This is a genomic window from Oceanobacillus manasiensis, assembly GCF_000724085.1.
GTDB classification, from domain to species: domain Bacteria; phylum Bacillota; class Bacilli; order Bacillales; family Amphibacillaceae; genus Oceanobacillus_B; species Oceanobacillus_B manasiensis.
The window spans coordinates 1,728,198-1,843,540 of sequence record NZ_CCDL010000001.1 but is presented as its reverse complement, the minus strand read 5'-3'; the positions used below and the strand labels follow the sequence as shown (position 1 = coordinate 1,843,540).

The 115,343-nt window shown below is 38.3% G+C and carries 117 protein-coding genes, 1 other RNA gene, 1 pseudogene and 3 riboswitches (1 of these 122 only partly in view); of the genes and pseudogenes, 34 read left to right on the top strand and 85 right to left on the bottom strand.

What is annotated here, in order from left to right:
* From menB to BN985_RS09040, 4 genes are all read right to left on the bottom strand, one after another.
* Nucleotides 1-305: the 5' portion of a 1,4-dihydroxy-2-naphthoyl-CoA synthase gene (gene menB, locus BN985_RS09055; RefSeq protein WP_042222750.1), read on the bottom strand. Its footprint begins 514 nt before the window's first position; 305 of the gene's 819 nt are visible here — the first part of the coding sequence; the start codon lies at nt 303-305; its stop codon lies off the left edge, out of view.
* A 142-nt stretch (nt 306-447) separates the two neighbouring features.
* Nucleotides 448-1,248, bottom strand: coding sequence for a 2-succinyl-6-hydroxy-2,4-cyclohexadiene-1-carboxylate synthase (menH, locus tag BN985_RS09050; protein ID WP_042222746.1), 801 nt, complete (start codon nt 1,246-1,248; stop codon nt 448-450).
* 3 nt (nt 1,249-1,251) lie between these two features.
* Nucleotides 1,252-2,988: a 2-succinyl-5-enolpyruvyl-6-hydroxy-3-cyclohexene-1-carboxylic-acid synthase gene (menD, locus tag BN985_RS09045; protein WP_042222744.1), complete on the bottom strand. Its 1,737-nt coding sequence runs from the start codon at nt 2,986-2,988 to the stop codon at nt 1,252-1,254.
* The gene (locus BN985_RS09040; protein ID WP_042222742.1) at nt 2,985-4,373 is read right to left on the bottom strand and encodes an isochorismate synthase; all 1,389 of its coding nucleotides are present in this window, start codon (nt 4,371-4,373) and stop codon (nt 2,985-2,987) included. Before BN985_RS09040 ends, menD begins: the two co-directional genes overlap by 4 nt.
* A 164-nt stretch (nt 4,374-4,537) precedes the next feature.
* Here BN985_RS09040 and BN985_RS09035 point away from each other — a divergent pair, with 164 nt between their 5' ends.
* Genes BN985_RS09035 through BN985_RS09025 form a run of 3 tightly spaced genes read left to right on the top strand, consistent with a single transcriptional unit; the run spans nt 4,538 to nt 6,252 of the window.
* Nucleotides 4,538-5,476: a 1,4-dihydroxy-2-naphthoate polyprenyltransferase gene (locus tag BN985_RS09035; protein WP_042222741.1), complete on the top strand. Its 939-nt coding sequence runs from the start codon at nt 4,538-4,540 to the stop codon at nt 5,474-5,476.
* A gap of 17 nt (nt 5,477-5,493) precedes the next feature.
* Nucleotides 5,494-5,883: a hotdog fold thioesterase gene (locus BN985_RS09030; protein ID WP_042222739.1), complete on the top strand. Its 390-nt coding sequence runs from the start codon at nt 5,494-5,496 to the stop codon at nt 5,881-5,883.
* Nucleotides 5,884-5,898: 15 nt separating this feature from the next.
* On the top strand, nt 5,899-6,252 hold the full coding sequence (locus BN985_RS09025; RefSeq protein ID WP_042222737.1) for a TraR/DksA C4-type zinc finger protein: 354 nt from the start codon (nt 5,899-5,901) through the stop codon (nt 6,250-6,252).
* Nucleotides 6,253-6,384: 132 nt separating this feature from the next.
* Here BN985_RS09025 and BN985_RS09020 read toward each other — a convergent pair whose 3' ends face one another.
* The 3 genes and pseudogenes from BN985_RS09020 to BN985_RS09010 form a co-directional block, all read right to left on the bottom strand.
* Complete coding sequence (locus tag BN985_RS09020; protein ID WP_042223073.1) at nt 6,385-6,969, bottom strand: ECF transporter S component; 585 nt, start codon at nt 6,967-6,969, stop codon at nt 6,385-6,387.
* Between the two features lie 160 nt (nt 6,970-7,129).
* Nucleotides 7,130-7,274: riboswitch (FMN riboswitch) on the bottom strand.
* A 229-nt stretch (nt 7,275-7,503) separates the two neighbouring features.
* Nucleotides 7,504-11,890: pseudogene (locus BN985_RS09015) on the bottom strand (S8 family serine peptidase).
* 749 nt (nt 11,891-12,639) lie between these two features.
* Nucleotides 12,640-13,698, bottom strand: a complete 1,059-nt coding sequence (locus BN985_RS09010; protein ID WP_042222735.1) for a M20/M25/M40 family metallo-hydrolase — start codon at nt 13,696-13,698, stop codon at nt 12,640-12,642.
* A gap of 128 nt (nt 13,699-13,826) precedes the next feature.
* Between BN985_RS09010 and BN985_RS09005 the strand changes: the two genes are divergently transcribed.
* Together BN985_RS09005 and BN985_RS09000 are read left to right on the top strand one after the other, a co-directional pair.
* Complete coding sequence (locus tag BN985_RS09005; protein WP_042222734.1) at nt 13,827-14,378, top strand: thioredoxin family protein; 552 nt, start codon at nt 13,827-13,829, stop codon at nt 14,376-14,378.
* A 90-nt stretch (nt 14,379-14,468) separates the two neighbouring features.
* The gene (locus BN985_RS09000; protein WP_042222732.1) at nt 14,469-15,476 is read left to right on the top strand and encodes a potassium channel family protein; all 1,008 of its coding nucleotides are present in this window, start codon (nt 14,469-14,471) and stop codon (nt 15,474-15,476) included.
* Here BN985_RS09000 and BN985_RS08995 read toward each other — a convergent pair.
* Nucleotides 15,453-15,866, bottom strand: coding sequence for a YugN family protein (locus tag BN985_RS08995; RefSeq protein ID WP_042222730.1), 414 nt, complete (start codon nt 15,864-15,866; stop codon nt 15,453-15,455). The two genes, BN985_RS09000 and BN985_RS08995, sit on opposite strands and share 24 nt — an antisense overlap.
* A 113-nt stretch (nt 15,867-15,979) precedes the next feature.
* Between BN985_RS08995 and yugI the strand changes: the two genes are divergently transcribed.
* Nucleotides 15,980-16,366 (top strand): S1 domain-containing post-transcriptional regulator GSP13, encoded by a 387-nt coding sequence (gene yugI, locus BN985_RS08990; protein ID WP_042222728.1) that lies wholly within the window; start codon nt 15,980-15,982, stop codon nt 16,364-16,366.
* A gap of 66 nt (nt 16,367-16,432) precedes the next feature.
* Here yugI and BN985_RS08985 read toward each other — a convergent pair whose 3' ends face one another.
* Nucleotides 16,433-16,675 (bottom strand): DUF378 domain-containing protein, encoded by a 243-nt coding sequence (locus BN985_RS08985; protein WP_042222726.1) that lies wholly within the window; start codon nt 16,673-16,675, stop codon nt 16,433-16,435.
* 155 nt (nt 16,676-16,830) lie between these two features.
* On the opposite strand from BN985_RS08985, the gene BN985_RS08980 reads away from it, so the two are divergent.
* On the top strand, nt 16,831-18,180 hold the full coding sequence (locus tag BN985_RS08980; protein ID WP_042222723.1) for a glucose-6-phosphate isomerase: 1,350 nt from the start codon (nt 16,831-16,833) through the stop codon (nt 18,178-18,180).
* Between the two features lie 34 nt (nt 18,181-18,214).
* Here the strand turns inward: BN985_RS08980 and BN985_RS08975 are convergent, their stop codons facing one another.
* Nucleotides 18,215-19,621 (bottom strand): hypothetical protein, encoded by a 1,407-nt coding sequence (locus tag BN985_RS08975; RefSeq protein ID WP_042222721.1) that lies wholly within the window; start codon nt 19,619-19,621, stop codon nt 18,215-18,217.
* Between the two features lie 240 nt (nt 19,622-19,861).
* On the opposite strand from BN985_RS08975, the gene BN985_RS08970 reads away from it, so the two are divergent.
* Nucleotides 19,862-21,037, top strand: coding sequence for a MalY/PatB family protein (locus tag BN985_RS08970; RefSeq protein WP_084157487.1), 1,176 nt, complete (start codon nt 19,862-19,864; stop codon nt 21,035-21,037).
* 100 nt (nt 21,038-21,137) lie between these two features.
* On the opposite strand, the gene BN985_RS08965 is transcribed toward BN985_RS08970, so the two are convergent.
* Together BN985_RS08965 and BN985_RS08960 are read right to left on the bottom strand one after the other, a co-directional pair.
* The gene (locus tag BN985_RS08965; protein ID WP_042222720.1) at nt 21,138-21,713 is read right to left on the bottom strand and encodes a superoxide dismutase family protein; all 576 of its coding nucleotides are present in this window, start codon (nt 21,711-21,713) and stop codon (nt 21,138-21,140) included.
* 64 nt (nt 21,714-21,777) lie between these two features.
* A complete protein-coding gene (locus BN985_RS08960) occupies nt 21,778-21,969 on the bottom strand; it encodes a hypothetical protein (RefSeq protein WP_042222718.1) in 192 nt (63 codons plus the stop codon).
* Nucleotides 21,970-22,091: 122 nt separating this feature from the next.
* Here BN985_RS08960 and BN985_RS08955 point away from each other — a divergent pair, with 122 nt between their 5' ends.
* The gene (locus BN985_RS08955; protein WP_042222716.1) at nt 22,092-22,472 is read left to right on the top strand and encodes a kinase-associated lipoprotein B; all 381 of its coding nucleotides are present in this window, start codon (nt 22,092-22,094) and stop codon (nt 22,470-22,472) included.
* 74 nt (nt 22,473-22,546) lie between these two features.
* On the opposite strand, the gene BN985_RS08950 is transcribed toward BN985_RS08955, so the two are convergent.
* Nucleotides 22,547-22,810, bottom strand: a complete 264-nt coding sequence (locus tag BN985_RS08950; protein WP_042222715.1) for a phosphocarrier protein HPr — start codon at nt 22,808-22,810, stop codon at nt 22,547-22,549.
* A gap of 217 nt (nt 22,811-23,027) precedes the next feature.
* Between BN985_RS08950 and deoD the strand changes: the two genes are divergently transcribed.
* From deoD to BN985_RS08935, 3 genes are all read left to right on the top strand, one after another.
* On the top strand, nt 23,028-23,735 hold the full coding sequence (gene deoD / locus BN985_RS08945) for a purine-nucleoside phosphorylase (RefSeq protein WP_042222713.1): 708 nt from the start codon (nt 23,028-23,030) through the stop codon (nt 23,733-23,735).
* A gap of 332 nt (nt 23,736-24,067) precedes the next feature.
* Nucleotides 24,068-24,661 (top strand): biotin transporter BioY, encoded by a 594-nt coding sequence (locus tag BN985_RS08940; RefSeq protein ID WP_052360649.1) that lies wholly within the window; start codon nt 24,068-24,070, stop codon nt 24,659-24,661.
* Between the two features lie 124 nt (nt 24,662-24,785).
* Complete coding sequence (locus tag BN985_RS08935) at nt 24,786-25,259, top strand: divergent PAP2 family protein (protein ID WP_042222710.1); 474 nt, start codon at nt 24,786-24,788, stop codon at nt 25,257-25,259.
* Nucleotides 25,260-25,307: 48 nt separating this feature from the next.
* Here the strand turns inward: BN985_RS08935 and BN985_RS08930 are convergent, their stop codons facing one another.
* From BN985_RS08930 to BN985_RS08920, 3 genes are all read right to left on the bottom strand, one after another.
* Complete coding sequence (locus BN985_RS08930) at nt 25,308-25,994, bottom strand: 3D domain-containing protein (protein ID WP_042222708.1); 687 nt, start codon at nt 25,992-25,994, stop codon at nt 25,308-25,310.
* Between the two features lie 107 nt (nt 25,995-26,101).
* Nucleotides 26,102-26,413 (bottom strand): YuiB family protein, encoded by a 312-nt coding sequence (locus tag BN985_RS08925; RefSeq protein ID WP_042222706.1) that lies wholly within the window; start codon nt 26,411-26,413, stop codon nt 26,102-26,104.
* 182 nt (nt 26,414-26,595) lie between these two features.
* Entirely contained in the window at nt 26,596-27,813 is a 1,218-nt protein-coding gene (locus BN985_RS08920; RefSeq protein ID WP_042222704.1) for an NAD(P)/FAD-dependent oxidoreductase, read from the bottom strand.
* A 411-nt stretch (nt 27,814-28,224) separates the two neighbouring features.
* Between BN985_RS08920 and BN985_RS08915 the strand changes: the two genes are divergently transcribed.
* Nucleotides 28,225-29,211, top strand: a complete 987-nt coding sequence (locus BN985_RS08915; RefSeq protein ID WP_042222702.1) for an NAD(P)/FAD-dependent oxidoreductase — start codon at nt 28,225-28,227, stop codon at nt 29,209-29,211.
* 172 nt (nt 29,212-29,383) lie between these two features.
* On the opposite strand, the gene BN985_RS08910 is transcribed toward BN985_RS08915, so the two are convergent.
* From BN985_RS08910 to BN985_RS08900, 3 genes are all read right to left on the bottom strand, one after another.
* Nucleotides 29,384-29,740 carry a HesB/IscA family protein gene (locus BN985_RS08910; protein ID WP_042222699.1) on the bottom strand — a complete coding sequence of 119 codons (357 nt, stop codon included), beginning with the start codon at nt 29,738-29,740 and terminating at the stop codon, nt 29,384-29,386.
* Between the two features lie 74 nt (nt 29,741-29,814).
* The gene (gene dapF / locus BN985_RS08905) at nt 29,815-30,651 is read right to left on the bottom strand and encodes a diaminopimelate epimerase (protein ID WP_042223070.1); all 837 of its coding nucleotides are present in this window, start codon (nt 30,649-30,651) and stop codon (nt 29,815-29,817) included.
* Between the two features lie 36 nt (nt 30,652-30,687).
* Nucleotides 30,688-31,017: a YuzD family protein gene (locus BN985_RS08900; protein WP_042222697.1), complete on the bottom strand. Its 330-nt coding sequence runs from the start codon at nt 31,015-31,017 to the stop codon at nt 30,688-30,690.
* A gap of 153 nt (nt 31,018-31,170) precedes the next feature.
* Between BN985_RS08900 and BN985_RS08895 the strand changes: the two genes are divergently transcribed.
* On the top strand, nt 31,171-31,395 hold the full coding sequence (locus BN985_RS08895; protein WP_036574679.1) for a NifU family protein: 225 nt from the start codon (nt 31,171-31,173) through the stop codon (nt 31,393-31,395).
* 99 nt (nt 31,396-31,494) lie between these two features.
* On the opposite strand, the gene BN985_RS08890 is transcribed toward BN985_RS08895, so the two are convergent.
* The gene (locus BN985_RS08890; RefSeq protein WP_042222695.1) at nt 31,495-32,463 is read right to left on the bottom strand and encodes a 2-hydroxyacid dehydrogenase; all 969 of its coding nucleotides are present in this window, start codon (nt 32,461-32,463) and stop codon (nt 31,495-31,497) included.
* 25 nt (nt 32,464-32,488) lie between these two features.
* Nucleotides 32,489-33,457, bottom strand: coding sequence for a protein kinase family protein (locus BN985_RS08885; protein ID WP_052360663.1), 969 nt, complete (start codon nt 33,455-33,457; stop codon nt 32,489-32,491).
* Between the two features lie 160 nt (nt 33,458-33,617).
* Here BN985_RS08885 and BN985_RS08880 point away from each other — a divergent pair, with 160 nt between their 5' ends.
* A complete protein-coding gene (locus tag BN985_RS08880; protein ID WP_042222691.1) occupies nt 33,618-34,127 on the top strand; it encodes a phosphatidylglycerophosphatase A family protein in 510 nt (169 codons plus the stop codon).
* 66 nt (nt 34,128-34,193) lie between these two features.
* Here BN985_RS08880 and BN985_RS08875 read toward each other — a convergent pair whose 3' ends face one another.
* Both BN985_RS08875 and BN985_RS08870 read right to left on the bottom strand, forming a co-directional pair.
* Nucleotides 34,194-34,967, bottom strand: a complete 774-nt coding sequence (locus tag BN985_RS08875) for a TIGR01457 family HAD-type hydrolase (RefSeq protein WP_042222689.1) — start codon at nt 34,965-34,967, stop codon at nt 34,194-34,196.
* Nucleotides 34,968-35,011: 44 nt separating this feature from the next.
* Nucleotides 35,012-35,449 (bottom strand): DUF86 domain-containing protein, encoded by a 438-nt coding sequence (locus BN985_RS08870; RefSeq protein ID WP_042222687.1) that lies wholly within the window; start codon nt 35,447-35,449, stop codon nt 35,012-35,014.
* Between the two features lie 142 nt (nt 35,450-35,591).
* On the opposite strand from BN985_RS08870, the gene BN985_RS08865 reads away from it, so the two are divergent.
* Genes BN985_RS08865 through BN985_RS08855 form a run of 3 tightly spaced genes read left to right on the top strand, consistent with a single transcriptional unit; the run spans nt 35,592 to nt 37,668 of the window.
* Nucleotides 35,592-35,864, top strand: a complete 273-nt coding sequence (locus BN985_RS08865; RefSeq protein ID WP_042222686.1) for an SAV0927 family protein — start codon at nt 35,592-35,594, stop codon at nt 35,862-35,864.
* A 37-nt stretch (nt 35,865-35,901) separates the two neighbouring features.
* Nucleotides 35,902-37,365 carry an amidase gene (locus tag BN985_RS08860; protein WP_156960107.1) on the top strand — a complete coding sequence of 488 codons (1,464 nt, stop codon included), beginning with the start codon at nt 35,902-35,904 and terminating at the stop codon, nt 37,363-37,365.
* Nucleotides 37,366-37,413: 48 nt separating this feature from the next.
* Nucleotides 37,414-37,668 carry a hypothetical protein gene (locus BN985_RS08855; RefSeq protein ID WP_042222684.1) on the top strand — a complete coding sequence of 85 codons (255 nt, stop codon included), beginning with the start codon at nt 37,414-37,416 and terminating at the stop codon, nt 37,666-37,668.
* A 29-nt stretch (nt 37,669-37,697) separates the two neighbouring features.
* Here BN985_RS08855 and BN985_RS08850 read toward each other — a convergent pair whose 3' ends face one another.
* Nucleotides 37,698-37,994, bottom strand: a complete 297-nt coding sequence (locus BN985_RS08850; protein ID WP_042222683.1) for a YutD family protein — start codon at nt 37,992-37,994, stop codon at nt 37,698-37,700.
* A gap of 129 nt (nt 37,995-38,123) precedes the next feature.
* On the opposite strand from BN985_RS08850, the gene BN985_RS08845 reads away from it, so the two are divergent.
* Both BN985_RS08845 and BN985_RS08840 read left to right on the top strand, forming a co-directional pair.
* Nucleotides 38,124-38,702: a YhcN/YlaJ family sporulation lipoprotein gene (locus BN985_RS08845; RefSeq protein ID WP_042222681.1), complete on the top strand. Its 579-nt coding sequence runs from the start codon at nt 38,124-38,126 to the stop codon at nt 38,700-38,702.
* 312 nt (nt 38,703-39,014) lie between these two features.
* The gene (locus BN985_RS08840) at nt 39,015-39,974 is read left to right on the top strand and encodes a M23 family metallopeptidase (RefSeq protein WP_042222679.1); all 960 of its coding nucleotides are present in this window, start codon (nt 39,015-39,017) and stop codon (nt 39,972-39,974) included.
* Nucleotides 39,975-40,178: 204 nt separating this feature from the next.
* Here BN985_RS08840 and BN985_RS19030 read toward each other — a convergent pair whose 3' ends face one another.
* The 14 genes from BN985_RS19030 to BN985_RS08775 form a co-directional block, all read right to left on the bottom strand.
* A complete protein-coding gene (locus BN985_RS19030) occupies nt 40,179-40,277 on the bottom strand; it encodes a methionine/alanine import family NSS transporter small subunit (protein WP_156960106.1) in 99 nt (32 codons plus the stop codon).
* Nucleotide 40,278: 1 nt separating this feature from the next.
* A complete protein-coding gene (locus BN985_RS08835) occupies nt 40,279-41,811 on the bottom strand; it encodes a sodium-dependent transporter (protein ID WP_042222678.1) in 1,533 nt (510 codons plus the stop codon).
* A 444-nt stretch (nt 41,812-42,255) separates the two neighbouring features.
* Nucleotides 42,256-43,815, bottom strand: coding sequence for a Na+/H+ antiporter NhaC family protein (locus tag BN985_RS08830; RefSeq protein ID WP_042222676.1), 1,560 nt, complete (start codon nt 43,813-43,815; stop codon nt 42,256-42,258).
* 163 nt (nt 43,816-43,978) lie between these two features.
* Nucleotides 43,979-44,154, bottom strand: a riboswitch (Lysine riboswitch).
* Nucleotides 44,155-44,205: 51 nt separating this feature from the next.
* Entirely contained in the window at nt 44,206-44,997 is a 792-nt protein-coding gene (yunB, locus tag BN985_RS08825; RefSeq protein WP_042222674.1) for a sporulation protein YunB, read from the bottom strand.
* Between the two features lie 58 nt (nt 44,998-45,055).
* Nucleotides 45,056-46,141, bottom strand: a complete 1,086-nt coding sequence (locus BN985_RS08820) for an HD-GYP domain-containing protein (protein ID WP_042222671.1) — start codon at nt 46,139-46,141, stop codon at nt 45,056-45,058.
* A gap of 198 nt (nt 46,142-46,339) precedes the next feature.
* Nucleotides 46,340-46,642, bottom strand: coding sequence for a YunC family protein (locus BN985_RS08815; protein ID WP_042222670.1), 303 nt, complete (start codon nt 46,640-46,642; stop codon nt 46,340-46,342).
* A gap of 140 nt (nt 46,643-46,782) precedes the next feature.
* On the bottom strand, nt 46,783-48,186 hold the full coding sequence (locus BN985_RS08810; protein ID WP_042222668.1) for a bifunctional metallophosphatase/5'-nucleotidase: 1,404 nt from the start codon (nt 48,184-48,186) through the stop codon (nt 46,783-46,785).
* A 12-nt stretch (nt 48,187-48,198) separates the two neighbouring features.
* The gene (locus BN985_RS08805) at nt 48,199-49,014 is read right to left on the bottom strand and encodes a sulfite exporter TauE/SafE family protein (protein WP_042222666.1); all 816 of its coding nucleotides are present in this window, start codon (nt 49,012-49,014) and stop codon (nt 48,199-48,201) included.
* Nucleotides 49,015-49,311: 297 nt separating this feature from the next.
* Nucleotides 49,312-50,319, bottom strand: coding sequence for a Gfo/Idh/MocA family protein (locus BN985_RS08800; protein WP_042222664.1), 1,008 nt, complete (start codon nt 50,317-50,319; stop codon nt 49,312-49,314).
* A gap of 22 nt (nt 50,320-50,341) precedes the next feature.
* A complete protein-coding gene (locus tag BN985_RS08795) occupies nt 50,342-51,424 on the bottom strand; it encodes a Gfo/Idh/MocA family protein (RefSeq protein WP_042222663.1) in 1,083 nt (360 codons plus the stop codon).
* A 105-nt stretch (nt 51,425-51,529) separates the two neighbouring features.
* Nucleotides 51,530-52,462 (bottom strand): glycoside hydrolase family 43 protein, encoded by a 933-nt coding sequence (locus BN985_RS08790; RefSeq protein WP_052360648.1) that lies wholly within the window; start codon nt 52,460-52,462, stop codon nt 51,530-51,532.
* A gap of 141 nt (nt 52,463-52,603) precedes the next feature.
* Nucleotides 52,604-53,506: a carbohydrate ABC transporter permease gene (locus BN985_RS08785; protein WP_084157486.1), complete on the bottom strand. Its 903-nt coding sequence runs from the start codon at nt 53,504-53,506 to the stop codon at nt 52,604-52,606.
* Nucleotide 53,507: 1 nt separating this feature from the next.
* Nucleotides 53,508-54,383: a carbohydrate ABC transporter permease gene (locus BN985_RS08780; protein ID WP_042222661.1), complete on the bottom strand. Its 876-nt coding sequence runs from the start codon at nt 54,381-54,383 to the stop codon at nt 53,508-53,510.
* A 264-nt stretch (nt 54,384-54,647) separates the two neighbouring features.
* A complete protein-coding gene (locus tag BN985_RS08775; RefSeq protein ID WP_042222658.1) occupies nt 54,648-55,928 on the bottom strand; it encodes an extracellular solute-binding protein in 1,281 nt (426 codons plus the stop codon).
* A gap of 649 nt (nt 55,929-56,577) precedes the next feature.
* Here BN985_RS08775 and BN985_RS08770 point away from each other — a divergent pair.
* The gene (locus BN985_RS08770; protein WP_042223065.1) at nt 56,578-57,681 is read left to right on the top strand and encodes a GntR family transcriptional regulator; all 1,104 of its coding nucleotides are present in this window, start codon (nt 56,578-56,580) and stop codon (nt 57,679-57,681) included.
* 313 nt (nt 57,682-57,994) lie between these two features.
* Here the strand turns inward: BN985_RS08770 and sufB are convergent, their stop codons facing one another.
* The 18 genes from sufB to BN985_RS08685 all read right to left on the bottom strand — a co-directional run bounded on the left by sufB (nt 57,995) and on the right by BN985_RS08685 (nt 75,454).
* Nucleotides 57,995-59,392, bottom strand: coding sequence for a Fe-S cluster assembly protein SufB (gene sufB / locus BN985_RS08765; RefSeq protein ID WP_042222656.1), 1,398 nt, complete (start codon nt 59,390-59,392; stop codon nt 57,995-57,997).
* A gap of 43 nt (nt 59,393-59,435) precedes the next feature.
* On the bottom strand, nt 59,436-59,873 hold the full coding sequence (gene sufU / locus BN985_RS08760) for a Fe-S cluster assembly sulfur transfer protein SufU (RefSeq protein ID WP_042222653.1): 438 nt from the start codon (nt 59,871-59,873) through the stop codon (nt 59,436-59,438).
* Nucleotides 59,863-61,083 (bottom strand): cysteine desulfurase, encoded by a 1,221-nt coding sequence (locus tag BN985_RS08755; RefSeq protein ID WP_042222651.1) that lies wholly within the window; start codon nt 61,081-61,083, stop codon nt 59,863-59,865. Before BN985_RS08755 ends, sufU begins: the two co-directional genes overlap by 11 nt.
* Nucleotides 61,083-62,390, bottom strand: coding sequence for a Fe-S cluster assembly protein SufD (gene sufD / locus BN985_RS08750; protein ID WP_042222649.1), 1,308 nt, complete (start codon nt 62,388-62,390; stop codon nt 61,083-61,085). The genes BN985_RS08755 and sufD overlap by 1 nt, the downstream gene beginning before the upstream one ends.
* 17 nt (nt 62,391-62,407) lie before the next feature.
* On the bottom strand, nt 62,408-63,193 hold the full coding sequence (gene sufC, locus BN985_RS08745; RefSeq protein WP_042222647.1) for a Fe-S cluster assembly ATPase SufC: 786 nt from the start codon (nt 63,191-63,193) through the stop codon (nt 62,408-62,410).
* A 253-nt stretch (nt 63,194-63,446) separates the two neighbouring features.
* On the bottom strand, nt 63,447-63,608 hold the full coding sequence (locus BN985_RS19220; protein ID WP_198029985.1) for a hypothetical protein: 162 nt from the start codon (nt 63,606-63,608) through the stop codon (nt 63,447-63,449).
* Between the two features lie 211 nt (nt 63,609-63,819).
* Nucleotides 63,820-64,650: a MetQ/NlpA family ABC transporter substrate-binding protein gene (locus BN985_RS08740; RefSeq protein WP_042222645.1), complete on the bottom strand. Its 831-nt coding sequence runs from the start codon at nt 64,648-64,650 to the stop codon at nt 63,820-63,822.
* 23 nt (nt 64,651-64,673) lie between these two features.
* Complete coding sequence (locus BN985_RS08735) at nt 64,674-65,330, bottom strand: methionine ABC transporter permease (RefSeq protein ID WP_042222644.1); 657 nt, start codon at nt 65,328-65,330, stop codon at nt 64,674-64,676.
* On the bottom strand, nt 65,320-66,345 hold the full coding sequence (locus BN985_RS08730) for a methionine ABC transporter ATP-binding protein (protein WP_042222642.1): 1,026 nt from the start codon (nt 66,343-66,345) through the stop codon (nt 65,320-65,322). Before BN985_RS08730 ends, BN985_RS08735 begins: the two co-directional genes overlap by 11 nt.
* Nucleotides 66,346-66,444: 99 nt before the next feature.
* Nucleotides 66,445-66,557: riboswitch (SAM riboswitch) on the bottom strand.
* A 79-nt stretch (nt 66,558-66,636) separates the two neighbouring features.
* Nucleotides 66,637-66,951: a thioredoxin family protein gene (locus BN985_RS08725; RefSeq protein ID WP_042222640.1), complete on the bottom strand. Its 315-nt coding sequence runs from the start codon at nt 66,949-66,951 to the stop codon at nt 66,637-66,639.
* Between the two features lie 22 nt (nt 66,952-66,973).
* Nucleotides 66,974-67,327: a toprim domain-containing protein gene (locus BN985_RS08720; protein ID WP_042222638.1), complete on the bottom strand. Its 354-nt coding sequence runs from the start codon at nt 67,325-67,327 to the stop codon at nt 66,974-66,976.
* Between the two features lie 128 nt (nt 67,328-67,455).
* Nucleotides 67,456-67,842 (bottom strand): glycine cleavage system protein GcvH, encoded by a 387-nt coding sequence (gene gcvH, locus BN985_RS08715; RefSeq protein ID WP_042222636.1) that lies wholly within the window; start codon nt 67,840-67,842, stop codon nt 67,456-67,458.
* 71 nt (nt 67,843-67,913) lie between these two features.
* Nucleotides 67,914-68,276 (bottom strand): arsenate reductase family protein, encoded by a 363-nt coding sequence (locus BN985_RS08710; protein WP_042222634.1) that lies wholly within the window; start codon nt 68,274-68,276, stop codon nt 67,914-67,916.
* Between the two features lie 255 nt (nt 68,277-68,531).
* A complete protein-coding gene (locus tag BN985_RS08705; protein ID WP_042222633.1) occupies nt 68,532-70,316 on the bottom strand; it encodes an acyl-CoA dehydrogenase family protein in 1,785 nt (594 codons plus the stop codon).
* 42 nt (nt 70,317-70,358) lie between these two features.
* Entirely contained in the window at nt 70,359-71,534 is a 1,176-nt protein-coding gene (locus BN985_RS08700) for an acetyl-CoA C-acetyltransferase (RefSeq protein WP_042222630.1), read from the bottom strand.
* A gap of 19 nt (nt 71,535-71,553) precedes the next feature.
* The gene (locus tag BN985_RS08695) at nt 71,554-73,953 is read right to left on the bottom strand and encodes a 3-hydroxyacyl-CoA dehydrogenase/enoyl-CoA hydratase family protein (RefSeq protein ID WP_042222628.1); all 2,400 of its coding nucleotides are present in this window, start codon (nt 73,951-73,953) and stop codon (nt 71,554-71,556) included.
* Nucleotides 73,954-74,137: 184 nt separating this feature from the next.
* Nucleotides 74,138-75,055 (bottom strand): proline dehydrogenase family protein, encoded by a 918-nt coding sequence (locus BN985_RS08690; RefSeq protein WP_042222627.1) that lies wholly within the window; start codon nt 75,053-75,055, stop codon nt 74,138-74,140.
* Between the two features lie 192 nt (nt 75,056-75,247).
* Nucleotides 75,248-75,454: a cation transporter gene (locus BN985_RS08685; protein ID WP_042222625.1), complete on the bottom strand. Its 207-nt coding sequence runs from the start codon at nt 75,452-75,454 to the stop codon at nt 75,248-75,250.
* A 259-nt stretch (nt 75,455-75,713) separates the two neighbouring features.
* Between BN985_RS08685 and BN985_RS08680 the strand changes: the two genes are divergently transcribed.
* Genes BN985_RS08680 through crcB form a run of 5 tightly spaced genes read left to right on the top strand, consistent with a single transcriptional unit; the run spans nt 75,714 to nt 78,486 of the window.
* A complete protein-coding gene (locus BN985_RS08680) occupies nt 75,714-76,469 on the top strand; it encodes a metal ABC transporter ATP-binding protein (RefSeq protein WP_042222623.1) in 756 nt (251 codons plus the stop codon).
* 13 nt (nt 76,470-76,482) lie between these two features.
* On the top strand, nt 76,483-77,331 hold the full coding sequence (locus BN985_RS08675) for a metal ABC transporter permease (protein WP_042222621.1): 849 nt from the start codon (nt 76,483-76,485) through the stop codon (nt 77,329-77,331).
* Entirely contained in the window at nt 77,331-77,744 is a 414-nt protein-coding gene (locus tag BN985_RS08670) for a Fur family transcriptional regulator (RefSeq protein ID WP_042222620.1), read from the top strand. Before BN985_RS08675 ends, BN985_RS08670 begins: the two co-directional genes overlap by 1 nt.
* Nucleotides 77,741-78,136: a fluoride efflux transporter FluC gene (locus tag BN985_RS08665; RefSeq protein ID WP_042222618.1), complete on the top strand. Its 396-nt coding sequence runs from the start codon at nt 77,741-77,743 to the stop codon at nt 78,134-78,136. The genes BN985_RS08670 and BN985_RS08665 overlap by 4 nt, the downstream gene beginning before the upstream one ends.
* Nucleotides 78,133-78,486, top strand: coding sequence for a fluoride efflux transporter CrcB (gene crcB / locus BN985_RS08660; RefSeq protein ID WP_042222616.1), 354 nt, complete (start codon nt 78,133-78,135; stop codon nt 78,484-78,486). Before BN985_RS08665 ends, crcB begins: the two co-directional genes overlap by 4 nt.
* Before the next feature lie 347 nt (nt 78,487-78,833).
* Here the strand turns inward: crcB and BN985_RS08655 are convergent, their stop codons facing one another.
* The 6 genes from BN985_RS08655 to BN985_RS08630 all read right to left on the bottom strand — a co-directional run bounded on the left by BN985_RS08655 (nt 78,834) and on the right by BN985_RS08630 (nt 85,525).
* Nucleotides 78,834-79,625, bottom strand: coding sequence for a VLRF1 family aeRF1-type release factor (locus tag BN985_RS08655; RefSeq protein ID WP_042222614.1), 792 nt, complete (start codon nt 79,623-79,625; stop codon nt 78,834-78,836).
* Between the two features lie 224 nt (nt 79,626-79,849).
* A complete protein-coding gene (locus tag BN985_RS08650; protein WP_042222613.1) occupies nt 79,850-81,034 on the bottom strand; it encodes a hypothetical protein in 1,185 nt (394 codons plus the stop codon).
* Complete coding sequence (locus BN985_RS08645) at nt 81,024-82,241, bottom strand: DUF58 domain-containing protein (RefSeq protein ID WP_042222611.1); 1,218 nt, start codon at nt 82,239-82,241, stop codon at nt 81,024-81,026. Before BN985_RS08645 ends, BN985_RS08650 begins: the two co-directional genes overlap by 11 nt.
* Nucleotides 82,238-83,182, bottom strand: coding sequence for an AAA family ATPase (locus BN985_RS08640; protein ID WP_042222609.1), 945 nt, complete (start codon nt 83,180-83,182; stop codon nt 82,238-82,240). Before BN985_RS08640 ends, BN985_RS08645 begins: the two co-directional genes overlap by 4 nt.
* 233 nt (nt 83,183-83,415) lie before the next feature.
* Nucleotides 83,416-84,009 carry a nitroreductase family protein gene (locus tag BN985_RS08635; protein ID WP_042222606.1) on the bottom strand — a complete coding sequence of 198 codons (594 nt, stop codon included), beginning with the start codon at nt 84,007-84,009 and terminating at the stop codon, nt 83,416-83,418.
* A gap of 259 nt (nt 84,010-84,268) precedes the next feature.
* A complete protein-coding gene (locus tag BN985_RS08630) occupies nt 84,269-85,525 on the bottom strand; it encodes a C40 family peptidase (protein WP_042222604.1) in 1,257 nt (418 codons plus the stop codon).
* A 416-nt stretch (nt 85,526-85,941) separates the two neighbouring features.
* On the opposite strand from BN985_RS08630, the gene BN985_RS08625 reads away from it, so the two are divergent.
* On the top strand, nt 85,942-86,955 hold the full coding sequence (locus BN985_RS08625) for an aromatic acid exporter family protein (RefSeq protein ID WP_042222601.1): 1,014 nt from the start codon (nt 85,942-85,944) through the stop codon (nt 86,953-86,955).
* 176 nt (nt 86,956-87,131) lie between these two features.
* Here the strand turns inward: BN985_RS08625 and BN985_RS08620 are convergent, their stop codons facing one another.
* The 5 genes from BN985_RS08620 to BN985_RS08600 all read right to left on the bottom strand — a co-directional run bounded on the left by BN985_RS08620 (nt 87,132) and on the right by BN985_RS08600 (nt 90,617).
* Nucleotides 87,132-87,764 carry a response regulator gene (locus BN985_RS08620; protein ID WP_042222599.1) on the bottom strand — a complete coding sequence of 211 codons (633 nt, stop codon included), beginning with the start codon at nt 87,762-87,764 and terminating at the stop codon, nt 87,132-87,134.
* Nucleotides 87,757-88,791, bottom strand: a complete 1,035-nt coding sequence (locus BN985_RS08615) for a sensor histidine kinase (protein WP_042222598.1) — start codon at nt 88,789-88,791, stop codon at nt 87,757-87,759. The genes BN985_RS08620 and BN985_RS08615 overlap by 8 nt, the downstream gene beginning before the upstream one ends.
* Entirely contained in the window at nt 88,788-89,519 is a 732-nt protein-coding gene (gene liaF, locus BN985_RS08610) for a cell wall-active antibiotics response protein LiaF (RefSeq protein ID WP_042222596.1), read from the bottom strand. Before liaF ends, BN985_RS08615 begins: the two co-directional genes overlap by 4 nt.
* An 85-nt stretch (nt 89,520-89,604) precedes the next feature.
* Entirely contained in the window at nt 89,605-90,243 is a 639-nt protein-coding gene (locus tag BN985_RS08605) for a PspA/IM30 family protein (RefSeq protein ID WP_042222593.1), read from the bottom strand.
* Nucleotides 90,244-90,263: 20 nt separating this feature from the next.
* Complete coding sequence (locus BN985_RS08600; protein ID WP_042222591.1) at nt 90,264-90,617, bottom strand: lmo0954 family membrane protein; 354 nt, start codon at nt 90,615-90,617, stop codon at nt 90,264-90,266.
* Nucleotides 90,618-90,796: 179 nt separating this feature from the next.
* Between BN985_RS08600 and BN985_RS08595 the strand changes: the two genes are divergently transcribed.
* Nucleotides 90,797-91,318: a cysteine hydrolase family protein gene (locus BN985_RS08595; RefSeq protein WP_042222589.1), complete on the top strand. Its 522-nt coding sequence runs from the start codon at nt 90,797-90,799 to the stop codon at nt 91,316-91,318.
* Nucleotides 91,319-91,368: 50 nt separating this feature from the next.
* Here BN985_RS08595 and BN985_RS08590 read toward each other — a convergent pair whose 3' ends face one another.
* From BN985_RS08590 to BN985_RS08570, 5 genes are all read right to left on the bottom strand, one after another.
* Complete coding sequence (locus BN985_RS08590; protein WP_042222587.1) at nt 91,369-91,977, bottom strand: DedA family protein; 609 nt, start codon at nt 91,975-91,977, stop codon at nt 91,369-91,371.
* Between the two features lie 92 nt (nt 91,978-92,069).
* Nucleotides 92,070-92,243 carry an anti-repressor SinI family protein gene (locus BN985_RS08585; RefSeq protein WP_156960105.1) on the bottom strand — a complete coding sequence of 58 codons (174 nt, stop codon included), beginning with the start codon at nt 92,241-92,243 and terminating at the stop codon, nt 92,070-92,072.
* Nucleotides 92,244-92,266: 23 nt separating this feature from the next.
* Complete coding sequence (locus BN985_RS08580; protein ID WP_042222586.1) at nt 92,267-92,863, bottom strand: TetR/AcrR family transcriptional regulator; 597 nt, start codon at nt 92,861-92,863, stop codon at nt 92,267-92,269.
* Nucleotides 92,864-92,981: 118 nt separating this feature from the next.
* Nucleotides 92,982-93,965 (bottom strand): LLM class flavin-dependent oxidoreductase, encoded by a 984-nt coding sequence (locus tag BN985_RS08575; RefSeq protein WP_042222584.1) that lies wholly within the window; start codon nt 93,963-93,965, stop codon nt 92,982-92,984.
* Between the two features lie 4 nt (nt 93,966-93,969).
* Entirely contained in the window at nt 93,970-94,554 is a 585-nt protein-coding gene (locus BN985_RS08570) for a DUF1836 domain-containing protein (protein WP_042222582.1), read from the bottom strand.
* 136 nt (nt 94,555-94,690) lie between these two features.
* On the opposite strand from BN985_RS08570, the gene trhA reads away from it, so the two are divergent.
* On the top strand, nt 94,691-95,338 hold the full coding sequence (trhA, locus tag BN985_RS08565) for a PAQR family membrane homeostasis protein TrhA (RefSeq protein ID WP_042222581.1): 648 nt from the start codon (nt 94,691-94,693) through the stop codon (nt 95,336-95,338).
* A 64-nt stretch (nt 95,339-95,402) separates the two neighbouring features.
* Here trhA and BN985_RS08560 read toward each other — a convergent pair whose 3' ends face one another.
* From BN985_RS08560 to BN985_RS08545, 4 genes are all read right to left on the bottom strand, one after another.
* The gene (locus BN985_RS08560; RefSeq protein ID WP_042222579.1) at nt 95,403-96,458 is read right to left on the bottom strand and encodes a M42 family metallopeptidase; all 1,056 of its coding nucleotides are present in this window, start codon (nt 96,456-96,458) and stop codon (nt 95,403-95,405) included.
* Nucleotides 96,459-96,698: 240 nt separating this feature from the next.
* Nucleotides 96,699-96,902, bottom strand: a complete 204-nt coding sequence (gene copZ, locus BN985_RS08555; protein WP_156960104.1) for a copper chaperone CopZ — start codon at nt 96,900-96,902, stop codon at nt 96,699-96,701.
* Nucleotides 96,903-96,930: 28 nt separating this feature from the next.
* Nucleotides 96,931-99,312, bottom strand: coding sequence for a heavy metal translocating P-type ATPase (locus BN985_RS08550; protein WP_042222578.1), 2,382 nt, complete (start codon nt 99,310-99,312; stop codon nt 96,931-96,933).
* 12 nt (nt 99,313-99,324) lie between these two features.
* Nucleotides 99,325-99,627 carry a metal-sensing transcriptional repressor gene (locus BN985_RS08545; RefSeq protein ID WP_042223061.1) on the bottom strand — a complete coding sequence of 101 codons (303 nt, stop codon included), beginning with the start codon at nt 99,625-99,627 and terminating at the stop codon, nt 99,325-99,327.
* Between the two features lie 322 nt (nt 99,628-99,949).
* On the opposite strand from BN985_RS08545, the gene asnB reads away from it, so the two are divergent.
* From asnB to BN985_RS08530, 3 genes are all read left to right on the top strand, one after another.
* A complete protein-coding gene (gene asnB / locus BN985_RS08540) occupies nt 99,950-101,827 on the top strand; it encodes an asparagine synthase (glutamine-hydrolyzing) (RefSeq protein ID WP_042222576.1) in 1,878 nt (625 codons plus the stop codon).
* Between the two features lie 291 nt (nt 101,828-102,118).
* A complete protein-coding gene (locus BN985_RS08535) occupies nt 102,119-102,445 on the top strand; it encodes a four-helix bundle copper-binding protein (RefSeq protein ID WP_042222574.1) in 327 nt (108 codons plus the stop codon).
* Between the two features lie 248 nt (nt 102,446-102,693).
* A complete protein-coding gene (locus tag BN985_RS08530; RefSeq protein ID WP_084157483.1) occupies nt 102,694-103,314 on the top strand; it encodes a YdhK family protein in 621 nt (206 codons plus the stop codon).
* 226 nt (nt 103,315-103,540) lie between these two features.
* On the opposite strand, the gene ssrA is transcribed toward BN985_RS08530, so the two are convergent.
* From ssrA to secG, 6 genes are all read right to left on the bottom strand, one after another.
* Nucleotides 103,541-103,905: a transfer-messenger RNA gene (gene ssrA, locus BN985_RS08525) on the bottom strand.
* A gap of 111 nt (nt 103,906-104,016) precedes the next feature.
* Nucleotides 104,017-104,481 (bottom strand): SsrA-binding protein SmpB, encoded by a 465-nt coding sequence (smpB, locus tag BN985_RS08520; RefSeq protein WP_042222570.1) that lies wholly within the window; start codon nt 104,479-104,481, stop codon nt 104,017-104,019.
* A gap of 72 nt (nt 104,482-104,553) precedes the next feature.
* On the bottom strand, nt 104,554-105,363 hold the full coding sequence (zupT, locus tag BN985_RS08515) for a zinc transporter ZupT (RefSeq protein WP_042223060.1): 810 nt from the start codon (nt 105,361-105,363) through the stop codon (nt 104,554-104,556).
* A gap of 535 nt (nt 105,364-105,898) precedes the next feature.
* Nucleotides 105,899-108,070: a ribonuclease R gene (gene rnr / locus BN985_RS08510; protein WP_084157482.1), complete on the bottom strand. Its 2,172-nt coding sequence runs from the start codon at nt 108,068-108,070 to the stop codon at nt 105,899-105,901.
* 49 nt (nt 108,071-108,119) lie between these two features.
* Nucleotides 108,120-108,866, bottom strand: coding sequence for an alpha/beta hydrolase (locus tag BN985_RS08505; protein WP_042222567.1), 747 nt, complete (start codon nt 108,864-108,866; stop codon nt 108,120-108,122).
* A gap of 162 nt (nt 108,867-109,028) precedes the next feature.
* Nucleotides 109,029-109,262: a preprotein translocase subunit SecG gene (gene secG, locus BN985_RS08500; RefSeq protein WP_042222565.1), complete on the bottom strand. Its 234-nt coding sequence runs from the start codon at nt 109,260-109,262 to the stop codon at nt 109,029-109,031.
* A gap of 171 nt (nt 109,263-109,433) precedes the next feature.
* Here secG and BN985_RS08495 point away from each other — a divergent pair, with 171 nt between their 5' ends.
* Together BN985_RS08495 and ptsP are read left to right on the top strand one after the other, a co-directional pair.
* Entirely contained in the window at nt 109,434-110,357 is a 924-nt protein-coding gene (locus tag BN985_RS08495) for an alpha/beta hydrolase (protein ID WP_042222563.1), read from the top strand.
* Nucleotides 110,358-110,463: 106 nt separating this feature from the next.
* Nucleotides 110,464-112,176, top strand: a complete 1,713-nt coding sequence (gene ptsP, locus BN985_RS08490; protein WP_042222561.1) for a phosphoenolpyruvate--protein phosphotransferase — start codon at nt 110,464-110,466, stop codon at nt 112,174-112,176.
* 78 nt (nt 112,177-112,254) lie between these two features.
* On the opposite strand, the gene BN985_RS08485 is transcribed toward ptsP, so the two are convergent.
* The 3 genes from BN985_RS08485 to eno all read right to left on the bottom strand — a co-directional run bounded on the left by BN985_RS08485 (nt 112,255) and on the right by eno (nt 115,301).
* Nucleotides 112,255-112,842 (bottom strand): nitroreductase family protein, encoded by a 588-nt coding sequence (locus BN985_RS08485; RefSeq protein WP_269635269.1) that lies wholly within the window; start codon nt 112,840-112,842, stop codon nt 112,255-112,257.
* A 58-nt stretch (nt 112,843-112,900) separates the two neighbouring features.
* Nucleotides 112,901-113,860, bottom strand: coding sequence for a nucleoside hydrolase (locus BN985_RS08480; RefSeq protein WP_042222560.1), 960 nt, complete (start codon nt 113,858-113,860; stop codon nt 112,901-112,903).
* Nucleotides 113,861-114,014: 154 nt separating this feature from the next.
* Nucleotides 114,015-115,301, bottom strand: a complete 1,287-nt coding sequence (gene eno, locus BN985_RS08475) for a phosphopyruvate hydratase (protein ID WP_042222558.1) — start codon at nt 115,299-115,301, stop codon at nt 114,015-114,017.
* Nucleotides 115,302-115,343 lie beyond the last annotated feature (42 nt).

The following is a 115,343-nucleotide window of genomic DNA, read 5'->3' as shown; positions in this document are numbered from 1 at the left end:
ATTAGACGTTGCAAGTCTAATACATTTAAGCGTGGAACCTGATCATCTCCTACATAGCCACCATGGCCTCGAACAGATTGGTCACCACCTGAACAGAACGCTTTCTCTCCTTCACCTGCAAGAACGATAACTCCAATACTTGAGTCGTCTCGAGCATCTGCAAAGGCGTCGATCATTTCATTAACAGTTAAAGGAGTAAACGCATTGCGTTTTTCCGGGCGGTTAATTGTCACCTTAGCGATCCCATTATATTTTTCATACATAATTTCGTTATAATCTCTTGCTTTTTCCCATTGAACTGTCATTATTTTTCCTCCTCATTATGTATTTTTGTTGTCTACTTAATACCATATCATTTATGGCAGTCTTTCAAACGTATTTTTTATCGGTTTCTTAAAGCTAGAAAGTAAACTATAAAATAATAGTCCGACAACGTTCTACTTTATTTTACCTTTCCAAAAGAAACTCATCTACTATATTACCAAAAATTTCGGGTTGTTCCACGTGAATTGCATGTCCAGCGTCTTCAACGATTCGAAAATCGCTTTGTGGCAAGGATTCGTGCATGTTTTTATTAATTTTCATAAATTTGTTATCTTGTGCTCCGACAAGTAAAAGAGTTGGAACAAATAAACCTTCAAGGTGATCCCACCAGGAAGTCTGCCATCCTGTACCCATGTTACGTAATGACATGGTAAGACCCGCTGAAGATTGTAATAACCTTTCCCTTCGGACGGCTTGCCTTTTTTCTAAAGGCATTTGCTTTTGCGTTTCGAAAAGAGGAATGTCTTCCCAATATTCTACAAATGCTTTTACGCCATCTCGTTCAATCATTTCTGCCAGTTTTTCATCTTTCTTCTGTCTTTCCATTCTCTCCTCATCTGTTCTTAATCCCGGAGAAGCACTTTCTAAAATTAATTTATTGACGAGGTCTGGAAAAAGACAGGCAAAGGATAATGCAGTTCTTCCTCCCATTGAATACCCCAACAAATGAACTTTTCCCAAAGAAAAGGACTGAAGAATCTCTGCAACGTCTTCACAAAAAGACTTCATCGTGATAGGGATTTCACTTGATGTTTTCCCATGACCCGGCAGATCTATCGTAATAACAGTAAATGTTTCTTGCCATTTCTTTATAAAAGCTTTCCAAGTGGACGTTGATCCTGTAAAGCCGTGAAACAGGAGTAATGCTGGCCCAGAGCCGCCCTTCTCTAACCAATACGTTGTATCTTTTACCTTGTAATACACGTTCTATGCCTCACCCTTCAATTCTTCGGCAATAGCTTTCCACTTGCTACGATGCCAGTTTGTATTCTTCTCTCGATCTGTCTTAACTTCCACAACAGACAGCCCTTTATGCTGGTAGTTTTCATACAAAACTTCTTTCAGCTCTTTTTCCGTCTCAGCTGAAAAGTATGTGCCTCCATACATTTGCACAGCTTGCTTAAATTCAATATCTACTGGTGTGCCAAATAACACTTCGAAGTGCTTCTTCTCTTGTGATTGTGGGAGGAAGGAAAAGATACCACCACCATTATTATTGATCAACAGAATGGTTATATTCAGGTCATATTGTTTGGCAATCAAGAGCCCGTTTAAATCATGGTAAAAGGATAAGTCACCTAACACTAAGGTTACAGGTTCACCTGTAACGGCAGACCCCAATGCACTTGATACCATACCGTCGATCCCATTTGCTCCTCTATTAGCTAATATCGATAATTGTTTAGGAGTAGTGAAGAAGAATGTATCTAAGTCTCTTACTGCCATACTATTTCCAACATATATACTGCTCGATTCTGGAATTACGTCAACTAACGCTCTAACGGCTTCCCCTTCCGTTATTTCTGCTTGATCTTCAACTAAAAGATGTTTTTTTGCCACTTGGTTCATGGATAGCCACGTTTCCAACCATGTATTATCTAGTTTGGGTTTCCTACTAGCAGTAATAAGTGCCTCACAGAAAAGAACAGCATCTGAAAATATAAACTGCGTATTGTTTCCAGTCGGTTCTCTGAAGCCAGCATAATTTTCCACAACAAATTGTGGGATATGCTTATTCTCCTTTACATAAAAGAGATATGCTTTTGAGACAGGCATGGCTCCAAAGCGAATAATATAATCCGGGCTTAGTTTATTACGTAATGTCTCATCCCTAAAAAAGGCATCATAGGTTTCGATAATTAAATCCTTGGCATGCTCTCCTGCACGGAGCTGGGAAAGTGGATCTGCCAGTATGGGAACATTCCATTCCTTCGCTAAGCGTGTTACAGACAGAGCCAATTTACTATCTACTTGAGGTCCACATACAATCAGACCTTTCCCTCTATTTTCCAATTTCTGTATAATTAAATTAACTTCCATATCAGATAACTGTTTTGTACCATTCATTGAAAGATTGCGGGCCTCATTCAGTTGGTCACCCCATAGATTTTCTAAGGTAAAATCAGGTACTAACGGTTCTCTATACGGAAAATTAAGATGTACAGGCCCCGGGTTCCCTTCGAGTGACATAAAGACAGCCCGTCCAGATTTATTTCTAACATAAGATAGCATGTTTTCAGAAGCCTCTGGTAGCGCCATTTCGTGGAACCATTTGACATAATCCCCATATAATTTCAGCTGTTCAATAGCCTGAGGAGCCCCAATGTCGCGTAGCTCATGCGGGCGGTCTGCAGTTAATACAATAAGCGGTACTCTACTGTAGTTAGCTTCCACTATGGCAGGAAAATAATTAGCAGCAGCAGTCCCTGATGTACATACGAGAGCAACAGCTCGTCCTGTTTTCTTCGCAATCCCCATTGCAAAAAATGCAGCAGACCGCTCATCAATTACAATCCACTCTTTTATAACTGGGTGTTCGGCAATCGTCATGGCAAGCGGCGTAGAACGTGATCCTGGTGAAATCACAATATCCGTCACACCGTTTTTTGATAATTCGTCTACAAAATTAGCTGTATACCTTGTTAATACTTCGGTATGGTTCATTCTGGACCTCCAAGAACCGAGAGCATCGGCAAAAATTTAATATCTGTCTCCTCATATTCTTCTTCTGGATCAGAATCTTTTACAACTCCACAGCCAGCAAACAAGGAAGCCTCATCTCCCTGAATTAAACCCGATCTTATTGCCACTGCAAATTCACCGTTTTCTTTATTATCAAGCCAACCGACCGGTGCACCATACCATCCTCTGTCCAAAAGCTCATGTTCTCGTATAAAGGCTACCGACTCCTTACGAGGGGTCCCACCGAGTGCGGGAGTTGGGTGTAAATTTTTTATAATATCTAAGATGGTAGAGCCTTTTTTTAAACGAGCGGTGACCGGTGTATATAAATGTTGCAGATTTTTCAATGGATAAACAACTGGTTCGTTTGGAATGTCGATATCTGTACAATAATTCTCTATAGCCTTCTTCATCATTTGCACGACAAAATCGTGTTCTCCACGATTTTTTGGATCATGTAGTAAATGATAGTTGATACGTGCATCCTCTTCCTCCGTTTTCCCTCGTGGAGCTGTGCCAGCTAAACAGGTAGAGAAGAGATTGTTTTGTCTTATTTTAACTAGTCGTTCAGGCGTTGCACCAATGAAGCAATCCTTCCCTCTTTCAAAAGAGAAAATGAAACTGTTGGGTTGAGTATCTAAAAGCTTTCGTATGATATTTCCACTGTCAGCCTCTCTATCCAATTTCAACCGCAATTCTCTGGCTAAAACAATTTTTTCAACCTTGTTTTGCTTTATTTCTTCTGTTGCTTCCTTAACGGTTTGCTTCCACAAGTCAGGAGAGACCTCATATCTGCCAACTATATGTGTGTCGGAAGCGGTTTGAACCTTTTCTTTAAAAAGCTGTTCCTCTACTTCTTTCAGCTCATTTGCGAGCTGACGTGGATGGTCATCTTCTCTTACCATTATATTAACAGTATAATAAAGTTCGTCTTCATACTCTGTAAGCAAGAACTCTGGGACGGTAAACCGAATTGGTTCAAAATTCTCCCATAGCTCTGTTTTTTCTTTTTCCGGGTCAAAGGCGGCCCCGCCAATGCTGACAATTCCTGTACCTGGAACATCATAAGGATTATTGCTCACAGCATCGTTTAGCAATTTATTCCATTCTTGCTCTGCTGTTTCAAAGCGATCCTTTTTCGCAGTAATCTCAAAAGCACATCCCGTACCTACAAGGGTGTATGCCTCTGCTGTACTGGACCAATATTGTCTTTCTGTTCTTAATTGTTTTGCTGCATCATAAAATGAAAGGGGGTCTATTGACTCCACCTTTTTTGTAATACTGACAAGCCTGCTATTTCGAGGCAAAATTGTGTTGATCGCCTCTTCTAATACAGCTTCTATATTTTCTTCCTTAAGTTCTATCATCTATTTAAACCTCCGTAACCAAACATGCGTCAACACAGTATCTTATCCTATTTTATTCTCTTTTCACTGGTTTCTCAAGGAAATCCACCTAGTGAATTGACACCCCTTCATAATTTCCCTAAAATTAATACGATACGCACGTGAAATCAGGGGGAAAAAAAGAAATGAGCACATCAGATAATCATACAATAAAACAAGCTTTAAATGAAAAAGAAGGGTTCCAAATATGGTGGCGTTTATTGCGCCCGCACACACTAACGGCCTCTTTTGTACCCGTTTTTGTCGGTTCCATGTTTGCTTTTACAGAAGATACGAACTTTCATCTTCTGTTATTTTTTGCCATGCTTCTTGCTTCAATGCTAATTCAATCTGCCACCAATATGTTTAATGAGTATTACGATTTCGTGAGAGGATTAGATACCGAGGAATCTGTCGGGATTGGTGGAACCATTGTTCGTGATGGAATTCAGCCCAAAACAGTATTGACCTTGGCTTTGACTTTTTTTGGAATCGCCATTCTTCTTGGAGTATATATCTGTATTGAGTCTAGCTGGTGGATTGCATTGATTGGTTTAGTATGCATGCTTTTCGGTTATTTATATACAGGTGGACCATTACCAATTGCGTATACACCATTTGGCGAAGTATTCTCTGGCTTTTTAATGGGAACAGTCATCATAGGAATTAGTTATTTCATCCAAACAAGCGCCATCACAGCAGAAGTTATTTGGGTTTCCATTCCAGTAGCATTATTTATTGGTGCCATTATGTTATCCAATAATATTCGGGACCTTGATGGTGATAAAAAGAATGGACGAAAAACAATTGCAATTCTAGTAGGAAGAAAGAATGCCATTAAGGTGCTTGCAGGATTTTTCATTCTTTCATTTATTCTAACAGCCGCTTACATCATTACCGGTATCCTTCCATTGTGGTCGCTTATTTCGTTTCTTGCTATCGTGAAGGCAGTTGATGTTATCAAGAAGTTCCAGGGCAAAACGATGCCGATCGAAATGATGCCCGCAATGGCAGCTACTGGAAAAACCAATAGTATATATGGAATTCTTTTAGGAATATCATTACTAATTGACGCTGTATTATAAGAAGGGATGACCTTTACATGGAATTTAACCAGACGCTAATGGAAGCACTTGGTATCGAAACGCAATCGCTGGATAAAAATCTTGTGATCCTTACCATGCCAGTTGATGGAAGAACTCGTCAGCCTGCTGGTTATTTACATGGTGGAGCAAGTGTCGCTCTTGCAGAAACTGCTGCCAGTATCGGTGCTATGGTCAACATAGACACAGACCAATCGAACGTCTTTGGAATGGAAATAAATGCAAATCATGTTAGGAGTAAGCGAGACGGAATAGTCACTGCTTTAGCAAAGCCTATCCATCTCGGTAAAACTTCCATGGTATGGGAAATACAGATAGTTGATGAAACAGAAAATCTAATTTGTATTTCAAGATGTACACTGGGAATTGTTCATAAAAAGCAGTCATAATGAAAGGAGATACCAATGAAGACACACCTAAGCAAAGATAAATTAGATAAATTTAAAAAACAACTTTTACAATTAAGAGAAGAAAACGCGGATAAGATTGCTGAAAATCGAGAAGATAGTCCCAATGATTCAATTAATGAGTTAGCAGATTATGACAATCATCCTGGAGATATGGGTACCGAACAATTTGAACAAGAACGTGATGCTGGTTTAAATCTCGTGCGCGAAGATCGTCTACGAGAAATTGATGATGCATTAGAGCGAATTGAAAATGGTACGTACGGTCTAAGTGAAAAATCAGGCAAACCTATACCTGAAGAACGATTAGAACTACAACCTACAGCAAGATATCTTGTTGAAGAGCAATAGGTATGGAGGCAATCCGCTTGCATAAAATATGCAAGCGGATTTTTTGGTTAAGTTGTGATATAACAAAAGCTATAAAAAGGACTAGTCTTTGAATAGACTAGTCCTTTTATGATAAGAAAATATATTGTGTTTTTACACAAGACTTGCTCGCTTTTCCTCAATCCATTGCCTCATTTTTAGGAATAAAGGTACAAACAATAGTCCGACAACAATTCCTTTTATTAGATTGAATGGTAGTATACCAGCATATACAGAGAACCACTTAAATTGCTCTGTCATTTCCCAGCCCATAAACCAGCCATAAGCTGGTAATATCAGGAAGTAATTCAGAACACTCATGCCCAATGCCATCACAATGGTGCCCGTAACTAACCCCGAAATTACACTTTTAACACCTTTAAATTTATGATACATCAAGGCAACAGGGACGATAAATAAAACTCCTGTAAGGAAGTTAGCCAGTACGCCAATTATTTCTCCCCCACCAATTGCTAGATATAAAATATTTTTAATTGCAACAACGATAACTCCTGCTAATGGCGAGAAAATAAAAGCGGCCATCAGGGCAGGTACCTCACTGAAATCAATTTTTAGATAAGGGGTTGGTAGAAACGGTAATGGGAAGTTAATAAAGAATAACACCAATGAAATGGTCCCAAGTAAAGCGAGAATAATAAGTTTTAATAAGCTGAATGATTGCGTCTTTGATGATTGCATCATCATTCTCCTCCTTCATCTTTTATCGATTCCTATCTCGTGATGAAGGATCCGCCGTCTTCCATTTAAACACAAAAAACCCTAAAGCCTAATCGGGGCTTTAGGGTATGTTTAAAAAATCATAGGAAAATAAGCGCAAAATATGCACTAAATTCCGGCTCGACATCTTCTCCCATCCAGACTGTAACTGTCGGTTCTGGACTTGCACCAGATCAGCCGCAAAAGAAATTTGCGGGTCACGGACTTAAAGCATGAGACTGCTTTTTACCGTCGGTCGGGAATTTCACCCTGCCCCGAAGATGGAATCGATATTTAATTATATAAATAGTATACGTGAGTTTAAGAGATTTGAAAAGTCTTTTGCTTCGATTCATTATATTTAGGTTGAAATCCTGGCATCCTTGGAAAATTACTGTGATTTTATAAGCGTTTGATTGACGTTACGGAAACACCCTTTAATTTTATACTTACTTTCCTTACGCACAAAAAAACAAGGTGTGTAGAATAGTCTACACACCTTGCTAATTAGTTGGTTCAGTCGACGTTAATGATTAGTTTTCCGTCAGCCTGTTCCCTTGTTTCATTTCCGTAGTCATCCTTAACTTTCACTTCTACTACGGCTCCATCTGCTACAACATTGCTAGTCGCAGTCCAGTAACCTACATAGTGCCCATCAGATGTTTCCATCATTGGCAATTCTGTAGCGTTAGATACGCTGCTCTTCGCGTTTGTTAGCGGCATATGGATAACAAAGGTTGCATCCAATCCTGGCTCACTGTCGAATTCAATCTTGACACTTTCACCAGCTTTTAATGTTTTATCCTCAGTTGGTGTTAGGTTCTCGATCTCAGGTGCATCATATTTTACGTCAATTGTTACTGATTCAGAAGTTGTATTACCAGCAAGATCTTGTGCAACAACTTCGATTTCATTTTCTCCGTTATCTAACAGGATCCGCTTGGAGTACGTACCATCTTCTACAGTTGCAGACTGTCCATTAACCTCTACAAAGTCTAGGTTAGCATCAGCTACAGTTCCTTCTACTGTCACAGTCTCACGATTCGTTTTATCCCCATCTTCAGGACTGTCAATAGTAAGTTCAGGAGCTTCTGTATCCAGTGTTACAACAACTGGCTCAGATTCACCTATTTCTGTACCATCTAACAGAGATACAGCTGTAAGCTCATTTTCTCCTTCTGTTAGTTCTACATCGATAGCGAAGGATCCTTCGTCACCAATTTCAGCAGATCCAACTTCTTCTCCGTTGTTAAGAAGTTGTACAGTAGTTGTTGGAGAAGCAGTTCCTTCTACAGTGATTTCTGCTTCATTTGTAATTAGATCCTCTGCAGGAGAGGTAATTACTGGTGTTTCTGCTTCATAGCTTACACGTGAACGAATCATATAGTTACCTTCAGCAGCTGGTGATGGAGACCAAGCTCCTCCTACCATTTGATAACTTCTTTCTGCATTCGGACCATTTTCATCTGTCGCTAATCCAGGTGCAGCAGTATTAGGCTGTGTTTGGACATAAACCATGTAGAAGTCACCTTCTACTACAATACCATGTTCTGATAAGTCAACAACCGTCCACTCAGCAGAATCTCGAACTGCTTCCGCTGAGATTGGTCCAGCTAGTTTTTCACCTGGCTGCCCATCAGTACCTGAAGCATCCCATACCTCTACAGCAAATTCAGTTCCACCTGGGGAAGGGAATTCTTCATCCCAGAACTTGAAGACACCGTCTGTTACGATGGCAGATTCTTCTCCTTCAGGAAGAGACATTTTTACTGCCCAGCCGTTACCTGCATCATAGAAAGCACGTGCATTTTCTGCTGTGCCATCATCATATCCTATTTCTCCACCTGGAACTGTATAGAACGGCTCAAGAGAAACATTAACCTCTGCATCGCCATCCTCCAGATTTACTTCTACTTCTGTTCCATGGTAACCAGCAGCCAAAATCTTCAGCGTATAGTTACCTTCATAAGCTGTTAATTCGTAATTACCTTCTGCATCCGTTTCTACTGGTGCAATATTTGCATCTTCCACTAGTATTACAGTAGCACCTTCCACTGGTTCACCAGTAGTCGCATCTGTCACAGCGCCACTTACAGTGTGTTGTGCAACCTCTTCTAGCGTGAAATCAGCAGTTGTGCTTTCATCACCTTCAATAGTGACTGTTTGTTCTTCTGATTCAAATCCATAAGCTTCTGCTTTAACAGTAAATTCACCTGCAGCATGAAGTAAAGAATACGAGCCATTTTCAGGGTCCGTATTAACTGTTCTTCCACTCTCAAGCACACTTACTTGTGCACTCATCGGTAACAAAACAGGGCTAATCGGATCCTTTCCTGGTTTCTCTTTCTTTTCAGGCATTAGAGGAGCAATTTTAGCCGGATTTACTTTTTCTTTTAAAGAAGCCTTTTTATCACTCTTTATTACTCCAAGTGCATTGTTAAAGCCTGCAATCCCCATTTGCCCATTATTCAGGCTGATGGCACCTTTTTTCTTACCTTTAGCTTTGCCTTTATTTCCTTTTACAGAAGCACTCGCACTATCAGAAGTGTCAGCTAGTTTGACATCATCAATATAGAAACCATCTCTGACAACTGAGCCATCTGTAGTTAAGTTAAAGCCAATATAAACACGTTCTCCGCTGTATTCGGATAGGTCAATTTCAACCTCTTCCCAACCTTCGGATACATTAGTTATTCTAGATAATTGTGTCCACTCTTCTTGATCTGTTGAAATAAATACATGTCCATAATCCCAGTTATTTTCTATGTTGTACCACTGACTGAATTGTAAGTATGATTCTCCTTCTGGTAAGTCAACGGGAGGCATAACGAGTGTTTGTGTTAGAATTATTATCATAGGTTCCTGCAAGGTTTGTTGCATAAACGTTCTCACCGGATACAGCACTTTCCGGTCCTGAAGTAGGAATACCACGTTCCCAGCTGTTATTTTCACCGAATACTGTCCAGCCTGCAGCCTCTGATTCAAAGTCCTCTGAATATCCAACAGTGATTCCAGGGTGCAAGGTTACAACATACTCCTCACTGGAAACCTCGTTGTTTCCAAAGTCGTTAATTTTCCAGCTGTAAGTTAGGGAGTCACCATCAATATGCTCTCCAGGAATGGTAGCAGTATATTCTCCATCTTTGAAGTCGCCAGAAATGCGATCCGCCTCAACTGTTTGCGTATCACCATTATGATCTGTGTACTCAAGCTGAACAGAGGATACACTAATGTTGTCCATTACACGAATGGATAGATCTAAATCCATACCAACATACGATTCTGCTGGTCCTTCATGTTCGAAAGTAGGTGCTTCAGTATCTTCTCCTTCTTTTGTAACTTGACCTTCAAGTGTTCCTAAACCAGTCACAAGGGATGATACTGCATCATATCCACTTACAAGGCCATATCCATATCCATTGTTTGGCACTTCTGTAAAGTTTCCATCTGTTAATGGTGTCGCAGTTGTTGTAATAAGTTCTTCGATTTCATCAACAGTTAGACTAGCATCTGCCTGCTTTATCAAAGCAACCACTGCAGCTACTGCAGGTCCTGCCATTGAAGTACCATTCCAACCTCCTTCATAACCTCCACCAGGTACACTAGAACGAATGTTTACTCCAGGTGCAGAAATATCTGGTTTCACTTCATCGTAAGGAGAAGGCCCTTGTAATGAAAAGTTTGCCAGAGCATCGTTCGCATCGGTAGCTCCAGTCGCAAATGACTCTGGGTAGTTAGCAGGTACTGCAATTGATTCAGGTCCGCCTGGGTTAAATAGAGTGGTGTTACCTGCAGAGAATTCAGGGAAGATTTCCGCTGCTCTCCAGTTAATGACAACATCACGGTACCACTCATCTAATCCGGGTCCACCGCCCCAAGAGTTATTTACGACATCTGGTGCCATATCAACTCGGGCATTACCTTCAGCATCTGTTGGAGCTAAAATCCACTCAGCAGCTGCAAGTAAATCCACATCTGTACCACCGTCAGCAGTGAATGCCTTAACAGCGATCCATTGTGCACCAGGAGCAACACCAACTTGGTTAGACCCATCTGGCTCACTACCTACCATTGTACCTGTTACGTGTGTACCATGTCCTTGATCATCATACGGTGTTTCTTGACCTGCCGTAGCGTCAAACCAGTTAAAATCATGGTTGAATTCTCCCGTATTCGCATCATACCCACGGTATTTCTCTTGTAATGCAGGGTGATCATGTTGAACCCCTGTATCAATGCTTGCAACTGTAACTCCAGAACCATCAAATCCCATGTCCCAGACAGCTGGCGCGCCAACACGTTCTACATTCCATTCTACATTGGCGATTTCAGAACTAGGTGCTTTTGCGTCCTCTGTAACGGTTGTAAACAGTTCACGCTTTTCGTTTGGCAAAATCTTTTCAACTTCTGCAAATGTGGCTATTTTTTCGGCCACTTCTTTCGTAGCAGTGACAGACATACCGTTTACGATATGAAAAGATTTATAATCCTCTACCTTCCCTGATTCCAATTGTGATTCAAGAAAGTCTTTTACATTTTGCTGAGAAGTAAGAGATGTTGCTTTTAATTCGGAAACGACTGCTGAACGTTGTGCCAGCTCTGCCTTTTGTGCCGAAAGATTTGCTTTAGCTGTAGATTTCTTTGCTTCCTCCGCCACCTTTGCCGTGTCCGCTTTTTCTGCAAACTTTACGAGAAAAGTAACTTTATCATCTTTTTTAAACGTATCAAGCAATCGATCAGTTACTTTATTCTGTACGACCGAACTTGATGATTCATTAACCGACTGGTGCAGCTTATTATTTGATTCCGCACTAACCATACCAGGTGTGACCAATGAAAAAGTCATTAACACGGACGCAGCAATACTAAATGCCTTCGTCTGACGCCTTTTCTTTGTCTTCAAACTATTTCCTCCCCTCAATTTGTAAAACAGATTTTGCCTAGCAAAAAAAACACCTACTGCCTCCTCTCCCCATTAATTTCTTATGCGGGTTCTTGATGTCAGTGGTGGGATTTGTAGAATCTATGATGTTAATGTTAGTATAATTGGCGTCCAGCTTGATTTGTGTCGAATAGTGTCGATTAATCACTGAATTTTCTAAATTAATTAAATAGTCACGGATTTTCTTCTGGAGTTCATGGGACCAATGACTAAAGATAGTTATTCTGCCATTGTCAACGGAACTAAAAAGCCTGTCTATAAAGGATTTTTGGCCATTTTCTTATCATTATCGTTTCTTGGTGGAAATTAAAAAATGATTCAAACTACCCTGTTACACACAATAAAAAAAGCCCTTTTATTTCTTTTTTAAGAAACAAAAGGACTTTTACCTGTGAATACGTAATATTTCTTCAATCTTTTTACACATAGAAAGAAACAACTAAAACTTTTGATCTATATGCTGTCAGACTAGATAAAGTGAAACTTTAATCAGTGGGGGTTTTCAATATCCCCCATTGATTGTTAGTTGAACGAATCGGCATGTTAGTCCGTTTAATCCCACTAAAAACTAACTATTTCACTTCATATTTTGAAGTGGGAGTCTTACGGACGGTTGCTCCGGGATAAATTTAAGCCTACTGGACTTGATGTCAGGGATGCCACCACTTGTCACTATATCTGTAGCTTTTTACTCTCCATGTGATCTATCTTTAGTCTTCTAATGGGTTTAAACTTTCTTTTCCAGTTAGGGAAGAAAGCATTGTAACTAAAAGTTCAATTTCTTCCTCAATATCTTTAAAACTTGCTGTCTCAACTGGTGAATGCATGTAACGAAGTGGCAAAGAGACGAGAGATACTGGTACTCCTACTCCAGTCAGCCTCATTTTGTCAGCATCTGTTCCCGTCATTCTTGGTGTAAGTTCATATTGAACATCCATTTCTAACCGTTTTGCAGCCTTTTCCAATAGTTTATTTATTTTAATGTTAATGGGAGCACCTTTTGCAAGTACAGGACCTTTCTCAAGTCTTACATCACCATGTTTGTTTTTATTTACACCAGGATAATCTGTTGCAAACGTTACATCACAAGCTATTGCCATTGTTGGTTGAACACCCGCTGCTGCAAAATAAGCACCACCCATGTTGGTTTCTTCATTTACGGTGCTCGCTGCATACACGCCTACAGAACAACCTTTTTCCTTTAAGCGTCGTAAAACCTCTGCCACAATAAAAGCACCAGTCCGATTATCCAGGCCTCGTCCCGCAACATAGCGATCCTTTAAAATTTCTGGTTCCGTTTTGTATACAGATAAGTCCCCGATCTGGATATCTTTCTCCGCTTCTTCTTTGGATTGATATCCACAATCAATAAATAGGTCTTCCAGCCCAAAGTCGTTTTTCAGTCCACCATGATGCTGTGCATTGACGCCGATAACACCTGTAACCGTTTTGTTATAACCTAGCACTGTGGTTTTCATGCCTACTGCAGCTTTCGGATTAATACCCCCCATCTTATCGAAATGAAGAAAACCCTCTTCATCAATGCGATTGATAACTAATCCAATTTCATCACAATGACCTGCAAGTAGTACTTTAAACGAAGCTTCCGGGTTTATTACACCGATTGCATTCCCTGCATTATCTGTCCTTATTTCATCTGCAAAATCTTGGACATAGCTGATCCACTTTTTTTGGATCTCCATCTCATTACTAGACGGGGAAGCGGTATGTAACAAATCCAATAAAAAATCACGGTTCACGTTTTCCATTCTAAATTCCTCCTCTAAGCATTTCTTCTTACATGATAGCAAATAATTTAACAAAGAGCACTTTAGTTTACGAATCTTTCTATTATGGATACACTCAAAATAACTATTAAAAAAAGGAGCGGAAAAAGATGAACCTGAATACTTGGTTTGACAAAGGAATGTCCCCAGATGTGTATATAGAATCTATGGAGAAACATAAAGATAACTTACTCTATATTTACGATACCTACTCCCTTCCAGCGGACACTGATTTTTTTACCGAACTGCAAAATAAGCAGTTACGTGCTATTGTCTTAACAGAAGATTGGTGTGGTGATGCTATGCTTAACATTCCTATATTACTTCATCTAGCTGAAGCTGGTCAGATTGATGTGCGTATGTTACTTCGCGATCAAAATCTAGAGTTGATGGATAACTATTTAACAAACGGAAAGTCGAGATCCATTCCTATTGTCATCTTTATAGATCAGGATGGAAATGAAGTAGCGAAATGGGGGCCAAGAGCCGAAAGAATCCAAGAGTTTGTAAGCGAATCGCAAGACAAACTACCGGAAAAGGATGCGGCTGACTACAAGGAAAAATTTAATGAAATGATTTTGTTTATGACGAAATCGTTCCGTGACAATCATGATTTTTGGGATGAAGTATATAACAGTTTAAAACAAGCTCTTACAAAATAAGAAAAAAGCTGGCAATTTATTGTCAGCTTTTTGTATATACCATAAAAGCCCGTGTCCATACTAATAGTAAAAAGGACTATAGGTGAGCTTATGAGTGTTCGATTTATAAAACAAGTCTATCATCAATTACCTGTTATATTTAGGTTGTTATTGAGTATCGCTGCCCTCATGTTATTTTTCGGCACGATTATTCACTTGGTGGAACCGAAACAATTTCCTACAATATTTGATGGTATTTGGTGGGCAATTGTCACAGGGGCAACCGTTGGTTATGGTGATTTTGTCCCACTAACGATCCCTGGGAAAATGGTTGCCATCACTCTAATTCTTTCAGGTGGAGGGCTTATAGCATACTATATCACTACATTGTCGGCTGCAACGGTACAGCACGAAAAGGATTTGGTAGAAGGAAAGCTTGATTTTAAAGGGAGTAACCATTCCATTTTTATTGGCTGGAATGAACGGACTCGTAGACTGATTGACTTGTCCATCCGAAATAGTCCTAACACCCAGATTGTCTTGATTGACCGGACACTGCGTTCAGTGGATTACCGTACCTATCCCGTTCATTTTATTAAAGGCGATCCCACTGAGGATCAAATACTAAAACAAGCAAATGTTTCACTGGCTCAACGTGTACTCATTTCAGCAGACGTTTCTGCAAAAAGTGAAAGACAGGCTGATAATGACACTATATTAGCAACCGTTGCCGTACGCGGGAACAACAAACATGTACTCATCATCGCGGAGGTCCTTACTAGGGTTCAAATAGAAAACGCCCTAAGAGCTGGTGCCACAACGATTATCCGTTCCAATGACTTTATGTCTGGACTTTTTTATCATGAATTATCTTATACAGCATCCTCTACTCCCTTTGAGGATATACTACAGCTGATGCGTACACAGCAGTTTCGCCATATAACCGTAACCGAGGATCAGCACGATAAGACATTTGCAGAACTTGTTACCTATCATGTCAAACAGCAGCATATTCTACTTGGAGTTATACGTAACCGAGAATATTATTTCAATTGCTCCCCCACTTTTGCAATTCAAAAAGGCGATATTTTAATTTTACTGATCGCTTGGAAGAATTAATGCCTCAAGCTTTTGAACGAGGCTTTTTCCTATTTCTATATATTCTGGTGGGACTTCAGCGTCTGGATTTGTAGGTGTTTGAAATTGATTTACCATTCCTTGGATAGGGCCATTTCGGCTGTCCTGATCATTTCCAGCTTCATATTCATGCGCGAGTAGGAAAGGCTTCTCCAAACGAACCGTAACCCCAGGGTAATCTAGAGAACCTGCAACGGCATAAAATGGCACACGTAAAAAGTAATATGCCCCTTTATCATCAACCTTCAAGTCAAAGAATCCATTATCATAGTCCCAATTTGCACCGATTACATAACCTTCAGGCTTTAAAAGTTCTTCTAATACGTATAATGGATAAATTCTTTCCTCTACTTTTGAATCTAATGGTACCAATCTAATCATCCTTTCTACGATGTTTTCCTTATACTTTGCCTAAACTTATTTATTATGCTAAAATAATATATTGTGTGAAATGAATCGAATAATGTATATAGGAGTTGTTCAGCATGACAAACAAATTTGAGGTTGGTCAAATATTAGATGGTAAAGTAACAGGCATTCAACCATACGGTGCTTTTGTTGCCTTAGATGATGAAACACAGGGGTTAGTTCATATATCCGAAGTAACACATGGTTTTGTAAAGGATATTAACGATCACCTAACTACAGGCGATGAAGTAAAGGTAAAAGTTCTTACAATTGATGAGGAAAAAAACAAAGTTTCTTTATCTATTCGTGCTACAGAAGAAGCACCAAAAAAAGCACCAAAGCCACGTAAGCAACAACCTGCAGCAGTTCAACACACCAATGACACAGCTGGTTTTAACACACTAAAAGACAAGCTGGAAGAATGGATTGAACAATCTGGAGAACGTGACTCATTTAAAAAATAAGTAGAAAGGGGAAACTCCATGAGAGTTTCCCTGTTTTATTTGAATAGCAACATACATATGTCCGGATTAACTATCAGCTCTGTGTGGTTCCCTTTGTTTAGAAAATGCTTCATCTGTCTTAAATAATAGTGGGATAAGTACAAGCCCACTAATCCCTACTAAGCCGTAAATTATTCTGGCGAATGCCGCACTTTGTTCTCCACCACCGAAAATAGCTGCCACTAAATCAAATTGGAATAAGGCGATTAGTCCCCAGTTAACAGCTCCAATAATTGTCAGCGCTAATGCTGCTCGTTGTAAACCATTCATTTTTGTATCCTCCTTTTTCTAGTGATCATGAGTAGTTTTTACAGGTTTTCAGAGAAATATGCAGGGTTCTTTTCTTGATTTCCCCATAACCCTTAGGTAAAGTAAATGTTGAACATTTAAAGTAAAATGAATTGGAATCAAGGAGGGAAATGAACGTGACACATGTTTCGTTTAAGTATGATAAAGCATTATCCTTTTTCAACAAAGAGGAAATAAAAAACATGGCGGGCTTTGTAGAAACCGCACACCAAGCGTTACATAATAAGACTGGTGCTGGTAATGATTATCTTGGATGGATTGATCTACCAAGTAATTATGATAAAGAAGAGTATAGCCGTATTAAAGAAAGTGCAGAGAAGATTAGAAAAGACTCTGATGTTTTACTTGTAATCGGTATTGGAGGTTCATACCTCGGAGCTCGTGCAGCAATTGAAATGCTGACACATTCCTTCCAAAATTTAATTTCTAAAGAAGATAGAAAAGCGCCACAGGTTATCTTTGTTGGACATCATATGAGCTCTGCTTATGTTAATGAACTTTTTGATGTGCTGAAAGATAAAGATGTTTCCATCAATGTTATTTCCAAAAGTGGTACAACGACAGAGCCGGCCATTGCCTTCCGTATTTTCAAAAAGTTCCTTGAAGAAAAATATGGTGTGGAGGAAGCCAAGAAACGCATCTACGCTACAACAGACCGTGAAAAAGGTGCTTTAAAAACATCTGCTGATGAGGCGGGTTACGAAACATTTGTCATTCCTGACGATGTAGGTGGACGTTATTCTGTACTTACAGCTGTAGGTTTATTGCCAATTGCAGTGAGCGGTGTTTCCATCGATAGTATGATGGAAGGTGCTCAGGCAGCTGAAAAAGATTTGTCTACTTCTTCTCTTGAAGAAAATCCTGCATACCAATACGCCGTTGTTCGTAATGTGCTATACAATAAAGGCAAAACAATTGAAATGCTGATCAACTATGAGCCACAGCTACAATATTTTGCTGAATGGTGGAAGCAATTATTTGGTGAAAGCGAAGGAAAAGACCAAAAAGGCATTTATCCTTCGTCTGCTAACTTCTCAACTGACCTACATTCCCTTGGACAGTATGTACAGGATGGAAGAAGAGACTTATTTGAAACCGTCCTACATGTAAATAAATCACAGAAGGAAGTCATCGTAGAAGAGGAAGCAAATGACTCAGATGGCCTGAACTACCTTGCTGGTAAATCACTTCATGAAATTAACGATAAGGCGTTCCAAGGAACACTTCTTGCCCACACAGATGGGGATGTTCCAAACCTAATTGTAGAAGTTCCAGAGCTTGATGCTTATACATTTGGTTACCTTGTTTATTTCTTCGAAAAAGCATGTGCTATTAGTGGCTACTTACTTGGTGTGAATCCTTTTGATCAACCAGGAGTAGAAGCATATAAGAAAAACATGTTTGCTTTACTTGGTAAACCGGGCTTTGAAAAAGAAAAAGAAGAACTGGAAAACCGCTTAAAATAATAGCTACAAACTAAAAACCCTCGTAGTAGGGTTTTTAGTTTGCCGTTATATCGAGGAGCTTCCACCCTTCCATTGTTTTAGCCAGTGTGAATTTCATCAATACCTCATTCGTTCCCATACCCTTTATGAAGAATACGATCGCTTCTTTTTCGTTTACCTTTTCTACCACATCCTCTGTTTCATTGGCTAAATCGTTCCAAAAATGGGATTCTGACTGACGGACCATCTCCTGTCTTAGACTACCTGTCCCATTCTCTATAATGGAGCTATCATATAAAGTTATGGCATCATCTATCTCGCCATGTTCGATACTGTATAAGTATAGAGATACAACTTGAAAAGGAGATAATTCGTTAAGAAAAGCAGTATCATTTGATTCGTTAAGAAGATTCAAATGTTGATATGTCTGTCTATCCAGTGGCCAACGATTCGCACTCGTAATATCATCTGCCTGTACACCAGAAAACTGATCATCAAACATAATAAACAATTCATTTCTTGGCCTGTAATGGGGAATATACCAATCATTGGATCTATACTCCTTTACCGCTTCATTAATGATACTCCAATAAATGGAATCTTGATGGTCTGCTAAGAAGCCTTCCAACTCAGTCTTAGTTGTCTCATTGTCACGCCTAGTCGTTAAATAAATATTAAGCAGGTCATTCGCATGGATACTTAAACGTTGTCTCGCCCAGGATGATAGCTTATCCTCCTTATATGTATCATAGATCGTTTCAAGCTCGAGTAAAAAAGCAGCAATTTCTTCCATTGGTAGCTCAACCAATTCTTCATATGCTCTAGTGTCTATCATCTCATTTTCTGTTAAAAACCGAAGGAGTGCTTCATCTCCCGCAATTTCTTCCCTAAATTCAATATTGTCAAGGAGCCATTTTGGGTCTTGGTCGACACCGTACTCCACAATTTTAAAACCGTGTTCTTGTAGAGCCGTTTCTTGTAATGCATTCTCTATTTCTTCATACATATAAGAATTAAAAGATTGTCTAAAGTCGACTCTACTCTCTTGCAAATCCTCATATACTTCCAGGTCGAACCTTTCATTATTATTGTAAGCCTCAACTAACATCTTTGGTGTCATCAATAGTTTTTTTATTTCTCCTTTTGCATTTTTTAATTCATCTGCATTAGCATTTTTTTCAGTTGCTTCTACGACTTTTCTCGCTGCGTCTACCTGCGGGAAATGCTCGACATTTTCTACCCCTAATGAGTCACGAAAAGCTAATTTTTCCTGCGAAAAGAATTCTTTAATAGATAGTTCCTTTTCTGTCGCCTCTTTCTGCTTGTTTACATATAGCGTAATGAGTGTACCTACAATTATTATAATGACAATAAGAAACCCAATAATATAGCGTCGTTTTTTTAGTTTGCTATGTTTACTGGTACTGGTCTTTTGGTTGCCTTCTCCCCAATTTTGCCCCATTCATTTTCCCCTCCTGGATAAAACTACTAAGAAATTTATTTAAAAAATATAAATAAATGTTTTAAACATGAAAATGCTGGGTAATACTATTAGTGTAAGACTTTCTCGTATTCCCCCTGTAAGCAAGGCGTTCTGAACGCTTTGCTTTTTTTTGTGTTTTTTCAATTCGGAGTACATGCAGTCCTATTAAAAAGTTTGCTATACTTAGTATAATGTAAATTAGCGAGGAGGAGAACAATATTGGGAAAATTTGATATATTACATGATAGAAAAAACACAAGATCAGTGAAATGGGATATGCTTCAACCTGTTTTTCAAACAGAAGATGTGCTGCCAATGTGGGTAGCTGACATGGATTTTATGGCACCCGAAGAAGTTAATAATGCTATCATTGACCGGGCTAAGCACGGGATATATGGCTACACAATCGTAGACCAAGCGGTAAAAGGAACAATAGAATCATGGTTAAAAGAGCGCCACGATTGGCAAATTGACCAAGGATGGCTGTCTTTCAGTCCAGGTGTTGTAACAAGTCTACATATGGCTATACAAGCCTTCACGGAAGTAAACGACAAAGTGTTAATACAAACACCTGTATACACACCTTTTTATAAAGTAGTAGAAAGCCATGACAGACAGGTTGTTAAAAACTCACTTCTTTACGAGGATAATACCTATCATATCGATTTTGCCGATTTTGAAGAGAAACTACAAGATGGAGTCAAAGCATTTATCCTTTGCTCACCACATAATCCGGTAGGACGTGTATGGTCAAGAGAAGAATTAACTAGGATGGCGGAATTGTGCGTAAAACATAATGTACTTATTATTTCAGATGAAATACATTGCGACCTTGTCTTCGATGGCAACAAACATATTCCTATCGCTTCCTTATCTGATGACATTGCACAACAGACCATCACGTGCATGGCTCCATCTAAAACCTTTAACCTAGCGGGGCTACAGGCTTCCTATGTTGTAACATCTGATAAAAAGAAACGTCAACTACTAGAAGAGCATTTTAATAAACAAGGTGCACATATGTTAAATGTGATGGGTAACACTGCATTAGAAGCGGCCTATTCACATGGTGGTCCATGGCTTGATGAATTATTAGACGTACTTTCTGATAATAAAACCTATGTAAAAGAAATGTTTGCAGAACATGCAAGCGACCTAAAGGTTATCGACTCTCAAGGAACTTATTTACTATGGATTGACTGTAGCAGCCTAGAGATGGATACAAAAGAGTTAAAGAAATTTATGATCGAAAAGGCCAAAGTAGGTTTAAATACGGGGATAGATTACGGTGAAGAAGGCGAACAATTTATGCGGATGAATATTGGTTGTCCGAAAGCAACTGTTGAAGAAGGTGTACAACGGATCATAGAAGCCGTCCAATCCCTTTCAAAATAAAGGAACGTTTGTCTAGCTCCTACAACAGACATAAATATAGCCGAGCAGATTCGAGAATGTATCGATTTCCTGCTCGGCTATTTCTCATTTTGAATTTTCATTATTCCTCTTGGTCTTCATTAAATTCGGTCGGATCTGTAGGGGATTCCTCTGAATCTTCCTCATCAGGATTTGTCTTTAATTCTCCACAAACAATTCTTTGTCCCCCATTACCACCTGGTTGCGTTAAACCATCATCTGGCCCTTGCTGTATAACAATAGAGGTGCCATCTTCTTTTAATAGAGAATTTTTCCCCTCCATTAAGGTAGCTTCAGGTAGCATTAACTCAGCGTCCACCAGCCCTCCATCATCTGCCTCGATATTTGGCAAGTCTCCAAGGTGAGAACCCTCAGGATGCATTAACCCATGTTCATTTCCTTCTGGATTATAGTGGTTTCCAGCAGTAGTAAAATCAGGGGCTTCGCACTTCGGATACTCATGAACATGAATACCGTGAAATCCAGGTTCTAGCCCTTCTAGCTTGACCTTAAGTTGAACACCATCTGCTTGTTCGCTTAATGCTACAGTCCCTATCATATCACCAGACACATTATACATATCAACGGTTCTCAATTTTTCAGCATTGGATTGGCAACCGGTGAGAAAAAGTAAAACAATAAAAAAAACGAAGCGCATACGAAATACTCCTTTTTGGTCATTTACTTTAGTATTCGCCACTTCGCTTAATTTAATGAATGTGTTAATTTTCCTCGTTTTGTTGTTGCTCGTTCAATGATTGTTCATAGGTTTCATTGAAAACCTGCTCTTCTTTCTTTGAACGCTTGTAAAAAAGATACATTACGACACTAGCTGCAATCATAAAAATGATCAGTGTAATAATAGCTGGTATATATTCTGTTTTATCTTCTGGAAAATATAAAAATGGCATCATTTAACTTCACGCCTTTCTATATTACATTATAGCAAATAATAACATATTACCATATGGCAAGTAGTAATGTTCGCTAAACTGTTATATTTTTGGCAAAATAAGAGCAGGAGGAGGTTTTATTAATGACAGATAAACAAATTGGTGACAAAGTAAAAGCACATTATAAATCTGGTACATATTTAGGTAAAATCGTAGAAGACCGTGGAGATAAATATCTTATTGAAGTATTGGCTGTTATGAAGCATCCTATGCAAGGGGATTTACATAATCCGAACCAGACAGAGGGCGTCTTTTTTCATGAACGGAAAGCTCTAGCCTTCCACGAAAAGATGAATGTCAAAAAACCAGCGGTACATCCTTTTGATGAAGAGATTCCAGATTATACTACTTCACTCCAAGAAGCGGTTCAGAAATACAAGGATACACTATTAAACGGGGATACACCCTATCATAAGGAAGCACTTCTAGCACTAGAACGGCTTGAAATGGCTTATTTTAAATAGCTACCAACTAAAGCAATATGCAAAAAAGCTGTACCTTCATTGTTAGGAAGGTACAGCTTTTTTATGAACTAAGCTTATTCACCAAGATGCTCTGTAATAACTTCTTCTACACCTTTAAGTGCTTCTTCTTCGTCACTTCCGGTTGCTGTAACTTTAATTTCAGCACCCTTTGGAATTCCAAGTGACATTACACCCATGATGGATTTTAGGTTAACGTTCTTACCATTGTAAGAAACTTCTACCTCTGACTCAAATTGGCCAGCTTTATTTACTAAAAGTGTAGCCGGGCGTGCGTGTACTCCTGTATCCGCAGTAATTGTAAAAGTTTGTTCTTTCATTCTGTATCATCCTTCCAACCATAATATTCATAGTATGTACTATTTACTTACTAGTACAACGTTCATTATAAGTGAATAACTGAACTAAATATATTATATACAAAAATAGAACTTTTTGAAACAAAAAAGCCTCCATTTTTTAATTCATTTGTTTTTACATGGCGGTTATGATAACGTTTATTTAAAATAATATGCTAAATATATTGGAGGGTTACAAATGAGTGTACATATAGGTGCTAAACAAGGAGAAATTGCTGACAAAATCTTACTTCCTGGAGACCCGCTACGCGCTAAGTTTATTGCGGAGAACTTCCTGGAAAACGTTTCGCAATACAATGAAGTCCGTGGTATGTATGGTTTCACAGGTACATATAAAGGTGAGAGGATCTCTGTACAAGGAACGGGTATGGGAGTTCCTTCCATTTCCATTTATGTAAATGAATTAATTCAAAGCTATGATGTTAAAAAGCTAATCCGCGTCGGAACATGTGGAGCAATACAAGAAGATGTAAAAGTACGTGATGTGATTCTTGCTCAAGGTTCGACAACTGATTCACAAATGAACCGTATGGTATTTCAAGGTATCGACTATGCTCCCTTAGCTGATTTTGAGCTCCTTAAAAATGCCTATGATGCAGGGCAAGAAAAAGGATTAAAGCTCCGCGTTGGTAATGTATTTACAAGTGATACGTTCTATCGTGATAATGCAAAAGAAGTTAATGAATTGCTTGCTGCATATAAAGTTTTAGCAGTAGAAATGGAAACAACTGCTCTTTACACATTGGCTGCTAAATATGGCCGTCAAGCTCTTTCTGTTCTAACCGTTTCTGACCATATTATTACAGGAGAAGAAACATCCGCAGAAGAACGCCAAACAACCTTTAATGAAATGATGGAAATTGCTCTAGAAGCAGCCATTAAGTAATAACTAAGAAAGAGCCGAAAGCGAATCGTGTGCTAATCCAAGTCGATTTGCTTTCGGCTTTTTTCTTTTGGAAAAGTGAAATCCATAACTAATCTAATTTCATTAATTCTATTGTTAACCTTAAAAAAATATGGTTGACAAACATGTCCATTTCTAATTATGATGTTATAAAGTGAAACTTCATTTAGGGGATGCCTTCCCCCCACCAAATGTTAGTTGAACGAATCGGACCTGGACTGGCAGTTGTTCTCCTATGTAGAATGCTTGGATCACCCTTGTTTTCTTAGTGGGGGGCATACCTCCAGTTTAGGCAGGGTATAGGAGGAATGGATATGCGCACTAGACCAATTGATCTCACTTTTGGTGCAGTATTTGTTTGTTTAATGGCAATAGGTGCCAACATTACAGTTTGGTTTCCTTTTCTTGCAATACCAATCGGCGGGGCGACAGTTCCGTTGTCCCTACAAACCTTTTTCGCCATCATAGCTGGCATGATGCTTGGAAAGAAGCGTGGAAGTATTGCAATGATTACATATATACTTGTTGGCACTGCAGGGGTCCCGATCTTTTCCGGTTTATCTGCTGGGCCTATGCAGCTGATCAGCCCAACTGGTGGCTTTATCTTTTCTTTTGTCTTTATCGCTTTTTTCGTTGGATGGATAGCAGAAAAACAGAAGAAACCAAGTCTACCTTTATATTCTTTAGCATCCTTGGTCGGTGTAGTATTTAATTATGGAATTGGTGTTACTTTCATGTTTGTAGCGATGAACACATGGCTAGAAATCCCGATAACCTATGAATTGGCATGGATAAGCATGATACCCTTTTTAATTAAGGACATAGCCCTCTCTTGTCTTGCTGCCCTATTTATTCTTCAGTTAGGGAAGCGGGTACCCTCGGAGTGGATGCATGTGAAAGCTTCTTAAGAGCCTAGAAAAAAACACTTAAGTATAGCCCCTTCATAAACGGGAGTTTCATGCGTTTCCTGATGAAGTATGATAAACTAAGAGCAAGATAAAATACTACATCTGGAAGGAATGTTACGCATTTATGGAGTTATTCTTAAATTTCCCTTTATGGGCTGCACTTGCTGCAATTGTATTTGCTCAAGTGGTAAAAATACCAATCAAACTCATCGTTACAAAGGAGTTTAACCCTGGCCTTGCATTCAGCACAGGAGGCATGCCAAGTAGTCACTCTGCAGCAGTTGCTGCCTTAACTACGGGTGTAGGTATTACGGAAGGTGTAACATCCACAGTATTTGCAGTAGCTTGTGTTTTCAGTATTATAATTATGTTCGATGCCTCCGGTGTACGCAGACAAGCCGGGGAACAAGCAGTTGTTTTAAATCAGCTAATTAAAGACTTTCAGTTGTTTGTCGATGGAGCAAAGGATTGGAGTAAAAAAGAAGAAGTTGAAAAGCGTGAGGAACTTAAAGAATTGCTCGGCCATCAGCCGATTGAAGTTTTCTTTGGCGGATTATCAGGAGTCCTTATTGCTTTTGTATTATATACATTTTATTAAAAAAAAGAAGGGTAGCATGCCATATTGTGGTATGCTTCCCTTTTACAATTAACTCTCTGTAATCTGTTGTCTGAATACCTGTAACGACTCTGTTGCATTTAACTGTTCAAGCTCTTTTTCTGTAAGTTTTCCATCGCCTAATTCAATTAAATGTACATCAAGCTCTTTCTTCCCCCATTGCGCATATACATCTTCAACCGTGTGAAAATATAAGTCAATCTTATTGCCAGTTATCGCACTACCCTTGTCTGCTACGACCCCATAACCGTAGTCTGGGATGAAAAGGATGGTTCCGATAGGATAAACATTTAGATCTGCCGCAATAGTAGAATATAAATCTCGTTTTACTTGCACACCGGAAAACGTTATACCATATTCAGGATGTCCCGGGGATTTACCCGTTGATTCCACTCCCGCTGTATATCCTGTTGCTATAACTTGGGATGTAGGATATTGATCAATATTTGCCGCCTCTTCAAGTGTTTTAGGACCCTCAATTTCGTCACTTGAGATATAAGTCTTTTTCTGCTCTAAATAGTTCAATTGCTTCTTTTGTAACGATGATTGCCTGAATTTTGACTGATTCACTGTTTTGTCAATGAGGACTGGTTCATAATCCACCCAATCGCGAACATCAGCAAATGATATGTTAGAAATAGATGTGATGGTGACCAGAAAAGCTGCCATAAACAACGATAACATAACTACTCTTCGAAACATTTTTTTGATTTTCATGATTAACACCTCTCTGGATGTCATCATTTCCAATCTATCAATATTTTATTCAAAGAAAGATAAATTCTCTATAATATTCTGTCTTTTCACAAACGCTACATTCGCAATTAAAACATTTGATAACCGCTTTTTCTTAGCATTTTAATAACAATTCCAGATACGATTGCACCTACAAAACCTGCTAATAAAATGATTATATCAATAGAGTTAATGGCCATAAGTTTAGAAAATGCCTCGGTAAATGCTTGTCCAGGATTCCTAAAATATTCTAATGTAGACATATCATCCACAATCATGATGACTACTACTGGGTATAATATGGCCATCAGCCACGTTTTCCTTAAAAGCATATTTAAAATAAAGGCAATGCCAAAAAAGATAACAAAATATAAAACGATCGAAACAACTAGTTGAATCAAAGCTGCGTCTCCCCTTCCACTTACCTACAGTAAAAATTTCATACAAATTCCATTTTATACGAAAGCTAACGAAAAGTACACGCTATCCTTTCAACCTAACTGCTAAACTTTAACATTTCAGAAGTATATATTGTATTAAGACAAAAAATGCAAAGGGTAAAATACCACTTTGCACCAAAGAATTAATAAAAGATATTAAATTTCCCTTTCTTCATTAAAAGACTAGGCCCACCTAGCTTTAGAAGATAGCGGTTATCGCTCATTTTTTTCATAAAAGTAGCTTTCCAGCCAAATAATTTATATTTATTAAATAGAACTGCAATACCATCATTATGTCCTAACGAAGCGATAGTACCTAATAGCTTTGGAGTGAATTCTTCCAGTTCTCCTCCGTTTATGAAGGCTTTTACATTATGAGCAACGGTCGCTGATTCTTGTATTGCAATTTGCGCAGTAGGTGGGAATGGTCGTCCTGTTTCAGGATCCATTATTAACGCACAATCACCTATAACAAAAACATTATCATAATCCGGTGTACGCATATCCTTACGAACTTCTACTTTCCCACGATTTGTAGTAAAACCTGACTTTTCTACTATAGAATTTGCTTTAACCCCTGCAGCCCAGATAGTTGTCATAGTAGGTATTTCCACTAGTCTTCCGTCTTTCTCATATACCACTTTATCTGACGTACATTCTTTTAACATGGCACCAGTTACAAACTCTACTCCACGTGATTCTAATGAATTCATAGCGTATTCTACGAGCTGTGGATCAAACCCTGGCAGTACGGCTGGTGAACCTTCTATATTAATAATACGCACTAAATGCTTATCAATATCGTATTCTTCACAAAGCTCAGGTATACGGTTTGCTATCTCACCAAGGAATTCAATTCCGGTAAATCCGCCGCCTCCAACCACAATGTTAATTCTTGCCTGATTATTTGGCTCTTCATTATGATAACGGGCGAAATTATATTCTAAATGCTCCCTAATTAGACGAGCACTGTTAATATCACCAATTGTAAATGCATTTTCCTCAAGACCTGGAATACCAAATGTAGCCGCTTCGAATCCTAATCCAATTACCAACACATCATAAGTCATCTCACTGTTTTGCATTTTAACCTTTTTTACGTCTGGTTTGATGGAAACCACTTTATCTTGAACAAAACGTACACGGTTTAGGTTCACAATATCCTTTATTGATATTCGAGTACGATCCTGATGTAAAGTACCCGCCGCATTTTCATGAAGCCACGTTGTTTGGTAATGGTAATCATTCATGTTAACCAATGTGATGTCTGCCTCGTTCATACCCATACTCTTCTGTAATTTGACCGCCGTCATGATACCTCCATAGCCTGCACCCAAAATAACAATATGTGGATTATTCATGATTATCACTTCCATTTATAATTTTCTATTTTGTTAATTGTTATATAGAAATCAATACATATTTTTCCTAGTTTGTGACAAGTTTCACTTAATCACCCAATAAAAATAATGCGTTATTCAAGCACTATCACCGCATACTATTACTATTAAGATTTAAAAATCTAGCAATCATAGAAATATAATAGTTTTGTTACACAATTGTAATATATAGCACTAAATAATAGTATACCGTTCGAATCAATTTTTCAAGCTTTTCTTTTACTTTCCTAATTATCAATTTATTAACCCATTATGAATTTAAGATATAATAGGATTTTCGCTGTTCAAAGTCATTCCAAAGCCTTTTCTCCTTAATTATGATACGATAGGGCTATTGGGTAAAGAATTAACATGTAATGGAGGTATATGAGCATGACAGATAAGGTTTATGATGTCACAATTATTGGTGCAGGCCCTGTAGGGTTGTTCACAGCTTTCTATGGCGGAATGCGTCAAGCAAGTGTAAAAATTATTGAGAGTTTACCACATACCGGGGGACAGCTAACTGCATTGTACCCGGAAAAATATATATACGATGTTGCCGGATATCCAAAGGTTCGTGCACAGGAATTAATTGATAATTTGGAAGAACAGGCAAACATTTTTGATCCTACCATTGTACTTGAACAATCTATTGAGAAAATAGAGAGACTAGAGGATCAATCATTTAAGCTAGTCTCAAATACAGAGGAAGTTCACTATACGAAGACAATTATTATTACAGGTGGAAATGGCGCCTTCCAACCACGTCGTTTAGAGGTAGATAATTGCGAACAGTTTGAAGGAGTTAACCTCCACTACCATGTAAAGGATATGAATCAATACAAAGGTCAAAATGTCGTTCTGCTTGGTGGCGGTGATTCTGCAGTCGATTGGGCACTTATGCTAGAGCCTATTGCAGAAAAAGTAACCCTTGTTCATCGAAGAGATAAATTCAGAGCCCATGAACATAGTGTAGAAAAGCTAATGGCATCCAATGTAGAAATTATGACACCGTTTGTTCCAACAGAAATTGAAGCAAGTGATCAAATTGATAAAGTGCGTTTTGAGGAAGTTAAAGGGGACAGGCAGGTAGAGCTTGATGTTGATGCTGTACTATGTAATTATGGCTTTGTATCATCCTTGGGACCAATTAAAGACTGGGGTCTTGATATTGAGAAAAATAGCATTGTCGTAAACTCTAAAATGGAAACGAACATTCCTGGGATATATGCAGCAGGAGATATTTGCACGTATGACGGGAAGGTAAAATTGATTGCAACAGGATTTGGTGAAGGTCCAACGGCAATTAATAATGCGAAGCAGTATATTGATCCTAAAGCAAGAATCCAGCCGAAGCATTCTACAAGCATGTTTTAAATAAAGTAAATAAAGGACCACATCCTCTTGATTTTACATCGGGTGTGGTTCTTTTAATTTGAATATAATCCATTCAACACTTCTTAGTTCCTTAAAAAAAAAGACCAAATCATTGCGATTTGGTCTTCTCATATATACATTTTTCATCTCATAACTAAAACATTATGAATTCTTAGCAATCTCCAGGTGTACCCACTTTATCTTCTGTTCTAAAAGAAGAGCCACATCCACAAGAAACAATGGCATTTGGATTATCAATACTGAATCCGCCGCCCATCATGTTTTGTTTGTAATCAATTTTAGTTCCTTCAATAATCGGAATGTCCTGATTGAAAAATACAACCGGCACGCCATTTATTTCATCTACTGTATCGAGTTCTTCATTTATTTCATTCTCAAAGCCCAATGAGTAGGACAGACCACTGCAACCGCCACCTTTAATACCAAAGCGTAGGCGTGCCTCTGGGGACTCTTCCTTCTTCATCTCATGGATTTGCTTTGCCGCATTGTCGGTAATTGTTATAACCATCCCTTTTACCTCCTTAAGTCATGATCATTACCTTCAAGTATACAAAGGAAATTATAACAATTCAACTAATTGGTTTAAATCACATAGTGAAAAACACCTGTTACAACCGTCTTTGCTTCACCGCTCATCCAGACTTGTCCAGACTTGTCCCAGTTAATCACAAGGTCTCCCCCTTGCAAATGTACCGTAATATCTTCTCCTCGAGCAACACGACTGTTTAACGTTGCAGCTACCACCGCTGCACAGGCCCCTGTCCCACAAGCCTGCGTGACACCAGATCCGCGTTCCCACACTTGGAAATAAAGTTCATTTTCGGAAACGACCTGAATAAATTCAACGTTCACACCTTCAGGAAAGCGCTGATCCTTTTCAATAATCGGTCCTATTTCGTATAGTGGTGCTTCATTTATATCTTCTACGAAAAAAACAGCATGTGGATTTCCCATCGATACGGCGGTTAATTCAAATAATTGATCGTCAACTAGAAAATCCTCCCCAACTACACGTTCCACTTTATCTCCAAGCATAGGAATAGCAGATCGTTGTAGTGCAGGCTCTCCCATGTTTATCGTGACTTGATGAACACGTCCTTCTTCAGGAAAAACTTCGGCTTCCACAATGTTTGCCTTTGTTTCAATTTGAAAAATAGGTTTTGTAACAATCCCGTTTTCAAATGCGTATTTCGCTGTACAACGAAGTCCGTTTCCACAGCTTTTACCTTCAGAACCATCTTTATTAAAGATGCGCATTCCAACATCTGCCTTGGTACTCGGATGAATTAATATCATACCATCAGAGCCAATCCCTTTATTCACATCTGCCATTGCTTTGGCAACTGCTGGCATGCTTGCTTCATCCATTTGATAATTAAATAAATCTATGTAAATATAGTTATTTCCTAAGCCATGCATTTTTGTAAAAGGTATATCCAATCTAATCACTCATTTCTAGTTAGTCTGGAGCAGAATTCCGTGCTGGTCAAGCTCCTGATATATTGTTTTAAGTTTGGGGATGCCCTCGGCCACAATCTTTTCATCAACCATTACAATCGGGTAAAATAAATCCTCTTCCATAATTCGTTCGACAAATTGCTGGTGTTTTTCCTGTGCCGGTGGGTTGTTTATATCGATATATTCATATTCAACATTATCTACTATATATTTTCTGCCTATCGCTGCTTGCAGCCATTCATATGTATCCTTTGAGCCAGGAGCGCCTACACAGCTTGCACATATTTGATTAGCACCATATACAGTGATAGTGACTTTATCCTTCACCTTAAAAAACCCCCTTTTTTCGGTTACTTATATTTTACAAAAAGTTTGGATAAAGATAAAATATAAGTATCCGATCAAGTAAAAATATAATTTCAGATAGATTTTTACAGGAATTCGTTTTATACTATTTATAAGGAAAGGAGAAGATGCATGATGCAAGAACAGGTACAGGAAGTTTTAAATAAACTGCGCCCTTTTCTACTGCGTGACGGTGGAGATGTGGAGTTAGTTGATGTAGATGACAATGGCATTGTACTTCTTCGTCTTATGGGTGCATGCGGCAATTGTCCAAGTTCGACCATAACATTAAAGGCAGGAATTGAGCGCGCCCTAATGGCTGAGGTCCCAGGCGTTACAGAAATTGAACAAGTATTCTAATGCAAACATATATCGAAAAGGCAGACAAAGTGTCTGCCTTTTTTGCTTCTAAAATGGTTGTCCCTAAATGCAGCTTTAAAGCAAGAAGCTAATAATCTACTAATGGGGTACTTCCGTGATCGGACCTGTACCCTGAAGTACACCCGTTATATTCTCCAAGCATAGCTGTAGCATTTTCGTTCTTGTTTCCATGCTAGCTGATCCGATATGCGGCAGACAAATGACATTCGATTTATTAAGTAAAGGATGATTTGCACGAATTGGTTCTTCAGCAAAAACATCTAGACCTGCAGCAGCAATCTGCTCAGATTCTAAAGCTTCTAATAAAGCTTTTTCGTTTACTACACTCCCCCGAGAAATATTAATAAATACTGCGGAATCTTTCATTTTACGAAACGCTTCGTTAGTAAACATCCCGTTTGTTTCTGGTGTAGCAGGTACTACCGAAATGACAAAATCCGCCTTTTCCAACAATGTATGAAACTCAACATAGGTGGCACCAACCCGATCTTCTGCCTCAACTTTGCGGGAACGGTTATGGTATAAAATTTCCATACCAAAACCTTTTGCCCTTCTTGCAATAGCTTCTCCAATTCTCCCCATTCCCACAATTCCGATTGTTTTATTGTAAACATCCGTTCCAGCAAGTAAATAAGGCGACCAATTCTTCCATTTGTCTTCCTTAATGTACTGATTTGCTTCCACAATCCTTCTTGCTGTAGCTAGTAGTAGAGAAAAGCCTAAATCGGCTGTTGACTCTGTTAAAACACCAGGTGTATTGGTCACAATTACCCCCGCTTCTGATGCAGCTTCAAGATCAATGTTGTCATAGCCCACTGCTAGGTTAGCAACAACCTGAAGCGACCTGCCAACTGAAAACACCTCTTTGTCCACCCTCTCACTTAACATGCAAAGGATGCTATGTGCATCCACAACCTCTTTTAAAAGGATGTCCCTAGGTACCGGTTCCTCTTCGTATTGCCACATTGAAATGCTGAAATACTCCCGAAAAGGCTCCACAATCTCTTCTGGTACCTTTCTTGTAATATAAAGCTTTGGTTTTATCATCGCCCCATCCCCCCATACACTATTATTATAGCCAGTGTAACACAGGGATTTGTAACGAGGTAGCATCAAGGCCAATCAACTGATAAAGGCCCCGCATCTTCTTTTCATATTCCTCCTGCATCTCTATTAAAGAGGCAAAAGCTGTGTAAGAGTCCTCAAATGTCCGAGACCCCATTACTGAATCAAAATGGTCAAAAAAGTGAACAGGATAAAGTAGCCTAGCGTATAATAATCGCCAACTGAAAATAGAAAGTGGCCTTTCAGATTGATAGTCATGTAAAAACTGGACTATCTCATCTGGTGGTGCATTGCTTAACAGTAAGCTTCTTGTATATTCTGCTAAGTCGCGTACCGGATGATCAAATACAAAATCATCTAACCAAATAACTGACTTTTGAAGATTATTTGTGTAACGTTGGAAGGAGATGGTTCCCTGGTCTACTGTATCAAACCTGTTTTCCCGCTCACTCTCCTGTAAATACTGTATAGCATTCTCGCTTAGTCCAATAATGTATGGTAATGTATCCATCACCATTCGAAAGTAATCATCTGGTTTTTCATTTGCAGCGAGCGAAACATTTTTTTCATACGATTCTAATTTATCAATCCAAAGCTTTTTCCATTGGCCATAACTAGATATCTGGTGTGGCTCGAAGCTATAAAGGGTACCAATAGTATGAAAGGCTGCGAGTGAACGACCACTGCTTTCTCTGGTCGTATTGTTAAGCTGCTCTACCATGACAACCATATAAGTAGTATTTTCATATGCGGTGAACCAATCGCCATTAATATTGGCTACTGGAATGGCTGTGTGAAAATACCGATTTTCCAATAAGTAGTATGCTAGAGCAGCCTGCTCCAAATGAATAACTTCCCTGTTATCAGAAGGAATGGTAAAATATACATATTCGTCTTGTTTGTAACCATCTCTCCCAGCCAGTACTACTTTTTCACTTGCTTGGATATTATAATGTGTGGCGAGCATGGTTTCCATTGACAATATGATCACACCCTTTTTGTCTTAAAGAATTAGTTTACTCCCTAAAGAATGAAGGGAATTAGAGGATAAATAACCTCCTCTTTAGCAAGATTAGTACTATTGTATGTATGAAAAGGTGAATTCTTAACCAATTTATTAGGAAAAGGTGATGTACATGGATGCAAATACGAATCAAAGTGAACTAGAACTGAAAGCAAGACAATGGTTAACCCAGCGTGGCGTAACTTTAGATGATATCGCTGAACTGGTCTATTATTTACAATCTAAATACCATGAGAATCTTAGTATGGATGATTGCCGACATAACGTAGACAGAGTGTTGACAAAAAGGGAAGTACAAAACGCTATACTTACAGGTATCCAATTAGATGTACTTGCAGAAAAAAAACAGCTTGAACAACCACTACAAAAAACCATCGAAACAGATGAGAGCTTATATGGGGTGGATGAAATTATTGCCCTTTCGATAGTAAATGTTTATGGCTCTATTGGTTTTACCAACTACGGTTATATTGATAAACAAAAACCAGGCATATTAAAAAAGCTGAATGATAAATCAACTGGAGAATGCCATACTTTTCTTGATGATATCGTTGGAGCCATCGCTGCAGCTGCTTCAAGCAGATTGGCGCATGGAACTGCTGACGACGATTTATTAGATTAGTCATCATCAGCTGACAGTCTTTCAATCCTAAAAACAGGAGGCCCTTATTAGGGCGCTCCTGTTTTTTTATATTCTTTCAATCCATTCCTTTAGGCTGTGTACAAAATAAGTCGGCATTGTAGCAAAGGTGCTCATTTCCTCGAATGGGGTGACGCCCGTAAAGACCATCAATGTATCAAGTTCAGCTTTAATGCCTGCTTTAATATCAGTCTGGTAATTATCCCCAACCATAATTGTTTCTTCTTTACTTGTCCCTAAAATTTCTAACGCCTGCTCCATAATGATTTTCTCTGGCTTTCCAATAAATGTAGGGGCAACACCAGTGCTTACTGCGACCACAGATGTAAGAGAACCATTACCCGGGAGCAAACCTCTCTCTGTTGGAATTGCTATATCGCCATTAGTTGATATGAAGGTCGCACCATTTCGGACAGCTAGACAGGCTTTTGCAAATTTTTCATAGTTCACTTCGCGATCCATACCTACTACAACAAAATCACATTGCTCATTTTCGGAAATGGTAAGTCCCTCTGCTTCTATCGCTGCTTTGACCCCTTCTTCCCCGATAACATAGCAGGATGCATCCTCTTTCAATTCTTTAATATACCTGGCTGTAGCAAGGCTTGTGGTGACGACATGCTCAGGTTTAGCATAAATTCCAAACTGGTTAAGTTTCGCTGCAACATCTGCCTGGGTTTTCGAAGAATTATTCGTTACAAATAAATAAGGAATTTCCTTTTTCCGTAAAGCCTCAATAAACCCAGAAGCCTCTGCAATAGGCTCCTTACCTAAATACATTGTTCCATCGAGGTCAATTAAATAACCATTGTATTTCTTCACTGTCAACTTCCTTTCTACCTTAAACCTCTATTACATTCTTTTAACTATTCATTTGAAAATGCATTTGCTACCCCAAGCTCGTTATCGAGGTATGCTCTTATATGTGAATGAAACATGCTTAATTGAGGTAAATATTGAGAGAACGTGTGATGTACCTCTTGATGGTTAACATGGAGATACTCCACTACAAGCTCTTTTCTAAGACTAATCACTCGTTTATATGCTTCTCCATCTTCTTGAGGTATAACTTTTTCATCAAGTAATATATCAATAATATCCTCATAACTTCCAGGGTCTCGCATAATAAACCCGTCAATCATCATATTTCCCACATCTAATATTGCTTCAATTGTAACATGTCCCATTCTTTCTAAAGCTAGCTTTTGCTGTAATGAATCGCACTTCACTACCTTCATCTCTGTTAGCATCTCATCTAAATAATAAAGTCGCTGTTCAATCTTACTTCTATCTACAAAATACATACTGTTGACTCCTTTAATTTTATTCATCTTTGGGGTAAATACTGGATTTGGTATAGTAATATTTTAGCATATTACACATGATATCGAGATATAAACATGTTATAGTTGAAGAAATATCAAAATAATGGAAAAGAGGACTCTTATGGGACATAAATTCGAGATTCTAAAAGACGAAACAAAAACAAAAGAGTTGAGGTATATTAGTTTTATGGGTAACTATCAGCGCTATGATTTTGCACTTATGCAATATGAAGAAGATCCTAATAAGACGGTTGTTATCCACTTACAGAAAAATCGTTTTATTGTCGTTGGAAAAGAGGATTTGAATAATGATAATCGTGACGTGGAACACATCCTTCATGAAACAGCTATGGAAGCGGATGAAGTTCGTGCATTTTTAAAAGAGATATTGTAAAAATTAACAGGTAACGTTGCCTAAGGAGAAAAACAAAATGGAAAGTATGGATTCTGTCTTAAAAGAGAAGTTACTAAAATTGGACGCCACCGCCTTGGCAGAATGGGTTAAAAAAAATAATGTCACAAGCAGTGAAATCGTCTCTCTCTATATAGAGCAACAAAAAAAGGTCAATCCCTTCATTAATGCAGTTGTTGAGGATCGCTATTCACTGGCAATAGAGGAAGCGAAGTCTCTTGATGAAAAAAGACACACTTATAAACAACTGCCACCTTTATATGGTGTACCTATTACAGTAAAAGAATCTTTACACGTCTCTGGTATGAAGACAACGGGTGGGTTAGAGCATCGGCAAGATTTAATTGCCAGAGAAGACGCCCCTGTCATAACGAGGCTAAAGAATGCGGGTGCAGTCATTTTAGGAAAAACGAATACACCAGCACTTTGCTTTAATCAGGAAACAGATAACCGACTTTATGGTAGAACAAACAATCCATGGGACCTTACACGAACAGCTGGAGGCTCTAGCGGTGGCGAGGGAGCAATTCTCGGTGCTGGAGGATCGCCTGTTGGGATTGGATCTGATATAGGTGGTTCCATCAGGTTTCCTGCTCATTTTAATGGCGTACTTGGTTTTAAACCTGGAATGCGCATGGGATCTTCGGCTGGTCATTATCCTTCTGCAACTACTCCGTTACAGGAAAGGATGCTAACAATTGGGCCAATGGGAAGATCCGTTCGTGACATGGAATTATTAAATAATGTGCTATTTCCACATTCAACAGCGAATCGTTATTTGCAGTTTTTTAAAATAGAAGTGCTTCCTGGCACCATCAATTACCCACTAACTGAATCAACCGTTACAATGATGGATAGTATTGAGAAATTCCTAACGGAGTCTTTTTCTACTAATCGATTTATTCCACCATACTTTGAAGAAAGCTCGCAACTATGGCTAGAAATGTTGGCGAGTGAAGGCAGCGAGCTTATTGAGAAGTCTGCATTCCATAACGACCGATCTAATTTTCTAAAGGCGTTTCTAAGGGAAAAGCTAACGAATCGTTCTTCAGTTGACCCTTATCTGTCCATGGGAATTCTTGGTTCGAAACTTTTTAAACCATCAAAAAGCAGAGTAAAAGAAATTAAAAATATTTTGGCACAAGGCGACATAATTCTGGAAGAGTACTTGCAAAACCGATTGATCCTCTTCCCTGTTTATCATACTGGTGCCCTAAAGCATGGTAAAGTCTATAAAGAAATATTTTCACTCCGCAAAACATTCCTTAACTTCATGCCCTATGTAGCTTATGCAAACGTTTGGGGGTTACCATCCTTAACGATCCCCATCGGAAAGGATGAGCTAGGCATGCCAATCAGCATTCAGGTCATTTCAGCAAATGGAAACGAGGACGCTATCTTTCGATTAGGAAAAATTCTCGAAAAAAAATTTAGAGGATATGTACCAGCACAGTTCACTGATCAGCGGCAAGAATTGGAATGAGTGAAAGAACACTCTCCTTCATAAATTAAGACGGAGGAGAGTGAGAAAATGTCACGTGAACCGAAAGGCAAGTATAGTGATTTTACGAATGCGAGAGATAGGCAAAAACAGCTTATTCCCGAAGAGTTTCCTGATGGCCCTTTTGGATCACCCATCAATGAATCCGAACCTGTTTCAGGTAAATCCTCCCCTTGGGAGGAAGGCCAGTACAGGGAAAGTGCATTTGTCTTTCCGGATAAGTCCATGCATAAAGACGTCCCACGTAAAGCGCCTTTTTCACATCCAATCCAAGAAAAGGAGTAGCACTTATGCTACTCCTTTTTTCGTACTTGTTATTCACTCTTTTTCCCCTTTGAACCTTTTACCTTCTGGATTACAAAATAAGCGCAACCGAAATTACAGTACTCATAGAGATAATCATCAAGCGCACTGATTTTGGCATCGACTGATGCTTTGTGATTCTGATCACTGTAAAACCCTTTTAACCGCAATTGTTCATATCCCCAGTCACCAACGATATAGTCATATTTCGAAAGGATATCAGAATGCCGCTCATTCAGTGCTTTTTCATCAAAACCCTCTTTAACATTTTCAATCAATTCATACTGCTTCCCATTTATTTCAATCATCGCTTTCCCTCCACATATTGTAATAATTTTATCACATTCACCCATATAGAAACCAGAATTAATTTCATGCATGAATTTCGTAGAGAATTGCAAACTAAAAAAGAAACAAAACAGAAAAGGAGAAATCACATGAAAATAAAACATTTTGCAATCGGTGTTTGTACATTGCTAAGCCTAACAGCATGTGGGACTAATGACAATGCTATGGATGAGCGCGATGATGTTGTTAACCAGCTTGATCCTTCGGTAGATCAACAGTCAGCTGAAGACGAAGAACTAAATGACAGACTTGGCTATGTACATTACACAAAGGACCAAGTTGACAACAATGATGAAATGCAACAAGAGGCAACTATTGATCGTACACAGGTAGCAAATACGATAACGCGCCTTGCTTTAAGTGGTGAGGGGTTGGAGCAAGTTGCAACACTTGTTACAGATGAAGAGGTACTAATCGCTTATGAGAAGACTGAGGATGTAGATGAGAAGGAAGCTGCGACTATTGCTCGAAAAACTGCTCAATCCGTTATTCCACAGTATTACGAAATTTATGTCTCCGATAACGAGAGCCTAATCCAAGATATTCAAAGCTTGCATAACTCACGTACTACAAACGATGACTACGATAACACTATTGACCAAATCATTAAAGAAATGGAAAAATCTCCTCAAGGTAATGAAGATAACCAAATGAATAATTCAAATTAGCATAATAAAGTGAAACTTCAATCAGTGGGGTTTTCAATATCCCCCACTGATTGTTAGTTGAACGAATCGGGGTGTTAGCGTCCGTTTACTCCCACCAGTGGGAGTCTTACGGACGGTTGCACCGGGATAAAGTGATACTTCATTTGGTGGAGGGATCCCTACCACCCTCACCAAATGACAAGTGAACGAATTGGGACAGGGTAAAATGGAAGGGTCTTCTGCAAGTAGCAGGAGGATCCTTCTTTTTAAATGAATAGAAAAGCCGCTCTAAACGAAAAATAACGTTATCCTAAAATTCAAAGGGTGAACAATATGTACTTTCGATACCTTCTTACAGGTTTTTTTCTTCTATTCCTTATAATGCTTATCGGAACTCCCGTTCACGCGGAGTCGGATGAAGACATATATAAAGAGCGGATGGCCTTATTTAAGAAAACGGAAGCAATTTCCCAAATACCATGGTATTATTTTGCTGCGATGGATAATTATGAACGCAACATTCAGAAAGAAGATAAAGGGAAGGTAATTTCAATTGAAGTACCGGCTGAGTTATGGTTTGGTTTAGGTAACAGTTCCCTAATTAAAGAGGAAAGTATAATAACTTTTTTTGGTGGAAAAGGAAAAGACGGAAACGGTGACAAACTTGCCGATCCTGCAAACCCAGAAGATACCCTTCATACCATTGCAAGCTATATAGCTGAATATGGGCAAACAAAGGACGATATTAAAATCGCGTTATGGAATTATTATAAACGAGATTTATCTGTGCAAACAATAATGAATACAGCCAAAGTTTTTAAAACATACCAAGATATTAATTTGACCGATAGAGACTTTCCAGTTTCCACCGACTACAATTACAGTTATCGAAGTACCTGGGGAGATAGACGTGGTTTCGGCGGCTTACGCATTCATGAAGGAACAGATATTTTTGCCGGGTACGGGACTCCAATCAAATCCACCACCTATGGTGTAATTGAATTAATGGGTTGGAATTTATATGGTGGATGGCGTATAGGTATTCGTGATATTTACAATATTTATCACTATTATGGTCATATGGCTGGGTATCAGGATGATATACAGGTAGGACAGGTTGTAAAGCCTGGTGATGTACTAGGTAGCGTAGGGTCCACAGGATATGGCCCACCAGGTACGTCGGGTAAGTTCCCACCACATTTACATTATGGAATGTACAAGGACAATGGCTATAGTGAATGGTCCTTTGACCCTTATCCTTTCTTAAGAAAATGGGAACGAATGTCCAAATAATCTTCGTTTAAAGTGAAACTTCAATCAGTGGGGATTTTCATTCTTTCCCCACTGATTGTTAGTTGAACGAATCGGGGTGTTAGCGTCCGTTTACTTCCACTAAAAACTAACTGTTTCTATTCATGTTTTGAAGTGGCAGTATTACGGACGGTTGCTCCGGGATAAAATGAAAAGAGAGCCATATGAATATGGCTCTCTTCTTGTTTATTTTGATTTTTTTACTGCATAGGTAATACTTGCTGCTAATCCACCCCATATAACAACCATACCAAGGATCATAACAAAGATAGCACTTGCACTCATATTATTTAGCCTCCCTAGCATTTTCTTCTTTTTCAGTACGAGTATTGCCCTTCCATTTCGTAAGGGAAAGGATAATCCCAATTACTAGTGCCCCTGCGGCAACTGACCAGCCAGCATAAATGATAAAGGCATCACTATAGTTACCATAGTTTCCGGAGTCTGTTTCAAATTGTCTCAACAAGTTTTGGGTAAGTAATTGATACATTTGGAAACCAAGTACGATTGGTGTAATAACTGTAAGACAAATTGTCCACCATGAACCTAGTCGGATATCGGAAATTTCGTTTGCATGGTCTTTCAGATCTTTTACTTGTCTCAAAATCCATGCGACCAAAATCACTTCTACGAGACCAAGTAAGGCAACACCGAATTGGTTAATGAAGTAATCCGCCGAATCTAGGAAGTTTAAGCCGCCCTGCGTAGAGAAAATAAGTGAAATGACCGCAGCTAAGCCCCCACCAAAGAATACAGCTTTTGCTCTAGAAATCTTAAACTTATCAACGAGTCCAGCAACATACGTCTCTGTAATAGACATTAAAGAAGTCAAGCCGGCCAGTACAAGTGACGCGAAAAACAGGAAACCAAAAAGGCCGTTTAACCCAGGGAATTCATTAATAATTGCCGGGAATACAATGAATGCTAAACCTACTCCGCTCTCTACTACATCACCGACAGCGACACCCGATTGAGCAGCCATAAATCCTAATACAGCGAAAACGCCAATCCCTGCAAGAAGCTCAAAGCTTGAGTTACCAAAGCCCACGATAAACGCGTTGTTTGTTAAGTCTGATTTACGTGGTAAGTAACTGGAATACGTAATCATGATCGCAAAGGCAATGGAAAGACTAAAGAAAATTTGCCCATATGCAGCAACCCAAACATCTGCATCAAGAATTGTACTGAAGTCTGGGGAAAAGAATGCCTCTAGACCTTCTAAAGCTCCTGGAAGGGTGACTGCGCGAATAACAATAATAAGGAAAATAATGACCAATGCAGGAATAAAAATCCTGTTCGCAATTTCAATACCCTTCTTAACACCTTTGAATAAAATTCCCAATACTAGGACCCATACAATGATAAGCGGGATCAGTACTCCTGGTACAATTCCCCCTATTTCTCCTGGATCAGCAAGCTGTAAATAATCATTGAATAAGAAGCTTTGCGTATCTGCTCCCCAATTTTGGTTAAAAGCAAAGACAGAATACGACATAGCCCATGCTACGATAACGGAATAATAAGTAGAAATGACAAATGCTACAATTACTGCCCACCAGCCAATAAACTCCGACTTTTTATTCATTCGTTTGAATGTTAGCGGTGCCGAACCACGATGCTTGTGCCCCATTGTAAATTCCATAATCAAGATCGGTATTCCTGCAGTGAGTAGTGCAAATAAATATGGTATAAAAAATGCTCCACCACCGTTTTCATAGGCAATAGCTGGAAAACGCCAGATGTTCCCAAGACCGATAGCAGAACCGACAGCTGCTAGAATAAAGCCAGCCCGTGTTCCCCAGTTAGAACGTGATTCCATAATAAGACCTCCCCTTTTTTATTCCTTTCTTAAATTAATTGTATGTCCTGCATAAGAAAGGAATGTTTAAAATGTTTGTTTTTTTCAGATATTTATGTTTGTATTATAAAGGTACAAACTACCTATGTCAAAGGAATTTTTATCCTACTTCTGGTTTGTTTCATAAATACATTGCTTTTTCCCCATAAAGTGAAACTTCAATCAGTGGGGTTTTTCGCTCTTCCCCCACTGATTGTTAGTTGAACGAATCGGGGTGTTAGCGTCCGTTTACTCCTACTTAAACATCACGGTTTCACCTCATGTTTTGAAGTGGGAGTCTTACGGACGGTTGCTCCGGGATAAAATGGAAGAAGAACGACCCTTCGAAACATTTTAGAATCGAAAGGTCGTTCAGCTTTATCATACAGATATTAGTCGTTAGGCAAGCTCACTTGCGAATTTCCTTTACTCTTTTTGAGTGGATGTCTTGGATAGGAAATTTAAGAAAATACTAATTAAGATAATGATCAAGAGCGTGATCAACAGGGGTAGCCATACTTGATTCATTAGCCCAACAAGTAAATATCCAACACTAGTAGCAATGGCTACAATGATAGCATATGGTAGCTGTGTTAGAACATGGTCAATATGGTTGCTTCCCGCCCCTGTGGACGAAAGAATGGTTGTATCAGATATTGGTGTACAATGGTCACCGAAGACTGAACCGGCAAGTACTGCAGCTAGTGATGGTAACAACATCGTTGTATCTGTTACTACCGCAACTTCCGCTGCAATTGGTAGCATGATGCCAAAGGTTCCCCATGAAGTCCCTGTAGCCAATGCCATAAATCCTGAGATCAAGAAGAATAATAGCGGTAGCATCGACGAACTTATAGAGGCATCGTTTACTAATTCAGCTAAGTACTGACCAGTTCCCAATGTTCCAATTATGGAACCGATCATCCAAGCTAAAACAAGAATATAGATAGCTGGAAGCATTGTTTTCAAACCTTCCAAGGTTACTTTCCCTAAACTTGCTTTTGGTTTAGTTTGCTGAAGATGGAACAAAAGAGCAGTCAGCACAGCAGCAACGCCACCAACAAATAAAGATAAATTAACATTTGTATTAGAGAAGATGGTTAGAATGGTCACATTGGAACCAGAAGCATCTGCCCCTGTATAGATCATTGCTAAAACGGTTGCGAGAATTAATACAACGATAGGAACTAACAGATGATAAATTTTCCCGTTATTATGTGCTGTAATTTTGTTTCCTAGATCCCCTGGTACATTTTTTTGTTCAGGGTCAACTAGCTCCCCTGTTTCCATGGCACGTTTTTCATGTGTGCGCATCGGTCCAATATCCAGCTTGAAATACGCAACAATGAACACGAGCAATACAGCACCCAAAGCGTACAGATTTAATGGAATCATCTGTATAAAAGCCTCTAATGGGCGAATATCTGTAATTTCATTCGCGGCTAGCAATCCACCAATTATTCCAATGATGTACGCACCCCAGCTTGATATCGGCGAAATAACGGTTATAGGGGCAGAAGTGGAATCAATTAAATAAGCAAGCTTCGCCCTAGAAACCTTGTGCCTGTCTGTAAGTGGCCGTGCTATCTGTCCTACTGCAAGACTGTTAAAATAATCATCAATAAAAATAATTAGTCCAAGTACACCTGTCATGGCTTGTGATCCAGTACGGGTTTTCACCCGGTGAATCATCCACTGTCCAAAAGCTTTACTTCCTCCAGATGCTTGTAGAAAAGCAGTCATTATACCAAGCAATAAGAGAAAACCTAGTAAGAGTAGATTCCCATAATTTAGTGCGCCATCTGAGATAAATATATTACTAAAACTTGAGCCAATTTCTTTTAAGGAATCGAGTATTGAAAACTGATGAATAAATAAAGCTCCAACTATAATTCCTACTCCTAGTGATACGTAAATGTTTCGTGTTAGCAATACAAGAATAAGCATAAGTATTGCAGGTATAAGTGAAAATATCGTCCCTTCCATGTTGTTACCTCCGTATTTTTTTTGGTTGGTAGTAAGGGGGAATGTATGGATAACGTGTTGTCATATTACCGACAGTAAAATATTACCAATCAATAAAAAGACACAAAAAAGCAATGACAGAAAATAACCTATCATTGCTTCACAATATACGTTATCCTCCATTTCGATCAATAGTGCTCCATGCACCCCAATGCATGACAGTACATCTCTTCTTCAAAGATATACCAGCTATAAATAAGTTTGACACTTACTATGCTTCGGCAACCAATCCTTTCATCAGCCATCACCGTTGTCATCCTCCAGCTAATTACTTATATTGCCTGCTCCTCTACCTCACCGATCTGATAAGATTTACTTATTAAATTTTCCTTATCTAATATTACCAGTGTCTTAGTCGTTATTCAAGTCATTTCGTGGAATGGATATATTTGGTCCGTCTCCGCTGCTTTCTCCACCACCACGGTTATAAAACTCTGGAACGTCACCCATAATAACCCGTGAATCAACATATACTCTTGTACTTATTGTGGTCGTCTCTGTTGTAAAAGGGACAACTATTTGGACATTAACCGTAACAGGTATAAAAATTTGGATTAGGGCACCATTTAATCCGATCTCCCTCGTTTCATACGTTACATCTGATTGAATACTGCCGACAATTTCAAAATGTACAGGTATTTTTGGGCCGAGGTTAGATAGAATGGTAACACCAGTTGCCTGGCCAATCGGGATTTCGACTACGGTTGGATCCTGATTCGCTAACTCCCCTGGTGTATCTCCATACTCAATCGGATCAAGCTCTGGGTCATCTGTATCCAGTGTTTCCCCTTTGTTCATTCCATATAAAAAATACTCTGCCTTGTTTGTTGCTATACGAAGCGCCCGATTTACTGCAGTAGAATTCCAGCCCATTATCGCGACATTCCCATTATTATCCATTTGGACATCCATTAAATCGTCAAAGCTGATATTTTCAGTAGATTTTACTGCTGCATTAATCGTTCTCGTTGCGAACTCTTCGGTTTTTGGGATTGCAATTCTCATTAGAACAGGCGTAATTCCTTTGTCAACGATTAAAATACTAAAAATCACCATTATAGCAAAGAAAATAGTTGTAAAAAGGAAAATTGTTTTTGCTGGAGGTGTTGCTCTACTTTTACCAAAGCGTTTTCTAAATTTCACGTAAAAAACCCCCTTGTTACAAACGTATGCTTGTATCAAGGGAGCTAGAATCGTAATTTTATTCGACCAAAACTTCTTTTATTGTTACATTAACTGTATGTTCTAAATCAACTTCATAAGGCTCATCAACTGTCGTTTCATTTTCTTCTAGAATACGTACAACCGGGCGATCACAGAGATTGCTATTTTGTCTAATGACAACACCAATGCGACCATCACTTAATTCAATTGTCAATCCATTCGGATAAGCAACAACACTTCGCTTGAATGCTTCGATCATTTCTTTGTCGAATAAATTTACAGCTCCAGCATAGAGAATTTCAAGTCCCTCGTGCGGCAACATGGCATCTCGATAAACCCGTGAGCTCGTAACCGCGTCAAATACATCAGCAATCCCTATTACCTTTGCATAGGGGTGAATCTCACTTTCTTGTATGCCTCGTGGATACCCAGACCCATCAAGCCGTTCATGATGTTGAAAAGCACAATGTGAGATAACCGTAGGTATATACGGATGTTTACGCAGGTAGTCAAAACCTACCTGGGTATGGCCTTTAATAATTTCAAATTCTTCGTCCGTAAGCTTATCAGGTTTTTGAAGTATATTAGGGTCAATGAACATTTTCCCTATATCATGGAGCATTGCTCCTACGCCAATTTCGGCAAGCTGCTTCTTTGAAAAATTTAATTCAACACCTATAGCAAGTGAATAAATCGTCACATTTAAAGAATGTTGAAAAACATAGTTATCGGAGACAAAAATATCCGCCAATAAAGATAAAGACTTTTCATTTTGTTGAATCTCGCCAAGAATTTTTTCTACTACATTTTTTAGGCCTGTTGACCTTTCTTCAATAATATAAGAACGTTTACTTAATCCCACTTCCTGTAGCTCAGTAAACGTATCTTTAATCATATTCGTTGCTTCGATACGAAGTTTGTCAGGAATAGTTTGATCCACTTTTATATCTGACGTGGTACCATCCTCAATGTATATGTATGTAATGCCATTATTTAAAAGCCGTCTTAATAGCTTTTCTGTAAGCTTCATGCCCTTTTTTATTAAGACTGCGCCATTTTCATTGTAAATGGTTTGGGCAAGTATCGTACCTGCATGTATTTTCTTTGTGCTGGCAATTCTCATATTTTTCTCCTAACCCCTATCAACAAAGGAAATGACAATAATGTAAGCTCTAACAATTTTCGGCCTTATTCGACATAAGTCCCACTAAAATAGTACCAAAAACAAGACTAAAATGCTACGAATTTTAGAAAAATATATCCTCTTACGACCTGAGCTTCAAGGATTGAAAAATGCCTTCCTATAGAGGAAGACATTAAATCAAGATATTTTTAAGAGGGCTTCTTTACCGATCATGCCTTCTTCCCATCCGTAGGACCTCGAAGCATCTGTTATTTTTTCAAGTGGTGCATGTAGTAAGTCGTCAATGGTACGTACGCCAACTGCTCTTCCAGCAATTACGTTACGATCTTTTAGTTTTTCATTTAATACATTCACATCAAGTGCAGCACACATAATATAACCGACCTCATTAGAAATCATGAGTAAATTTGTTTTGGGAAGTTCAACACGGATTGCCGTAAAGTGCATGCCTTCCACTTCAAGAGGATTAATTGTAATCATTTATGCAAAGCCTCCTTCATTTGGTCCCTACATTTGTATGCACAATAAAGAGGCTTTGACACAATCCATAAACAAAACCCACCCATGAGCCTCTCGCTATGAGGCTATATATCTCCACTTCAGAGCTATCACTTCACTCCTTAAGACTTCAAGAATCTATTTTTTAATGTGACTGCAAGATGATCACGTATAAACTCTGGAAGAAAATAATCCTTAACCTCAGATTTGGCAACCTCAGGAAGTAAGCGGCCAAACGTAAAAGTATCCGCTGTGGCTACTCTATAGGTGACATCACTGTCCAATGCCTCCCCTCCAGGAAAATATACTTCCTTAACAAACTCTTCACCATTCTCATGGAATGCTGTGTGAACATGTAAACCGGAAAAGACCATTCTACCTAGTACTTCCCCTCTAAAGCCAAATCCTTTCAATTTAAGCTCGGTAAAGTCCTTTTTGAAGCATGCTCTCACCACTTCTAATAACTCTTTACCTGTCATCTCCACAACACAGGCGTTTATAGGGTGTGGACATACTCGATGGATGTCTCCATAACTAATATCCCCAGCAGGTAGCTGATCTAGAAGCAGACCGGAATTTAACATTGCAATATTCGCCTTTGTCCAATCTTTTACTGTATTTGTTAATTCTTGCATAATCGTAGTATGCTTGAACCATTGAACATTAATGGGCTCCTGTAAATGGACAACTGTTTCTCCAAGAATCCGTGCGGCCTCTTCTTCAAGCAGGCGTAGTTTTTGTTCTGTTTGTAAATCCTTGGCTTGATTCGTAATATCTGTTGCATATGCTTCTTTAGAAACTAATTGTCCTGCTTCGTGATCCCAGGTTATGATAACTTCCCCTATAAAATTGCAATGCTTTCCAGCTGCAGTAATAACGGTATTATTAATTTTCTCACCTGTTCGCAAAAGATGATGTGTATGACCGCCAATGATGACATCAATTTCCTCGAATCTGCGTGCAATCTCTTGATCCTCACTTAAACCTAAATGGGATAGCAATACAATAACATCTGCTGAGTCTTTTAGCTCTTTGATACTAGTTGCTAGCATGTCAAAATGGGATGAAACATGCCAATCTAATAATTCATAGAAATCATTAAACGGTGCAGTTAATCCAATAAATCCGACGTTAACACCATTTACCGACTGAACCATAGTAGTAGATTTAAGCCATTCTGGATTTTGTCCTTTCGTACTGTGTAAATTGGCACAGACCACATCAAATTTCGCTTCGTCATATAGGTGGTGTAGTTCATCATGTGAGAGTGTGATTCCCTCGTTGTTTCCCATTGTGATTATGTCATACCCTGCTTCATTTAACAGCTCGACATTCGCTTTTCCCATAAAAGCCTCTGAGACTGGGTGCACACGATCTATGTGATCACCGATGTCTACAACCCAAGTAGTATTTCCTTCCGTCATAGTGCTTGTTTTTGCTTCTTTTAAATAAGAAACAACTCTTGGCCATTGTTGAAAATTACTATGTAAATCATTCGTATAATATAAATGAATTCGTTCCCGCATTAATCATTCTCCTTACATAAGCCCTTGATAGATCATTCGAATACCAATCATAATGAGCACAATACGTAAAATTCCTTCCAGCATTTTGCCTGTCAGCAGCTGGTTCACTTTAGCTCCGAGCTTACCTCCAATCCAAGCACCTGGTATGAAGTAAAAAGCATACTCCCAGACCATATGTCCTAGGGTAATATGAGAACTCGTTCCGATAACACTTACAAAGAAAATCATGAACATAGATGTCGCAATTGCAATATGTGCAGGCATGCCGAATAGCAAAATCATTACAGGGACCATAATAGCACCACCGCCAATACCGAATAAACCGGATAATATACCAACGGTTAGCGACACAAAAAACGCGGTCCAGAATGGGACATGATAAATAAATATTTCTCCTTGTGATTCAAAGTGCCTTGCTGGTTTTCCTTGCAATGGTTTTTTCTGTTTGGAATTCTTATTTAGGAAAAAAAGCATTGAAACCACGATAATGATAAAACCAAAATATAGTTGGAAGCTCTCCGTATTTATATATTGATTTAGCCACGACCCTATCATTCCTCCGGGAACACTACCTAATAAAAACAATAGCCCTGTTCGATAATCCACCCTGCCGTTTTTTAAGTAAGCGATGGTAGAGGAAAGTGCTGTAAAAACCATTACGATTAAAGAAATACCGACAACTGACTGTGGTGTCACCCATGCAAAAGAACTGGAGACTTGGGCTGCGAACAATAAGCTTGGTATAAGCACTACGCCTCCCCCTAAGCCCATTAACGCACCAATAAATGCCGATAAAAGCCCGATAAAGATACAAATTAAAAAAACCATATTATTATTCACTTCTATCTCTATTATTATCTTTTTATACTAGCATGAATGAAAGGAATTTCCCAATAAGGAATCCTGTCGTATGGATGGTGATTATTACATGGGGTAAATGAGGTTTTAAAATTATCTAGGAGCGGCAGCATCAGTATATTAATCGGAAAAAAGCTCTCCTATATAATAGAAGAGCTTTAAATAAATTTACTGGAAGAAAATGTTACCAACTACTGATCAATTTAATCTTTTAAGGAAATCTGGATAGCAATTTAGTACTTTATGGTCCGCCAATAAGTTTGGAAATCAACTTAAACCTTTCTCTATATCAATTCGACGCCCTTCCTTATTTGACTTTGATGCTGCTTCATTTATTAGTGTTAGATTCATTATATCTTCTTTCGTGATGGTTGGTGTTTCACCTGACTTTATCTGACGAATCCACTGGACCATTGGCATTGGCGGAGCCGTTAATGCTTCTGACATCTCTGTTTGTTTATTATTATTCACATGAATACTATTGACAGTAATTTGGTCATCGCTAATACGTAACGTCCCTTCTGTTCCATATACCTCTAATTGAAATGGACTTCCATGTGATACAAAACTTGTTTCGATAACCCCAAGTGCACCTGAATCATAATCTATTAAAAGTGCAGCATTATCATCTACATTAAAACCCTCCGACGTTTGTAGACGTGCATATACACCTTTAACCTTTCCAGCTAAACGGTTCGTTAAGTAAATTGGATGGGCACCAAGATCAATCATCGCCCCGCCACCAGCCTGTTCCAAGTTAAAGAAACGTTCGGGTAACCAACCATATTCCTGGCCCTCAGGTGCCACAGCTCCGTTATGGGCAAAACGACAACGCACCATCGTAACTTTTCCAACCCAACCATCTTTGATAGACTTTTCAGCATATAAAAAATTGTTGTCAGTTAATCTCGGCAAGGAAACCATCAATTCTACACCGGCATTATGAACTGCCTGATAAATCTCTTCACAGTCTTTCACTGTAAACGCTAACACCTTTTCCGTAAAAATATGCTTTTTGTGCTTAGCTGCAGCAATAATAATCTCTTTATGTTTATTTGTTGGTGTATTCACAATAACTGCATCAATATTAGAATTAGATAATACCTTGTTTAAATCTTGCTCAAATGGAACACCCAGCTCTTCAGCCCATTTTTCACCACGATCACTTTCTTCATCCCATACTAGCTGAATCGATATATCCTCATTTTCCTGAATATCTCTAGCATAATCGTCGGCATGTACATGCCATCTGCTTAATAATGCTACTTTAATCATTTATAACAACTCCCTTGTTTAGTTAGTTAAAGTAAACAGCCTTCCCTGTTTTCGCTGATTCATAGATTGCTTCTAGAATTTGTGTCACCACAAAGGCCTCTTCCGGTTTTACAATTGGGTCTGTATCGTCAATAATACTATTAATCCATAAGTAGGCTTCAAGATCTGCATCACTTTCGGATTTCCCCTCGTAAAATGCTACACCACCGGCACCCAATTCAATGTTGTTTGTGTACAATTTGCTATGTTTTTCTCCATTAATACGCAAACCATCTTTCATGTCCGCCCCACCTTCAGTTCCGCAAAGCGAACACTTTGCTTCATCTACATCTAGTGTATTCAAAGCCCAACTTGATTCCAGGGTAATGGTTGCTCCATTTTCCATTGTAATAAAACCGAAAGCAGAATCTTCTACATTGAATTTTTCTGGTTCCCAAGGTCCCCAAGCATTCGCAGAATTCTCCTTTTTACCTAATTTATAATAAACATTTCCCATTACAGATTTAGGCTTATAATTATTCATCATCCATAAGGTTAGATCTAGTGCGTGTGTGCCAATATCAATTAACGGGCCTCCACCCTGTTTTTCTTTATCTAAAAACACACCCCAAGTTGGTACTGCACGTCGACGGATTGCATGTGCTTTAGCGAAATAAACTTCACCCAAATCACCTTGACTGGATAATTTATGTAAATATTGACTATCAGGTCTAAAGCGATTATTATAACCAATAGTTAACTTCCTGCCTGTGCGTTTTGCGGCTTCAACCATTTTTTGGGCTTCAGCTGAAGTTTTTGCCATCGGCTTTTCACACATAACATGCTTCCCGGCTTCTAGAGCCGCAATTGAGATCTCCGCATGAGAGTTATTTGGTGTTAATACATGTATAACATCAATGGATGTATCTTCCAACAGATCGAGGTATTTTGCATAAACTTTTGCATCTGCTATTCCGTATTGCGCTGCCAATTTTTCCGCTTTTTCTACCACTATGTCACAAAACGCCACTATTCGTACTTGTTCTAGTTTGCTTAAGCTAGGAAGGTGCTTTCCCTGTGCAATCCCGCCACACCCGATAATCCCTATCTTTAATTGGTTCTTCATATTAGTTTCTCCCCCATTTTCTATCGCATTATTCTAATTTACAACATCTTTCATTTAATAGCTCAGTTATAAATAAAATGGTTTAGAATGATACAATAATTGAATTTATTTGTCTGCTCCTAATACACATTCAGATACTCCTTCAAATGTCATTTCTATCGGTTGGATCTCCTCTTCTTTATTAAAGTAAAGTCGATCAATGCATACTTCTCTATGGTTAGCATTCGTTTCTGACAAGGGCCTTCTATGATATATAATGTACCATTCATCCTTACCAGGTATTTGTATCACCCCATGGTGGCCTGCTCCGGTTGCAACTTTTGGATCTTTCTCTAGAATCTTTCCAACCCGATTAAATGGTCCAAGAGGAGACTCTGAAATTCCATATGCAACTGAATAATCAGGACCGCCCCATCCTCCTTCCGACCACATAAAATAATATTTATTTTTCCTCTTTATCATACAAGGCCCCTCGACGAAAAAGTTTGGGGTAATATCTTTGTATACTGATCCATCATCAAAAGTACCAAGACTAATCATATCTGTGTTTAATTTAACAACATTACATTGCCCCCATCCCCCGTAATATAAATATGCATTATTATCATTATCTATAAAAACATGTGGGTCAATGGGCTGTGCTCCGTGGTGTATTTTGTCAATTAAGGGTTTGCCAAGTGCATCCTTAAATGGCCCATGCGGTTGGTCAGAAACCGCTATACCAATTCCCCCTAATTCATTATTACTTTGAATATCATTAGCAGCAAAAAAATAGTAATACTTTCCATTTCTTTCTATAGGCGACGGTGCCCACATTGCTTTATCCGCCCATGATATATCCTTAATATCTAATATTCTTTCTGCCTTTTCCCATTCAACTAAATTGTCAGAGTAAAAAGCATCAAAGAATGTTTGCTCTTTGTATGGCGCTGAGTACGTAGGATAGATCCAAAAGCGATTGTTAAAAATTCGTGCCTCAGGGTCAGCGTACCACCCAGGAATAACCGGATTTCCCGATGTTGGTTTATTATTAGTCATTTGTTTGTTCCCTCCATTAATTGGGGTTTTTTTACCCTATTTATATTCACTTTGAAAAAGTGGTAATAGTGATATTACTGGTTTATCTATAATTTTTTTCATCACATTGGTTGTAGACTCGAAGTCTTGTAATTGCTTTTGCTAGCCTTTTATACCTGTGAAACTAATTCCTTTAACAATCTGCTTTTCAAATAGTAAAAAAGCGATTAATAAAGGTATGGAAGCTATAGCATTGGCAGTCATTGGTAGCACGTATGTTTGTGTATAGGCTGAATTGAATACAGGGAGTCCAACTGGTAAAGTGTATAATTCTTCAGACAAAATTGATATAAACGGCCACAGAAAATTATTCCAAGACCCAATAAATGTAAAGATACCTATAGCAGCCAAAGCTGGCTTGGATAAAGGCAAAACAATTTTATAATATATTTTAAAGTGTGAACATCCGTCCATTATCGCACTTTCAACTACCTCTTTTGGTACTCCATCAAAAAAGCTTTTTAATATGATTATCCCAAGTGGTGAAGCAATCATTGGCAGTATAAGTCCGGAATAACTATCTAATAGATTCAAGCTCTTCGCAACCTCATAGAGTGGGATAATTGTTGCTTCACCCGGAATCATTAAACCTAACAAGAAAAAGATGAAAATGAAATATTTAAAGCGAAATTTCATTTGAGAAAGCGCATAAGCAGCCAAGGAAGTGAGTAGTAACGTTAATATCGTGGTAACAACTGCGACAATAAGACTATTTAATAACCAGCGTAAAATAAGGCTATCAAAAAGCAAATTAATGTAGTTACCAAATGTATAGGGAGGTAAAAACCAGCTCAAAGGATCAGTTGTTGCAAAACCATCGGGTTTTATAGAAACAAATAACATCCAGATGATTGGAAAGACAAACAGAATTGCGACTATTAAACCAATTGTTATCTTAACACCCATCTTTGGGGCGCGATTTTTCTGTAAAAAATTAGACTTTTCCTTTTTAAATCTTGGATTCGATTTACCTCTTCTATTTGAAACTAGATTATGCTTATCCATATTAGCCCTCCTCCTGTTTTTGGTTTTTCAATTGGACAATAGAGAGAATTAATAGAATAAAGAAAAGGGCGTAAGACATTGCAGCTGCATACCCAAGGTTATTTTGCGTAAAGCCAACTTCATAAATATACTGGATTAGTGGTCTTGTTGCACCGCCGGGACCTCCATCAGTGATCAATAGAATTTGGGCAAACACTTTATAAGATGCTAGGATTTGAAGCAATATTATAACCCTACCAATAGGAACTAATTGTGGCAGTGTGATATATTTAAACATCTGCCATCCTGTCGCGCCGTCTATTTCACTTGCTTCGTATAATGATTCAGGTATATCTTGTAACCCGGCAAGGAAAAGGATCATATTAAACCCAACTGTCCACCATAGAGTAACCATTACTATAGTTACCCATGAAAGCACTTTATCATCCATCCAGAACGGCTCCATATTAATGCCTATAGATTGGATGAAATTATTTACAAAGCCGTTGTATGGTTGCAACATGAAAATAACTAGAAATGAAATAACCGAAACAGATAGAATACTCGGAATAAAGAATGAACTTCTAAAAATCGTTTTAAACCTCGTGTTCAAGTTTGCTAATAGAGCTAATCCTAGAGAGAGCAGAACCATTGTTGGAGTAGTTAGAATGACAAATAATGTAGTATTCCATAGGGTTCGCCAAAAATGGGGATCTCCAAACATTTTTTGATAATTTTCAAGTCCAACGAACTCTAGTTTCTTAACTAAGTTCCAGTCATATAGACTCATTTCCAAACCCTTGATTACAGGGAAAATAGTGAATATTATATACACGACAAAAAAGGGTAAAATAAAAAGAAACGCTTTCATGTCTTGCATCAGTAACCTTCTTTTCATAAAGATTGTCCCCCTAATTTCTTTACTACGTTTAGTTCGCATTCATATATTACATTGTTCAAGAATGTCTATGTTCATTAGGCTTTATATAATATAAATATCATGTGTTGTTGCTTTTTTTACATCAAGCAATTCACTACTGATGTAGAGGAAATTATCATCAGCAATACAGCATTTTTTTCTTTAGTTTAGTTGTCCACCGACAATATTGATATAGTAATAGCATGGTATATTGACCGGTGGACATTTTACTAGCTTTAGTGGCTAGTCATTTATTAATTCCTTGACTTCCGTTTCTAAATCTGAAAATGCTTTTTCAGCTGTAGCTTCACCTGACCATAACTTATCAAGGTTGCGAGCAACGATATCTTCTAAACCTCGTGCATAAGTTGTGCGATCTATAAAGTTTACATAATCAGCCACTTCAGCATATTCTGTTCTGTTAGGCATGTTTTTAAATTCTTCTGATTCGACAACTGTTGTTTTAGCGGGTATATGACCAGCTTCCGCCCAGTCCACCCCGTTATCTGTAATGAAATCCATAAACTGAACGGCAGCCTTCTGTACTTCTTCATCCGCATTTTGAGAAGTTGGCAACACTAGTGTGTGTGAACTTCCCCATGTTCCATTCTGCTCGAATACATTTGGAATTGGTAGCGGTGAAAAGTCTAGATTCTCACTTTTTTCAAATAAACCAGTATCCCACACTCCTGTACTTACAATAGCAGCGTTTCCGGATTCAAAATCAGATGTAGGGCTAGCCAAATTTAGTGGAATCAATTCATTATCATAAAAACTTTTTACATAATTTGCTGCCTCAATTGCCTTTTCTAAATCTAGAACGTATTCGGGATTATCAGGGTCCTCTGAGACCATACTTTCCCCGCCTAATTGACTGTAGTAGCTCCACCATAACCAGTAAAGCCCTCCCCCCTTGCTCCCAAAAGCAAATGGTATTTTTCCATCTGGTAATTCTTCTTTAAGTTTTGTTAAAAATTCAATGAACCCCTCTGGTGTGTTCTCCATTTTAATTGAGCCATCATCATTTAGTAAGTTCACTTCACGTAATAGTTCATTATTCTGAAACATAATTAATGCGTGAGTATCCATTGGCGTAGCGTAATGATTACCATCAAAAACAGTTGCATCCAGTATGTTTTGGTTGAATTCATCCCAGTCTAGTTCTTCTTCGGCAGCAAATTCATCCAATTCTATTATAAGATCTCCACTTATTAATTCAGACAAAACATGGGTATGAGCTACTGCAATATCAGGACCTTCTCCAGCACTAAGACTTGTAATTAATTTTGTATAATATTCATCATTTTGTTGAAAAATACTGTTAACAAAGACATCTGATTGGCTACCATTAAACTTTTCGACTAATCCATTAAAAAATTCCCCATCTCCTCCACTAAATGGATTCCATAATACAACTTCCGTTGCACCTTCAGGGACTTCACTACTACTCGAGTTTTCAGAGCACGCTCCTAACAAAATAGCAGTAAATATCAATCCTACAAGCAAAATAATTACTTTCTTCATAATAAATTTCCCCCTTATAAAATTGAATCAAAAAAATTAACTTTTAGAAAATTTTTGTTCTCCCTTCGGTATTTGTAATTAACTTACACCTCCCCCTTTCATAGAAACATATAATAAAACCTGAATTTGATTATTATTGTTAACGATGTATATAAGATAATCGATAAATTAATTAATTTAATTTATATAATGGTTAAATTAAATTCAGGTATGCAAAATTTTTTAAGGTGTTTTGTAGATTCTACGCTAATATGAAAGCGGTAACAATTACTTATTAGCTTAATCTACACACATTAATATGTCAATATATTTTTTGTTAATTTTGATTATTTGATATAATGTTATAAACTAACGTTATATGGTTTGCGCTTTTCAAAGGTTTTGCATATATCTCTAGTAACATCCTATGCCTAGAGAGTTTATAAAAGGTTGATTTAAAAAGGAGGTAATATGACTTACTTTACTAGTAAGATTTAAACCATTTTGTATTTAAATGGTATAAATGATATAATTATGCAGCATATATTGTTCTTATCATTTTTTGGTATCGCCTAAATGAGGATTGAGATTTCATTATTGTAAAAGGAATATATAAAGATTTTCAGCATTGATGTGCTAAATTATAAGTAAGAGGTGATTTTGTGTGGGTATGCCATTATATAAAAAAATCTATCAATCACTAAAGGAGGATATACTAAATAATGTCTACAAGGACGGAGATTTAATCCCGTCTGAGAAGGAATTAGCTGAGCTATTTAAAGTAAGTCGAATTACTATCAAGCATTCTCTCGAAATGCTCGCCAACGATCGCTTAATTACTCGTCATAGAGGAAGAGGATCTTTTGTCAGTCGATCAATTGGTGACCAAGCGTCAAGCATTCAAACTTCCGAACCATCACAAAAAAAAGTTCTTATTGCCGTTATTATGCCGCAATTCGATTCTAGCTTTGGAATAGATTTAATTAAAGGCATTGAGCAAGCATGTGACCAAAAAACTTTTCTTCTTATCCACAAAACCCAGGGTTATCCCGAAAATGAAGAGATCGCTATTCAGCAGCTCATACAAATAGGTGTGCAAGGCTTCATTATTGTTCCCTCACGAGCCAAGAATTTTTCCAATGCCTTATTAAAACTAGTTATTGATAAATTTCCATTTGTCCTTGTAGATCGGAAATTAAAAGGAATTGATACATATTCCGTCACCACAAACAACGTCGTTGCAGCTAAAGAGGCAACTGAATTATTATTCAACAAAGGATATCATAATATCGGGTTGTTATTCCCCCCGCCCTTGAACTCTACAGCGATTGAAGAAAGAGTAGAAGGGTTTGTTCAGGCTCATGCAGAGAAAGGAATTTCTATTGACAGAGAACTGTGGATCAATAATATTATAAGTACATTGCCTGGAAAATCTTCTGAAGAAAATATTAATAATGATATTTGTAAAATAAAGGATATAATTAAAAATAGGCCTGACATGAAAGCCCTTTTTGCAGTAGAATACAATATTGCTTTGAATGCTGAGAGAGCAATTTTAGATTTAGGATTAAAAATACCAGAGGATATAGCCATAGTCTGTTTTGATCACCCTAAAACTCATCTAGACAGCATTAGATTTACCTATGTGGAACAACCACAAATCGAGATGGGAAAAAAAGCAGTGTCTACATTACTAAGCCTAATAAAAAGGGAAAATGTTAGCGATAATAATATTTCCCTGGATGCTAAACTAATTATTGGGCCCTCTACTTAAAGTTAAATGGCTATACAGCAAGAGTTAGAAACGACTGCTTACGTACGATGTATACTACTTTTTTTAAACAATATAGCTAGGATACTCACAACCGAGATGCTTAATTTCAGGAAAAATATTATTGGTTATATGAATTTGGGTTATCTCATTAGTCACTCTTCAAAACCATTTTGTCGGAACTATTGATATTACAATAAGGTCACTTTTCAAGTAGGTAAGCAGTTAATAATGTTTTGTTAAGGTATAAATTGACTATAAAGGTTGCTCAAGCACCAAAAAACCCTTGTCACATTGTTGTGACAAGGGTTTTTAATTATCCTATTGAACCTTCCATTTCAAACTTGATCAGACGGTTCATTTCTACTGCGTATTCCATTGGTAGTTCTTTAGTGAATGGCTCGATGAAGCCCATTACGATCATTTCTGTTGCTTCTTCCTCTGTTAAGCCTCTGCTCATAAGATAGAACAGTTGCTCTTCAGAAACTTTAGAAACCTTCGCTTCATGCTCCAATGAAATGTTATCATTGTAAATTTCATTGTAAGGAATGGTATCTGAAGTGGATTCATTATCCATAATTAACGTATCACACTCGATATTGGAGCGGGCACCAGAAGCCTTACGACCAAAGTGTACAATACCACGGTATGACACTTTACCACCATGTTTCGAAATAGATTTCGAAACAATAGATGAAGATGTGTTTGGTGCGAGGTGATGCATTTTCGCCCCAGCATCTTGATGCTGTCCTTTACCAGCAAGCGCGATGGACAATGTCATTCCTCTTGCCCCTTCACCTGTTAAAAGAACTGCTGGATATTTCATTGTCAGCTTAGAACCAATGTTTCCATCAATCCATTCCATTGTAGCATTAGCACCACAAGTGGCACGTTTTGTTACAAGGTTATAAACGTTGTTTGCCCAGTTTTGGATCGTTGTATAACGGCAATAAGCGTCTTTTTTAACAAAGATTTCAACTACCGCACTGTGCAAGGAATTCGTTGTATATACCGGTGCTGTACAACCTTCTACATAATGTACAGACGCACCTTCATCCACGATAATTAGTGTACGCTCGAATTGACCCATGTTTTCAGAGTTAATTCGGAAATACGCTTGTAATGGAGTAGATGTTTGGACACCTTTTGGTACGTATATGAAAGATCCACCAGACCACACAGCCGAGTTCAATGCAGAAAATTTATTATCCGTTGCTGGGATTACTTTTCCGAAATACTCTTTGAAAAGCTCTTCGTTTTCTTTAAGCGCTGTATCTGTATCTTTAAAGACGATACCCATTTCTTCTAAATCTTCCTTAAGGCTGTGGTATACAACCTCTGATTCGTACTGTGCAGATACTCCAGCAAGATACTTTTGCTCCGCTTCAGGGATACCTAATTTATCAAAAGTTTGTTTGATTTCGTCTGGTACTTCATCCCATGTTCTACCTTGCTTTTCAGATGGCTTTACATAGTAGACGATTTCATCGAAATTAAGTTCAGATAAATCTCCACCCCACTGTGGCATTGGCATTTTGTAAAAATGTTCCAATGCTTTTAAGCGGTAGTCAAGCATCCACTGAGGCTCTTCTTTCATGTTAGAAATCTCTTCAACGATTTCACGAGTTAGTCCTTTACCAGAACGAAAAACCGAAACGTCTTTGTCATGAAAGCCATATTTATACTCTTCCATTTCCGGCATTTCTTTAGCCATTTTAAAACCTCCTATAGATGTCTTTTCCTAGTTACCCATGTTCCTAGTTCTCGTCATTGACACCTTTTTCCATTGCTTTCCAAGGTAATGTTGCACACTTTATTCGCGCAGGAAACTTTGCCACTCCCTGCAATGCTTCCATATCACCAAAGTCTAAGCCTTCTGTGTCTATCTCTTCTCCAAGCATCATATCAGAAAAGTGTTTTGAAAGCTTTATTGCATCTGTTATTTCTTTTCCTTTAATTGCCTGTGTCATCATAGAAGCAGAAGCCATACTGATCGAACAGCCTTCCCCATCAAACTTGGCATCTTTTACAATTCCGTTTTCCACTTGCATCTGCAACTGGATGCGATCACCGCAAGTAGGGTTGTTCATATCCACGGTCAGTACATCGCCTTCTAAACTCCCTTTATTACGAGGGCTTTTATAATGATCCATGATGACTTGTCTATATAGTGTATCAAGGTTATTAAAAGACATCACCAAAATACTCCTTTGTTTTAAGAAGACCCTCAACCAAACGGTCAACATCCTCTTCTGTGTTGTATAAATAAAAGCTAGCTCTGGCGGTTGCCGTTACTTCAAGCCATCTCATTAATGGCTGTGCACAATGGTGACCAGCTCTTACGGCAATTCCTTCTGCATCTAGAACCGTCGCTGTATCGTGTGGATGTACATCATCTAAGTTGAAAGTAATCAACCCTGCGCGCTCTTGTGGCCCAAAAATAGTGATGCCGTCCAATGCTTGAAATTTCTCCATTGCATAGCTAACAATTTTTTGTTCATGTTTGGTAATATTATCCATACCAACTTCATTAAGAAAATCGATTGCTGCACCAAGGCCTATTGCACCAGCAATGATTGGAGTTCCTCCTTCAAATTTCCAAGGAAGCTCTTTCCATGTGGAGTCATACAGGTTAACGAAATCAATCATTTCCCCACCAAACTCAAATGGCTCCATATTCTCTAGAAGGGTTTTTCTTCCGTATAATACACCAATACCAGTTGGTGCACACATTTTATGACCAGAGAAGGCATAAAAATCACAGTTAAGATCCTCAACATCGATCTTCATATGTGGTGCACCTTGGGCGCCATCTACAACAATAACAGCATCCTGCTTATGAGCGAGTTCTGCTACTTCATTAATTGGGTTAACAGTACCTAAAACATTTGAAACATGACTGATTGCTACAATTTTAGTATTAGCAGTAATTGTTTTAGCTGCATCCTCTAATGTAATTGTACCATCAGGCTGAAGTGGAATATATTTCAATTCAGCCCCAGTTGCTTTTGCAACCTGCTGCCAAGGGATGATATTACTATGGTGCTCCATTTGTGTAAGCACTATTTCATCACCTGATGAGAGGTTAGCACGCCCATAGCTATGTGCCACCGTATTAATTGCAGTAGTTGTTCCACGTGTGAAAATCACCTGTTTCGTACTATCTGCATTAATAAACTTGCGTACCTTCTCTCTGGCGCCTTCGTAATTCTCAGTTGCACGTGTGCCCAGTGTATGGACACCCCTGTGGACATTTGAATTGTCTTGTCGATAATATGAATCCACGGCCTCTATCACACTTCTCGGTTTCTGAGAGGTTGCCGAAGAGTCCAAGTATACTAATGGGTGTCCATTCACTTCCTGATGTAAAATCGGGAACTCCTGCCTAATGGCATGTAGGTCCATTAGTATACCTTCCTTTCAATAACCTGAGTCAATTGATTCTTAACAGCTTCAATTGGTAATTGATTTACAACAGGTGCTAAGAAGCCATGAATAATAAGGCGTTCTGCTTCTGCCTGTGTAATACCACGGCTCATAAGATAATACAGCTGAAGCGGGTCAACACGACCAACTGATGCAGCATGGCCTGCTGTTACATCATCCTCATCAATTAACAAGATAGGATTCGCATCTCCGCGTGCTTTTTCACTTAACATTAGGACACGAGACTCTTGTTCTGCATTTGATTTGGAAGCACCATGTTCGATTTTACCAATACCGTTAAAGATGGAAGAAGCACTATCCTTCATAACACCATGTTGTAGGATATAGCCTTCTGAGTTTTTACCAAAATGTACGATTTTAGCTGTGAAATTCTGTATTTGTTTTCCACGTCCAACCGTAACAGTCTTCGCGTTAGAAAGGGAGTTATCCCCAACAAGATGTGTAATATTTTCAGAAACTGTGTTTCCTTCGTTCATTTGGCCAAGTGCCCAATCAATCGTTGCATCACGATACGCAACACCTCTACGATTATTATAAACAGTTGTACCTGCAGCAAAGTTGTCTACCGCTCCGAAAGAGATTTTCGCATTGTTTTGTGCAATTACTTCTGTTACAACATTTGCTAACGTTTCTTCTGTTTCATTGTAAGAAACATAGTTTTCTACATATGTTAGTGAACTATTTTCTTCTGCAACAACCAGAACATGATTAAATAATGCTGCTTCAGGATCTTCTTGCCAAAAAATAACCTGGAGTGGAACTTTTACTTCTACGTTCTTGGGAACGTATACGAATATTCCACCATTCATTAATGCAGCATGGAGTGCTGTCAATCGATGTTCATCAACTGATACAGCATCCTTCATGTAATACCTTCTTACAAGATCTTCATGTTCCTTAAGAGCTGTGAAAATATCTGTGAAGATAACTCCTTGCTCCTTTAGTTCGTCACTTAGTGTTGCATAAGCAACAGAGTGATTTCGCTGTATTAAAAGGTTTTCTGGAGTATTCTCTTCATCTAAAAAGCCTTGCAATGCTTCAGGCAATTCTTTCAATGAATCAATTTTTTCCCCTTCTGCTAAATGCTTGAAACGGCTAAAATTCCATTTACCTATTTTGGTTTTATCAGGCTTTGGCAGTTCAAGTGTATCAACTTGTTCCAAAGCTTGAAGACGTAACGAATTCATCCATTCTGGTTCGTTATTATCTTTGGAAAACTGATTAATATATTCTTTATCATATGGCAGCTTTGTTTCAACAGACATAGTATCCCTCCTAACTATTACGCGTTTTGACCAACTGTTTCGTCTTTGATACCAAGTTCTTCTTTAATCCAATCGTAACCTTCTGCTTCTAAACGCTGTGCTAGTTCTGGCCCACCAGATTTAACAACACGGCCTTGCATCATAACATGCACATAGTCAGGTGTGATGTAGTTCAATAGACGTTGGTAGTGTGTAATAATTAGGCAACCAAAGTTTTCATCACGAAGCTTGTTAATTCCTTTAGATACTACTTTCAGTGCGTCAATATCCAGTCCTGAGTCAATTTCATCTAAAATCGCAATTTCTGGCTTCATTAGCATTAATTGAAGAATTTCGTTACGCTTTTTCTCTCCACCTGAGAATCCTTCATTTAAGTAACGCTGTGCCATGTTTTTATCAATTTCAAGATAATCAAGCACACTGTCCATTTCTTTAATAAATTTCATTAATGAAATTTCGTCTCCTTCTTCACGACGAGCGTTCATGGAAGAGCGAAGGAAATCTGATGTAGTTACACCGCTAATTTCACTTGGGTATTGCATTGCAAGGAAAAGACCAGCACGTGCGCGCTCATCCACTTCCATTTCTAGAACATCTTCGCCATCAAGCAAGATGCTTCCTTCTGTTACTTCGTACTTAGGATGTCCCATAACTGCAGATGCCAATGTTGACTTACCTGTTCCGTTTGGTCCCATCACTGCGTGGAATTCCCCACCGTTTATCGTAAGGTTAACACCCTTTAATATCTCTTTACCTTCAATTGATACATGAAGATTCTTGATTTCTAATGTAGATCCAGCCATAACGATACCTCCAACTACTATTTTTTCTTATTTTCAAACGGATTCAATATCCATTCTCAATTTATTCTCATTACAATCTTAAAGCATTTCAAATTTATTATCAACTTTTTTAGGCTATTCATTTCATAACATTTCGTATCCATTTTAATATACTAAATTAGGTGATTGCAAGGGTACTTGGAATCCCGAGTTTTCACAAAGATAGTACGTTTACATGAAAATAGACCCTCATTCTCATGAGGGTCTAATCATTTTACATTTTATCTAGCTCGTTAATGAGCGCTTTGCTTTTTTCATATTCCTTTTGGCGGCTTTTCTCCACTTCTAAGCGAGTTTCCAATTTTCTCTCATACTCAGCGTACGGCACTTTATGTGCTTGTTGCATGCCTTTTTCCATTTCTGGAGTATAGTTCATGCTAATTCCACTATTAATAGTGAACCATCCTTTCGTTTTGTGTACATGAATTAATGTATCACAATACGGTACCCTGAACAATTCAGGTATAAACCTGTATAGCGTTCTTTCCTTCTATATTTGTGCATTTATGAAACAACACAGTAACCTTCCCAAATTTCTTATATATAACTGCTATTTCCACGCACATACTCAGGATATAGAAAATTGCTTATTCTTTTCCGCCAACTGGGACAACCGCGCCTTCGTATTTATCCAGAATGAAGTCTTGAATTTCTTCCGAATGAAGTACATCTACTAGCTTGTTCAGCGCTTCATCATCTTTATCTTCTTCTTTCACCGCTATCACATTCACGTACGGTGACTCTTCATCTTCTAAAATCAGTGCGTCTTCTAACGGGTTTAATCCGTCTTGAATAGCAAAGTTTGTATTGATTACGACAAGAACATTATCTTCTGTATTGTATAAGTTAGGAAGCAACTCTGGGCTACCCTCTGGAGTAAATTCAAGATTCTTAGGGTTTTCCACAATATCATCCACGGTTGCAGTTGTTTTGTCTACATCTTGCTCAAGTTTTATTAATCCTTTTGCTTCAAATATAGATAGAATACGGCCATGATCTGGAACAGAATTACTCATAAGAACTTCTGTTCCTTCAGGGATTTCATCGATGCTTGCAAAATCTTTAGAATACACTCCAATTGGTTCGATATGAATACCGCCTATTTCAGTTAATTCATATCCCGTATCGGCAATGGTTTGCTCTAGGTAAGGAATGTGTTGAAAATAGTTTGCATCAATTTCACCACTTGCTAAATCATCATTAGGAAATACATAGTCTTCATATTTCTCTATTTCCAAATTTATTCCCTCTTCTTCGAGTAATGGTTGTGCCTCTTCTAAAATTTCAGCGTGTGGAACACTGGAAGCACCAACTTTTATTGTCTTGTTGTCTCCTTCAGATGATGAATCTTCTCCACCACCACATGCAGCTAATGCAAGGATAGCTAATAAAGATACTAGTGTTAGAACTTTTTTCATTGTAAATGACTCCCTCTTTTGTTTTATCGTTTATCTAGTTTTGTTGCTATCATATCTCCAATAAATTGGAAGATAAATACTATAATTACAATTAGTACTGTACAAAGGAAAACAAGGTCAAAATCTCTGCGCATAAAGCCAGAATAGTAAGCATAGCTACCCAGGCCACCTGCTCCAATTGCTCCCGCCATGGCCGTATATCCAACTAGCGCAATGGCTGTTACGGTAATCCCAGATATTAAGGCAGGCATTGATTCAGGTAATAACACTTTAAAAATAATTGTCCTTGTTTTTGCCCCCATAGCTTTTGCGGCTTCGACGACACCCTTGTCAACTTCACGAAGACCGATTTCCACGAGCCTTCCATAGAAGGGAGCAGAGCCAATAATTAAGGCAGGTAATGCGGCATTAGGGCCGCGTATTGTGCCAATTAGAAAATCAGTGAACGGGAATAATAGAAAAATTAAAATGATAAAAGGTATGGCCCGGAAAATGTTCACTACTGCTGATATAACAAAATGAAGACTTTTATTTTTCCAAATACCATCTTTGGAAGTCAGATAGAGAAGCAACCCTAGAATAATTCCAAGAATAAATGTTCCGATCAATGCAATCAGTGTCATATAAAAAGTGTCGTAAGTTGCTTCAATTAGGTCTTCGAATTTAATATCATTTAACATCTTGAATCACCTCCATTTCCACAGAGGATTTTTCTTTAATATATCGAACCGCTTCTTCTATGTCTTTTCCTGCAATTTGCACAATTAGAGTCCCATATGCCCCAGCTTGAGTTTGCGTGATTTTCCCTTGCAGAATGTTTATATCCACATCATATTTTTTTGCAAGCTTACTAATTAATGCCTGATTTGTTGTTTCTCCAACAAAATGGAGTCGGACTAAATTACCTTCAGAATAAGCCTCTGCGATGCCTGCAATGTCCTCATCTTCCTCACCATTCCCCATCACTTGTTCCACGAATTTCTTCGTTACATGCTGACGGGGATGAAGAAAGACATCCATTACCTCACCTTGCTCCACAACTTTACCACTTTCCATCACTGCAACGTGATTACAGATTTTACGTATCACATGCATCTCATGGGTAATTAAGATAATAGTAAGTCCAAACTGCTTATTAATATCGACTAGCAGGTCCAGGATAGAATTTGTTGTTTCCGGATCCAATGCAGATGTTGCTTCATCACAAAGCAAAACCTTTGGATTGTTAGCAAGGGCCCGGGCAATACCAACACGCTGTTTCTGTCCCCCACTTAATTGGGAAGGGTATGCCTTTTCTTTTCCAGAAAGTCCGACAAGGTCGATTAACTCTTGGACACGTTTTTGCCTGTCCGTTTTCGTAACACCGGCAATTTCCAGTGGGAAGGCAATGTTATCCTCTACTGTTCTTGACCAGAGTAAATTAAAATGCTGGAAAATCATGCCGATATCCTGTCGTGCAATCCGTAATTGACGGGCAGTCATCGCTGTGATGTCCTCATTATTAATGGTAATCCGACCGCCTGATGGCTCTTCAAGTCTGTTCAATAACCGAACGAACGTACTTTTGCCCGCTCCACTATAGCCGATTACACCAAATATGTCTCCATCATTTATGTTTAGATCTAAATTTTCTACCGCAGTAGTCTTGCTTTTGTTTGAAGTAAAGACCTTACTCAAACCTTCAATTGAAATCACATTATTCCTCCTTACTAAAACCTCGGCAATAGTATGCCCAAACAACACAAAAAACGCCATTCTGAAAGAACAGAATGACGTAGTTAGTCGCTTCATGTTCTCTCATCTGTCAAAGTTTTCACTTTGCAGGAATTGGCACCTTTCAACCAAATAAATGATTGAAGGTTGCCGCGGTTTCTCAGGGCCAGTCCCTCCACCGCTCAAGATAAGAGTCTATTTTTTTATTCGCTTAAATTCGATAAAACCCATACTACCATGCTGTTTTAATTGTGTCAATAAATAATTAAAAGGTTAATTTTTCACAAAAAGCTCTGGTTTATAATCCATTAAGTAGCTATAGATGTTAGGAATGGATTGAAAGGCATAAACCTTCTCCTTCACCTGATGGTTTTTCATAATAAAAAGACAAGGTACGCTCTCTACTTGATTCTCCATCATAAACTCAGGATAAAGTGAAGCATTCATTTCATAAAATATCGTTTCCTTATGAACTTGTTCAATCTTCTCTAGCATAGCTCTAGCAAGGGAGCACGTGCCGCAAAAAGGAGTATAAATATAAAGCAAAAAATCTCCATCTTCTAATTGTTTCGTTGTTATTTCCTGCAAAAAATCACCTAACCAATCTGCCTCATAATAAAAATAGAGGGTTTACTGCTATTCGTTTGCTTAAAAGGGCTGTAGCAAGCATTTGTTCAGGTGTTGTGGCGACTTCCCGGTATTCACTGCTAACATGTATATGTTCTGCATGTGGAAGTTCTCTAGCCAGCTGCTTCCGTAGTTTTATCCCTGAATAGTCTTCATCAACCAAAATATACACATCTTTATAGTCAAGCTCATAAGTCTCAAGTAATTCATCCAGACGTTCTATTCCAAGTGTTCCATTTGTACAGACGATGGTAACCTGATCTGTAATAACTTTTTTAACTTGTCGTTTATCTGTTAAACCCTCTACAATGATTACTTTCTCATTTTCATGTGACATGGTTACATAGCTCTCCTCGAAAATCAAGCAAAATGTTTTTTTATTTCATTTCCTAATTAGAGTATATGAAGAAAAGAAGGCTAACTATACAACTTTTATAAAGATGTACGTTAGCCTCCCTTTTTTTACTATTCTTCGTCGTTTAGCACACCTTCATATGCTTCTGCATTTAGAAGTTCATCTAACTGCGCTTCATCAGATGGCTCTACTACTACCATCCAAGCTTTCTCATATGGTGATTCATTTACGAACTCAGGGCTATCTTCTAAATCTGCATTCACTTCTACTACTTTCCCACTAACTGGAGCATATAATTCAGAAACAGTTTTCACAGATTCTACACTGCCGAACGGTTCGTTAAGTTCCAATTCGTCTCCAACTTCTGGAAGCTCAACAAAAACAATGTCTCCAAGCTCATCCTGTGCAAAATCAGTAATCCCGATGCGTAGTTTGTCATCTTCCTTTTTAACCCATTCATGTTCTTTTGAATATAATAAGTCCTTTGGTATGCTCATTGTCATCCCTCCATTATGTAATCCACCTTAACTATAACCTAATTTGCCCCTGTTTTTCTAGTGTAAAAATTTTATTTTGAGAGCCAGGTTTCTTTATATACCTCTTCCTTAAATCCAACAGTCACCTTTTCACCGTCTGTAGCAATAGGCCGTTTTATTAACATACCATCTGTTGCTAATATAGCTGCCATTTCCCTGTCTGTTGCATCTGCTATTTTTTCTTTAATGTTTCCTTCGCGGTATTTTTTACCACTTGTGTTAAAAAATTTCTTTGCTGGCAAATCGCTCTTATTCATTAAATCAAGGATTGTTTGCTCGGAAGGTGTATTTTCCACAATATGAACGGTATTGTAATCCACCTGATTTTCATCCAACCATTTTTTCGCTTTTTTACATGTCCCGCAATTTGGGTACCAATAAAACGTGAGCGCCATAAATCACAACCACCTTACTTATTTATTTTAATTAAATTATAGCAAATATGAATGGAATATGACGAGCCAAAGCGTATTTAGTATTATGCAGAAGTACACGAATTTAAAAATTGGTGGATAAAAAAGCCGAGCGATCACCCAAATTCTTAGCAAGAATTCGGATACGCTCGACTCTTGAACAATGCTCTGAAAAATAGTCCACTATCCAGCAAAATATCTTTCTAAGCGCTGAATAATGAGATAGATTATTTATTCTTATACGATATATTTTTCTTCTTCGATTAATTGTTCTGCGATTTCTCGCTTCTTGGCCACAACGTTAATCGGTGTATGACGAGTAAGCTTTCTTAGTGAAGATAGCATCATGCGAAGAGTATCTCCCTCTTCGACAGCGATTAATGTCTCTTTTGCATCGGCTTCAATTCGGTTGAATGCCTCTTGTACATATACCTGGGTATAATTCAGTTTTAGGTTGCTCTTATTCAGTCCAGATTTGTTTATCGCCTTTTCCGTTCTTAAAATAGCAGACTCCATATTGTACACCTCTGCTGTCATATCAGCCAAGTTAACAAGGATTTCTTGTTCCTTTTCAAGCTTTTTCATATATTTCTGTGCTGCAAGACCCGCTCCTAAGAGAACCATTTTCTTCGCATTTCTTAGTAAGTATTTTTCTTGAGCAAGTGGCTCATCGCCTACTTCTTCAGGCATCATCATCATAAGTTCTTCTTGAAGACTTTGTGCCTTCTGCAATAAAGGAAGTTCACCCTTCATTGCTTTTTTCAATAAGGTTCCCGGTACTAGTAGACGGTTAATTTCATTTGTTCCTTCAAAAATACGGTTGATTCGGGAATCGCGGTAAATACGCTCCACTTCATATTCCTGCATAAAACCATATCCGCCATGAAGCTGAACTGCTTCATCTGATGTGTAATCCAATAATTCGGTACACATGTATTTATTCATAGAACATTCTATTTGGTATTCTGCAATCGCACGTGCAACTTCCCTTCCATCGTCTAACTGTTCTTCTGTTAAAGCTCCCATTCGTTGTTCAAAAAGTCCAACAGTCCGGTAAACAGCACTTTCATTAGCATAAATTTCCGACGCCATTGTCCCAAGTTTTTCCTTCGTTAAAGCGAAACTTGAGATTGGTGTTTGGAATTGCTTTCTTTCGTTCGTATATTTAACAGCAAGTTCAAACGCCCGTTTTGAACTTCCAACTCCACCAATAGCTAGCTTGTAACGACCCACATTTAAAATATTGAAGGCAATTACGTGGCCTCTTCCTTTTTCGCCAAGTAGGTTTTCGACTGGAACTTCAGCATCTTCCAGCACCAGTGTCCTAGTGGATGAACTCTTGATACCCATCTTCTTTTCTTCCGGGCCTGTTGATACCCCAGGATATTCTCTTTCTACAATAAAAGCTGAAAAATGCTCACCATCGATTTTTGCATACACAACGAACACGTCTGCAAATGCAGAATTCGTAATCCATTGTTTTTCTCCATTCAAGATATAATGCGTTCCAGCTTCATTTAAAGTAGCTGTCGCCTTGGCACCTAATGCATCAGATCCTGAGCTCGGCTCTGTTAAAGCATATGCCGCCAGCAACTCTCCAGTAGCTAGTTTTGGTAAATACTTTTTCTTCTGTTCTTCATTTCCAAAAAAGACAATTGGCAATGAACCGATACCGACATGTGCTCCGTGTGTTACCGAAAATCCACCTGCTCTGGAAAATTTCTCTGTAATCAACGAAGAGCTAATTTTATCAAGTGCAAGCCCACCATAAGCTTCCGGTACATCAGCACCTAATAACCCTAGGTCCCCAGCTTTTTTTAATAGCTCAACAGAATGTTCAAATTCATGATTTTCCAAGTTTTCCACTTTAGGTAAAACTTCCCCTACTACGAAATCCTCTGTCGTCTTCGCTATCATCTTATGTTCATCTGTAAAATCTTCAGGTGTGATCACATCATCTGCTGTTAAATCCTCTACTAAAAATGCCCCGCCTTTGAACAACTTATCCTTCGTTTCACTCATCATCCATTTCCCCTTTATTATGATTTTTAGTTCATAACTAAACTATATAAGCTCAAACACACCGGCAGCTCCCATGCCTCCACCGATACACATTGTAACGACACCGAATTGAATTTGCTCTCTTTTCATTTCATGTATAAGACTTAGGGTTAACTTCGTTCCTGTCATACCGAGCGGATGACCAAGTGCAATAGCCCCACCATTTACATTTACTTTATTTACATCGAGGTCCAGAGCGTGAATCACCCTAACAGCTTGAGCAGCAAAAGCTTCATTCAATTCATATAAGCCAATATCGGAAAGTTCCAACCCTGCTTGCTTTACTGCTTTCGGTATAGCTTCTACAGGGCCAACTCCCATAATTTCGGGTTCTACTCCCGCTACTGCAAAAGAACGAAATTTAACTAGAGGCGTTAACCCATCTGCTTGCGCTTTTTCCCTATCCATGACTAACACCGAAGCAGCTCCATCACTCATTTGTGAAGAATTACCGGCCGTTACAGATCCTTTCACATGAAAAGCTGGGCGAAGTTTTGCTAATACTTCTGTCGTTGTGCCTTCCCTCACTCCTTCATCCATTTCAAAAGAGAAGCTCTTTTCCTCTATTTTGTTGTTTGAATTCAACTGTCTTTTAATTACGTCAACTGGAACAATTTCCTCAGAAAACTTTCCACTTTTAATGGCATTTGCTGCTCGCTCATGACTTCTTACAGCAAAAGCATCTTGATCTGATCGAGAAATACCGAATCGAGTTGCTACCTCTTCGGCTGTGTGCCCCATCCCCATATAGTAGCCAGGGGCATTTTCAACCAATTTAGAATTTGGTTTAATTACATGCCCCCCCATTGGTATCAGGCTCATCGATTCTGCTCCACCAGCTATAATCGTATCGCTAGCACCAACCATGATACGCTCTGCTGCATACGCAATACTCTGAAGGCCTGATGAGCAATATCGATTAACAGTGATTCCCGGCACGTCATGCTTCAATCCTGCTAAACCTGCAATATTTCTCGCCATATTCATACCTTGTTCCGCTTCCGGCATAGCGCAACCAATAATGACATCATCAATCGTTCCGTCATAGTTACCCGCCCGCTTTAACGTTTCCTTAATTGTTAAAGCGGCCAGATCATCCGGACGACTCTCAGCTAGAGATCCTTTATTTGCTCTCCCGACTGGTGTTCTCGCACCTGCCACAATTACTGCTTCCTTCACATTTCTTCCCCCTCTACAATTAATTGCGTAACGGTTTACCTTTTACTAGCATGTGTTGCATCCTTTGTTGGGTCAATGGCTCTCCTATTAAACTAAGGAACGCTTCTCGCTCCAAATCAAGCATCGCTTGTTCACTAATCATTGACCCTTCTTTAATACGTCCACCAGATAACACGTATGCAAGTTTTTCTGCTATTTTAAGATCATGCTCTGAGGCATAGCCACTTCTATTTAAGTTCTGTGCACCTAGAAGCATGGCAGCATAGCCTGCATCCCCTACCACTGGAATACGTTCAGGTAATGGTGGTTGGTAACCAGCTTTTGCTAAAGCGAGCACCCTTTCTTTTGCATCATGTAATAGATGATCTGGATTAGCGCTAATTGCATCTTTTTGGTTCAAAAACCCGAGCTCTTTTGCTTCAGCAGCAGATTTGGAGACCGTAGCCATTGCTACTTTTTCAAACACATCGTTTGCCACTTTTGTCAGATCGAACTGCACACCCTGTGGCAGATTACGTAACTGCTTTAAATACAATTCTTTCGTTCCTCCACCACCTGGAATTAAGCCAACACCAAATTCTACTAGACCAATATACGTTTCAGGTGAAGCTTGTATTGCAGCTGCTGGTAATGAGACTTCCGCTCCTCCACCAAGCACCATATTAAACGGGGCAGCTACTACTGGCTTGGAAGCATATTTGATTCGCATGGCCATATTTTGAAATTGGCGTACAACCATATCCAGCTCCATAAAGTTGTCATCTTGTGCTTCCATCAGCATCATGGCGAGATTAGCGCCAACGCAAAAGTTTTTTCCTTGATTCCCTATTATAAGACCTTCATAATTCTTTTCCGTTTCTTCAATTGCATAGTTCACCATTTGAATGATGTCAAGACCAATCGCATTCCCCTGTGAATGGAACTCTAGCCCCGCGACTCCATCTCCTAAATCAATTAAACTAGCACCTGTATTCTTTTTAATGACACCATTTCTTTCTTTTAAACTCTTTAAATGGATTTCTTTCTTATTGAATTCCTGTTGTACATACTCACCTTGATGGTAAAAATAAGAGCGTCCATTGTCTTGTTTATAGAAGGTAGAATTACCTTTTTCCAGCATGCTTTCTATCCATTCTGGAATTTCTTCTCTTTCCTGCTTCATTCTCGTAACGGCCGCTTCAACCCCGATGGCATCCCATGTTTCAAACGGTCCTAACTCCCAACCAAATCCCCATTTCATTGCTTGATCAATCGATAAGACGTCATCTGCTATTTCTCCACATAGTCTTGCTGAGTACAAGAGAACAGGTTTTATAACAGACCAAACAAGCTCCCCTGCTTTATCTCCTTCTGCGTTTACAAGCGCTTTCAATTTTCTGCGTGTACCTTTTTCCTGCTTCGCTAGCTCCATAGCAGGAGATTTTAATTTTTTTCTTTCTTCATATTCCATCGTTTCAGGGTTTAGTTCATAAATAGCACTTCCATCTTTTCCTTTTTTCTTTAGAAAAAATCCTTGTCCAGACTTGGCCCCAAGCCAGCCATTGTCTAACATTTTTTTCATGAAATCTGGTACAGTAAATACGTCTTTTTCTTCCCCGTCCACTTGATCATAGACATTTTTTGCAACATGGATAAACGTATCCAATCCCACTACATCAAGTGTACGGAAGGTCGCGCTTTTTGGCCTGCCGATCATTGGCCCTGTTACAGAATCGACCTCTCCTATGCTATAGCCGCCCTCCAGCATTTTTCTTACTGTGATAAGTAAGCCATACGTTCCAATTCGATTTGCAATAAAGTTTGGAGTATCCTTTGCTACTACAACCCCTTTTCCTAATACGTTTTCACTAAAAGCTTTCATAAATTCTAACACTTCAGTGTCCGTCTTCTCTGTAGGAATAATTTCTAATAATTTTAAGTATCTAGGTGGGTTAAAAAAGTGAGTGCCAAGAAAATGTCTTTTAAAGTCTTCTGAACAATCTTCGGCCATTTGCTCGATTGATATTCCCGAAGTGTTAGAGCTCACAATAGCACCTTGCTTTCTAACCTTATCTAACTGGGAAAATACCTTTTTCTTAATTGAAAGGTTTTCCACCACAACTTCTACTATCCAATCTACCTCAGCCAGTTTCTCCATATCGTCTTCCATGTTACCCACTTCGATTAGTTCAAGGCTTTTTTTAGTTGTTAAAGCTGCTGGTTTCTGTTTTGTTAATGCTTTTTTGCTCTGTGCAGCAGTTCTATTTCGTACAGCCTTATCCTCTAATGAAAGACCTTTTAACTCCTCTTCTTTCGTTAATTCTTTTGGCACAATATCAAGCATTATAGTGTGAATACCACAATTTGCTAAGTGGGCAGCAATCCCTGAACCCATTACTCCAGATCCCAAAACTGCAGCGCGCTTGATGGAATGTTTCATAATATCTCCCCTTCACCTACTTGAATGAATACTCATTCATTTTTTGACCTAAAAATAAAAGATAGCTCCCTATCCATCTATTAATTACTATAAACTAAATTCTGATAATTCGCAAGAGGAAAACAATCACCTTTTGTCTATAAATTCCCTGGTTCTCCTTTTGAGAGAACCCAGGGCAACGGTATTATTTCTTGAATATCCCTTTAAGAACGAACAAGACATTTGCAGGACGTTCTGCGAGTCTACGCATGTTGTATCCATACCAATCCTTGCCATATGGTACATATACGCGCATCGTATAACCTTCATTTAGAAGTCTCTTTTGAAGATCTAGTCGAATGCCGTATAGCATCTGAAATTCAAATTGATCCCTAGAAATGCCAAGCTCTTTCTCTAATTCTTTAACATATGTGATGATTGCTTCGTCATGTGTTGCCACTGCAGTATAATTTCCATGTAATATGTTTTGTTTAATAATTTTTTTGTATGTTTCATCGACGTCCTTTTTGTTTGGGTAAGCAACCTCAGGCGATTCCTTGTACGCTCCTTTTACTAAACGAAGATATGGTTTATACGAAGACAAATCATTAATATCTTCTTCTACCCTATATAGATATGCCTGAAGAACCGTTCCAAGATTTTCATAGTTTTGTTTTAGTTCCTTAAATATGTTTATCGTCTTTTCGTATCGTTCAAAATCCTCCATATCGATGGTAACTGTGACATTGTATTTCTTTCCAGCTTCCAGGATACGGTTCATGTTTTCCATTACTAGCTCATGTGATATATCAAGCCCCATGGAAGTAAGCTTTAGGGAAAGTTGTGAATCTAGTTTTTGTTCAGCAATTACTTTTATAGCATGGATACATTCCTCTGCTGACTCCCTAGCTTCTTGTTCATTATCTATAAACTCTCCCAAATGATCGACGGTAACAACGTAACCATCATTGTTAATTTCTTTGATCTTTTTAGCTGCACTGTCTATATCAGTTCCCGCAACAAAACGAGCTGCACCAAAACGGAGCCCGTACTTTTTCGCTAATTTTGTTAGCGTTTTATTTTTTGATAAAAATAAAAAGAAGTTTCTCATAAGCTGTTCCAAGCTAATACCCCCAAATAAAAAATATTTTTCTCTTGTCAAGATTAAGACTATTTTACCACCTTTTATGATATTTCGTATATAGTTTGTTGTTTTTTGTCTTACCTTGTAGAGAAAAAGAAAGGGCTGCTCCTATAAGAACCAGCCCTTTATGAAAAAAGTTCATGTGACCATGCTTTTTTCATTCAAAACATATTAAACCACGACGCGATAACCTTTTTCCTCAACAGCTTTTCGCATTTCTCCGATGGTTACCTGTGCATTATCATACGTGACATCAACGCTTCCTGTATTTATGTGAACTTCCACACCAGTTACACCCTCTAAAGATTCCAATGCCTGCTTCACTTTGGTCTCACAATTTTCACATGTCATTCCTTGTACATCTAAAGTTGTTTGCATTTTATTTCCTCCTTTTTCAATACATCTTCTTTATTTTGTTGTGTATCCTAAATTTCCCTATCTAAAACCTCCCCTTCAAAACGTAATCATTCTTATTTACAATTTGTTACTAATAAGATAAGATAATAAAGGAACATTTAATAGAATGAAAAATAATTTAAAAACCCCTTTGGCATGCGTTATGTACTTCGTGCAATACTAATGGGGATTTACTCGTTACACGCGGAGTAATAGCTATAAATTAGAAAGAAGGAATAGTATGGAAAGTCCTGTAGTTCGTTTTAAGGATGTATCGTATGCCTACGAACAAAAAAATGTATTGACAAAAATAAATTTTTCCATTCCAAAAGGGTCCTTCATGGGACTTATTGGCCCAAATGGCGGTGGGAAAACTACACTCATAAAGCTTCTACTTGGTCTTATAAATCCAGATGAGGGCTCAATTGATTTATTAGACCAACCTAGGGACAAATTTAAAGAGTGGAATAAAATTGGATTTGTCTCACAAAAAGCCAATTCTTTTAATAAAGGATTTCCTGCAACGGTGTTTGAAGTTGTTTCAATGGGTTTGACGGCAAAGGTTGGTTATTTGAAGTTTTTAACAAAAGCACACAAGGAAAAGATTCTATCAACGATAGATCAGGTGGGGATGCTTGATTATGCCTACCAAAATATAGGCAACCTATCTGGTGGTCAGCAACAACGTGTATTTATCGCAAGATCTCTTGTAAACAACCCTGAGTTACTTATCCTTGATGAACCAACAGTTGGAGTAGATTACGAAAATGTTCAACGCTTTTATGAGCTTCTTAACCGTTTAAACACAGATTATGGCATTACATTATTATTGGTAACCCATGACACGGGGACCATGACTGAACACGCCACAGATATTGCTTGTATAAACACAAGACTTCATTTCCATGGAAAACCGGAGGAGTACAATAACTTAACAGACAGAGACCTATCAAAGCTTTACGGACATCCTGTAAACCTTGTTACACACGATCATTAATGGAGGAAACAACATGCTAGCAGATTTTTTTGAATATGAATTTTTACGACACACTTTTTTAACTGGTTTACTGATAGGCGTAATCGCTCCGTTGTTAGGTACTTTCATTGTAGTTAGAAGGCTATCTCTTTTAGCAGATGCACTCTCACATGTTACATTGGCAGGTATTGCGTTCGGTTTATTTCTTGATAAAAAATTCGCTGTTGGGATTACACCACTGTATGGTGGTATGGCCTTTTCAGTTGTAGGATCTATTTTAATTGAAAAATTGCGTGGTGTTTATCAGGCCTATCAGGAGATCGCCATTCCCATTATCTTATCGGGAGGTGTCGGCTTAAGCCTGATCTTCATCTCCCTGGCCGATGGATTTAATACAGAATTATTTAATTATCTATTTGGTTCCGTATCAGCTGTGAGTAAGCAAGACTTTTTATCAATTGCAGGGATTGCCATCTTTATCGTCCTAATCATTACATTGTTCTACAAAGAGTTAGTTACACTTTCTTTTGATGAAGAGCATGCAACAGTATCAGGCATACATGCTAAACGGATTCATCTCCTATTTATTGTCCTTACGGCTCTCGTTATCGCTGCTTCCATTCGAATTGTTGGGGTGTTGCTCGTATCAGCCTTAATGACACTTCCTGTTGCTGCAAGTATGCGGCTTGCGAGAGGTTTTAAACAAATGATGTTTCTATCTATTGTTTTTGGCGAATTAGCTGTTATCATAGGGTTAATATCAGGTTATTATCTAAGTATTCCACCAGGTGGTACCATTGTAATGGTATCCATTGCTATTTTACTTTTATCCATTGTATTAAAGCGACTAACATGGAAACCTAGAAAAGTGAGGGAAGCCTAATGAATATAGAAGAAGCAATACAACTTTTAAAGCAACACGGGTATAAAACAACTGGAAAGCGAAAGGACATTCTATCCTTTTTCTCCAAAGCTGACGGTTATCGTACGGCCAAAGAACTTATTAGGCACTTAGAAAAAAGTTATGATGGCATAAGTTTTGATACAGTCTACCGTAATCTGCATTTATATAACGATATAGGGATATTGGAAACGACCGAGTTAAATGGAGAAAAACATTTCCGATTTAATTGTAATGATCATCATCATCATCATTTTATTTGTAAAGATTGTGGGAAAACAAAAGCAATATCTGTCTGCCCAATGGACGCTGTACAATCTGATTTACGCAACTACGAAGTTGAAGATCATAAATTTGAGATCTATGGTTTATGTCCAGTATGTAAAACAGCATGAAAGAAGGAGATTGGAAAACGGTTTTAAGTGTAGGGGCTGGAGGTATGTTAGGAGCAGTAGGCAGGTATGCAGTTACCATTGTAATTCCTGCTAATACTCTGTTCCCTTACGCGACTCTTCTCGCTAATTTGGTAGGATGCTTCTTTCTAAGTTTTATTATGCATTTACCTATTATTAAGAAGCGTCTTTCTCCTGCTGTCTTTGTTGCATTAACTGTAGGGTTAATTGGAGGGTTTACAACATTTTCAACTTTGACTATAGAGGCTATTTCATTGTGGAGTGTAGTCCCCATCCTTGCCATTGGTTACATAGTAATAAGTATCATCGCTGGATTATCATGTTGTTTTCTTGGATTGAAGCTCGCATCTCGATTGGAGCGTTCTAGCTCATGATGGTTTTAGTAGCAATTGGAGGATTTTTTGGTGCTATCTTGCGCTTTATGATAGCTCTACATATAAACAAACGGCTCGTTGGAACCTGGATTGTAAACATAACGGGTTCTGTCCTGCTCGCATATTTATTTCATTTACACCAACAAGAAAACATTTCAGACGGCATCTGGGCCATTGCAGGCATAGGGTTTTGCGGTGCTTTTACAACATTCTCTACCTTCGGCAATGAAACAATCATGCTTATACAGGAAAACAAATATAAACAGGCCGTGCGCTATGTTGTTAGCTCACTGGTTATATCAATAGGAAGCGCTGCTATCGTTCTTCACCTGTTAACCAGTACAAATTAATTTAGATTTGAAATTAACAAAGAGGATGGGACATAAAAAATTAAAAAAGAAAAAACCGGACGCTCAAACGAAGTGAATTGTAGAAAAAGTTCGGGTAATTCCGGATAGTCCCTAATCTATATTTATCTTAATCACACTTTAGCGAAGAAAAATGCGGAGACTCCTGTGGGAACAGCACGAGTCCGAAGGCCCCGCAAGAAGCGATTTTTGCTTCTGAGGAGACTAAGGCCGTGCCCACGGAAAGCGGAGTATTTTCCGTAGCGGTAATGAAGCAGTCTTTTTTCTTATTTTATTGTTCGCATTTTAAAAAGGGGCTAGGACGTTATGTGCCAGCCCCTTTATTTTTATTAACCAAATACTTCTTCAAGAACCTTAGACTCTTCATGGTCAAGCATATTTTTTTGGATTATCTGTTCTACAGGTTTATTTAATTGGTCTTTTAAAGCATTTGCAGGATCAGGTTCCCCTACAACGAATATCTTTTCCCATTCATGCTCCTTGGCACGTTTATCCAGCTTAGGGGCAATTTGCTTATACCAACGTTGTTTATTGGCCTCAAAGCGTGATTGGAAATTGTCCTTTTGCACGTTTGCTCCTTGCCCTTGTAAAGGTTTAGGGCCCTTCTTTATGCGCCAATCATCTGTATCTAAGTCCAATTCAAACGACTCAGTATCTTCAATTTCATTCAGGTGTGCTTCAATTACTTTGACTTGATCCTGTTGAACTAAGATGATTCCTGATTTTGGATAGACATCAGTCAACTTACGTAACTGCGTTAATTCTGGAGTCTCCTGCCAGAAGAACTCTGTTTCCATCCTCATTTGCACTCGATCTGCAAACCAAACTTCTTCATCAGCAGTAGCAATGATGAAAACACTTCTTAAAAACTGTTGCTCATTTCCTTTTACAAACTTTTCTACCTTTTGCTTAACAAGTTGAAAATTTTTACGCTCTTCCTTATCGCCTGACTCCTCTAAATACTGTTCAAAATTACGTAATCCATTTTTGAAATGTATTTTCCATTCTCCACCCTGTTGCTCAGGGTCAGATGGATCTGTATTTAGATACATGGTAAAGACCTTATTCGATCCTTCTCTTCTAATGTTTTCAAGCTTTTCTATTTCTTTATTAAAATTCATATGATCGGCACTCCTTTACTTAATAGTTCAACTCTTACATGTATGTATCCTTAAGTATTACTAAGTAAACATAGTAAACGGCGTTTGGAAAGCTAAAAAAGGGAGAAAAATTGTAATCGTATGCTAGCATAAAGGGATGGGACCCACCTAAAAAAAGCCAACAATAGGAGTTGTTTAGTTTCTCTATCTCCTAGTGTTGGCTTCTATATACTACGACCTAAATCTTAATGTTCAAAATGAAAATCCGCTTCCTTTATTACTAAACGAAGTTTTTCTACGTCCGCTTGACTTACCTGTTCCACTTCGCCATATCTCACCATTTGATATATTTCTAAATCTGCGTTAACACCTATTCTGTTTAACCATTCTTCGATTGTCTCATACTTTCTTCTACCCTTTTTCTCCTTCATTGCTTTTTTCTCAAATTGGAATACTAGCTTTCTTATGGGATGCTTTGGTTTGTTAAACCAGCGATTAAGACGCGAGGTTCTGCTAGTATGGAGCTCATAATCGTTCTCTAGAGCACTATAGGATACTGAACTTTCTATTTCCTCTTCTGTTTCTGACTTGCTAAATCGTTTTTTCCAAAATAGGATTACTAAAACAATGGCGAAAAGAAGCAGTGCAACTATTGTGCCTATTATGATATATGGTGTGGCCTGCTCTATAACCGACGCGTCTTCCAATTCATTCCAAAATCCATCTCCTGCGTCCATTTGATTTCCTTGCTTTGGCCAACCTCTATCTGGTGCCTCAATAAATTGCAAAAGACTAGCAAACCAACTTAACGATCCACCCAATAAGGTTATCACCCCATAATAGAAACCAGATAGGGCCCAACGAATGAAATCATACGTAAAGAAAATAAGAATTGCACCCGTAATTAAAACCCCTGCAAATGCGGGAATTAACCTCTTATCAACTTGCTTCCTTTCCTTTTTCGATAAAGCTGCAATGTGACTCCACAGGAAACCAAATACGTTTAGAAATATAACAAGAAAAGGATATAACATGGCTCTAAGATCAGGAACCAACATTCCAATAATCAACATTAGCAATAATGTTGCGAGAATGTAATTACTTTCTCTACTAATTATGTCTTCTTTACGGATATTAATATAACGCCAAACTAGCAATCCACTCAATAGAACTACAAAGATAGCAGGGTACTCTAACAGATAAAATACTCCAGCTAATAATGGTGCCATCAATATATAAAAAATATAGGAATTAGTGTAGATTGTAATAAGACTAAACACTAAGCATGCTACCACTATAACGATTAAATAACTCCAGTATGGCACCCACATAAAGCGATGGTATATAAAAGGCATTAAACACATTAAAATGATGAGGGCCTCACTTAAAAAGTGGTAAGCATAACGGGTTATAGCATGGCTATTCAGCATGTGAAAACACCTCCTGCCCTAGAGGTTTTACCTTAGAGATTCCTTCTGTATATGGAACATGAAAGATGTTGACATTTTTATTTTTCCACTTATTTAAAATATTCATCGAATCCTCTGTAAGTTCTCCAATAATGATACAGGTCTTCTGTTGAGTGACTTGATTCCCAAGGTTGAAAAGCATTTTATCAAATGGAAATACTAGGGATTGTTTATGAATCCTTGCGAGCATTTCCATAGTAGTTCCGTAATGTCTTTTCCCTTCCCCCTCTGGAACATGAAGAACTGGTACCTTGCCTGGTCTTCTCGTATTAATGAACAATTCAAATGGGATATCCTTTTCAGTAGCAATCTTTGATAGATAAGCCGTGTAAGACAGTAACGCTTCCATGTGCTGATTTGTTTGTACCATATTTGTTGTTTTTGATTTTCCTATGTTTACTAAAAACAGAAAAGATTGATCAATTTCTCGTTCATAAACATTTGTTTGAAGCTTTTGTGTTTTCACAGACGCATTCCAGTTTATCCGGTGAAACGGATCACTATAATGGTATTCCCTTGTTCCTAAAGGACTTTGAATATCCTCATATGGAGAAAAAGGAGACCTGCCTTTTCCCGGTAACATTTGAAAAACTGCTTCGGCGCCCTTAACTTCGATCAACCTTGGAAAAACAACAAATTCCGTACGGTAAAATGGCATATATCGAATCAGCGTCGAGTTAAAATGAAATAAATGTGGAAAGTAATACATGATATTGTTAATTTTAGCTACCCCCCGCTGTTGAGCTACAATCGGGATAGTTAGATGAGCTTTTCTTTTACGTAAGATAGATAACGGAATTTTGATCTGGTGCCAATAATTTTTATTTTCCTGTGCATGCTTAAAGGCTTTGACAGCTGGGCCTATCTGTAGCTGAAACTCCCCATTAATCATAGGATATATGGATCGATTCTCTATATCTAATGTTAGATCAAATGTTTCATCAGGAAATAGTTTAATACTTCTCGTAGGATTTTCTAAAGATACGCTTTTGCCAATCCCACTATCATACCATTTAAATACAATTAAATAGGCAGTGACTGCGCCAACCCCCAAAAAGGGTATTGTGTTATTCATAACAACACCAATAATCGCCAATAAGATGATCGCTACTAACACATAGTCATAGCCAGCCTTTCCCTCTATTGTATGGTCTCTTTGCCATTTCATTTCACAACTGCTCCTTCTTCAACTGGAACAGCTGTAGTGTGAATAATCTCCTTCACAACATCTTTTGCTGTTTTTTTAATTGAACCTTCCATCGAAAGAATTAGCCGATGTTCAAACACATATGGGACAAGCGCCTTTATATCGTGTGGGGTAACATAATCTCTATCTTTAATAAATGCATAGGCCTGCCCTGCACGCATTAGCGCCAGCATCCCTCTAGGACTAATGCCAAGATCTACATCCGGATGTTCCCTTGATGCATGAACTAGCTCAAGTAAATAATCTGAAACTACATCAGAAACTGTAATAAGTTGGATTCTTTCTTGTAATTCAACAATGGTTTCAACCGTCAATGACGCATTTACTGAATCGTAGGGATCAGTCTGTCGATATGTATTTAAAATACGTTTCTCTTCCGAAATAGAAGGGTAGCCTAAGTCTAATTTGAATAAGAAACGATCCAACTGCGCTTCCGGTAATGGGAATGTTCCATAATTACTCTCAACCGGATTTTGGGTAGCAATAACAATAAAGGGAGAAGCAATCTTAATGGTCTCTCCATCAACAGTAGATTGATATTCTTCCATAGCTTCTAGTAAACTTGACTGTGTTTTTGGTGTTGCCCTGTTAATCTCGTCTGCTAGTAACACGTTTGTACTAATAGGCCCGATTCTTAATTCAAATTCTTGTGTTTTCGGGTTAAAGAAACGAATACCAGTAATATCACTCGGTAGCACATCTGGTGTAAATTGGACACGACTGAATTTACCGTCCATCACTTTTGCGAAGCTCTTGGCAAGCTTCGTCTTACCAGTACCAGGCACACTTTCAAGTAGCACATGTCCTTGAGCAAGTAATGAAACAAATAATAGATCAACAACTTCCTCTTTTCCATAAATAATTCTATTAACATCTTCCCTAGCCTTCAAAAAATTTTCCATTCTAAAATCTCCCCCTGGTGAATATTCTAATTTTTCCTACTATATAGTATAACGCATTTTAATAGAAAAAGGTTCCAAAAATCTGAAAATATTTACATTATTTCCAATCATCTATTAACAATTATATTTTATATCCTGCAAAAATATATAAAACTATATCGTTAAAAATAGTAACAAAAAAGAAGACCCTCTAAATAATATAAAGAGTCTTCTACCATATTCATACATACAAATCACTTACTATTCTCTTTAAAAATGCCCTCTGAAACAAAGGTTTCAACTTCGTTTCGTGGAGAAGGGACTTCCCTCTCCTGATAAGCTGCATCTAGGCTACTTTTTTCACCTTGATAACCTACCGCTACAATTGCATGCAATTGATAACCATCTGGAACGGATAATGCCTCTTTTGCCTTCTCTTTATTAAATCCTCCCATAGCATGTGTAACGAGACCTTTCCGAGCAGCTTCTAATGCTAGAAAGCCCCATGCCGTACCTGTATCAAAAGCATGTGCAGGATTATTTCCACCAAATCGTTCTTCTTCTACCTTTGATATAACTGCAATAAGTACTGGGGCATTTTTGCACCATGCTACATTTCCTTCATTAATGAATGACAGGAATGTTTTCTTGTCTTCCTCAGATGAGGCAAAGACAAATCTCCAAGGTTGAACATTTGCAGCAGAAGGAGCCCATCTGGCAGCCTCAAATAAACTATTTAAAACGTCATTTGAAACCTTCTGTGCTGAAAATGCTCTAGGTGACCATCTATTTATATAAATAGGATCAATAGCATACGAAGCTTTTCTAAATTGATTCACATCAGTCATGTATAATTTCCTCCAACTTTATAGTATCAATGTCATTATAACGCTATTTAGTTGGGGGAAAAAAGATTTTTGCTCTTATTTGGACGAAAAGGTTTATAACCGATTTTATGGGGTAATAAATATAATAGATAGCAGTTAAATAGATTTATGTCAGTCTCTTGCAATGAAGTGAAACTTCAATCAGTGGGAGTCTTACGGACGGTTGCTCCGGGGATAAAAAGATAGAAAAAAATCCACCCCGTAGGATGGATTTCGATAATTAGTTTACACGGCGTACGTGACCAGAAAATGTGTCTTTCCAATAGCCGCTTGTCATGTTAGCTACAGCTAAACCGGTAGAGCTTTGAGCACCGATAAATTTGCCGTTTCCAAGGTAGATACCAACATGGCCATTCGTTTTATAGGTATTGAAGAAAACCAAGTCACCAGGTTGAGCTTCGCTATACGAAACCTTCGTACCTACACTAGATAGTCCTGCTGTACTTGATGGTAGAGAATAACCTGCCTGTGCAAAGGCCCATGATACGAATCCTGAGCAATCAAAACCACTAGTTGTTTTACCGCCCCATACATACGGAAGACCAATGTGTGGAAATCCTGCATTAATAGCAGCACTTAGATTACCATTTCCTTTTTTAGCAACTGGTGCAGATTTCTTTTCACTGGCTTTTTCACTGCTTAAAGTAGATAAATTCCCACCATCTGATGTATTTGAGTTATTCTCTGATGTTTGAACAACAACAGGAGCTGTTGCCTCCTCAATACTCTGCTTCACATCTTTTTCTAAAGATGCTAAATCACTATCTTTAACCTGAAGATCTTCTTTCATTACAACAAGTTCACTCTTTTTATCTTTTAATATAGCTTTCTTATTTTTATTTTCTTCTTTTTGATCTTTAATAAGAGCTAACATTCCTTCAAGCTCGACTTTCATTTCTTTCAGTTCATCAAGTTTAGTAACAACTTCATCTTTTTTCTCTTCTACTTCTTTCTTGTCAGCTTCTTGTTTTTCCATCAATTTTTTATCTGAATCAGAAATTTTATTTACTGCAGATACACGGTTAACGAAATCACCAAAGCTTTTTGCTCCAAATAGAACTTCTAAGTAGCTAATATCTCCACCATTTTTTTGATAAGACACTACGCGCTCTTTTAAAATGTTATAGCGTTCTTCTATAGCATCCTCTAACACTGAAATTTGATCTTCCAGTTCAGATACTTTTTCTTTTGTTGCTTCAATATCTTTTTCTGTATCATCCATTTTGTTTTGGTTCTTCTTCATTGCTTCGTTTGTACGCTCAATTTCTTTGTTTAATTCTTCCAAATCTATTAATACATCAGCAATCTTGCTTTCTGCTTCAGATAGATCTGCTTTAATTTCTTCTCTATCTTCTTGAATTTGTGATTGTTTCTCTTTTAATGCATCAACTGATTCCGCATGGGTATTTACACTGAAAAATGCACTACCTAAACCAACCACCGCTACTGTGGTCAATGTGACAACTGTTTTTTTCAACTTTCTTCCCCGCTTCCCTATCACATCTGCCTATCTAGTAATATTATGTATCGTAGCAGATATGTGAAATATATATTTATTTTCTATGTAAGTTACTATCTTAGGTAATTCGTAGTATAACAGCTAAAAGTTTCATGCGTGTTAGAGGAATATTACAATTATGTTTCAAAAGCGACACAAAAGGACCATTTTTTAAACCAAAAAGCAGTAAAACCCCTGACAAATCAGCAGTTTCCTACATTTCTTCGTATAGGAAAAAAACGCTTAAAAAAATATCATTTTCTCTTATTCTATTAAATAGTCTAGTATCGGCCGGCTTTTTTAGTCTCAATATCCTATATTAATCACATAGAGGTGGCTTGTGGTAAAATTAGTATAGATTTTAAAGTGATGTTGTAATATTGGAGGAAATAATTTTGAAGAAGTTACGTTTTGTTGGTAGCCGAGTAGTTAAAACAGGGGTTGCTATCTTCGTTACAGCGTTCATTTGCGAGTTGCTGGACTGGCCAGCAGTGTTTGCTGTTATTACGGCAATCGTTACCATCGAGCCTACTGTCTCTGATTCCATAAAAAAAGGAATCATTCGTTTTCCTGCCTCTGCTATTGGATCAGCTTATGCTGTTCTTTTTATATCACTATTTGGGAATTCCCCACTCACCTATACGCTTGCTGCTATGTTTACAATTATGACTTGTTTTCGTCTCAAGTTACATGCTGGCCTACTTGTAGCTACACTTACTGCTGTGGCAATGATTGAAGTAATTCATAGTAATTATTTCCTTTCGTTCCTAATCCGTTTAGGTACCACATCCATTGGGCTGGTGGTTTCTACTCTTGTCAACATGTTTATATTTCCACCTGATTATACAAAAAATATTTCAAACAGTATCCATCGTACAGCGATCCAAACTGGAAAAACAATTGACAGGGTTTTTTGTACGTTACTTAAGGGGACAAAAGAAAAGGAAGAACCTCTTAGAGAGATGGTAGAACAATTAGACCAGGAAATTCATCAAACCGAAACCTTAGTACGTTTCCAGAAGGAAGAGGCAAAATTTCACCCACTAGTTGGAAAGGAAAAAAGCCAATTTCAGCTTATGCAAAATCAATTGCGAAGCCTTAGACTTATTGAGTACCATTTAGATAATTTGATTAGTAGTAAATTCAATTCAATTGCTTGGTCAATAGAGGAACGTAACATTATCCTTGTTTCGGTGAAAGAATTAGCTGAAGCCTTAAAAAAACCAGACCATTATCAAACAAAAAGGCATGCACAGCATTTAAAACAGATTACGGAGATTTTTTGGGAGGATAATGAAGAAATAACAAGAGGAGACAGAAAGCACCCTACTAGCTTCCCACCTGAATTAATCATTCTATACGAGCTTGTTTCCATTTACAATCAAGTTGATCGTTATTACGCCGAATGAGTTTGTTTCATTATTTATCTATGGAAAAACAAGTTCAATTCCAATCGAAGTTTATTGGTGCTGAAGGTGGATGCGACCTATCCGTGCTACACTTGACCACAACCTTTTAATTTATCGTTTTTAAAAAACAAGTAATAAAAAAAGCGAGCCGAGTTTTCTTTTCTCGTCTCGCTTTATTATTTTATCAGCTCATGTTTAAAAGCATAAATAACCGCCTGTGTTCTGTCTTGTACTTCTAATTTACTTAGAATATTGCTCACATGTACTTTGACTGTTTTCAAAGCAATAATGAGGTCATCAGCAATTTCCTGGTTTGTCTTTCCTTGTGCAATTAATAGAAGAATCTCCTCTTCTCTTGCGGTTAACTGTGCATGCAGCGGGTCGTCATTTTTTGTACGCATTCTATTCATGATTTTGCCGGTCACTTCAGGTTCAAGGATAGATTGCCCGTCAAAGGTGGAGCGTATCGCTTTAGCTATCTCGCTCGCTTTGGAAGTTTTTAGCATATAACTTGTGGCTCCAGCTTCTAATGCGGGATAAACTTTCTCATCATCAAGAAAGCTCGTAACAATAATAATTTTCGCTTCCGGCCATCGTGCTATTATTTGCCTTGTCGCTTCAATGCCATCCATTTCTTTCATGACTAGATCCATAAGAATGATATCAGGCTTTAGCTCAAGTGCTTTAAGTACAGCTTCTCCTCCATCCGCTGCCTCAGCAATAACATCAATATCAGGCTGGGAGCTTAAGTAGGCAGATACACCAATTCTTACCATCTCATGATCGTCTGCAAACAAAACACTAATCATTATTTTCACCATCCTTCCTCAAATTGGGGACCTTAACTTCCATCCTCGTTCCTTCCCCGGGGACGCTAACAATTTTAAACGTTCCTCCTACTTCTAACGCACGTTCCTGCATATTATGAAGGCCATAGGAATTTGTTTTTCTAGTTTGCAATTCAAATCCTATCCCATCGTCTACCACCCTCAGTATCACTGTTTGATCGCGTTCTATAAGCATAACTTGAAGCGAATTAGCTTCAGCGTGTCGAAGTGTGTTCGAGACAGATTCCTGGAGGATACGGAATAATTGATCTTCCACTCCTTTATCCACCACAAATGTTTCAACCTTCCATTCAATTTCCATAGGGACTTTCTCGGTTAGCTCGACAAGTAATTCCTCTACACCCTCCTGCAATGTTTTCCCTTTTAATGCAACAGGACGTAAATGAAGAAGCAATGCACGCATTTCTAGTTGTGACTGGTGTATCATTTTTTCAACAAGTAGAAGCTGCTTTTTCATTTCACTGTCAGGATTTGTTTCATTGATTGCTGACATCATCATGGATGCAGCAAAGAGTTGTTGGCTTACAGAGTCATGTAATTCTCTTGCAAGACGGTTTCTTTCTTGTACAACAATTTCCTGAAGGCTTTGTTCTCTTTCATTTGCCCGCTCTGTTGCCAATCGCTGTGCGTGCTCCGCTTGACTGTTAATTTTATTTTGAACCTGGTCCATATAATGTTCTATTGTTTCAAGTTCTTTATAGGACTCTAAGGATTTGGTGGCTTTCTGACCTTTCACGATTTCCTGTAATTGTTTTTCAACACGATTTAAACGTTGCTTCCAGTAAACAGCCGTGACAATCCCAATGACCAATGCCATGGTGACCGTAATGATAAAAACAGCTAGTAAAAACGATACGTCTCCGATCTTTTTATCAAATACAGAGAGCCAATCATCCACAAACACCATTAAGGTTAAAGCAATCATACTAAATGAAATTAGGACACTGTACAAAACCGCTGTGAAAATGTGGCGAGCGACCGTATTCATATGCGCACCACCTCAATGTCCCCAGAGAAAATGGATGTTATGATCTTCACTCTAGGCAATTTTGTGTCATAATGTGCAGTTTGGTAAATTAACGATTGATTCATTAATTTTCTATCTGTTTCTCCAAAAACATGTGCTCTTCCAAATACCGAACTGTGATGAATGCTTACTTCCACCTCGTAAGGAACATAGATTTGAATATTCCCGATCATGTGACGAATAGAAATCACTGCTGTATCATTCGGCAAAACGGTATTACTTAGATCAACCAAACGATCTCCAAACCCACCATGTATGTTAATATCACGCCATTTATACGCCATCTCACTTGTATCTTGATCTCCAAATAACCGATGCGTGAAAAGTGGTTCGATCCTATTCACGGTTTCTTCATTGCCCGTTCTATTTGTTGAGCTATCCGGGGCGAGTAGCGTTGGTTCCTTTTTTGTCTTAGAGAAATTTATAATGAACAGCACAATGAGTGCAACTAGTAAAAACCTAACAGCCATTAAGTTTAATATAGACAGAACAAGAATTACCGCTCCTATCCAGAAGGCAATCTTACCCCAAAGGTGATAAAATTTTCTCCATCCGAAATAAACAACCAGGGCTGCAAAAATGGCAGGAACAATCGTACCACCAAAGAAAAAAACGATCTCAAAGATAAGAAGGATTCCGCCGATAATTAATATCCAGTTAAGTGTATCTGTTGAAAATCTTTTTAGCACAGAATCCCGCCTTTCTTGATGATTATTTTTTTCTACAATTAAAATGGAGCAGACGCCTTCCCTGCGCCTGCTATTATATCATTAATTAGTTGGTTTCGGCAGTTTGCTCATTCATCTCTTTTTCTAGTTTAGCTATTTTACTATCGAACGTACTACGATAATAAGAACTATTCACTTTGTACTCCAGATTTTCAATATACTGTTCCATCTCCGCAAATTTTGAAAACGGCTTCTCTGAAGTCTCATCCACTACTTTGTTCATTTGGTGATTTGCTTTTGCGATGTTTTCTCTTCCCATTAATTCCATACGCTTCAAGTGCATATCCTTTAATTTATGTTTCATTTCTTCATACTTTTGCTCTAATGATTCTAGTTGTTCCACCGCTTCTTCACGGGATGCTTTCATTCGGTCTGCGCGAGCCTGATACTCCTCATGCTCTTTTAAAGCAAATTCATGCATTTGTTCTTCCTTAGCTCTTTCAGCTATACTAGCCTGTTTTAGACGTTTGTCAGCCATATCCTGTGCTTTATGATACTCTCTGGTAAATTCTTCTTTTAGTTTGTATTGACGATCAACAAGTCGTCTTACTTTTTCCTTTTCCTGTTCACTTTGTCTCAAGTACTGATTTAGTGCAGTGATTGGATTTTTCTGTTCTTTCTTATCCATCATAGTGTGTAAGTCTGCCGATATAGAATCTTTTATACGTGAAAATAAATTTGACATGTGAAAACACTCCTTTATTATTAATTGTTCAATTCTGCCCACTGACGTTCAAAATTAGTAAATGGGTCGTTATTATCAACTGTGTGTACTACTGGTTCATTCTTTTCCTCTCTCCAGCTTCGGTAAATGAGGTACAGTACATAAGCTGCTACAAGTCCGACCACTGCAAATACATTTGAGAACGTAATACTTAATACGATAAGCCCTAGAACTACCCAACCTATCTTTCCAACAGTCGAATCACTTTTTACAAACTGTTTAAAAATAACGTATAGTAACCAAACACTTACACCCAAAAGAATCATTGGTCCTATGTTTGCTAGTAGTATCAAGAGAGCAAGCAGCCCACCTGTAAATAGCATAAATTTCTTCATCTATTGCTCCTCCTTTCTTTGTTTAACATATTCTAAGCTTACAAGGATTTATCTTTTTCAGTAATGAGCCTCCGACATATTTTCTTCTACGACTGAAGGCTTAGACGTAATAAGACTTTCTTAAAAAAAGGACTTTTCTCTTGTTTGTCGAATCTAATACCTAAATAGGAGGGAAAAGGATGAAAGCATTATTTGTAATAGACGTTCAGAATGGAATTGTAGAAAATGGAGATTTTACCGAAGAGCTCGAAAAAATGGAACAACTAATAAAAGATTTCAAGCAGCATAACGAGCCGGTTATTTTTTTCCGTCATTTAGATACGGAAAAAGAAAGTGCCCTTTATGAAGCGTCAGGGGGAGCTGATTTACATGACTCGCTCCGGCATTATGCTGATTATATTGTGGAGAAACGTACACCAAGTGGTTTTTTTAGAACAGATCTGGAGGAATTACTGAAGGAAAATCAAATTGAACATGTTGTCATAACTGGTTTCAACACAGAATTTTGCTGCATGTTCACAGCAATCGCAGCATATGACCGAGGGTATAAGGTAACCTTTATTGAGGATGCAACAGGCACTTTAAATAATGGTGAGACGTACGAAATGAACGACTTAGATATACGAGACTTTGTCGCTACAGTGCTTCACTGGTCTGAAGCAATAGAAGTACTAGATTATGAGGAATATTGGGAGGACTAAAAAAGATACGGTTACAGGATTGTTCCTGACCGTATCTTTTCTATATACTCTTAACGACGCTTCTTCTTTTTAATATAAATATAGAGGAATATTACGAACAGAACAGCGAGAAGTACGTACACAACATTTGAGTAAAGACCCATGTAATAGGTTATGTCATGCCATGACTCTCCAAGGAGGACTCCTACAGTAATTAAGATACTGTTCCAAATCACGGTACCAACTACAGTGAACAGCATAAACAAACCAAATTTCATGTTAGACATCCCTGCTGGAATTGATATTAAGCTACGGACAACGGGAATCATTCTTCCGAATAATACAGTCCAATAGCCATATTTATCAAACCAGGCATCTGCTTTATGTACATCTTCTACCTTTACTCTTGTAATATGTCCCCACTGTTTAACGAGCTTCTCTAATCTTTCTATATCAAGCAGTGTACCAATCCAATATAAGAGAATAGCTCCAATTAAAGAACCTGCAGTGGCCGCAATAACCACACCCCAAATCGTCACACTTGTATATGTAGTTAAAAAACCACCGAATGGCAGTACTATTTCAGAAGGTATCGGGGGAAATAAGTTTTCAAGTGCCATCATTAACAGAATACCTAAATAGCCAAATTGCTCCATTATATCTGTAACCCAGTTCTGCATCGTATCCTCCTAATTAACTCCTCTTGATTCAAATGGATGTAGATTGATAGTTTATTATATATCTATTTATAAAGAAAAAGACCAGTAACACTTTATTCCACTTTCTTAAGGGATACTTTCTTTTTCTCTATATCTAGACCAGGTACAGTAGTTGTTTTCAAGTATTTACGAATTTCCAATGGCATTAACCCAAGTTCTCTCGCTTCTTTCATCAGTATGACCCATTCCATATCCAACTCAAGCTTCTGCTTGCTGCTTTTATCCATCCCAACCAACCCCTTCATCTATTTTAGCGATGAACCTGCATTCCAAATAAAAGTAACTCTACTACTTGTTCAGCCAATTCTTCAGGCTCTGACATACTCGTAAACAATCTCGAGATAGTCAAACGTTCCATAATTCCAACAATTATTTCTGCCACTACATCCATCTTTATATGTGGTTGAAAATAACCTTCTCTCTGTTCCTGTAGCAAGTTGCTACAAATTGATTCTGCCAGTGACTTTTTTAGATTAGCTGCATCTTCAGATTGGAAGAAACCAATTTGGGTCAATTGTGGATTTTCATTAAAGAAATGAAATATGGCGCCTAGCTTTCCTCTAATCTCTTCTTGGATCATCTCTTCCTTAAGACCAGAGTCTAGCAAGCTATCTTCTGTCAGGCTTAGTAGTCTCGATTTAAATATGGTGGTTAACTCTCTAAAAATTGCTTCTTTGCTTTTAAAGTATAAATAGAATGTTGGTTGTGTTAGCCCTGCTTCTTTTACAATCGAACTAATTTTTGTTTGATAAAAACCATTATTTGCAAATTGCTTTGTAGCGATTGTGAGTAGCTGTTCTCTGCTTCTTTCACCGTTTGATCCCTTTTTTCTCCCTCTATTGCTCATCGCGTTCACTCCGGAAACTAAAAAATCGTTATATTACTTATGAGTATTATCTTATATCCAATTTATACCGTCAAGCCAAAATAAAAAAACTTCCAAAGAGAAGTTTTTCGTTTTTCATTTAAGTAAGTTTCATTTCCTGGGCAATAAGTTCATAGGAGTTTAGCCTTGATTCATAACTGCTTGTAATGGTAACAAGCATCAATTCTTCTACCTGATATTCCGCCTGAAGTTTCTCCAACTGTGTTTTCACCTCAACAGGATTACCTACAATTATATTTTCTCTTCCTTTTTCCAACCGCTCCATTTCATCGGAAGTAAACGAATAATGCTTCAGTTCCTCTAATGTGGGGAACGGCCCACCTTTTGTATTCCCCTCTTTCCATAATTGCCTGGCTACTTGGAAAAATGCTTGCTCCTCTGCCTCTTCTGTCGTCTTTGCACAAATAACAGAAACAGCTACAACAGACCCAGCATCTTTTACTTCGTTAGTATATTTCCTAACAATCTGAGCACCATTGTCATCTGACATAAAGTGACCGAAAGCATAAGAGATTCCTTTTTCGGCAGCAAGCTTTCCGCTTTTAGCGCTCGTTCCGAGGAGCCATATTTTGGGTGAAATAGAAGCCACTGGGGTAGGCTTAATTTTAGAAAACATATGCTCAGCTGAAAATCCGTTTTGGCAAAAAGCGATAAGTTCATCTAATTGAGTCGGAAAATGCTTCAAGCTTTCTAGGAAATTATCGTTTAATGCCATCGTTGCTTCAGCTGACCCACCTGGTGCACGCCCTACACCGAGGTCCACCCTTCCTGGAAACATGGTTGCTAGCATATTATAGCGCTCTGCAATTTGGTAGGCCTTATAGTGTGGAAGTAAAACAGCACCAGAGCCAATTCGTATCGTATTTGTTTGGGCACCGATCTGACTTAATAAAATATCAGGCGCCGGGGATGCGAGCTCCTCCATGTCATGATGTTCTGCAGTCCAATATCTTGTGTATCCTAATTTGTCTCCCGCAATTGCTAATTCTATTGATGCCTGTATTGCTTGATAGGGGTTTTTCCCTGTTAGTACGGGGACTTGATCTAATATGCTAAGCTTCATGTTATCACTGCTTTCTATTTGTTTCTTCTTCCGCCATATTATCTACCAAATTCTCAGCAGCTTTCCTGTAAAAGTTACTCATTTCTGTAAAAGTTGAAACTAGTAACAACCGTTGCAAATACGTTTCATCCTTATCCTCTAATTTTGCAGCTTGTAAATGAGCTTCCTCCATATGTTTTTGAATACATCCTTTAAAGATGTCTTTATTTTGGTCAAATAAAGTTAAATAACTCATGTAGAGTGATAAAAGATCGAAATCCTCATCCATCATTTTATTATTTAAATTCTCTAATGTTTGCTTTACATCATGTATAGATAAAGCACCTTTCATCTGATAAATCATGCTGATAAGCATAATATGGTCCCTAGAGTATTTTTTGTTTTTTATTGGAAAAAATAATTTTCCCTTTGCATAGTTATTTATCATTGTCTTAGTCAGTACTTTTTCCTCTTCATTACGCTTAGCAGGAGAAAATTTCTTTTCGAACAATTGAATTACCTGATCCATGTACAAATCAATATCAGGAATATCATTTATATCAAGTCGCGTATTCAATTTCATATCGTTCATTAATGTTTTAATATCCATCGTAAAATCCTTTGTTTTTTCTTCTTATTATAAGGGAAATTGGCATAATAGTAAACCTTGACTATGTCTTGGTATTACGATATAGTCATAATATAGTTTTCAAAACTACATATAACGGTAAAGGTGATGATAAAACTTGGGTACATTTATGCGAGAGCCGGTTAATGGTCTAACCCATTTATTCGGGGCAATTCTTAGTTTTGTAGGTTTGTTTGCAATGGTAATAAAAGCTTCAACGGAAACGAATTCCACATTGGCTGTAGTGGCTGTCATTATTTTCGGAATTAGTATGACACTACTTTATGCAGCTTCTGCGACCTATCACTTAGTGGTGGCAAAAGCACATGTCATAGCTTTCTTACGCCGGCTGGATCATTCGATGATTTTTGTGCTTATTGCAGGAACCTACACCCCTTTATGTTTAATAAGTTTAAGTGGTGTAACTGGTTGGGTACTATTCACAATTATTTCAGCGATTGCTATTGCGGGAGTCACTTTTAAATTAGTCTGGTTTCATGCGCCTAGATGGTTATCAACTGCTTTGTATATCGCCATGGGGTGGATTGTCGTTTTTTTCAGCTCTTCTCTTGCACCGGTTCTAGGAACAAACGGGATGACATTACTCATTATAGGCGGCTTAATCTATACGGTTGGTGCTTTCATTTATTGGCTTAAACCTAAGTTCATGGAATTTAAACACTTCGGGTTTCATGAGATATTTCACATCTTCATTTTAATGGGAAGTCTATTTCATTTCCTTTGTGTTTACTTATACGTATTATAAATATAAAAAACGAACGCTCTGTCACTCGTACAGTGTCGTTCGTTTTTTGTTTAAGGAAGAAGAATTAGTAGCTTACCATTTTGGATTTAATATAATGATACACAAGTTGTTCTGTATAATTTAGTGATTCTTCATGTGTTCTTTCATAAGCGTGTGATGAATCAATTCCCGGGCCTATTAGTCCGTGGATAATATCATGTCCCGACCTGATAGCTGCTGAGGCATCTGATCCGTAATAAGGGTAGATATCAAGCTTATAGCCAATCTTATTACTCTCTGCTAGATTTACAAGGTGCTTGCGTAGTCCGTAATGATATGGACCTGATGCGTCCTTTACACAAATAGATACAGTAAATTCATCGGTCGACTGACCATCGCCCATTGCCCCCATATCTACTGCCAAGTATTCAACCGTTTCTGGGGTAACATTGGAGTTTCCACCATAGCCAATTTCCTCATTATTCGAGATAAGAAAGTGCGTTGTATAGGGTAATGTCACCTGCTCCTCTTTCACCCTTTTAATGAGTTGTAGCAAAATAGCTACGCTTGCCTTGTCATCCAGATGGCGTGATTTAATAAAACCATTATCGACAAATTGCACACGAGGATCAAAGGAAACAAAATCGCCTACCTCAATTCCTAGCTCCCTAATATCATCGGCATTCTCTACCTTAGCATCAATCCGCACTTCCATATTCTCCTGATTACGCTTCGCATCTCCTGCATTTTTATATACATGAACTGATGTTTGATGCATAAGGATGGTTCCTGTATAAACCTTGCCGCTTGATGTGTGGATTTCGCAGTATTCTCCCTCAATAGCGTTATATTTAAAACCGCCAATTAAATCTAAACGAAGTCTTCCGTTACTTTTCACTTCTTTCACCATGGCACCCAATGTATCAACATGAGCTGTCAGCATTCTGTGCTCTTCTGTATTTGACCCAGGGAGAGTAGCGATCAGCCCACCTTTTCGGTTGCGCTTGGTTTCTACTTGTATGTCTTTTAGATAGTCTTCTACAAATTGAATGACCTTTGTAGTGTTACCAGATGGACTTGGTATGGAGACGAGATCTTTTATTAATTCTTTCGTTTCTTCTACATTAGGATATGTAGCCATAAATGTTCCCCCTTAATCTATTTTTTTGAAGGTTTCAACTAGTTAGGATTATACGAGATACTAGAAGGGAAGTAAACTTCTTGGATTCTTAACTTATTATATTGGTCATTCTATTGATTATTGACTAGAAAAGGACTACTTCTTTTTTCTGCCCCTGAAATATTTACCATAATTTATACAGTGTCAAAAAGACAGAAAAAGCCGGTTCTCTTAAAAGAGAACCAGCTTTTTAGCTTTTATTTAAGCTACATCGTAGCCTTGTTCTTCGACAGCGTCCTTCATGGTTGTAACATTTACTTTTAAATCATCAAAAGTAACCTCTACTTTGCCTGCTTCCAAATTTACTTCAGCTGCTGATACGCCATCTAAATTTTTTAATGCATTCTCAACTGACATTTTGCAATGCCCGCATGACATGCCTTGAACATTCAATGTTTTTTCCATGATTTTCACCCCCTTCAAAAACTTAGTTTTATATTTTTGCCCGTTTTAAACGTAGTGAGTTTGTCACTACACTTACTGAACTTAATGCCATCGCTGCGCCAGCAATCCACGGTGCAAGTAATCCGATTGCTGCTATCGGTATGCCGGCTGTATTATAGCCGAATGCCCAGAAAAGGTTTTGTCTGATATTGCGAATAGTTGCATGGCTGATTCTAATTGCTTTGGGAATGAGCAAGAGCTCTCCACCTAAAATCGTTACGTCTGCAGCTTCAATTGCAACTTCTGTACCGGTTCCTATGGCAATTCCTATATCAGAAACAACCAACGCAGGCGCATCGTTTACACCGTCCCCTACCATTGCTACCTTTTTTCCTTGTAATTGAATCTCTTTGATTTTATCAGCCTTTTCTTCAGGTAACACTTGGGCAATGACTTGGTCGATTCCTACCTGTTTTGCAATAGCATGGGCCGTTCTTTCGTTATCACCTGTCAACATGATAACCTCTAAACCTTGTTCTCTTAGTTCTTTAATTGCTTGTGGTGCCGTTTCTTTAATCCTATCTGCAACCGCCACCGTTCCACGATATTCTCCATCAATGACTAGTAACATCGCTGTTTTCCCCTCGGTTTCAAACGTAACGAGTTCCTCTTCAATACTAGCAACATTGATCTGGTGATTTGCCATCAATTTTCGATTTCCGACAAGAACTTGCTTTCCAAAAATCGTCGCTTCAATACCGTGCCCTGGTATAGCATTAAATTCTTCTACATCTATAAGCTTCATGTCTTTTTCTGTTGCATAGGCCACAATCGCCTCTGCAAGTGGATGTTCAGAGCCTTTCTCGGCACTAGCTAAAAGTTGAAATGCTTCTTCGTCACCAGTGAAGTCTGTTACTTCGGGCTTTCCTTTAGTGACAGTTCCTGTTTTATCAAGCACAATTGCATTTAGCTGATGTGTACCTTCTAAGTGTTCTCCACCTTTAAATAAAATACCACTTTCTGCTGCTCTTCCTGTTCCTACCATAATGGATGTTGGTGTAGCTAGTCCCAAGGCACATGGGCAGGCAATAACCAGTACAGCAATAGCTGCAATTAAAGCCGGTTCAAATTGGCCTGGCTCAACAAATGCAATCCATACAATAAACGTTAGAATAGCAATTCCTACAACAATCGGTACGAAATAGCCTGAAATAACATCTGCTAAACGTTGGATAGGCGCTTTTGACCCTTGTGCTTCTTCGACCACCTTCACAATGGATGCGAGTGCAGTATCTTTTCCTACTTTTGTTGCTTCCATTTCGATAGACCCATTTTTATTTATGGTTGATCCGATAACTGTTGCATCTACTTCCTTTTCTATTGGAATGGATTCACCCGTTATCATCGATTCATCTACAGATGTTCTTCCCTTTACGACCATACCATCTACCGGTATTTTTTCACCTGGTTTTACAACTAAATGATCTCCCACAGCGACCTGATCAACAGGAATCATGGTTTCCTCGCCATTTCTTATCACACGAGCTTCTTTTGCCTGTAAATTTAGTAAAGAGGAAAGTGCATTCGTTGTCTGGCTTTTTGCTTTTGCCTCCAAGTATTTTCCAAATAAAATTAATGTGATGAGAATAGCACTTGTTTCGAAATATAAATGAGGCATATAATGATTGCCTATAGTCTTGATTGACTCATAAAGGCTGTAAAAATAAGCAGCACTCGTACCTAATGCAACAAGCACGTCCATGTTAGCCCCACCATTTTTAAGGTTTTTATATGCTCCCACATAAAATTGCCAACCAATAATAAATTGCACAGGTGTTGCTAAGACAAACTGGAACCACGGATTCATAAATAGACCCGGTATATCCATATTGAATAAGTGCACCAGCATGGTTATTAATAATGGTGCTGATAGTACGGCTGAAATAATTAACTTTGTTTTCTGCCGTTGCAGTGATCGTTCTTTATAATCTTGCTTTTCAGCAGCTTCTTTCTTAAGTATTGCGTCATAACCGACATTTTTTATCTTTTCAATCAGCGCTTTAGAATCTGTTAATCCCGGATTGTATTCAATCATTGCACTTTCTGTTGTTAAGTTAACGGAAGCGGACTTAACCCCTTCTTGCTTATTCAATACCTTTTCTATCCGACTTGAACAAGCCGCACAGGTCATTCCGATAATGTCTAATTCTGTTTTTTCCATTAAAACACCGTAGCCAACACTTTCAATCTTGTTCGTAATATCCTCTATAGAAGCTTTTTCAGCAACAAAGTCTACGGTTGCTTTTTCTGTTGTAAGGTTAACTTTGGCTTCTACTCCATCCATTTTATTTAACACTTTTTCAACACGACTGGAGCAAGCTGCACAGGTCATACCTGTTATATTAAGTGTTGCATGATGTGTGTCACTCATGATCTCTCTCCTCTATTTGGAAAACTGTTTCATAACACTCATTAATTCTTCAATGGTTTCTTTTCCCTCACCCTGTTTGATCGCATCGCTTACACAATGGTTGATATGACGTTCTGTGACAGAAAACCCTACATTTTTCAGTGCAGATTGAATGGCACTAATTTGAACTAAAATATCCATACAATATCGATCCTCTTCCACCATCTTTTGGATGCCACGAACTTGTCCTTCTATTCGTTTCAAGCGATTAATAACCTTTTGTTTTTCATCTTGTGTTCTTGGTTTACTTGGGTGATCATGTAAGAATTCATCCATTTGGATCACTTCCTTTTCATTTATATTAATACTATACCCCCATACGGTATATAAGTCAAACATAACATTATCTATAGTATACGATTGAAAGCAAATCATATTCAGTATACCCCAACGAGGTATAGAAACATGTATTTTAAAAAAGAGTTAAGTTTAGGTGCTGATCTTATAGAAGATGGGCAATTTTTTGAATGCGTCAGCTTAAATTCCCAAAATATGAATACATTAGGACTATTGTACCTGATAAAGAGCTGTGATAAAGTTATATAGTATTAATTGTTAGAATTTATTGGATGAAGTTGAAAATTAAGGAGTTTTGTAAATGTGTGGATTTGTAGGTATATTTTCCAATCAAGAATCCCGTCTCTACGATGAAGAAGTAAATTTATTAAAAGAGCGCACCCGACTTATTACACATCGAGGTCCAGATGATGAGGGATACTTTGCAGAAGATGGTGTGTTTTTCGGGTTTAGGCGATTGAGTATAATTGATATAGAATCAGGTAATCAGCCTCTGAGTTATCAAGATGACCAAATTTGGATGATATTCAATGGAGAAATTTATAATTATAAAGAGCTTAGGGCCGATTTGATGGAAGAAGGTTATGTATTTAATACAGAATCGGATACAGAAGTCATTGCAGCTCTTTTCGCAAAATATAAACAGGAGGCTTTTTCCTATTTGCGCGGTATGTTTGGTATCATGATATGGGACAAGCAGGAAGAAACCTTGTTTGGTGCTCGCGATCCATTTGGTATCAAGCCTTTTTATTATGAAGAAAAAGAAGATAAGCTTATCTGTGCTTCTGAACGAAAAAGTATTACCTTATTCCGTGATAAGAATGTATTAGACGAAAAAGCATTACAACAATATTTTAGCTTTCAATTTGTACCAGAGCCTTATACTCTTATAGATGGTATTAAAAAATTGGAGCCTGGTCACTACTTCACAAAAAAACACGGGGAGCCGATGCAAACAACCCGTTATTGGAAAGCAGCATTCCATCCAGTGAAAATGGAAAAAGAAAAATGGGAAAAACGTATACAAGATGTTTTGTTCGATTCGGTAGAAAAACATATGCGAAGTGACGTTCCAGTAGGTTCTTTTCTTTCCGGGGGTATTGATTCTTCTATTATTGTTTCCATTGCTAAACAGTTGAATCCTGCCATAAAAACTTTTTCTGTCGGTTTTGAACGGGAAGGTTATTCGGAAATCGATGTTGCTCAAGAGACTGCAGAGAAATTAGACGTTTCTAATACCGCATACATTGTAACGCCAGAAGAATATATTAAACATTTACCAAATATCGTCTGGCACATGGACGACCCATTAGCCGACCCTTCTAGCATACCCCTATATTTCGTTGCCCGAGAAGCAAGGAAACAAGTAAAAGTTGTATTGTCTGGAGAAGGAGCAGATGAACTTTTTGGCGGTTATAATATTTATCGGGAACCCGAATCGCTGAAGGTATTTCAATCCATACCTGGCCCAGTTCAGCACTTACTTGGCAAAGTGGCACAGGTTTTACCAGAAGGCGTAAAAGGAAAGAGCTTTTTGGAGAGGGGAACGACGCCTTTATCTGAACGTTATATCGGCAATGCAAAAATGTTTGAGGACAAGCAGCTAAGCCAGTTACTGCACAACTATGACTCTAAGCTTTCTTATCGAGACATTACGAAATCTTTATTTAAAGATTCTTCAAAGTATTCTCCAGTCAACCAGATGCAGTATATCGATATGCATACTTGGTTGCGCGGAGACATTCTGTTGAAAGCCGATCGTATGACAATGGCCAATTCGCTGGAACTGCGCGTGCCATTTCTAGACAAAGAAGTCTTTCACGTTGCCAGTCAACTGCCGGAGGATTTAAAAATCTCTAATGGGACAACCAAATATATTTTACGTGAAGCTGTCAAAGGTATCGTACCAGATCATGTTTTAAACCGAAAAAAATTAGGATTTCCGGTACCTATCCGTCACTGGCTGAAAAACGAACTTTATGACTGGGCAGTAAATTTGATCAAGGAAAGTCCAATAGATCAATGGATAAAGAAAGATTACGTACTTGATTTGTTAGATAAGCATTGTATGAATAAGGGAGATTATAGCCGTAAGATTTGGACCGTACTTATTTTTGCAGTATGGCATCAAGTATATATAGAAAATCAATATACCGTGCCGGAGTTAGTTACTACTTAAGTTTATAGGTAAGACTTGCATTAAAAAATCGGTTACTATTAAGAGCTTTTATTCTTTTTAAAAAAACATTACCAATTCATTGATCATATCAATAAGCGGTAATGTTTTTTTATATCATTTCAACTATCCAGAAAATACGAAATTCCATATTAGTATTAAATGGATTGACGATCCTGTTCAATCGCAACATCTTTACTAGCGCCTCTAGCATTTCTAAGGGAGTTTATTTATAGAAATTACGGGAAGCGTATGACTATAAACTATTATTTACTAAATAGGAGGCTTTAGAATATGTCACATAAACAACATAATGAACTGATTCAAACTTTGCATGATTGTATGACTGCATGTAACCATTGCTATGATGCTTGTTTGAAGGAAGACGACATTAAAATGATGGCCGAGTGCTTAAGATTGGATAGAGAGTGCGCAGATATATGTAACTATTTAGAACAGGCGGTTTCAAGAAACACACCATTCGTTTCTGAATTAGCATCAGTGTGTGCTAAAATTTGTGAAGCATGTGGCAACGAATGTAAAAAGCATGACCATGACCATTGTCAAAAATGTGCTGATGCCTGCTTTAAATGTGCTGAAGCATGTAAAAACGTTGCTTAATAAACCATTCTTTAAAAGTTGCTCAAGGTAAGTTAGAGCAACTTTTTCACCCCTCTTATACCCATTTCGCTTAAACGTTCTTTTTTTAGAATAAACATTAACCGTTAATATTCTTTTCCAGGCAGACAAATTACTCTTTACTAATGACTTCCAAAAATAATTTCTTCCCCCTGTTATGAAACCTGCAATTAAACTGCATACTTTTAGGGTAGAGTACTGATGAAATAATTACAATGGAGGTCATAAAAATGAAGAGAAATATAATCACAACAGGACTTGTTTCTATATTTACAGTGTTTCTATTATCAGCTTGGGCTGGTGAGACAGATGAAAACACAGATACAGAAACAGATCCCAACACACAAGAGGAAACGGATAAGGAAACAGGGTCGGATTCGAAGGAATCTATGGAAAGTATGAATCATTCAGGGATGAATATGTCTGGCAGTGGTGAAGTTCCTGAAGAGTTACAAGAAGCTGCAAATCCTACTTATGAAGTTGGAAGTCAAGCCATCATAGAATCGGACCATATGAAAGGTATGAAAGGTGCTGAAGCAACAATTGCCGGAGCATATGATACCACTGTCTACACCGTTTCCTATACTCCTACTACTGGAGGAGAAAAAGTGACGGATCACAAATGGGTCATACATGAAGAATTAGAAGATGCTGGTGAAGCTTCGTTAGAACCTGGTACAGAAGTAACCCTAAATGCAGATCATATGGAAGGTATGGATGGAGCTACTGCTGAAATTAATTCAGCTGAAGAAACCACAGTGTATATGGTTGATTTTGTTCCAACTACCGGAGGAGAAGAAGTGACGAATCATAAATGGGTAACAGAAAGTGAATTATCGCCCGTTGAATAAGTTTTTAGAACAATATTTAAGTAAAAGAGTTGGTTCCGATCATTGTTTTAGGTGATCGGGATCATTTTACGTTAGATGTCTTTTCATTAAAAATATGATAGGATAATTTTTATTAAACAGGACAAATCGATTTTATTAAGCTTTTCACCTTCTAGGCAAAGAGTTGTAACTTATATGTCCATCTTAGACTTAAATCACAACACAAAAAAACCACCAACATATGTATTGGTGGAGACGGAGGGAGTCGAACCCTCGTCCAGAGACATCGGCACTCAGGCTTCTACACGCTTAGTTGGTATATTATCATTCACTGTCACATCAGCCTACCAACAGGCTTTTGTGCAGCTAGTCTGATTGGTTTCAACGCTCATCCTCAGACGGTGGATGACCGTATAGCCCGCTTCAGTTGAGACCCTTCAATCTGCCACACGGGCGATAGCAGGAAGGATCGCTTAGCAGAGCTTACGCTGCTGCTAAAGCAGTGTTATTGTTAAATTTGCCAGTTATATTTAGGCGAGTAACGTTTTACGAGCCGTAACCTCGACATGCGACCTGAGCTCAATCTATCCCTGTCGAATCCGTAACGTCCCCATAAGGAAAACGCTCGGGTATAGTGAGCATTATATAATTGTTTTGGTTCGTTATTACAATAAATAGTATACCATTTTTCGCGAATTTGTCAAGAATACGGCGGTACTACAGCTATCTCATATGATCCTTTATAGCCCTATCAACGTCACGTTTCATCTGTTTTCGCTTCAGGTCTTCACGTTTATCATATTTCTTCTTACCTCTTCCAAGACCTATCAATATTTTGGCAAAACCATTTTTAATATATATCTTTAATGGAACGAGAGCGTATCCTTGTTGCTGAGTTAGGCCAATTAACTTATCAATTTCCTTTCGGTGCAATAAAAGTTTTCTCGTCCTGGTAGGGTCATGGTTATATCGATTTCCCTGCTCATATTCTGCAATATGAAGATTTATAAGCTTTACTTCCCCGCGATCAATCCTTGCATGGGAATCCTTGATATTGACCCTTCCTGCTCGAAGTGATTTAATTTCGGTCCCTTGCAGTACAATTCCTGCTTCATATGTGTCTTCGATAAAATATTCATGTGATGCTTTCTTGTTCGTTGCGATTGCGTTACCATGTCCTTTTGGCATGTGAATTTCCTCCTACTGCTTACGTGAACCTTATTCTATCAAAAATAGAGGCAGAATCCAATCAGAATCCATTTAAATAATTAGCAGTAAACTCAATGCCATGACTGCCATGCCACCAATTAGGCCATAAATCGAGATATGAGCTTCATCATATTTTTGTGCTGCAGGTAACAGTTCGTCAAGCGAAATAAATACCATAATTCCTGCAACCATTGCAAAGATAACTCCAAACATAATGTCATTTAAAAAAGGCATAAGAATTAAAAATGCTACTACAGCTCCAATAGGCTCAGCCAATCCTGATAATAAGGATAGTTTAAAAGCTTTCTTTTTATCCCCTGTTGCATAATAAATTGGAACCGAAACGGCAATCCCCTCTGGAATGTTATGAATAGCTATTGCAATCGCAATTACAAGGCCTAGTGCTGGATCCTGAATAGTAGATACGAACGTAGCAATACCCTCTGGAAAATTGTGAATAGCAATTGCCAATGCTACAAAGGTACCCGTCTTAAGTAATTCTGGGTCCTTAATGGCAGCGCTTGGTTTCTTCATATCTTCAATTTTCTTCAGTTCATGTGGGTTTGTTTGTTTAGGAATCAAGCGATCTATCAATGTAATAAGGAGCATTCCAGCAAAAAAAGAGCAAACGGTAAGCCAGTTTCCTCCCACGTCCCCCAACTCTCCAACAAGCGATTCCTTTGCTTTTACAAAAATATCAATCATAGAAACATAAATCATCACACCTGCTGAGAAACCAAGAGCAAAGGATAAGAACTTTGTATTAGTTGTTTTCGTGAAAAATGCCAGTAAACTACCTATCCCTGTAGCAAGCCCGGCAAACAAGGTAAATAAAAAGGCCAGCAGTACCTCTTGTGTCATGGTCGTATCCCCTTTGTTGTAAAATGTACCTCCCTCACGAACAAGCAGTAAAAGATTTATGGAAGGATCTACAATGTTCATATACTTGTTCTTCTATAGAAAGAACATATTCTCAGCTTATTACAGTTTCCCCTAAATGGAAGCTTGTTTTTTAAAATAATCTGATTTTATCACGTTAACTATTTAGTAGTGTAAGGGAACAAATGATTTACGTCAACAATATAGTTTGCTATGTGCAACTTTAAAAGAACAAATGAAGAGGCTGGGATAAAAATTTCTCTTAACACTTGAAAACCCGAACTAGGCAAATCTTTGGATAAAGGTTTGCCTAGTTCGGGTCTTTTGATTTTAGCGTAGGTAGAACGCGGAGACTCCAACGGGAACAGCACGAGTCCGAAGACCCCGCAGTGGGGCCCTTTCCACGAGGAGGCTGAGACCGTGCCCGTGGAAAGCGAAGTGTTCTGCCGAAGCGATGCTAAAAAGTATTATTCGTATTAAGCGTTGATAATTTGATTATGTCCCAGCCTCTTCTTATCTATCTAGCTTTTTTGTTTTTTGTTTTTCTACGCTTTTTTTGGTTCGGATTTTCTTCTCGAGCTATTTCAAAATCGATTGCCCGTTCATCAATATTTACGCTAGCTACCTTTACCTTCACTTCCTCGCCAATTCGATAAATATTACCAGTTCTCTCGCCAATCATGGCATGACTTTTTTCATCATAATGGTAATAGTCATCTGTTAAATAGCTGACATGCACAAGGCCCTCTATGGTATTCTCAAGCTCTACAAATAATCCAAAATTTGTTACTGAGCTGATAACACCAGTATATTCTTCACCGATCTTATCCTTCATGAATTCCGCTTTTTTCAGATCATCGGTTTCTCTTTCCGCATCAACTGCAGTACGTTCCCTTTCACTTGTATGCCTTGCAATCTCAGGCATCGCTTCTTTCCAATAATTCACTGTCTTTTTGTCCATTTGTTTGTTAATTAAATAGGTTCGAATAAGTCGATGGACAATAAGATCTGGATACCGTCGAATCGGCGAAGTAAAGTGTGTATAGAACTCTGTAGCCAGTCCGAAGTGTCCAATGCTTTGCGGATCATACTTTGCCTGCTTCATGGATCGCAGCATCAACTTAGATACGATCATTTCTTCAGGTTTACCCTGGACATCCTCAATTACTTTTTGTAAGGCTTGTGGGTGTATTTCATTACTAGTACCTTTCACCGCATACCCTAATCCTCCAAGAAACTCAAAGAAATTTTGTAGTTTTCCTTGATCTGGTTCTTCGTGGATGCGATGAATAAAGGGAACATCCATCCAGTGGAAATGCTCGGCAATCGTTTCATTCGCTGCAAGCATAAATTCTTCGATTAGACGTTCTGCGACAGATCGTTCTCGTAAAACCACATCCTGTGGAACTCCTTTTTCGTCTACCAATACTTTGGATTCTTTAAAATCAAAGTCGATAGCGCCTCGTCCCATTCTTTTTCGATTAAGTACAGACGCAAGTTCACCCATCTGTTCAAAAAACGGCACAAGGTCCTTGTACCTCTCCATAACTTGCTCATCTTTATCAACAAGTATTTTATTCACATCACTGTACGTCATGCGTTCATTTGTTTTAATCACACTTTGGAAGATTTCATGATTCACAACGTCCCCAGATGATGTGATTTCCATCTCGCAACCCAACGTTAAACGATCCACTTTCGGATTTAATGAACAAATTCCATTCGAAAGACGATGTGGGATCATCGGAATTACTCGATCTACTAGGTATACACTCGTCCCTCTCTCAGAAGCTTCTTTATCGATAGGGCTATCCTTGTCAACATAGTAACTAACATCCGCAATGTAAACTCCAAGCTTGTAATTACCATTGTCTAGCTTTTTAACTGAAACGGCATCATCCAAATCTTTTGCGTCAGCTCCATCTATGGTAACAATCGTTTCATCCCTTAAGTCACGGCGGTCTTTTAATTCCTCCTCTGCGATGGTTTCAGAGGTGTTTGTAGCCTGTTCTAATACTTCATCGGGAAAGTCCACTTGTATTCCATGCTTATGAATAATGGAGATAATATCAATGCCCGGGTCATTTTTATGACCGAGTATATGAATGATTTCCCCCTCAGCACTCTTATGCTTTTCAGGATACTTCGTAATATGTGCGATGACCTTATGTCCACTCACAGCACCATTCGTAGCACCCTTTGGAATGAAGATATCATTTGGAATACGTTTGTCGTCTGCTATAACAAAGCCAAATGAACGATTGTCTTCAAACGTTCCCACTACTTGCAGTGTTGCACGTTCCAATATGCGAATGACCGTTCCTTCTGGCCTTTGACCATCCTGATCCTTTTTCTCAAGACGGACAAGCACCTTATCATTGTTCATAGCAGATGCCAGGTCAGAATGGTGAATGTACACATCTGTTTGTCCCTCGTCATCCGGGATTAGAAAAGCGAATCCCTTTGCATGCATCTGAATCCTTCCCCGAACAAGATTCATTTTTTCCGGAAGGCCAAACCTGTTTTTTCTCGTTCGTACAAGTTCTCCTTCATCCTCAAGTTCATTTAGAGCTTTCACTAATTCCTTAAATTCTACAGCGTCCTCTACTTCTAACACTTCTTCCAATTCATCTACGGATAATGGCTTTGTCCCATTTTCTTTAAAATAATTTCGTAATCTCTCTTTCATTCGCTCACCTTCTTTCATTATTATTATTTACCTTTTATATGAGTTATAATCATACTTCCCAATTAAGCTGCTCAAGAAACTGATGTACTTCATGGAAGACCTCTTCCTTTTCTTTTCCCATCGTAATCACATGGCCGGAATTCTCAAACCATTTTATTTCTTTAGTGTCGGCTTCTACCTGCTCATAAATGTAAGTGGCACTATCTGTATTAATCATTTCATCTTTTGTAGCCTGAATTACCAGTGTTGGTGTATAAATAGTATCAATTTCATTCTTCACTTCAGTAATAAAGTTTCCAAGTCCATGAAAAACATCACCTGAATTTTCCATAAGCTCTTCTAATTCAGAGGTGATCGTTTCTTCATCTTTACCTTCTAATTGCTTGTACTCTTTTGAGAAAGCCTTAAACCCTTTGGTCAACTGTGTTTCATTATCAAAGAACATTGGGGAACACATCGTCATTACTGCTTTCGTCTGTTCCGAATAAGCAAGTTTTAGTCCCAGTACACCACCAAGGGAGAGCCCAGCCACGGCAATCTCCTTATAACCTAACTCTTGCAAGTGTTTATAAGCCTGTTGTACATCTTCCCACCATTGTTCTGGAGTTGCTTTTATAAGTTCTTCTGGTGGCAAACCGTGACCTCGGTAAATCGGGGCATGGCTTGTATAGCCTTGCTTCTCAAGATAGCGTCCTAACATTCTTACATCTGCTGAGTGGCCGGTAAAACCATGTAATAATAATACCGCTCGTGGTCCTGCTTCAAACGTAAATGGTTGTGGTTGTTTTACTTTCATTAGTGCTGCATCTCCTTTATCTGTATATCACTTGTTAGCCGTTCAAAAAGTATGGAGTTTTTTATCCTCTTACTTTTTCGAACCTTCTATTTCTACTTTACCCTTTTTTGTTCCATAATAAAAAGCAATAACCCTTATCACTTAGTGTGATAAGGGTTATTGTTATTGTAGAATATATGCGCTTAAAAATGCTAATACGAAAAACAAAATACCTGTTACAATTGTTCCTCTATGAAGAAAAAGATCGGCACCTCTAGCTTTCTGTTTACCGAATAACTGCTCAGCCCCGCCAGAAATCGCACCAGACAGTCCTTCACTTTTCCCTGACTGTAGTAATACAAAGACAATCATAATAATTGCATCAATAACTAATAATACATGAACTAATGCTTCCATTTATGCAAGACACCCCCAGATACTAAAACACAAACAACCCGCTGCTTGCGCCGAATATACAATACTTAACTCTACTTTAGCACAATAGTGTTTTGTATAGCAAGTCTATTTTAATTGAAGTAATGTTATAATAGATTCACGTTTTCCTAGTCATTCAAAGGGGTGAAGTAAATGATACAAGAAGATTGGATTTTAGGAACAGACAATACGGAAATCTATTTAAAAAAGTGGTATGACCCTAACCAACAACCTAGAGCCATTATTCAACTGGCACACGGAATGGTAGAACATATTAATAGATATGATGAATTTGCGGAACAATTAGTGGAAATGGGGTTTTATGTGTACGGTAACGACCACCGAGGGCATGGAAAAACTGGTGAACGTCAGGGCTTACTAGGGTATTTTTCTGAAAGCGAAGGATTTTATAAAACGACAGAGGATCTGGTAATGGTAACAAAGGAAATAAAAGTAACACACCCCTCTGTTCCAATTATTCTTTTCGGACATAGTATGGGATCCTTTTTAGTTAGGTACTATATTCAAGAACATAGTCATGAAATCCACGCGGCAATTCTTTCGGGTACCGGGTACTTTCCTTCCTTACAAACGTATGCTGGAAAATTGCTTGCCAATCTGCTCCCAGCAAAAGAACCTTCTGAACTAATGAATTGGCTTGCTTTCGGCCGTTACAATAAAAATGTTAAAAATAAACAGACTAAGGTAGACTGGCTAACACGAAATGAAACGGCTGTACAGGATTATGAGCGTGATCCATTAGCAGGTTTTACCCCAACAGCCCGTTTTTTCTATGATTTGATGTCTGGCCTTATCGCAATACAGAATCTCAAAGGACATCAATCTATACGGAAAGACCTTCCTATTCTGTTAATAAGTGGTAAGGAAGATCCTGTCGGCCAATTTGGTAAGGGCGTATGGAAAACTGCTCATTTATTTAACCAGTCAGGGCTCGAGCAAGTTACTACCATGTTATTTGAGGATGGAAGGCATGAATTGCTATTTGAGTTGAATAAGGATGAGGTCTATGAAGCAATTGAAAGATGGATTACGGACAGTTTAAGTACCAAATTTTAATTCTTGTGTAATAACGAGCAAGCGTTTAGAATAGACACTGGAGTGTATAAACGTATATAACGGTTTTATCGCTAATATTTTTTTGCATTAAGAAAGGTTGGTCAAAATGACAAATGTTCAAGGAATCGCTGCATCATCCGGTATTGCTATAGCAAAAGCATACCAGCTGGAAACACCAGATCTTTCATTTGAAAAGAAATCAATTGATAATCCACAAGTGGAAATAGAGAGATTGGAACAAGCACTTAACGTTTCTAAGCAAGAACTAGAAAAAATCAAAGCACATACAAAGGAACAGCTTGGTGACGAGCATGCAGAAATTTTTTCTGCACACTTGTTAGTACTAAGTGACCCTGAATTAATAAACCCGATGAAAGACAAAATCAAGGCGGACAATGTAATGGCAGAGGCAGCTCTTGAGGAAACTGCTAATATGTTTATTGACATGTTCAAGGCAATGGACAATGAGTATATGAGAGAGCGTGCTGCAGATATTCATGATGTAACACAACGTGTAATGGCTCATTTACTTGGCGTGACGTTTCCTGACCCTGCACTAATCAATGAGGAAGTAATCGTAATCGCCAAAGACTTGACACCTTCTGACACTGCCCAATTGAACCGCGAATTCGTAAAAGGATTTGCTACAGACATTGGTGGCCGTACTTCCCACTCAGCGATTATGGCTAGATCACTTGAAATCCCGGCTGTTGTTGGAACAAAAGAAATTACTTCTTCTGTTTCCAAAGATGATATGATCATCGTAGACGGAATGGAAGGAAAAGTTATTATTAACCCATCTGAGGAAGAAATTGCAACTTACCGTGAAAAACAAGAAACATTTGAAAGACAAAAAGAAGAATGGGCTAAGTTAAAAGATGAGCCAACATTCACTTCTGATGGAGAACAAGTAGAGCTTGCAGCCAATATTGGTACACCAGAAGATGTAACAGGTGTGCTTAATAATGGCGGAGAAGGCATCGGCCTTTATCGTACGGAATTCCTTTACATGGGTAAAAATGAGCTTCCTACAGAGGACGAGCAGTTTGATGCTTACAAATCTGTATTAGAACAAATGCAAGGCAAACCAGTAGTAGTTCGTACATTAGATATTGGTGGAGACAAAGAACTTAACTACTTAGATTTACCAAAAGAATTGAACCCATTCCTTGGCTTTAGAGCAATTCGCTTCTGCTTGGAAAATGAAGATGTTTTCCGTCCACAGCTGCGCGCATTATTACGTGCAAGTGTTTACGGAAACTTAAAAATCATGTTCCCAATGATTGCGACGATTGAGGAATTTAGAAAAGCAAAAGAAATTCTGCTTGATGAAAAAGAAGCACTTAAAAATGAAGGAAAAGACGTTTCCGATGATATTGAAGTAGGAATTATGGTGGAAATCCCTTCAACAGCAGTAATTGCGAAACAATTTGCTAAAGAAGTAGATTTCTTCAGTGTTGGTACGAATGATTTAATTCAGTACACAATGGCAGCAGACCGTATGAACGAACAGGTTTCTTACCTTTATCAGCCATACCATCCAGCTATCTTAAACCTCATTAATAATGTTATTGAGGCAGCTCACAGTGAAGATAAGTGGGTCGGTATGTGTGGAGAAATGGCTGGAGAACCACTAGCTATTCCAATTCTACTAGGTCTTGGACTTGATGAATTCAGCATGAGTGCAACTTCTATCCTGCCTGCACGTACACAACTGAAAGAGCTATCCAAGAAAAAACTTGCTGCAAACAAAGACAAGATCCTTTCTATGGGAACAGCAGAAGAAGTATTAGAATTTGTAAATGAGTTAATTAAGTAAAGAATTATCGTAAGAATATTAAAGAGCCGCATGGGATCCGAAAATTATTTTCGTATCTCATACGGCTTTTTCTTTTGTCTATTCATCTATAAACTCCAATTTTTCTTCAATTGGCGTTCTTCCTTTGTCACGTGGTACTTTGTTTGGATAACCTAATTGTAGTACGGCGGCAATTTTCATCTGGTCTTCTTTTATCTCGATCTTTTGTGCGAACTCTTGATCATGCATGTATGGTGTAATGGTCCACAACATACCAACCCTAAATTCCCAAGCAGCAAGCTGGGCATTCTGTATAAACGCACATACCGCAGCATAATCTTCTTCATAGCGAATGGGGTCTTCCTCTGCTTTAAAATAAATGACAGCATGATGAGGAATTGCTAGCAAGAATTGTCTCATAGACTCTTTCATCTTCATTGTTTTAGGACCCGTGTCTTTACGTAACATACCAATTCTTTCATAGCTTAACAAGATTTCATCGACAAAAGCGTGCTTCCCTTTTCCTTGAAATAATTTAACTTTCCATGGTTCTTTCATATAGTGTGTGGGAGCATAGCTTGCATATGTAAAGATTTCCTTCAATATTGCTGACTTTACCTCCTCTTTTTTAAAGGTATGAACTGATCTTCTGTTCTTTATCGTATCTAATATAGAAATGAGTCTCACATCCTGCCGATTCTATTTAGATATAGCATAGCAAGTCTTGCTTTTATCGGTCAACGGCTTAGTTAAAACGCTGACCACTCATTACGGTCATAAAATCAATAAAGAACTGGTTATAGTTTAATTGGAAGGCGATGTCATGTTTCTTTGGCTCTACTTCTCCATCTGTAAGAAATGGTCTGATGTCGGCAATACTTTGCCCGCGTTCTGTACCTTCTGAAGCTTGCACAATATGTACTGGCAGTCTTTCATATGTAAGCATCCCTGGTTTGATTACAGCCATTAAAGTTAACACATCATGTAAGGGGCTACCAGTGCTTGCTGGATTTCTTTCTTTATAGAAATTATAATAATAATCCAATAGCGGTTTTACAATATCTATTGGTCCGTATGCATCAATATAGTCTACCATTTTTGGTGTTGCAATTGCTTTCTCTGTTACGTTTAATGGAACTATTTTTAAATTCTCTGCATAACGGAGTACTACCTGTGCAGCAACAGGGTCACCATAAAAATTGGCTTCTGAAACAGCTGTAATATTACCTGGAACCCAAAATGCACCCCCCATGATATAATAACCTTTTACCGTTTTCATTAAATCGCCATATAGAAGAAACATGGTTGCTAATGAGGTTAAACGGCCAATATTAACAATGATTAAATCGTCATGTTCTTTCATGATATCCACGATTTCATGAAAATTCTCTGTGATACCATTCATGAAATTTACAGGAGGTATAATTGGCCCTAAACCAAACTCTCCGTGAATCTCATGGACGTATTCAGGAAGTTCCCCAGTCATTGGTGCTTCTGCACCTACAATTACGGTTACTTGTTCTGTCATTTCACTGCTTAATAATGTTCGCACATATTGGATATTAGCCAATGCATTCTCCCTTGAGATATTCCCATAGTCAGCAACTACTCCAACCACGTCAATATCATCATTGAGATAGGCATATATCATTGCGATCGTATCATCGATTCCAATATCGCCAAAAAGCAAAACCTTTTGTCCCACTTTTATCTCCTCCTGTATAATTTTTACACCATATCCCATATTATTTAATTATGTTTTGTCCTATACTAGGTGAATTAGAATTGCATAAGTATGGAAACAAAAAAAAGCACCACCCTTGCTTCTTTGCAAGGGTGGTGCTTCATACTGAGTTTCCTTATTTCTTCAGGTTATAGAATGAATCTAATCCACCATATACGCCTAGACCAGCTAATTCATCTTCAATACGAAGTAATTGATTGTACTTCGCTACACGGTCTGTACGAGAAGGTGCTCCTGTTTTAATTTGTCCAGCATTTGTTGCAACAGCGATATCTGCGATTGTTGCATCTTCTGTTTCACCAGAGCGGTGAGAGATAACTGCAGTATATCCAGCGCGTTTCGCCATTTCGATTGCTTCAAATGTTTCAGTTAGTGTACCGATTTGGTTTACTTTAACAAGAATGGAATTACCTACACCTTGCTCAATACCTTGTGCAAGCTTCGCAGTGTTTGTAACAAACAGGTCATCTCCAACTAGTTGAACACGGTCACCAAGACGGTCTGTCAATAGTTTATGGCCTTCCCAGTCATTTTCATCAAGACCATCTTCAATCGAGATAATTGGGTATTTATTTACCATTTCCTCATACCAGTCTACCATTTCAGCAGAAGTACGAACAACACCCTCACCTTTTAGATTATATTTACCATCTTCGTAAATTTCGGAAGCAGCAACGTCCATTGCAAGTTTCACTTCTTCACCTGGTTTGTAACCAGCTGCTTCAATTGCTTCTACAATTGTTTGAAGTGCTTCTTCATTGGAACCAAGGTTTGGAGCAAATCCACCTTCATCACCAACACCTGTGTTATAACCTTTTGAGTTAAGAACTTTTTTCAATGAATGGAAAATCTCAGCACCTGTACGTAATGCTTCTTTGAAAGTTGGAGCAGCTACAGGCATAACCATGAATTCTTGAATATCAACATTGTTATCAGCATGCTCTCCACCGTTAACGATGTTCATCATTGGGGTTGGCAATGTTTTTGCATTGAACCCACCAAGATAGTTGTAAAGTGGCACTTCTAGATAGCTAGAAGCTGCATGTGCTACAGCCATGGATACACCAAGAATAGCATTTGCGCCTAATTTTCCTTTATTTTCAGTACCATCAAGCTCAATCATTAGAGCATCAATGATGTTTTGACGTGTTACATCAATTCCTACTAATTCTGGAGCAATTACTTCATTAACGTTTTGTACTGCTTTTTCAACACCTTTACCTAAATAACGGTCTTTATCACCATCACGAAGTTCAACAGCTTCGTATTCTCCAGTGGAAGCACCACTTGGTACAAGGGCAGATCCAAATGCACCAGACTCTGTGAATACTTCAACCTCTACTGTTGGATTACCGCGTGAATCAAGTACTTCTCTTGCATAAACATCTGTAATATATGGCATGTAAATCTCTCCTTTTTTGGTTTCTAATTTTATCTTACCTGA

Bases quoted from the DNA above. Each gene is read 5' to 3' on its own strand.
- menD (WP_042222744.1), bottom strand. From the start codon at position 2,988: ATGAACCATACCGAAGTATTAACAAGGTATACAGCTAATTTTGTAGAC.
- BN985_RS09040 (WP_042222742.1), bottom strand. From the start codon at position 4,373: ATGATAGAACTTAAGGAAGAAAATATAGAAGCTGTATTAGAAGAGGCG.
- BN985_RS09035 (WP_042222741.1), top strand. From the start codon at position 4,538: ATGAGCACATCAGATAATCATACAATAAAACAAGCTTTAAATGAAAAA.
- BN985_RS09030 (WP_042222739.1), top strand. From the start codon at position 5,494: ATGGAATTTAACCAGACGCTAATGGAAGCACTTGGTATCGAAACGCAA.
- BN985_RS09025 (WP_042222737.1), top strand. From the start codon at position 5,899: ATGAAGACACACCTAAGCAAAGATAAATTAGATAAATTTAAAAAACAA.
- BN985_RS09020 (WP_042223073.1), bottom strand. From the start codon at position 6,969: ATGCAATCATCAAAGACGCAATCATTCAGCTTATTAAAACTTATTATT.
- BN985_RS09010 (WP_042222735.1), bottom strand. From the start codon at position 13,698: ATGGAAAACGTGAACCGTGATTTTTTATTGGATTTGTTACATACCGCT.
- BN985_RS09005 (WP_042222734.1), top strand. From the start codon at position 13,827: ATGAACCTGAATACTTGGTTTGACAAAGGAATGTCCCCAGATGTGTAT.
- BN985_RS09000 (WP_042222732.1), top strand. From the start codon at position 14,469: ATGAGTGTTCGATTTATAAAACAAGTCTATCATCAATTACCTGTTATA.
- yugI (WP_042222728.1), top strand. From the start codon at position 15,980: ATGACAAACAAATTTGAGGTTGGTCAAATATTAGATGGTAAAGTAACA.
- BN985_RS08985 (WP_042222726.1), bottom strand. From the start codon at position 16,675: ATGAATGGTTTACAACGAGCAGCATTAGCGCTGACAATTATTGGAGCT.
- BN985_RS08975 (WP_042222721.1), bottom strand. From the start codon at position 19,621: ATGGGGCAAAATTGGGGAGAAGGCAACCAAAAGACCAGTACCAGTAAA.
- BN985_RS08965 (WP_042222720.1), bottom strand. From the start codon at position 21,713: ATGCGCTTCGTTTTTTTTATTGTTTTACTTTTTCTCACCGGTTGCCAA.
- BN985_RS08960 (WP_042222718.1), bottom strand. From the start codon at position 21,969: ATGATGCCATTTTTATATTTTCCAGAAGATAAAACAGAATATATACCA.
- BN985_RS08955 (WP_042222716.1), top strand. From the start codon at position 22,092: ATGACAGATAAACAAATTGGTGACAAAGTAAAAGCACATTATAAATCT.
- BN985_RS08950 (WP_042222715.1), bottom strand. From the start codon at position 22,810: ATGAAAGAACAAACTTTTACAATTACTGCGGATACAGGAGTACACGCA.
- deoD (WP_042222713.1), top strand. From the start codon at position 23,028: ATGAGTGTACATATAGGTGCTAAACAAGGAGAAATTGCTGACAAAATC.
- BN985_RS08940 (WP_052360649.1), top strand. From the start codon at position 24,068: ATGCGCACTAGACCAATTGATCTCACTTTTGGTGCAGTATTTGTTTGT.
- BN985_RS08935 (WP_042222710.1), top strand. From the start codon at position 24,786: ATGGAGTTATTCTTAAATTTCCCTTTATGGGCTGCACTTGCTGCAATT.
- BN985_RS08930 (WP_042222708.1), bottom strand. From the start codon at position 25,994: ATGAAAATCAAAAAAATGTTTCGAAGAGTAGTTATGTTATCGTTGTTT.
- BN985_RS08920 (WP_042222704.1), bottom strand. From the start codon at position 27,813: ATGAATAATCCACATATTGTTATTTTGGGTGCAGGCTATGGAGGTATC.
- BN985_RS08915 (WP_042222702.1), top strand. From the start codon at position 28,225: ATGACAGATAAGGTTTATGATGTCACAATTATTGGTGCAGGCCCTGTA.
- BN985_RS08910 (WP_042222699.1), bottom strand. From the start codon at position 29,740: ATGGTTATAACAATTACCGACAATGCGGCAAAGCAAATCCATGAGATG.
- dapF (WP_042223070.1), bottom strand. From the start codon at position 30,651: ATGCATGGCTTAGGAAATAACTATATTTACATAGATTTATTTAATTAT.
- BN985_RS08895 (WP_036574679.1), top strand. From the start codon at position 31,171: ATGCAAGAACAGGTACAGGAAGTTTTAAATAAACTGCGCCCTTTTCTA.
- BN985_RS08890 (WP_042222695.1), bottom strand. From the start codon at position 32,463: ATGATAAAACCAAAGCTTTATATTACAAGAAAGGTACCAGAAGAGATT.
- BN985_RS08885 (WP_052360663.1), bottom strand. From the start codon at position 33,457: ATGGAAACCATGCTCGCCACACATTATAATATCCAAGCAAGTGAAAAA.
- BN985_RS08880 (WP_042222691.1), top strand. From the start codon at position 33,618: ATGGATGCAAATACGAATCAAAGTGAACTAGAACTGAAAGCAAGACAA.
- BN985_RS08870 (WP_042222687.1), bottom strand. From the start codon at position 35,449: ATGTATTTTGTAGATAGAAGTAAGATTGAACAGCGACTTTATTATTTA.
- BN985_RS08865 (WP_042222686.1), top strand. From the start codon at position 35,592: ATGGGACATAAATTCGAGATTCTAAAAGACGAAACAAAAACAAAAGAG.
- BN985_RS08860 (WP_156960107.1), top strand. From the start codon at position 35,902: ATGGAAAGTATGGATTCTGTCTTAAAAGAGAAGTTACTAAAATTGGAC.
- BN985_RS08855 (WP_042222684.1), top strand. From the start codon at position 37,414: ATGTCACGTGAACCGAAAGGCAAGTATAGTGATTTTACGAATGCGAGA.
- BN985_RS08850 (WP_042222683.1), bottom strand. From the start codon at position 37,994: ATGATTGAAATAAATGGGAAGCAGTATGAATTGATTGAAAATGTTAAA.
- BN985_RS08845 (WP_042222681.1), top strand. From the start codon at position 38,124: ATGAAAATAAAACATTTTGCAATCGGTGTTTGTACATTGCTAAGCCTA.
- BN985_RS08840 (WP_042222679.1), top strand. From the start codon at position 39,015: ATGTACTTTCGATACCTTCTTACAGGTTTTTTTCTTCTATTCCTTATA.
- BN985_RS19030 (WP_156960106.1), bottom strand. From the start codon at position 40,277: ATGAGTGCAAGTGCTATCTTTGTTATGATCCTTGGTATGGTTGTTATA.
- BN985_RS08835 (WP_042222678.1), bottom strand. From the start codon at position 41,811: ATGGAATCACGTTCTAACTGGGGAACACGGGCTGGCTTTATTCTAGCA.
- BN985_RS08830 (WP_042222676.1), bottom strand. From the start codon at position 43,815: ATGGAAGGGACGATATTTTCACTTATACCTGCAATACTTATGCTTATT.
- BN985_RS08820 (WP_042222671.1), bottom strand. From the start codon at position 46,141: ATGAGAATTGCCAGCACAAAGAAAATACATGCAGGTACGATACTTGCC.
- BN985_RS08815 (WP_042222670.1), bottom strand. From the start codon at position 46,642: ATGATTACAATTAATCCTCTTGAAGTGGAAGGCATGCACTTTACGGCA.
- BN985_RS08810 (WP_042222668.1), bottom strand. From the start codon at position 48,186: ATGCGGGAACGAATTCATTTATATTATACGAATGATTTACATAGTAAT.
- BN985_RS08805 (WP_042222666.1), bottom strand. From the start codon at position 49,014: ATGGTTTTTTTAATTTGTATCTTTATCGGGCTTTTATCGGCATTTATT.
- BN985_RS08800 (WP_042222664.1), bottom strand. From the start codon at position 50,319: ATGATTAAAGTAGCATTATTAAGCAGATGGCATGTACATGCCGACGAT.
- BN985_RS08795 (WP_042222663.1), bottom strand. From the start codon at position 51,424: ATGAAGAACCAATTAAAGATAGGGATTATCGGGTGTGGCGGGATTGCA.
- BN985_RS08790 (WP_052360648.1), bottom strand. From the start codon at position 52,462: ATGACTAATAATAAACCAACATCGGGAAATCCGGTTATTCCTGGGTGG.
- BN985_RS08785 (WP_084157486.1), bottom strand. From the start codon at position 53,506: ATGGATAAGCATAATCTAGTTTCAAATAGAAGAGGTAAATCGAATCCA.
- BN985_RS08780 (WP_042222661.1), bottom strand. From the start codon at position 54,383: ATGAAAAGAAGGTTACTGATGCAAGACATGAAAGCGTTTCTTTTTATT.
- BN985_RS08775 (WP_042222658.1), bottom strand. From the start codon at position 55,928: ATGAAGAAAGTAATTATTTTGCTTGTAGGATTGATATTTACTGCTATT.
- BN985_RS08770 (WP_042223065.1), top strand. From the start codon at position 56,578: ATGCCATTATATAAAAAAATCTATCAATCACTAAAGGAGGATATACTA.
- sufB (WP_042222656.1), bottom strand. From the start codon at position 59,392: ATGGCTAAAGAAATGCCGGAAATGGAAGAGTATAAATATGGCTTTCAT.
- sufU (WP_042222653.1), bottom strand. From the start codon at position 59,873: ATGTCTTTTAATAACCTTGATACACTATATAGACAAGTCATCATGGAT.
- BN985_RS08755 (WP_042222651.1), bottom strand. From the start codon at position 61,083: ATGGACCTACATGCCATTAGGCAGGAGTTCCCGATTTTACATCAGGAA.
- sufD (WP_042222649.1), bottom strand. From the start codon at position 62,390: ATGTCTGTTGAAACAAAGCTGCCATATGATAAAGAATATATTAATCAG.
- sufC (WP_042222647.1), bottom strand. From the start codon at position 63,193: ATGGCTGGATCTACATTAGAAATCAAGAATCTTCATGTATCAATTGAA.
- BN985_RS19220 (WP_198029985.1), bottom strand. From the start codon at position 63,608: ATGAACTATACTCCAGAAATGGAAAAAGGCATGCAACAAGCACATAAA.
- BN985_RS08740 (WP_042222645.1), bottom strand. From the start codon at position 64,650: ATGAAAAAAGTTCTAACACTAGTATCTTTATTAGCTATCCTTGCATTA.
- BN985_RS08735 (WP_042222644.1), bottom strand. From the start codon at position 65,330: ATGTTAAATGATATTAAATTCGAAGACCTAATTGAAGCAACTTACGAC.
- BN985_RS08720 (WP_042222638.1), bottom strand. From the start codon at position 67,327: ATGTCACATGAAAATGAGAAAGTAATCATTGTAGAGGGTTTAACAGAT.
- gcvH (WP_042222636.1), bottom strand. From the start codon at position 67,842: ATGAGCATACCAAAGGACTTATTATATTCAAAAGAACATGAATGGGTT.
- BN985_RS08710 (WP_042222634.1), bottom strand. From the start codon at position 68,276: ATGGCGCTCACGTTTTATTGGTACCCAAATTGCGGGACATGTAAAAAA.
- BN985_RS08705 (WP_042222633.1), bottom strand. From the start codon at position 70,316: ATGAGTGAAACGAAGGATAAGTTGTTCAAAGGCGGGGCATTTTTAGTA.
- BN985_RS08695 (WP_042222628.1), bottom strand. From the start codon at position 73,953: ATGAAACATTCCATCAAGCGCGCTGCAGTTTTGGGATCTGGAGTAATG.
- BN985_RS08685 (WP_042222625.1), bottom strand. From the start codon at position 75,454: ATGCAAACAACTTTAGATGTACAAGGAATGACATGTGAAAATTGTGAG.
- BN985_RS08680 (WP_042222623.1), top strand. From the start codon at position 75,714: ATGGAAAGTCCTGTAGTTCGTTTTAAGGATGTATCGTATGCCTACGAA.
- BN985_RS08675 (WP_042222621.1), top strand. From the start codon at position 76,483: ATGCTAGCAGATTTTTTTGAATATGAATTTTTACGACACACTTTTTTA.
- BN985_RS08670 (WP_042222620.1), top strand. From the start codon at position 77,331: ATGAATATAGAAGAAGCAATACAACTTTTAAAGCAACACGGGTATAAA.
- BN985_RS08665 (WP_042222618.1), top strand. From the start codon at position 77,741: ATGAAAGAAGGAGATTGGAAAACGGTTTTAAGTGTAGGGGCTGGAGGT.
- crcB (WP_042222616.1), top strand. From the start codon at position 78,133: ATGATGGTTTTAGTAGCAATTGGAGGATTTTTTGGTGCTATCTTGCGC.
- BN985_RS08655 (WP_042222614.1), bottom strand. From the start codon at position 79,625: ATGAATTTTAATAAAGAAATAGAAAAGCTTGAAAACATTAGAAGAGAA.
- BN985_RS08650 (WP_042222613.1), bottom strand. From the start codon at position 81,034: ATGCTGAATAGCCATGCTATAACCCGTTATGCTTACCACTTTTTAAGT.
- BN985_RS08645 (WP_042222611.1), bottom strand. From the start codon at position 82,241: ATGAAATGGCAAAGAGACCATACAATAGAGGGAAAGGCTGGCTATGAC.
- BN985_RS08640 (WP_042222609.1), bottom strand. From the start codon at position 83,182: ATGGAAAATTTTTTGAAGGCTAGGGAAGATGTTAATAGAATTATTTAT.
- BN985_RS08635 (WP_042222606.1), bottom strand. From the start codon at position 84,009: ATGACTGATGTGAATCAATTTAGAAAAGCTTCGTATGCTATTGATCCT.
- BN985_RS08620 (WP_042222599.1), bottom strand. From the start codon at position 87,764: ATGATTAGTGTTTTGTTTGCAGACGATCATGAGATGGTAAGAATTGGT.
- BN985_RS08615 (WP_042222598.1), bottom strand. From the start codon at position 88,791: ATGAATACGGTCGCTCGCCACATTTTCACAGCGGTTTTGTACAGTGTC.
- BN985_RS08605 (WP_042222593.1), bottom strand. From the start codon at position 90,243: ATGTCAAATTTATTTTCACGTATAAAAGATTCTATATCGGCAGACTTA.
- BN985_RS08600 (WP_042222591.1), bottom strand. From the start codon at position 90,617: ATGAAGAAATTTATGCTATTTACAGGTGGGCTGCTTGCTCTCTTGATA.
- BN985_RS08595 (WP_042222589.1), top strand. From the start codon at position 90,797: ATGAAAGCATTATTTGTAATAGACGTTCAGAATGGAATTGTAGAAAAT.
- BN985_RS08590 (WP_042222587.1), bottom strand. From the start codon at position 91,977: ATGCAGAACTGGGTTACAGATATAATGGAGCAATTTGGCTATTTAGGT.
- BN985_RS08585 (WP_156960105.1), bottom strand. From the start codon at position 92,243: ATGGATAAAAGCAGCAAGCAGAAGCTTGAGTTGGATATGGAATGGGTC.
- BN985_RS08580 (WP_042222586.1), bottom strand. From the start codon at position 92,863: ATGAGCAATAGAGGGAGAAAAAAGGGATCAAACGGTGAAAGAAGCAGA.
- BN985_RS08575 (WP_042222584.1), bottom strand. From the start codon at position 93,965: ATGAAGCTTAGCATATTAGATCAAGTCCCCGTACTAACAGGGAAAAAC.
- BN985_RS08570 (WP_042222582.1), bottom strand. From the start codon at position 94,554: ATGGATATTAAAACATTAATGAACGATATGAAATTGAATACGCGACTT.
- BN985_RS08560 (WP_042222579.1), bottom strand. From the start codon at position 96,458: ATGGCTACATATCCTAATGTAGAAGAAACGAAAGAATTAATAAAAGAT.
- copZ (WP_156960104.1), bottom strand. From the start codon at position 96,902: ATGGAAAAAACATTGAATGTTCAAGGCATGTCATGCGGGCATTGCAAA.
- BN985_RS08550 (WP_042222578.1), bottom strand. From the start codon at position 99,312: ATGAGTGACACACATCATGCAACACTTAATATAACAGGTATGACCTGT.
- BN985_RS08545 (WP_042223061.1), bottom strand. From the start codon at position 99,627: ATGGATGAATTCTTACATGATCACCCAAGTAAACCAAGAACACAAGAT.
- asnB (WP_042222576.1), top strand. From the start codon at position 99,950: ATGTGTGGATTTGTAGGTATATTTTCCAATCAAGAATCCCGTCTCTAC.
- BN985_RS08535 (WP_042222574.1), top strand. From the start codon at position 102,119: ATGTCACATAAACAACATAATGAACTGATTCAAACTTTGCATGATTGT.
- BN985_RS08530 (WP_084157483.1), top strand. From the start codon at position 102,694: ATGAAGAGAAATATAATCACAACAGGACTTGTTTCTATATTTACAGTG.
- smpB (WP_042222570.1), bottom strand. From the start codon at position 104,481: ATGCCAAAAGGACATGGTAACGCAATCGCAACGAACAAGAAAGCATCA.
- zupT (WP_042223060.1), bottom strand. From the start codon at position 105,363: ATGACACAAGAGGTACTGCTGGCCTTTTTATTTACCTTGTTTGCCGGG.
- rnr (WP_084157482.1), bottom strand. From the start codon at position 108,070: ATGAAAGAGAGATTACGAAATTATTTTAAAGAAAATGGGACAAAGCCA.
- BN985_RS08505 (WP_042222567.1), bottom strand. From the start codon at position 108,866: ATGAAAGTAAAACAACCACAACCATTTACGTTTGAAGCAGGACCACGA.
- secG (WP_042222565.1), bottom strand. From the start codon at position 109,262: ATGGAAGCATTAGTTCATGTATTATTAGTTATTGATGCAATTATTATG.
- BN985_RS08495 (WP_042222563.1), top strand. From the start codon at position 109,434: ATGATACAAGAAGATTGGATTTTAGGAACAGACAATACGGAAATCTAT.
- ptsP (WP_042222561.1), top strand. From the start codon at position 110,464: ATGACAAATGTTCAAGGAATCGCTGCATCATCCGGTATTGCTATAGCA.
- eno (WP_042222558.1), bottom strand. From the start codon at position 115,301: ATGCCATATATTACAGATGTTTATGCAAGAGAAGTACTTGATTCACGC.